The organism is Acidobacteriota bacterium (assembly GCA_021161905.1).
Lineage (GTDB): Bacteria > Acidobacteriota > B3-B38 > Guanabaribacteriales > JAGGZT01 > JAGGZT01.
This window is the reverse complement of record JAGGZT010000039.1, coordinates 1-99,681: the sequence shown is the minus strand read 5'-3', so window position 1 is coordinate 99,681 and position 99,681 is coordinate 1. Positions and strand designations below refer to the sequence as shown.

Here is a 99,681-nt window from a genome sequence, read left to right as displayed (position 1 = left end):
TACGCCAGATAGATATACCGTCAAATTTATCCTCAAAAAGCCCTTTTCTTCCTTCCTGATCAACATAGCAGGGGTGGGAATAGTTCCTGCTGGGGCGGGAAAGGATTTTTCCCACCATCCAATAGGAACCGGTCCCTTCAGACTTATGACCTATCGGGAGGATGAGGAGCTTGTCTTTTCTCGGTTTGATCACTACTTCGAAGGAAAACCCAAGCTCAAGCGGTTGGTGCTTAAGATAATTCCCGATGCCACCACCCGGATGCTCGCCCTCGAAAAAGGAGAGGTTGACCTGATAATAAACGCCCTTCCTCCGGATATGGTGATGGTTCTGGCAAAAAAGCGCGGGTTGAACCTCATTACTGCCCCTGGCTGTAATTACACCTATCTTGGGTTCAACTTCCGGGATAAGCTAATCAAGAGGAAGGCGATTAGAGAGGCGATAGCCTACGCAATCAATCGAGACGAGATAATAAAGACCCTGTTAGGAGGGTTGGCGGAGAAGGCAGATGGTATCCTCGCCAGGGGAAACTGGGCGTATGAGGGCGATGTAGCCCATTATCCCTATGACCCGGAGCGGGCGAAAAGGGTCCTCGATGAGGCGGGATTCCCGGATCCGGACGGGGAGGGACCGGCGCCGAGGATCACCTTAACCCTCAAGGTTTCGAATAACAAGCTCTCCCGGGACCTTGCCACCGTTTTTGCCAGTGAGCTTGCCCGGGTGGGGATAAGGCTCAACATTCGCTCCTATGAATGGCAGACCTTCTATTCCGACATAATAAAGGGCAACTTTCAGATATATCTCCTCCGCTTCATTGGGGCGACCGATCCCGATATATATCGCTACTGTTTCCACTCAGGAAGTGTTCCCCCAAACGGTGCCAACCGTGGGGCATACTCTAATCCAAGGCTCGATAAGTTGATCGAAAAAGCTATGATCACCCTGGATAAGAAGGAGAGGAAGAGGCTTTATTCTGAGATCCAGAAGATAGTGGCGGAGGACCTACCTTATGTCAGCCTATGGCATAATAAGAACTTTGCCCTTTTCCGAGATGGGATAACCAATCTCATCCTTTATCCCAATGCGAACTTCAAATACTTAAAGGATGTGGTGATAAAAAGGTAATTCTTCCCTCTCCTCCCTTCGATTCGTTTCCCTTGTCCCCTTTTTATGCTATAATTTAATTACGATGTTTTAGGAGAATTGGATAAGTGGCTTTGAATTTTATAAAGAGTGAGGCGAACAATGGGTATCAAAAAATCCGAGAAGATTTGGCACAACGGGAAGTTCATTGATTGGGATGATGCTAAGATCCATGTCCTTTCTCATGTGGTTCACTACGGCTCCTCGGTTTTTGAGGGGGAGCGGTGTTATGAGACGAAGAGAGGACCAGCGATCTTCAGGCTCGAGGACCATAGCAGACGGTTTTTCTTCTCCTGTCGGGTTTATCGAATGGACCTTCCCTTCTCAGTCGATGAGTTCAGCCAGGCGGTTATTGAGACGGTGCGGATCAATAATTTGAAGAGTTGTTATATCCGCCCGGTAGCCTTTCGGGGGTATGACTCTTTGGGATTAAACCCCTTCCCCTGCCCGGTCGAGGTATATATCGCCGCCTGGGAATGGGGTGCTTATTTAGGGGAAGAGGCGCTTCGGGAGGGGGTGGATGTTAAGGTCTCCTCCTGGAACAGAATGGCGCCCAATACCCTCCCTGCAATGGCAAAGGCGGGTGCGAACTATATGAACTCCCAGCTTATCAAAATGGAGGCGCTGATTGATGGGTATGCCGAGGGTATCGCCCTCGATAGCTCGGGCTATGTCAGTGAGGGAAGTGCGGAGAACCTCTTCTTGGTTAAGGATGGGAAGCTGTATACCCCGCCGGTTTATTCGAGTATCCTTGAGGGAATCACCAGAAATACCATTATCACCTTAGCCCGCGATCTGGGCTACGAGGTGGTGGAAGAAAGGATACCCCGGGAGATGCTCTACAACGCCGATGAGCTCTTCTTATGCGGCACGGCAGCGGAGATTACCCCGATTCGCTCAGTGGATAGGATCAAGATAGGGGCGGGGAAGAGAGGACCGATAACCGCCGAGCTTCAGAATGAGTTCTTCGGCATAGTAAGGGGGGAGAAGGAGGATAGATATAACTGGCTTACCTATATCTAAGGAGGGGAGAATGATATGAACCTACAGGAGTTGCTCACCAAGGCGGCGGAGAGGCAGGCTTCGGATATTCACCTCAAGGTGGGCAACTATCCCTATATCAGGGCTAATGGTCGTTTGATGCCCCTAATCGAATTCCATAGGCTCACCCAGGAGGATACCCTTCGTATTGCCTTCGAGATAATGAACGACAACCAGAAGCAGAAGTTCAAGCGAGACCTTGAGATAGACCTCGCTTATTCCGTTCCTGGCCTTGGTCGATTCAGGGTGAACATCTTCCAGCAGCGGGGGACGATAGGTCTGGTTCTCAGAGTTATCTCGTTTGAGGTTCTTTCGATCAGGGAGCTCAACCTTCCTCCGGTGCTGGAGCAGATAGCCCTGGAACCTCGGGGTATGGTGCTGGTTACCGGTACCACTGGTAGTGGTAAATCTACCACCTTGGCGGCGATGATTGACTACATCAACACCCATCGTACGGTTCACATCATCACTATCGAGGATCCTATCGAGTTCCTCCACCGGGACAAGAAGAGCATCATCAATCAGCGGGAGGTGGAGGTGGATACCAAAGGGTTCGCCGTTGCCCTCCGGAGCGCCCTTCGTCAAGACCCGGATGTCATCCTGGTGGGTGAGATGCGGGATTATGAGACGATCCAGACTGCCCTTACCGCTGCCGAGACAGGCCACTTGGTTCTTTCTACCCTTCACACGCTCGATGCCACCGAGACGATAAACCGGATCATCTCCGTCTTTCCCCCTTACCAGCAGAAGCAAGTAAGGCTTCAGCTCGCTTCGGTGCTTAAAGCGATAATCTCCCTTAGGTTGATGAACCGTGCTGATGGGAAAGGACGGGTGCCCGCGGTGGAGGTGATGCGAAGCACTGCCTTCATCCGGGACTGCATCATCAATAAGGAGAAGACCCATATGATCCGGGAGGCGATCGCTGCTGGCGTCTCTCAGTACGGAATGCAGACCTTCGATCAATCCCTGTTCAACCTCTATCAGCGGGGGCTTATCTCTTATGAGGAGGCGCTCAGGGGAGCGAGCAATCCTGACGAGTTCAAGCTTCGGGTTCAGGGCATTCAGTCCGCCTCCGATATGGCACGGGAGGAGATGGAGAAGATCCTCGATTTCGACGCCAACCGTCCGGAGGGAGATTCGCCCTTTATCCTTTCGAACGAACCGGATGATAGCAAATAGCTGAGTGGTGTTGGGAAAGGGGAAGCTCGATCCATACAGTTATGCTCTAAGGCTTCTTTCGTTGAAGCCTCGTACGGAAAAAGAACTGCGGGATTCCCTCAAAAAGAGGGGAGCTTCGGAGGAGAAGATAGAGGAGATCATAACACACCTGAGCGAATTGGGTTATATCGACGATAACCTCTATGCCGAGGTCTTCTCCCGTTTTGGAGCAAGGGAGCGAAAATGGGGGCGGTTTCGGCTCCTCCTCGAGATGAAGAAAAGGGGGATAGCAGAGGAGGTGGCGGAGAAAGCAGTCTCCCGTTATTTTTCGGAGGAGGAGAAGGAGGAAGATGTCTTGAAGCGGGCTCTTGAGAAGAGATTACGGGTGACAGGACCGCCTAAAGATATCGCTCAGTTCAAAAGGCTTTATGATTACCTGGCGAGAAAGGGGTTCCCTTCGAGCCTTATTCTCTCGGTACTCGCGCCTTTCAAGAAGAGGTTAAAAGAGGAATGAGAAAACTGAGTTCAGATGAGATAAGGAAGGAGTTTCTCGACTATTTTAGGAAAAGAGGGCATCGAGTGGTAGCGAGTTCACCGCTCGTCCCCAAGGACGATCCCACCCTTCTCTTCACCAACGCTGGGATGAACCAGTTCAAGAAGGTGTTCCTCGGGGTGGAAAAGAGGGATTACACTCGGGCTACCACCGTCCAGAAGTGCCTTCGCGCCGGTGGAAAGCATAATGATCTCGAGGTAGTAGGGCATACCGGGAGGCATCACACATTCTTTGAGATGCTGGGCAACTTCTCCTTCGGTGATTATTTCAAGGAGGAGGCGATAGTCTATGCCTGGGAGCTCATCACCGAGGGGTTCAAAATCCCTAAAGAGAGCCTCCTCATTACCGTGTTTGAGAAGGATGAGGAGAGCTATCGTATCTGGGCGGATAAGATAGGGGTTCCCGAGGAGAGGATCTACCGGATGGGGGAGAAGGACAACTTCTGGTCGATGGGCGATACCGGTCCCTGCGGACCCTGTACCGAGATCATCATCGACCGGGGAGAAGAAGCAGGATGTGGAAAGCCCGAGTGTGGCATAGACTGTGATTGCGACCGTTTTCTCGAGCTGTGGAACCTCGTCTTTATGGAGTATAACCGATCTGATGACGGGACCCTTTCCCCTCTTCCCGCCAAGTCGGTGGATACGGGGATGGGACTGGAGCGGCTTGCTTCGGTTCTTCAGAATGTGACCACCAACTTCGATACCGATCTCTTCCGCCCCCTGATCGAGCGGGTAGCGGAGTTGGCTCAGGTGGAGTATCGGGCTGAGCCTAAGCTCGATATCTCCTTAAGGGTGGTTGCCGATCATCTTCGGTCAATTACCTTCCTTGTCTCCGATGGGGTTCTTCCCTCGAATGAAGGGCGAGGTTATGTCTTGAGGAGGATAATCCGCCGTGCCATCCGTCATGGTAGGTTCCTTGGGATAGAAAAACCGTTTCTCTATCGGCTGATAGGAGAGGTGGTCAGTCTGATGAGGAACGCCTACCCCGAGCTCGCCCAGGGGGAGGAATTCATCTCCCGGGTGACCCTCGCCGAGGAGAAGCGATTTGGCTCCACCCTTAGTTATGGCATCAGGAAATTCGAGGAGATCGCCTCCGAGCTAATCTCCCGGGGAGAGAAGGTTTTGCCTGGGGAGCTCTCCTTCCGTCTCTACGATACCTATGGACTTCCTCTCGATTTCATAAAGGAGATGGCAGCGGAGAAGGGGCTTTCCGTAGATGAGGCTGGGTTCGAAGGCGAGATGAAAAAGCAACGGGAAAGAGCGCGCGCTTCCTGGCAGGGTGAGCGGGAGATGAAGGGGAAGGAGGTATATCTCTCGTTGAAGAAGAAGTTTGGGGAGAGCAAGTTCCTCGGATATGAGCGAACGAGATGTGAAGGAGCGAGGATAATCGCCATCATTAAGAAGAGAAAGGAAGTTCCTTCGCTTTCTTCAGGGGAGGAGGGGGAGATCTTCCTTGATGAGACACCGTTCTATGGAGAGTCCGGAGGTCAGGTGGGAGATAGAGGAAAGCTTTGGTCTCAGGATGGTGTTTCCGAAGTGGTGGATGCTGTTTATCCCGTTGATGGGCTTATCTCCCATTTGGTTAAGGTGAGTTCTGGAAAGCTCAGGGTTGGCTCGGTTGTAGAAGCGGTGGTCGATGAGGAAAGAAGAAGAAGGATCGCCCAGAATCACACGGCGACCCACCTCCTTCACGCTGCCCTCAGGATGAGGCTTGGTTCCCATGTGAAACAGGCGGGTTCCTTGGTGGCTCCGGATCGGTTGCGGTTCGACTTTACCCATTTCGCTCCTATATCTTCTGCTGAGCTTTTGAACATCGAGGGCTTGGTCAACCGGTTCATCCGAGAGGACATCCCTCTTGAGGTGGAGATCCTGCCCTATGACGAGGCAGTGAGGAAGGGGGCGATCGCCCTTTTCGAGGAGAAGTATGGAGAGCTGGTGAGGTTGGTTCGGGTGCCGGGGGTGAGCGCCGAGCTATGTGGGGGGACCCATCTTAAGAGGACCGGGGAGATAGGTTTCTTTATGATCGTAAGCGAGGAGAGCGTTGCCTCTGGTGTACGCCGTATCGAGGCGGTGACCGGGGAGGAGGCGGTGAGGAGAAGCGCTTCTTTCCGAGAACTGGTGAAGGAGATATCCGCTTTGGTCAAGGGAGAGCCTCGTGAGTTGGTCAGGCAGATAGAAAAGCTCATAGAGACGAACAAGAAATATCAGAAGGAGATAGAACGGCTGAAGCTTATGGCGGTAGGGAAAAGCACCGAGGTGGCTCCCCGGGAGGTGGCTGGGATCAAGGTGGTGGCGCAGTTTGTCCCTGAGCTTGAGGATTCGGCGATGAGGAATTACTCCGACACCCTGAGGAAGAGGATAAAGTCCGGGGTAGTGGTGCTGGGAAGCGGGCGGAATGGGAAAGCGATATTGCTGGTGGCGGTGACCCCGGATCTCTTAGGTAGGCTTCACGCCGGAGAGATAGTAAGGGAACTTGCTAAGATCGTCGATGGCAGGGGAGGAGGTAAAGCCGACCTCGCCCAGGCAGGGGGGAAGAAACCGGAGCTCATCTCCAAAGCGCTTGAGGAGAGCTATCGGATAATAGAGGAGAAGCTGAAAGAAAGCTCAGGAGGGAGGAAGTGAGGATAAGGAGCCTTATTACGGTATTTGTCCTTCTCCTTATCGCTCTTCCTTTGTTTTCACAGATATACTATTACCGAGATCGGTCAGGAAAACTCGTCTTCACCAACATCCCCCATCCCAAGGCGAAGCGGTATTTCTCCTACCGCTATTTTTCTGGCTTTGATCTTTCCACCTCTGCTCGAAAGCGGGCGTTTTTGAGGGAGTATGGTGGTTTTATCGAGCAGATCTCCCGAAAATATGGGGTTGATTCCAAACTTATCTATTCCATCATCGAGGTGGAATCGGATTATCATCCCTATGCTGTCTCGAGGAAGGGAGCGAAGGGATTGATGCAACTCCTTCCGGAGACGGCGAGGAGGCATGGTGCCTCCGATGTATTCAACCCCTACGAGAACATTGAAGCAGGGGTGAAGCACCTTCGTTATCTTTTGGATTATTACCACGATAATCTCACCCTTGCCCTTGCTGCCTATAATGCCGGGGTCAATGCGGTCAACCGGTATAAGGGGATACCCCCTTATCGAGAGACGAGGAGATATGTGAAGAAGGTGTATTCTCGGTACTTGGGTACCTCCTCCATACCCGAGGTTGATCTCGGTAGGAAAGGGAGAAGGGTTTCTTCTTCAAGAAGTGAAGGGCGGGTATACCGCTATTTAGATGATAAAGGGAGGATCTGTTTTACCAACCTCAAGCCGGTGGGAAGAAGAGCTAAGCGATGATAATGTTCAATCCTTCCCGATGGGGGCTATGAGCCGGGAGAAAAGGCTTCACGGGGGCTTATGCTGGGGGGTGGTCTTTCTCCTCCTTTTCTTTTTCTCCCTCTCCCTTTTCCCCTCCGATAAGGCAAGAGAGTTATACCGCTTGGCTGAGAGTCGCTATCAACGGTTAATGCGTTCTCCCACCAGGTTAAGCAAAAGGGGGGAGTGGCTCAAGGTAGTGAATTCTTATCGCGAGGTTGCTGTTCTTTACTCCGATCACAAAGTAGCTGATGATGCGGTATTCAAGATCGCCACCCTTTATCAGGGGATGTATGAAAAGTTCAAAGACTCCTCCTATCTCAACGAGGCGCTTATCAGTTATCGCTTTTTGGTAAAGAGATATCCTAAAAGCCCTTACTTGGAAAGCGCTCTTTTCACCATAGCCCAGATATACTTTTCTGAACTGAAGGATCCAGAACAGGCGCTTCGTTATTACCAGAGAGTGGTGGATGAGTTCCCCAGTGGGGAGAAAGCGAGGTATGCGAGGATCCGGATATCCTACCTCAAAAGGGTGCTTGCGAAGAGAAAGAGGAGTTCCACCGGACTTGTTTGGGTGAAGAATATCCGCCACTGGACGGGCGATGATTATACCCGGGTGGTAATCGATATTGCCGATGAGGTGAAGTACGAGTACCATCAGCTGAAGAACCCGGATCGGATCTACTTTGATCTTAAAAACGCCAAGCTGACTCCCAAGCTGGCGGGTAAGGTCTTTCCAATAAAGGGGGAGTTTCTCAATCGGGTGCGGGTAGCCCAGTATAGGTCTAATGTGGTCCGGGTGGTGCTCGATCTGGGGCGGGTGAAGGATTATACCGTGTTCAACCTTTACAACCCGAACCGGATCGTCATCGATGTCAAGGGGGAGAAAGGAGCGAGGTTTATTGGAAAGCCGGCTAAGACGACGAGGAAAGGTCATTACTCCTTAGCGCGTCAGCTTGGTCTTAGGGTAAGATGCATTGTCATCGACCCGGGGCATGGAGGAAGGGATCCGGGAGCGATAGGCAGAAGTGGGCTTACCGAAAAGTTCGTCACCCTTGATGTAGCGAAGAGACTCGCCTCACTCATCAGAAAAAATCTTGGCTGTAAAGTGATCCTCACCCGGAAGGATGACCGTTACCTCCCCTTAGAGGAGCGGACGGCGATAGCCAACTCCAAAGGGGCTGATCTTTTCCTCTCCATCCACACCAACGCCAATCGGAACAAACATACCTCGGGTATTGAGACCTACTTTCTCAACTTCGCCATCGATCCTCATGCCGAGGCTACCGCCGCCAGAGAGAACGCCATTTCGGAAAAGAATATGGCTCGCCTGCAAGATCTGGTGAAGAAGATCACCTTGAATACCAAGATAGATGAATCAAAGGACCTGGCGAAGAAGGTACAGCAGACTATGATCTCCTACCTCAGGAGGTACTATCGGGTAAACAACCTCGGGGTGAAACAGGCTCCTTTCTATGTGCTCATAGGAGCCAATATGCCCTCCATTCTCACCGAACTTGGTTTCATCTCCCACCCGAAAGAGGAAAGAAGGCTCCGCAATCCCGCTTATCGCCAGCGTCTGGCTTATGCCCTTTATCTCGGGATAAAACGGTATATCGAATCCCTTAATTAACCCCGGCTCGGGGGAAGGTGGATAGAACGCCCAAAGAGATCCATCGCTGCCTCCATTATCCCTTCGGAAAAGGTGGGATGGGTATGGATCGTCTCCTCGACCTCCTGGGCAGACACCCCAAGCCTTATCGCCAAAGTGAGTTCATGGATAAGTTCGGTTGCCCGGGCGCCGATGATATGGGCACCGATAAGCTTTCCCGATCCCTCTTCGGCGATCAATTTGATGAGACCGGATAATTCCCCCGATGCCTGAGCTCTGCCCAAAACGCGGAGGGGGAAACGTCCTACCTTTATATTGATCCCTTTTTCCCTTGCTTCATCCTCGGTAAGCCCTACCGAGGCGATCTCCGGCTCGGTGAATATCCCTGCGGGAACAGCGGTGTAGTCCATCTCTTTACTTCCACCTAAGGCGTTTTCCACTGCCACCAACCCCTCATGGGAGGCGACATGAGCGAGCATATGTCCGCCGATTACATCCCCTATGGCATAGATGCCAGGGATATTGGTCTCGAGCTTTGCATCCACCTTTATCTCTCCCTTCTTCCCCAAGACGATCCCAACATCCTCGAGTCCGATACCCTCGGTATTCAGCTTCCTCCCTACCGAGACGAGGATGAGCTCCGCTTCTATCTTCTCTCCGGAATCGAGCTCTGCCTCCACCCCAGTTTCTCCCTTTCTCGTTGTCACTACCTTTCTTCCTGTGTGGAGCTTGATCTTTTTCTTCTTGAATTCCCGTTCGAGGATGCTTGAGATCTCAGCGTCCTCCATCGGTACCGGACGCTCCATTATCTCCACCATCACTACCTCCACCCCGAGGGCGGAAAACATCATTCCAAATTCGGAACCTATCGCCCCGGCGCCGATTATTAGGATCTTTCCGGGAAGCTTGGTAAGAGAGAGGGCGTCCTCGCCGGAGATGATCCTCTCTCCATCGAGAGGTATTCCGGGAAGGTCAGCCGGCTTTGAGCCGGTGGCGATAACCGTCCTCTTCGCCTCTACTATCTCCTCCTCTCCCCCATCATTTAGGATTATCCTCACCTTTCCTTCAGGGAGGAGGCTACCTTTGCCCTCGATGAGGGTTACCTCATTTGCCTTAAGGAGAGCCTTAACCCCCTTTACCAAGGTGGAGACGACATTCTCCTTCCGGGCGACCATCGCTTTGAAGTCTGGTTTTGCCCCTTCTTTAGCGATAATGCCTAATCTCTTTGCCTCGCTAATCGTCCGAAAGGCGTTGGCGCTCGATATAAGTGTTTTGGTGGGAATACAGCCTTGGTTCAGACAGACGCCGCCTACTTTATCTCTCTCGATGAGGAGAACCTTCGCCCCCAATTGAGCCCCTCTTATGGCGGCTACATAGCCACCTGGTCCTGCTCCGATGATGACGAGATCGTATCTCTCCATTTCCGCCTCCTTTCTTTTAGATTATATCATTCAAATTTGTAAGATTCCTTTCATTCTGTCGGTTTCTTTTTGGGGTATTATAGAAATGATATGGATAAGCTTTCTTCCAATGGTGAAGCCTATTTTCCTAATTGACAGCTAGGAGCGAAGGGGGCTAAAGTTATAGAGTAATAGTATTAACAAATAATTTGCTGAAAGGGGTGATAGCGGAAGGAATCAGCAGTCCTTAAATTAACTCAAAATCTGAGGAGGGGGAATGATGTTTTCTAAGCATTTGAGAAGGCTGTTACTATTACTTCCATTTATCGCTTTCCTTGCTCTCCCCGTTTTTTCCCAGGAGCGGGTTCCCACCCCTAAGGAGATATTGGGTTTTGAGGTAGGTGCTGACTACCACTTGGCTACCTATGAACAGGCGATCGAGTATTTCAAGGCCTTGGATAAGGCTTCGGACAAGTTCAAGTTGTTTACTATGGGGAAGACATCTCTGGGGAAGACGATGTACTATGCGGTTATAACCTCACCGGAAAATATGGCTAATTTGGAGAAGTATCGGGAGATAGCAGCCAAGCTCGCCCGGGTTGAGGTATCTGATGATGAGGCGAAGAGGCTTGCCAAAGAGGGAAAGGCGGTTGTCTATATCGACGGTGGTCTCCATGCCACCGAGTGTGCTCCGGCACAGCAACTGATAAAGCTCGCCTATGACTTGGTTACCGGAACCGACGAGCGGACCACCCGGATATTGAACAATGTCATCACCATATTGGTATTCGCTAATCCCGATGGGATGGATATCGTGGCTGATTGGTACAAGAGAAATCTGGGCACCCCATATGAAGTAAGTCCTCTTCCCTGGCTTTACCATGTATATGTGGGGCATGACAACAACCGGGACTACTTTATGGCTAATATGACGGAGACGCAGAATATCCTCAAGCTGGTTCACCGTAAATGGTTCCCTCAGGTTCTCTACAATCACCACCAGACCGCTCCGTTTCCCGCGAGGATATGGATTCCCCCAGATGCGGAGCCGACCAATCCCAACATCCATCCCTTGGTGATAAGGGAGAGGACCCTGATCGGCGCGGTGATGGGGGAGACCTTTGATAAAGAGGGAAAGGAAGGCGCCATATCTCGGATCCATTTCGATACCTGGTATCCTGGATACGAGACTCAAGGGGTGGATACTCATAATGTCGTCTCCATTCTCACCGAGACCGCCCTCTACCGCTATGCCACCCCTCACTTCTACACCGTGAGAGATTTCCCCGCGAATTACCGAGATTTCACTATCTCCGTATTCTACCCCACTCCTTGGAAGGGTGGTTGGTGGCGACTTCGGGATGCAGTTGATTATTGCGAGACCGCTTCCCTCGCCGTTCTCGATGCTGCTGCCCGGTTCAAGGATGAGTTCCTGCTAAACCGTTATAAGATGGGGAAGAGTGTAATAGAGCGGTTTACTAAAGAAGCGCCCTATGCCTACATCATCCCTGAGAAGCAGTGGGACAAGGGACCGATGAATCTTCTTCTCAAACGGCTTTCTGAGGTCCATGCGATAAAGATCTGGCGGGCGAAGAAGAGTTTCACCTGTGATGGAGTGACTTATCCCGCTGGCACCTATGTCATTCTGATGAACCAGCCTTTTGCGCTATTTGTGAAGACCGTGTTCGAGAAACAGAAGTATCCCGACCTCCGAAAGTATCCCACTTTATGGCAGGCAATAGTGAGACCTCAGAGTTTCCCTGGTGCTCCCCTTCCCTCCTATGATGTTACTGGGTGGACCCTGCCTCTTCAGATGGGGGTAAAGGTGATTCCCGCCAATACCCCGATAAAGGCTGAGCTCGAACTGGTGGAAAAGATCCCACCTCTAAAAAGCAAGATAGAGGGATCTCCAGGGTATGGTTACATCGTGAGCCATCGGAGCAACAATGCCTTTATCCTAATTAACCGGGTGTTCAAGGCAGGAGGAACGGTATATTGGGCGAAGAAGAGTTTCTCCATTGGAGGAAGACGGTTTGATGCTGGGGCTATCATTATCCCCTCTGCCAAGATATCTCGAGGTCGGATGAGGAAGCTCTCTTCTGGCCTTGGGCTTGAGATAGTGGGGGTAAAATCGAAGCCGAAGGTTCCAATGATGAGGCTCAGAAAACTGCGCCTCGCCCTTTATCAGCCCTGGACGGGCAATATAGATGAAGGGTGGACCCGGTGGTTGCTTGAGCAGTTTGAGTTCCCCTACACCACTATCCACAATGCTGAAGTAAAGGCGGATCATCTGAAGGAGAGGTTTGATGTGATAATCCTTCCCGCTACCTGGCGTGGCGCTCGGGAGATAGTGGAAGGATACCCCAAGGGTACGATGCCTCCAGCCTATGTTGGCGGTATCGGAGAGGAAGGAGTGGCGAATTTGAAGAAGTTTGTAAAGAGTGGTGGAACCCTTATTACCCTTCAATCTTCCTCTCTCCTTCCCATCAAGATGTTCGGGATCCCGGTACGGGATGTAATAGGTGGTCTTCCCCGAGGCAAGTTCTATTGCGGTGGCTCTCTCCTCAGGGTGGTCTATGATCAGAACCACCCCATAGCCTATGGAATGCCCAGAGAGACAGCAGCGATGTTTGTGCATGATCCTGCTTTTGCTCTCGTCCCCGTGTTTGCCAAGGAGAGGGCGCCCAAGGTGGTAGCCAAGTATCCTGGAGGAAAACTCCTTCTCAGCGGTTTTATCCACGGGGAAAGCTATCTCCGGAACAAGGCAGGAGTGGTGGATGTCCCCCTTGGCAAGGGAAGGGTTATCCTTCTTGGCTTTGGGGTCAAGGAGAGGTGTCAACCACACGCCACCTTTAAGCTCCTGTTTAACTCCATTTACTATGGAACGGTGAAGGGAAAGTAGAGTTATATAAGCAGTTTGCCATTAGGGGGGTAATTCCCCCCTTTTTTTATTTCCAGTTTTTGCCCACCTTTTCCCTTGAAGGGGGGAAAAAGGTATGTTATCTTTTTAAACGGTTTTGTCGGTTATATTATGCTCCAGTATTCTTAAGGATGAACAGGGAGGGGGAGGAATGAAGGGGAGGGTGACGCTTTTTGTGTTTTCTCTTCTCTCATTAGGGGTTCTCTTCTATCTTTATGGGGAGCCCTTGGAAGGGAGGGGGGCGATATCTGGTAAGGTGAGTTTACGAAAGCCCGTTTCTGCCCCTATTTATGTCCGGGCATATCCCGCACCGAGGAGGAGACCAATCCCCGATATCTTCGCTGAGCCCCCTTTTTCTCCCTACAAGATGGTTAAAGTGGGGAAGGGCGGTAGATATCGTCTGGATGATCTTCCTTCTGGGAATTATGCTGTGTGGGGGTTTGCCGATATAAATCGAAACGGGAGGGTTGACTTTGATCTCGCAGAGCCTACCGGGTGGTTCTCTTCCGATGGTGGGTATATCACTCCAGTGAGGATCGGCAAAGGGACGGCGAAGAGGGGTATTGATTTCGCCCTTACCGCTCCAGTTCTGATAAGGACAAAGGAAAAGAGATGCAAAAATGGACTTCTGAGGAAAATAAAAGGATTTAATGTGCTCCACATATGGGGTACTCCTGAAGAGCTCGGTTATGCCCAAGGTTTTCTCCTCGCCTCCCAGATCCGGGATATGGTAGAGTTCGTTTCGATTGAGTTTTTCGATGGTTCAGCTACCCATTATGAGAGAGTGATTATCCCCTATGTAAAACGGCGGCTTGTGTTTCCCAAGCGGGCTCTTCGGGAGCTTAGAGCGATGCTTTTAGGGATGAGGGATAGCGGGGTTGATCTTTATCTCCCTTCCCTTAAGCGTGAGGTGAACCTCTTTGATCTGGAGGCATTAAACGCCTATGGGGAATGGTGGGATCTGGGTTATCTGGCGACTCGCTATCGCTGCTCATCAGTCTCAGCCTGGGGTAAGCGCACTGAGGGGAGCGAGCTTAAAGGAGAACTTATTATTGGGCGGGATATGGATGGGGAGAAGGACCTTCGGCGCACGACCATCCATCATCTTTTGATCACCGCCTATGAACCGGCAGGGAAAAACCGGTTCATCTCAATTATGTGGCCCGGTTTTATCGGCACTTACTCTGGAATGAACGAAGAGGGGGTTGGGTTATTTGATCATGCAGGGAATAGCCTTACTGATAAAGAACTTAGTGGATTTATTCCCTGGAGTATTACCTGTCGTATCCTTTTGGAAGAGTTAGGAGCAAAAGATGGTCCTGAAAAGGTGGAAAGAATCTTTGATACTCTGAGAAGTAAACACGGTGGCGTGGTCGCTTGTGGCGCAATTCTCCATCTCGTTTTCCCTTATGATGGGAAAAGGGTCCCCGCCTGTATTGTCGAGGCGGATAGGGAGGGGGAGGTCGTCCGAATGCCCGGCGATGTTCCCCCTTATGATAAGTTTTCTCTCGCTTGCACCAATACCTTCCTCAAGTACAAACTTTCCCCTCTCTCCCCTGTTTATAACTGTCCTCGATATACCAAGTATAGGGAGAGGATCAGAGGTCTCATTGCCCAAGGTTTGCCAGTAGGGAGAAGAGAGATAGTGGAAATGGTGGGAGCCGGGGGGAATGTGACCACAGAACACACCATCATTTTTTATCCCGGTCGACTCCAATTTGAGCTTGCCAATGAGGATCTGAAGAATGGAGTGAGGGAGGCAGCTTTCTGCCGTTTCGTTAAGTTCGATTTCAATGAGTTATTTAAGAAGTAAAATTCAAGGAGGGTTTTCCTTATGGAGGTTAAGGCCTACGGATATCGGGATGAGGAGGAGGTCCTAAAGACGGTTATGGACCCGGAGAGTCGTGTTGAGTTCATCCGGTTGGTCTTCACCGATATCCTTGGACGGCCAATGGATTTTTCAATCCCCAACTATGAGATGGAAAAAACGTTCTCCGAGGGGAAGGGGTTTGATGGTTCGTCGGTAGAGGGGTTCGTCCGAATCGAGGAGAGCGATCTCATAATAAAGCCGGATCCTACCACCTTCCGTATCCTTCCTTGGGAGTATCAGGGGTTCAATCATGGCGTTCGCTGGCGGGAGGCGGTGATATTTGGCGACATATTGACCCCAGACAAAAAGCCCTACCAAGGCGATAGTCGTTATGTGTTGAAGCGAGCCCTTTCCCGGGCATGTGAGGAGTTGGGCGTCGATAACTTTATGGTAGGACCGGAGCTTGAGTTCTTTATTTTCCCCAACGAACACGAGCCTACTCCGCTTGATCGTGGAGGGTATTTTTATGGAGGGCGTCATGGTGAGGTAAGGAAGGAGATCCAGCTTCTTCTTAGAAAGATGGGGATCTTCTCCGAATACGACCACCATGAGGTAGCCCATGGACAGCACGAGATCGACCTCCGCTATTTGAACGCCCTTGAGATGGCGGATGTGGGGTTGATCTTCCGCTATATGGCGAAGAAGGTAGCTCGGATGCATGGGGTTTATGCCACCTTTATGCCCAAGCCGATAAATGGGGAGAACGGCTCGGGGATGCATGTCCACCAGTCATTGTGGCGAGAGGGAAAGAACCTATTTTTCTCCCCTGATGATCCCTATCATCTCTCCGATGTAGCTAAGGGGTATATGGCGGGCTTGATCCACCATGCTCGGGAGATAACCGCCGTTTTGAACCAGTGGGTAAACTCTTACAAACGGCTTATTGTGGGGTATGAAGCACCGGTCTATATAGCTTGGGGGCAGAGGAATCGTTCCGCTTATATCAGGGTTCCCGAGTATCAACCGGGCAAAGAGCAGGCGACCCGGATCGAGCTTCGCTCCCCGGATCCGGGGGTGAATTTCTACTTGGCTTTTGCGGTGATGCTCACCGCCGGTCTCGATGGGATAAAGAAGAAATATCCATTGCCAGATCCCGTGGAGGAGGATATTTACGATATGTCGCAAGCGAGGCAACGGCGCCTCAAGATAAGAACTCTTCCTGCTAACCTCGAGGAGGCGGTGAGGGAGATGAAGAGGAGCGAACTCCTCAAGGAGACATTAGGAGACCATATCTTCAATAAGTTTATCGCCAATAAGGAGGTGGAAATAACGGAATACAAGAAGAATGTAGGAAGGGAATATGACAAGCAGGTGAGCGAATATGAAATATCCCGCTACCTGCCGGTACTTTAGCCAAGGAGTACTAAGATGAGGAGATGGTTTTTCCTTTTTGTTTCGTTGGTTTTCCTTTTATCTCTCTTTTGTTCCCCTTTGTCGGCTTATCCTCTTAAAGGCAAGGGCAATCCAGTAGTGGTGATGAAGACCAATATGGGAAATATCACGATTAAGCTCTTCCGGGATAAAGCGCCGATCACCGTGGACAACTTCCTGAAATATGTCAAGTCCGGGTTCTATAACGGGCTCATCTTCCACCGGGTGATCCCGGGGTTCGTCATTCAGGGAGGGGGGTACACCCCAGATATGCTGCCCAGGAAAACGAGACCCGCGATCAAGAACGAGGCGACAAATGGATTGAGCAATCTCCGGGGCACCATAGCTATGGCAAGGACCCAGGTGATCGATTCTGCCACCTCTCAGTTCTTCATCAACCTGAAGGACAATAAGTTTCTGGATCATAGAGGGAAAACACCCGACAAGTACGGGTACGCCGTCTTTGGAAAGGTGATCAAGGGGATGGATGTGGTAGATAGGATTGCAAAGGTTCCCACCGGTAGGAAAGGTCCCTTTTCCGATGTCCCCAAGAAGCCGGTAATAATAAAGTCTGTGGTGATTATTAAAGAGTAGTTGACCAAATATGTGAGAGGAGCTTTCTGCCGTTTTTAAGAGGGAGGGAGAGAATTTAAAAAAGAGCGGTTCCCTTAGCGAAGGGGATCGCTCTTCTTGACTTAGGGGCCGTCTCAAGGCATAATCAAGTTTGGATGCCAAGGGAGGAGGAAATGTGCCGAAGGGTGGCTATTTTTTTGATACCGTTTATCTTTTTCTCCCTCTTTCTACTGGGGGCGGAGGAGAAGATAAGTGGAAGGTATCGGTTCAATGGAGTGGCGGGTTATCTTCATCCGGGACGCACGGGATGCGAGGACACCACTTCTGTTTTTTTAAGCTTTGAGTATCTTTTCTCAAGAAATGTTGGGATGTCTTTTGGCGGTGGCTTCACCAATTTCCGGGGACCTCACGAGATTATGATAGGGGGACAGGAGCTGAAGGGATATATGGAGCAGTTTTCTCCCCTTGATATCAGACGGCCTAGGCTCGAACTTCAATACGGAACCATAGGTCTCCTTTTGAGATTCCCGGCGGGTAAGCTGGCGCCCTATATCAACTTGGGGGTGGGTGCTTACCAATATACTTATACTCAGGATATTTTTGGCAGGGATCCTCAGACTGGACAAAGTGGTCTCCCCCTCCCTCTCTTTTACCGCAACACATCTTTCGGAGTGAATGGGGCAGTAGGTATGGAGTATCTTATTACCGAGTTCCTCTCCGTTAAGTTCGAGGGGAATTATCAACGGATATTTTCCGATCTTATTAAAAGCCAATTTGTGGTAAACGCCGGTTTCGGCTTCATTTTCGAGTAAGGTCAATTTTCATATCCAAGGCCACTCGTTTTAGGAAGGAGGATTCTTATGGCTGAAATAGAGATTGGGATTATCGGAGGAAGTGGACTTTATAATATGGAGGGTCTTTCCGGGGTAAAGGAGGTCGAGATAGATACTCCCTTCGGCGCTCCTTCGGATAGATATATCGTGGGAGAGCTTGAAGGAAGGAAGGTAGCCTTTCTGGCAAGACATGGAAGAGGACATCGTTTCCTTCCCTCTGAGATAAACTACCGGGCGAATATCTACGGTTTCAAGAAACTCGGGGCAGAATGGATCATCTCGGCGAGTGCGGTGGGGAGTATGAAGGAGGAGATAAAACCGACCGATATAGTGATCCCGGATCAGTTTTTCGATCGGACGAAGAACCGGATTTCCACATTCTTTGGGGAGGGGATCGTCGCCCATATCTCATTTGCTGATCCCCTTTGTCCTACCTTGAGTGAGATCCTTTATCGGGCAGGGATGGAAGTGGGGGCTACGATGCACAAGGGCGGGACTTATGTCTGTATAGAAGGACCTCAGTTCTCCACCAAGGCGGAGTCCCGTATCTATCGTAGTTTCGGTGTTGATGTGATCGGGATGACCAACCTCACCGAGGCGAAGTTAGCCCGGGAGGCAGAACTTTGTTACGCTACCCTCGCTTTGGTTACCGATTACGATGTCTGGCACGAGGCGGAAGAATCGGTGACGGTGGAGATGATCGTAGCCAACCTTACGAAGAACGCCGAGACCGCAAAGCGGATAATTAAAAAGGCAGTGGCGATGATCCCGGAAGAAAGGAAGTGTGGTTGTGCCACCGCCCTTAAGGATGCCATTATCACCGATAGAAAGGCTATTCCGGATGAGGTTAAGAAGAGGCTTTCCCTTATAATTGGGAAGTATCTATGAGGAGTGGGTCTAATGGACATCGTGGTAGTGGGATCAATTGCTCTCGATTCGGTAGAAACGCCGTTTGGGAAAGTCAAAGAGGCTCTTGGTGGTTCCGCAGTTTATTTTTCGGTGGCAGCGAGCTTCTTCGTCCCGGTGGGGTTGGTGGGGGTAGTGGGGGATGATTTTCCCAAAGAGCATATAGTTCTTCTTGAAAGTCGAGGTGTGGATACGAGTGGTCTTGCGCGGAAGCCGGGAAAGACCTTCCGCTGGGTGGGAAGATACGATTACGATCTCAATAAGGCACACACCATCTCCACTGAGCTCAATGTTTTTGCTGAGTTCGAACCGGAAATCCCAGATAGATTGAGGAAAGCTCCTTTTCTCTTCCTTGCCAATATCGATCCTGAACTTCAGGATAAGGTGCTCTCCCAGATCACATCACCGAGGCTCACCGCCCTTGATACGATGAACTTCTGGATAGAGGGGAAGCCAAACGAACTTGAGAAGGTAATATCTAAAGTGGATATCCTATTGATAAACGATGCCGAGGTGAGACAGTTGGCTGACGAGCCCAATTTGGTAAAGGCGGCGAAAAAGCTTCTTTCCCTTGGTCCTTCGCGGATCGTGGTGAAAAGAGGGGAGTATGGGGCGATGATGTTCTCTCAGGAGGGAATCTTCTTCGCTCCTGCTTACCCTTTGGAGCGACCGGTCGATCCGACGGGCGCGGGTGATTCCTTCGCTGGCGGGTTTCTTGGGTGTCTTGCCAAGTCGGGAGAGCTCTCCGAGGATAATCTGAGACAGGCAGTGGTGATGGGGAGCGTGATTGCCTCTTTCACTGTGGAGGATTTCAGCTTAAACCGTCTTCTCAAGCTCAAGCCCGCCGAGATAAAGGAGCGTTTTCGCGAGTTCATCAAGTTGACCAGGTTTGAGGGAAGCTTCCCCTCCATCTGATCCTATGATTATGAAGGGATTGCTTGAGAGGATGGGAAGGTGTTCCTTTCTCTTCCTCGCCCTTATTATCTTGCTGGTGACCGTTTTCTTGCCCTTAATTGGAGTTTTGCTAAGGCTTCGATTCTCTCTCCCCTTTCTCATCTCACTCCCGCCCTACTTCCTAATGATCTCGCTTCTTTACAGAGGAAGAAGGAGGGAAGCGGTTTATCTGATGTTGTTTTGGGCGTTTCTCCTGGGAGCGGTGATGAGCCTCCTCGTCTATTTCCTACCCGAGAAGACCGCGGTTTCGATAATAAACGGTCCTCCTTACCGAGATGAGATGTTTTACTGGGTTAAAACGGGGATAGGAAAGGAAGGGACACCTTCACTTTTTATCCCCGAGCATCTCATTCATCTTGGGGTGTTTTTGCTTCTTTCTTTAGTGAGTGCAAGCTTTCTTGCGATAGCCCTTGGTGCGGTGCTCGTTGATTATATGGCGTTCTATGTGGGAAGCCTTCTTCTCCACTCGAGAAGCTTTGCCCTCACCTTCCTTTTAGGATGGCATTTCTGGTCTCTTATTCGGATTGTCGCCTATGTCATCCTCGGTGTAGTGCTTGCCGAGCCCCTTCTCTCCCGGATCCTGAAATACCCCTTCCGGCTCCGTGATGTTAAATGGTATCTCCTTATCGCCGGGATATGCCTCATTGCCGACATCTTATTGAAGGCGCTTTTCGCCCCTTCACTTAGATCGGTTCTTCTCAGGCTGGTTATTCTGCCTTAGTCTGGAAGTAGACGACTGAGAAAGCCTTTGGCAAGGGTTAGCTCGAAATCCCTTGCTTTTACCCCGATCTCCCGGGGGTCAGGAATGCCCAAATCCCTTGCTGGGACGATGGCGTGAGAAAGGTGCATCCTTATCCTGATGAACCTGCCAGTCTTCCCGGGAAGGGGGATTATTACCCGCTTTGGGGCATCGTTATTTAAGGTTAGGCGAACCTTCTCCTCCCCATCAACGGTGAAGCTCACGGTCAGGGGACGGGTGGCGAGATCAGGGAAATGGGCAGATATGGTGAGGGAAAACGCTTCGGGCTTTTTCCTTGATTTTACCAATATCTCTGCCTCTTTCTTGCTCCAGCGGAAGCGAGTTCCCCCTTCTTCCTCCCAGGAGTGCCAGCCGTAGCTTAGAAAATAGCCCTCCTCTCCCTTCTCCACCATTTCCCTAAAGATGTGGAAGTAATCGGTGATGGTCTCGCCATCGATGGTGGGAAGGGAGAGAGTAGGCTTGTCCTCGAAGTAGGAGGAGACCCTCTCCCCACTGATCCACCCCTCCCTTTTTGCCAGGTAGTAGCTTTCGGTCTCAGGATAGGGCTGGAACATTGAGAGACAGATGCGATCCGGCTTTATCCTTCGGTTCAGGCGAATGGTGTCCAGTATCGTCTCCTCTGTCTCGTAAGGGAGCCCGATCATATTGAACGACCAGCATTCTATTCCTGCTCCCCTCACCAGTTCGAACGCCCTTATTATCTCCTCGTCCTTTATCCTTCTTTTCAGGATATCGTTTCTTATTCGACTGTTTCCGCTTTCTACCCCCATCTTCACCTGGAAGCAACCTGCCTTTTTAAGTAATGCTACTATCTCCTTATCGACCAGGTTTACCCGGGCATTGCACCAGAAGGGGAGCCCCACCCTTTTGGGGTATTCTTCGGCAAATTGGGAGAGCCAGCTTCGGTTCATAATGAATATGTCGTCGTCGAAACCTATCCGTTCGATGCCCGGGTAGCGGGCAACCACCTTCTCGATCTCAGCTATGAGGTTTTCCACATCCCTTAGGCGGACAAAACTACCAAGTCCTTTGTATTCCTTTATCAGATAGTGATTTACACAATAGGTGCAGAAGTAAGGGCATCCCCTTCCTGCCATAAATTGAGCTTCCCTTTGGGTGTCCACCAACCGCTGAAAATCGATGAGCTCCCGATCAGGGAAGGGAAGGGCGTTTAAATCTTTGATTAGAGGCCTGAGTGGGTTTTTGATCGTCTTCCCCTGGTGGCGAAACCAGAAGTTCTTGGTTCCCAGGTAATCCTCCTTTTTCTCGAGGTGGGAGACGAACTCCGCCATCGCCTCCTCCCCCTCACCGCGACAGACGCCTATTACATTTTCCAGAGCGAGACATTCCTCGGGGCAGGTAGTGGCGTGGATCCCACCGATCACCACCGGCGGGGCTTCTATTTCGGCGAGGAAGGAGCATATCTCTTTCGTCAGGGGAAATTGATCGTAGGTGGTGGAGATGGCAATGAGATCCGGACGGAACCGGGAGAGTTCTTCTTCTATTTTCTCTTTCTCCAGCCGGTGGATTATTATCCCCCGGGTTTTATGTCCTTCCCTTTTTAGGACAGCGGAGACATACCCTATCCCCTGCCCGAAGCAGGTCGGCTGAAGTTCTGGTGGAGGGAAGGGATAGATGAAAAATATCTGCATTAGACCTTACCCTAAAAGTAGAAACGGAGACCTCCGTTTATATGAATTCCGCCGAGGTTAACCTCCATATTGGTTGTAGTTAGCAGCTCAGGTAGCGTTGTCTTCCCATAGAGATAGTTGGCGCCCAAGTTTAGTCCGAGGTGGTTGCTTACTCGATAAGTTATCCCCCCTCCAATGATCGCGCCAGTAGTGGAGAAAGTCGTCTTCGTGAAAGAGGAGTGGTAGTCGAGAATTTGGCTGTTAACATCGATATCTACCTGGAGAAAACTAACAAGATCGATGTTGCCCTTTATGTAAACGATCCCTCCCCGGAGATAAGGATTGATAGTAGAACAACCCCCGAAGTTGTATACAAGACCGAATTCTCCAATGTTGTAGGTTGTCTTCCCATTGGTGAGGGTAAATGATATCGGCTGGAAGGAGGGATATACAATGGAAAAGTCAAACTTCGCATTGAGCTTTCCGAAAAATCTATCATAGCCCGCATATACTCCAATGTGATCGGTGAGTTTCACCCCACCTTCAACTCCGAGAATTGGATTGGTGTAGATGTTGTATTGACCGCTTAATTCTGTTCCTAATAGGGAAGAGGTAAAGCTATGAGAGAAATCGGGCATAAGGTAGCCAGCGTTGACTCCAAGGTAGAAACGATATCCCTTATCCTTGGCTACTGCCGCAAGGGAGAAAAGAACAGCGAGGGCGATTACCGTTAATATCAGCAGAGTTTTTCGCATCTATCTTCCTCCTCTCCGTTTTTCGGAAATGGTGTAATACCCTTTCCTTGTCCTTACCTGAACTCACTATACACTTGTGGTTTACCTCCTGTCAACTTCTGAAGGGGCGTAATACCCCTTCCTTGTTCTTGCCTTAAGCGATTTTTTCTTAAGTAGCACCTTGATGGTGCGGAATTTTCCATCCCGTTTCTGGTTGGTCGAGACATAGCCGAGTGAGTACTGTGTCTTGAGGTCATCCGCAATACCCTGATAGATCCTTACCAGCTCGCCAAGGGAATTTGGGAAAAAAGCTTCCCCGCCGGTCCAATCAGCAAGGCTCTTTAATACCACCTCACCGTAGCCCCGATTGCGTACATAGGGGTTTTTAGAAAGGGGCATTGGCGGCGCCAGCTGATACCCCATTATACCGACGGAGTATATTTTCACATTGGTTCTCTTTGCCTCTTCGAGGACCTTTTCCTCGTCTATCTTGCCTACTGTGTCGTAGCCATCGGAAAGGAGGATTATCGCCTTTCTTCCGTGCTTTTCGCCGAGTAGTTTCAGGGCATCGTAAACCGCTTGATTGAGAGCGGTTGCCCCTGCTGCGCTTATGCTCCTTATGGCTGATATCAATCTCTCTCTGTTCCCTGTAAGAGGTTCAAGGAGCTTGGGTGTATCAGCAAAACTCATAACAAATGCCTGATCTTCATCGGCAAGGTTCTTTATGAACCGGATAGCCGCCTCTTTTGCCCTGTTTATCTTTGATCCTCTCATACTACCGCTCGCATCGATGAGTATCCCAACTACCAGGGGGCGTTTTTCCCGGCTGAAATGGGTCACTTTCTGCAAAACCCCATCCTCGTAAACGAGGAAGTCATCCTTTCCTAACCCTGAGATATATCTCCCCCGCTTATCGGTTACCGTTACATCGAGGGTGACCAGCTCCACCTTTGCTTTAAATACGAACCCCTCAAGATCGAGGCTAACGATGGCATCCGATGCCTTTTTGCCACTTTCGGTATAGGCTATTACCTCGATCAATTGACGGTTGAACTTATTCCCGAAGTCGTAGGTTGTCTCATAAGGTGGTTCCCGATCGGTGGCGATCAGTTTCTTGTTTACATAGAACTCAACCCGGCTCACGATCTCTCCGGGTGGTATCTTCACCTCAGCGATTATTTTCTTCTTGCCAGCAAGGTAGCTTCCTCCTTTAGGTGAGGTTATCTTTACCGAGAAGAGTACTTTCTTTGCCTCCTCTTGTTCACCTTTCTCCTCCCTTTTCCCTCTTTCTACCGCCCGCTCGAGCCTTTTTTCGAATGCCCGTTTAGAGTAGTAACCGATAACCACTACCTCGTGGGTGGTTGGCTTATCTCCAAAATCGTAATGGCATTCGTAAGGTTTTTCATTATCCACCGCTACCCTCTTTCCATCGATGATGAATTCCACAAAGAGCAAATCCGGATCATCGAAGTTCAGGGTAATCCTCTGCTTGCCGTATATGACCTGTTTTTGTTTTATAAGGATCTTGGCATATGTCTCCTCTTTTCCTCCCTTGCCCGATACCTGAGCACCTACGGAGGATAAGGGGAGGAGGAGAAAAATCGATGATAGGATGATGATCAAACGCCGTTTCATATCTTGACCCCTCAAAGTTGATAAAGTTCCCTTCGCCTATTCTCAAGGGTAGGAAGGGCTTCTCGTACTTTCCTTATTTCTTCGAGGTCGATCTCAGCTACAACCACCCCCTCGCCATCGCCGAGCCGAGCGATTACTTTTCCATCTGGAGCGACGACCTGGGAACAGCCGGGAAAGGTGAACTTGCCAGAGATCCCCACTCTGTTTACCCCAGCGACGAAGTATTGATTCTCCACCGCCCGTGCCCGGAGGAGAAGTTCGAAGTGTTCTATCCTCTCCCGGGGCCATTCGGCGGGAAGGAGGATGATCTCAGCGCCGGCAAGGGCGTAGCTCCGGAATAACTCTGGGAAGCGAAGATCGAAGCAGATAGCAAAGGCGATCTTTCCAAAGGGAGTTTCCACCAAGGGGAGCGATTCCCCTGGAGCAAAATACTTCCCTTCCTTCATCAGGGGGAAAAGATGAGTTTTGCTATAGGTGAGTATGACCTTCCCCTGAGGGTTATGGAGGGTTGCTATATTGTAAAGCCTATCCCCATCTTTAGCGATTAGACTTCCTGCAATGAACAATCCCTCTTTCGCCGCTATCTCCCCTACTTCGGCAAATATCCCTTCCCCCAGAGGGTAGGCGTGAGCCTCAATATTTGGAAGATCGTAACCCATTGCCCAGAGCTCGGGAAGAAGCACCATATCGGCGCCTCTCTTTTTGGCTTCGGAGATTAACGCTTTCGCCCGAGCTATGTTCTCCTTTACCTTTCCCAAATCGATGTCGAATTGGATCAAACCGAGTTTGAATTTGCTCATCTCCTCTCTCCCTATGGAGCAGCATAATATCCTTCCCGGGCGCGGACGATCAGATCAGGACGGTTCTTGACCACCACCTTTATTCGTCGCCAACTGCCATCCCAGTCCTGTCTTTTAGGGATGTAGCCCAAGGCATACTGACTCCTAAGCTCTCTTCCGATCCTCCTGTATACCCCGGGAAGGCGATTTATGTAGTTTGGGAAGTAAGCCCTTCCTCCGGTTACCTCCGCTAATTCGGTCAATTGCTTTACGGTAAGCTCGGTCTCCCTGATGAATGTCTGAGAGAAGGTCAACTTCTGGAGACCCACGGTGTAGATGAGGACATCTGACTCCCTAACATAATCGAGTACATCCTCGAAGGAGAAGTGGCTGTCTGTATCATCCCCGTCGGAAAGGAGGATGATCGCCTTCTTACCAGAAAGATGTTTGAGAAAGCGGACAGAGTAGGCTACTGCGTCATAAAGGGCAGTTCCTCCGTTCGGGGTCATCTCATTGATGGTATCGATAAGCTTCTTCCTGTCCCCGGTAAGGCTCTGGTAGAGATATACCTTGTCGTCGAATCCCATAATAAGGGCGCGGTTCTCCCCGGTTATCAGTCTTTTGACCAATTCTACCGCAGAGTCCCTCGCCCTCCTTATTCTCTCACCATACATACTGGAGCTTATATCCATCAAGAAGGCAAGCGAAAGCGGTGTTTCTTCTTTAGAGAAGTTTGTTATCGTTTGGGGAACACCATCTTCATAGACGATGAAATCGTCCTTAGTTAGACCAGAAACATAACTTCCCTCCTTATCGAGCACAGTGACATAGACCGAAACGAGGTTTACCTTCACTCGGTAGCTCGCCGTCACCGCGGAAACTATTACTCGATCGCGGGCGAAGGTCCCGTCGCTGGCGAAGGCGATGACCTCGATCACGGTTCTCGTACTGACGGCTGGAGCCTGCCACAAGACACGGTAAGGCGGGGCGGTAGCGGTACCAATGAGGCGGTCGTTTACATAGAACTCTACCCGAGATATGGAGGTCCCTGATGCCCTTTCCACCTCAGCAATGATCTCGGTGGGACCAGAGGGAAATGAGCCCGCTTTAGGCGAGACGATTTTCACCTTCAACCCCGAGGGTGGGGTGAAGGAGAAGAAAAGAGCACCCACCACTATGATGGGAATGAATTTCTTCATCATTAATCTGCCTCGATCTTATATTGTAGCATCCATTTCGTTGGCGAGAAAGGAGACTATTTTATGACGACTGCATTGTTTAAGGAAAGAGCGGGCTTTTCTCCCTTACGGATTTTTTCTCTAAGTTCCTTTTGGTCCCTCACCAGAAAGAACCTTGCTTCAATCCGGGCTCTTCCTTTGCCGTTGGGGATGAGGTAATAATCGTTGATCATCCTTCTCCCTTTTGGGGGCAGGGATATAAATAGAGTCCTCTTACCCTTGGTTCTCAGTCCGGGGAAGCTCGAGAAAATGACTAAACCCACATTTATCGGCTCATTGGTTTTATTGGCTATCTGAAGGGAAAACCCATCCCGAAGGTAAGCGCCCTCCTTTTTGAAATCTCTTTTGAGATCGAGGGCTCCTATATCGAGAACACGGTCGATGGGAAAGAGAATATCGCCCAATCTCTTTGGCCTTTGGAAGAAGAAATAGTTGTTTCTTCTCGCTATATCGGGAAGCATCTGTTCTGGATCGAGCTCCGCTCGACGAGGTGGAGCTTTAGCGGTAAAGGTTATGCTTTCTCTTTTTTCCTCCTCCTTCAGACTAAACTCGAGCTTTTCCCCATCGGAAAGAAGAACGGTGAGCTTAACAGGCATCGAAGCGCTCCCTTCGCGTACTACTTCGATCGATCCTTGCCATTGGTTCCCACTTTTTCTGAGCTCTCCTCTTTTAATAGCGTAGTCCAGGGTATTCTCTTCTTTTATCCATTGGTTGAAGAAGAACGACAAATCCCTTCCTCCCACCTCCGAGGAAAGAGCTACCAACTCGTCATAACCAGGGGGAGACTGGGGGAATCGATCGAGTAATTTCCTTCCCAGTTCCCAAAGCTTTCTTTCCCCTATTAGATAGGCGAGCATCTTAATAACGGCGTATCCCTTCCCTCGGGCGAGTACCTCTTCCCAGTTCGACATCTTTCCCTTTATTTCCCCTATTGGTCTTAAGAGGGTGGTGTTCTCCCCTTGTTCCGCCGCAGTAATGTAGTAATCCCGATAGTTTTTATAGGTGGGAAGATAGGTTCCTCCGGCGCGGGTATAACTTTCGCTCATAAACAGGGAAAAACCCTCGGTGAGCCAGGGGATGTAGTTCCCCGGATCCGCCAGCCATTCCCCGAAATACTCCCGGGCTAAGAGATAGGAGAGCTCGAACCTGAGAAAGCTCAAAGCGAAATCGAAGCCGTAATCGGTAATGAGTTTCTCGAAGGAATCGTTCAGGATGATGATGCCGGGAGCCACCTCTCCCTCTAAGTCGGTTTTAGGGATCAGTACTATCTCCATTTCCTCCCCTGGAAAGAACCCGAGCCGGTTTCGGTAATAAGATATGATGTCCGAGGCGATGGTACCAGCGCGGATGGCAAATCTCTTCTTTCCTTGCTGGAAATAGATGTTTAACCTCACCCCAGCGCTTTCCGTTGATACCTTTTTCATCCCCTTCCCGATGACCAAGGTGAATCCCCTTATGTCTCCTTTCGAGGAGGATAATTTCTTTGGAGAAGGACCTTCTTGCTCTGCCTTCCCGGAGGAGATCACGGTATATCCGAGGGGAAGGGTGACCTCGATCAAGTAGTCTCCCCGGTTTCGGAACCAAGGGTTTTTCCAGGAGACGAGCCGAGGATACCAGCAGGGTTTTCCTCCTTTGGTGGTGTCGAGAAGGAGGATATATTCGTTATGGGGAAGATCGGTTATCTTGAAGGTTATCTTAATTGAATAAGAGCCACCGGGAGGGAGGGGGGAGGGGAGGGTTATGTTGATAAATCGGGCGTTCATTTTTGATATTTGAGTAAGCGAAAGCCGAGAGGTGGAAAGAGGGGTTCCCCTGATATCCGTGATGCTTGTTAGTTTTATGCCTCCTTTGTAAGCTGGTCCTACGCGGAGGGTTAATTCCGAAAGCTCCTTTTTACTATCGTTGGTGAAGGTGATCGTCTCTACCGCCTTAATTTCTCCAGCAGTTGGATTTAAGGTAAGGCTTATGTGATAGCTTACCTTAGCCAGGGCAGGGCTCGCGATGATGGCGAGAAAGCAAATACTTGCCAGGAACGAACTTTTTATTTTTATCATTCCTTCACCACTTTACATTATAGTCCTAATTTATCAGAGAAGGAAATCCTTCCGTTGGATTGAACGGTGGACAGTTTTAATTGAGATGGGATTTGAGTTTTTACCCGGTGAGGTTTTCACCGCTCCCACAATTTGCGGTCGAGGCTTCTGTATTGGATTGCCTCAGCGATGTGACTGCTTTTTATCTCTTCTGCTCCTTCGAGATCGGCTATCGTCCTCGCCACCTTTAGAATCCGATAATGGGCGCGGGCGCTTAGACCGAGCTTCTCCACCGCCATCTCGAGGAGCTTTTTCGAATCGGCGTCGATCTTGCAAAAGCGCTCGATGAGCTTGGCTGACATCTGGGCATTGGCGTATATCCCTATTCCCTTGAAGCGGTTGAGCTGGATCCTTCGTGCCTCCTCCACCCTTTTTCTTATCTCCTCGGAGCTCTCGCCCGCATTCTTACCTGCGAGTTCCCGATAACTGACCGCAGGAACATCGATGTGAATATCTATCCTGTCCAGAAGTGGTCCTGATATCTTCGAGATATACCTTCTTATCTGGAGAGGGGTACAGGTGCAGTTATGCTTTGGATCGCCGAAATAACCACAGGGGCAGGGGTTCATCGAAGCGAGCAACATAAAGCGAGCAGGGTAGGACACGGTGTGGGAGGCTCGAGAGATGGTGACCACTCCATCCTCCATCGGCTGTCTCAGTGTCTCGAGCACATTCCTTGGGAACTCGGGAGCTCGTCCAGGAATAAAACGCCGTTGTGGGCAAGGCTCACCTCCCCAGGAAGAGGATAGGTTCCCCCTCCAACCAAGCCAGCGTTCGAAATGGTGTGATGAGGCGAGCGGAAGGGCCTTCGCGCCATCAAGCCATCATCGAGGGAGAGGAGCCCGGCTACCGAGTGGATCTTGGTGGTCTCTATCGCCTCCTCGAAACTCATCCGGGGAAGAATGGAGGGAAGTCTTCTTGCGAGCATCGTTTTTCCTGCTCCTGGTGGTCCTATCATCAGGATGTTATGCCCACCAGCAGCAGCTACTTCGAGCGCCCTTTTTGCATGGATCTGCCCCCTGACATCGGCGAAGTCGTCGCTATAGACGCTTTTTTCCCTGAAGAGTTCAGCGAGATTTATTTTATGGGGCTGAATCTCCATTTCTCCATTCAGGAATTGGACCGTCTCCGGGAGGCTTTCCACCGGATAGACCTCGACATCGGAGACCACGGCTCCTTCGGTGGCGTTTTCCTTGGGGAGGATGATCCCCCTAACCTTCTCCTTCCGGGCACAATCGGCGATGGGGAGCGCTCCCCTGATGGGACGGACTGCCCCATCTAACGAGAGCTCCCCCAGAATTATGAACTCTTCGATCGTCTTTTTCTCGACAAGACCGGTAGCAGAAAGGATGCCTATCGCCATAGGGAGATCGAAGGCGGAGCCCTCCTTCCTTATGTCGGCGGGAGCGAGGTTGACCGTTATCTGCTTCACGGGGAAGGAGTACCCACAGTTTTTTATCGCCGCTTTGATCCGTTCTTTGCTCTCCCGAACCGCGGTATCGGGAAGCCCCACCGTGGAGAAGCCAGGAAGCCCAGGAGAAACATCGACCTCCACCCGGACGAGGTAGGCGTCGATACCATAACAGGAGGCGCTCAACACCTTAGCCAACATTGGACATCTCCCTCAATTGTTGGTATAGATGGTGAGTTCGTCTCCGGGGTATATCTTGCTCTTTTTGGAAAGACCGTTCCACTCGCAGATCTTATCCAGAGGGACATTGAAGTAGTTGGCGATGTCGTATAAGGTATCGCCCTTTTTTACCTTGTAGGTTATCCTTCCTGTTTTGTTATTTCTTCCTCGGTATACCTTGCCCGCCCAGATTACCAGGCGCTCCCCAGGGTGGATCGGTTTTTCCGGAGAGAGGTTATTCCAGACCATAATCGAGCGGACATCGGTGCGATATCTTTTGGCAATGCTGTAAAGGGTATCTCCCCGGCGTACCCGATGGACAATCCGTTCCCCAATGCGGTAGTTTCTTCGCGATCTGGTGGATGGTAGATTAAGGGTGGGGATGTAGCGGAAGCTGCCCGGTCCCATAGGGATGATGAGGGTTTGCCCTTCTCTGATGAGATGGGCGTTCCTCAGTCTGTTCGCTTTGCGGATGGCGGTTACCGTGGTACGATATTTCTTTGCTATGAGGGATAGGGTCTCTCCCCGACGCACCCGGTGGCGCCGCCAGATGAGCCGTTTTTCCTTGGGGATGGCAGCGAATTTATTCAAAAAGCGGGTCTTCGTTCCCTTTGGTATTTTCACCCAGTATTCCCTTACATTGGCTGGGGTGGTGAGGCGCCGGAGCTCGGGGTTGAGTTCGACAATTTGGGATAGAGGGACCCCGGCACACTGAGCGATCACCCGGAGGTCGGTACAACTGTCGATCTTGACCTTCTCGTATGGTACCGGTTTTTCTTTAGCAGTGGAGAAGCCGAACCAAGTTGGGTTCTTCGCTATTATGATGCTTGCTAAGATAGCAGGCACATAGTTCCTCGTTTCCCTTCTTATGTATCGGCTTCGGGCAAGGCGCCAGAAGTCCTTGGTCTTTAGCCTCCTAATTGCGCGGAGTATTTTATTCTCACCAGCATTATAGGCAGCCATCGCCAAATACCAATCGCCAAATAGGTTGTAGAGGTCTTTTAGGTGCCTTGCTGCTGCCCTGGTTGCCTTCTCTGGATCGGAGCGTTCATCTACCCACCAGTTCACAGTTAAACCATATTTCCGCGCTGTTCCCGCAATAAATTGCCATAAGCCCTTGGCGCGAGCCCGGGAATAGGCATGCACCTTAAAAGCGCTTTCCACGATCGGCATATAGGCGAGGTCCTCTGGGAGCCCTTCTTCCTTGAATATTCTCTTTATCATATCGAGGTAACGCCCAGAGCGTCGAAGGGCAGCTTCTATCTCCTTTCTCCTCTCGTTCTGGAAGATGTTGATGAAAGCTTGAACTGCGGGGTTGAAGGTCATCGGGATATCGTAGGTGATTCCAGAGAGATTGAACTTCTCTCCCTCTCCGCTTAGCTTTTTCTCCTCTTTTGCGAGGTCTATCTTCTCTATTTCGTCTATTATTGAGGGCTCCGTTGGGGCTTCTGTTATACCTGCTTCCTTTTTCAGGAGTGAGAGCTCAAGGGAGTATATCTCGTCCGAAATCTCGTTGAATGTGTCTTTAAGTTCTTGCTCTTTTTCGAGATTAAATCCTGAGGTGAGGATGATCTCGATCGCTTTGTTGAATTCCTCTCTTCCCCTATCGATATCACCGAGGGAAAGGGCTTCTTTTCCATCGAGGAGGTGTTTTTCTGCCTGGGCGATTACCTTCTCCAGCTCTGAGCCGGTCTCCTTTCCCTCGTCGGGTTTCTCCTTTGTTGTCCTTTCTATGTTCTGATTGGGGAGGTTTACCACCATTGGTTTGTTGGTGGCACAAGAAGAGAGTATAAGACTTATGAATAGGGGTATAAAGAATGCTCTCCGTGCCTTCATTTATGACTCCATTTTTTCCTTACCATATAAGCTCTCTCTCGTCAACCAAAACCTGCATTATTTCTTGGATTTTAGCTTGGTGAAGGCGTCCGAAAAGGGGTTGACAGGTAATTTTATTTAATGATATCTTTAAATGCTTAAAAGCGATGGATTTTTTTTAACTTAACTTTAGGTGAGGTGCACTAATCGAGTTTATAAAGGCGGAGGTCGGCTATGGGCAAAACAATGGCTGAGAAGATAATTGGGGAGCATGCGGGAAGAGAGGTTAAAGCGGGGGAGATCGTACTCGCTAAGGTTGATGTTTGCTTGGTTCAGGATGGAACTGGTCCTTTGGCAGTGCGTCAGCTGGAGAAGATGAACTTGGTACAGGCGGCTAACCCCGATTACACCGTTCTCTTCCTCGACCATGCTGCTCCCAGCCCTCGGAAGGAGCTTTCGAATGACCATATGCTTCTTCGGGATTTCTCGAAGAAGACGGGGGCTATCGTCTCCGAGATAGGAGATGGGATCTGTCATCAGGTGATAAATGAACGGTATGTAAAGCCGGGGGATATCCTGATTGGAGCTGATTCCCACACCTGCACTGCGGGTGCTCTCGGTGCCTTAGGCACTGGGATGGGGTCTACCGATGTTGCTGTGGGTATTGCTCTTGGTAGGACCTGGTTTCGTGTCCCTGAGACATTCCGTTTCATCATAAACGGGAAACTGCCTGATGGGGTTTATTCTAAAGATTTAATCCTCCATATCATTGGGATGATCGGCGCCGATGGTGCCACCTATAAATCGATGGAATTCGTCGGTGATACCATAGAGAATATGGAGCTCGAGGAGCGGATGACCCTCTCCAATATGGCGGTTGAGGCGGGAGCAAAATGCGGTCTCATCTTCTCCGATGAGAAAACCAAGAGGTTCCTCGCCCAATACGGAAGGGAGGGGGATTATCGTGAGGTTAGGGGCGATGATGATGCTGAGTTCGAGAAGGTCTATGAGATCGATGCGGGAAAGCTCGTTCCCACCGTTTCTTTCCCCCATACGGTGGATAATGTCCGCACCATCGATCATCCCGACTGCAAGGATGTGAAGATAGATCAGGTGTTTATTGGCACCTGCACCAACGGTAGATTGAGTGATCTCAGGGTAGCGGCGCAGATACTCAAGGGGAAGAGGCGTCATCCGGACACCAGGCTCCTCATTGGTCCTGCCTCGCGCAAGGTCTATATGGATGCTTTGAAGGAAGGGTTGATCGATATCTTCCTTGAGGCTGGGGCAACCATCCTACCTCCTGGTTGCGGGCCCTGCGTTGGGGTACATCAGGGGGTTCTTGGGGATGGAGAGCGGTGTCTCTCTACCCAGAATAGGAACTTCAAGGGTAGGATGGGCAATCCTAATGGTTTTATTTTCCTCGCTTCTCCGGCGACAGCTGCTGCCACTGCCATCGCCGGGAAGCTTGCAGATCCGAGGGAGGTGCTAAAATGAAGCTGGTAGGGAAAGCATGGAAGTTTGGGGACGATATCAGCACCGATCACATCGCCCCAGGGCGTTATTTCCATCTCCGTTCAAACCTCCCTGAGCTTGCCAAACATGTCCTTGAAGATGCGAGGCCCGAGTTCGCGAGCTCGATGAGCAAAGGAGATTTCGTTGTCGGAGGGAGGAACTTTGGACTCGGCTCGAGCAGGGAACACGCTCCAACCATCATCAAGATTGCCGGGGTGAGCGCGGTTCTCGCCAAATCCTTTGCCCGTATATTCTTTAGAAATTGCATCAATGTGGGACTTCCTGCTATCATCTGTGATACCGATAAGATCGATGAGGGAGATGAGCTTGAGGTGGACCTCGAGGCAGGAAAGATCGTAAATAAGACCAAGAACATCGAACTCACCTTTCCTCCGCTTCCCTCGGTGATGACCAAGATCTTGATGGATGGTGGGTTGGCAGAGCATATCAAGAAGCACGGTGGTTTTAAGCTTGATTGAGGCTTTACCCCCGGAAGGGGTGTTTTTATAGTGAATTAACCTGTAATCATCCATAGGAGGTAGAGTTATGTTCAAGAAGCTTGAGGTCCCTAAAGAAGGGACTAAGATTGAGGTCAAGGACGGCAAGTTGGTCGTCCCTGATGACCCGATCATCCCTTACATCGTTGGGGATGGAATCGGTCCTGACCTCTGGAAGGCAGCTATGCCCGTGTTCAACGCCGCGGTGGAGAAGGCGTATGGTGGTAAGAGGCGAATCGTCTGGATGGAGATCTTCGCTGGAGATCGCGCTATGGAGCGTTATGGTGAGGTCCTTCCTGAGGACACCTTCAACGCGATAAGGGAGTTTATAGTTGCCATAAAGGGTCCCCTTACGACCCCGGTTGGTGGGGGATATAGGAGCCTTAATGTTACTTTGCGGCAGGTGCTTGACCTTTATGCCTGTGTCCGTCCAATCAAATACTACCGTGGTGTTCCCAGTCCGGTAAGGCGTCCCGAGAGGATGGATATGGTGGTGTTCCGGGAAAATACCGAGGATGTTTACGCCGGGATCGAGTGGGCTAAGGGTACTCCTGAGGTGAAAAAGGTGATTGATTTCCTCAACAAGGAGATGGGGTGTAATATCCGTGGGGATTCAGGAATCGGCATCAAACCGATATCCGAGTTTGCCACCAAGAGATTGGTGAGAAAGGCGATCCAGTATGCTCTCGATTATGGCAGGAAGAGCGTGACCCTGGTTCACAAGGGGAACATTATGAAGTACACTGAGGGTGCTTTCCGCGATTGGGGCTATGAACTGGCGAAAGAGGAATTTGCTGATGTTACCATAACCGAGACCGAGCTTTGGGAGAAGTACAATGGGGAGCAGCCCGAAGGTAAGATCGTGATCAAGGACCGGATTGCTGACAATATGCTTCAGCAGATATTGACCAGGACCAATGAGTACGATGTTATCGCTCTTCCCAATTTGAACGGCGATTACCTCTCCGACGCCTGCGCTGCTCAGGTAGGTGGTCTTGGTATGGCACCTGGTGCCAATATCGGAGATTATCTTGCTCTGTTCGAAGCCACTCATGGAACCGCTCCCAAGTATGCGGGACAGGATAAGGTCAACCCCAGCTCCCTCATTCTCTCTGGCGCGATGATGTTCGAGTACCTCAATTGGCGTGAGGCAGCAGACTTAATCAAGCAGGGGCTTGAACGGACGATTATGAACAAGACGGTCACCTACGATCTCGAGCGGCAGATGGAAGGGGCAACCAAGGTTAAGTGTTCCGAGTTCGGCAAACTTATTGTGGAGAATATGGGTTAATTTATTTCATAAAACGGAGAGTGTCGCAATGAAAAGGAGAAAGATATCGGTCATAGGCGCTGGGCATGTGGGTGAGGTCACTGCTCAGCGCATCGCTTACAAGGAATTGGGTGATGTTGTCCTCCTCGACATCATCGAGGGGATGCCTCAGGGGAAGGGGCTCGACCTGCTCGAGTCCACCCCGGTAGAGGGGTGTGATACCAATATCATCGGCACCAACGATTACGCCGACACCGCTGATTCAGACATCGTGGTCATCACCTCTGGATTTCCCAGAAAGCCGGGGATGAGTCGTGATGACCTTCTTCAGGCGAATTTCAAGATAGTGAAGGAGGTTACCGAAAAGGTCGTCGCCAAGTCACCCAATGCCATCATCATTACGGTAACCAATCCCCTCGATGCGATGGCGCAGACCGTCTTCAAGGTGAGCGGCTTCCCCAAGAATCGAGTGATGGGGATGGCGGGGATACTTGATTCCACCCGCTTCCGTACCTTCATCGCTCAGGAGCTCAATGTCTCGGTAGAAAATGTCCATGCGCTGGTTCTTGGGGGGCATGGCGATACGATGGTTCCTCTGCCTCGGTTTTCCACGGTGGCTGGGGTGCCGATAACCGAGCTTCTTCCTAAGGAGAGGATAGATCAGCTGGTCGAACGGACAAGGAAGGGCGGTGGTGAGATCGTTGCCCTCCTCAAGACCGGTAGTGCCTACTATGCTCCTGCTTCCTCCATTGCCGAGATGGTGGAAGCGATAGTTAAGGACAAGAAGAAGATCCTCCCCTGTGCTGCCTATCTTGAAGGTGAGTACGGGATAAACGGTCTTTTCGTTGGGGTTCCGGTCAAGCTCGGTGCTAACGGGGTGGAGGAGATAATTGAACTCAAGCTGAACGAGGAGGAGCTCTCTGCCCTCAAAAAGTCAGCGGAATCGGTGCGCGGATTGGTAGAGAAGATCGGGGTGATGTAGCATAAAATGCGTCGTATCGAAGCCCGGACAGTAAGCGAAAAGGTAGCTGAGCTTGCTGTCCGGGCTAATTATTTTTTGCCCGATGATGTCCTTTCTGCTCTGAGGAGGGCTGAGGAACAGGAGACCTCGGAGGACGGTAGATTCGTCCTTGCCAAGCTTATCGAAAATGCGGAGTTGGCGGCAAAAGAACATCTTCCTTTGTGTCAGGATACTGGGGTGGCGGTAGTATTTGTCACGCTCGGTGCCGAGGTGGTGATTACCGGGGGTAGCCTTCCCGAGGCGATAAATGAAGGGGTGGCTAAGGGGTGTCGAGAAGGGTATCTCCGAGCATCCATCCTTGCCGATCCCCTTAGAAGGGATAGAAACACGGGGGACAATACTCCAGCGGTTATCCATATCGAGATCGTCCCTGGCGATAGGTTGGTGATCGATTTCCTGGTGAAGGGGGCAGGGAGCGAGAATATGAGCTCGGTGGCGATGCTCGCCCCAGCGGAGGGGATAAATGGGGTGAAGCGGTTCATCCTCTCCGAGGTGGCGAGGAAGGGAGCGAGCGCCTGTCCTCCTCTTATCATCGGGGTAGGGATAGGAGGGACGATGGAGCTCGCTTCCACCCTCGCCAAAAGGGCGCTTCTAAGACCAATAGGGAAACGGAGCGAGGATGAAGCGATATCCGCCTTAGAAGAGGAACTTCTCCTCCTGGTGAATGAGCTTGGTATTGGTCCCCTTGGTCTTGGGGGAAGGACTACCGCCTTGGCGGTCAATATCGAAACCCATCCCTGTCATATAGCGAGCCTTCCGGTAGCGGTGAACTTAGGGTGTCATTCTCATCGACATCAGAGGGTGATCATTTGAGGGAGACGATGAACTTCATCCCGATAGAATCGCCTTTTTCTGAAGAGACCATCTCCCTCCTTCGTGCGGGTGATTGGGTGCTCATATCAGGAAGGCTGATAGCTGCACGGGACGCTGCCCATAAGCTCCTTTCCGAGATGATCAAAGAGGGGAAGGACCTTCCCTTTGAGCTTAAGGGAGAAACGATATATTATGTAGGACCGACGCCGCCACCGCCGGGGAAGGTGATCGGCTCGGCAGGACCGACCACCTCCTCCCGGATGGACCCTTATATGCTCTCCTTCCTTCAGGCAGGGGCAAGGGGGTTCATCGGTAAGGGACCCCGATCGCCGAGGGTAAGGGAGCTTCTCTCCCAGTTTAAAGGGGTTTATTTTGGCACCTTGGGCGGAGCAGGGGCACTTCTTTCAAAATATATAAAGGATAAGGAGGTGATCGCCTTTCCTCATCTTGGTCCTGAGGCGGTACTCAGGCTTAAGGTGGTCGACTTCCCCGCGGTGGTTATCTATGACGCCTTTGGCGGAGATCTTTTTGAGTTGAGGAGAAGAATCGATTAAGGGGGTGACTATGGCTAAAGAGAGAACGCTTTCCATCATAAAACCCAATGCGGTAGGAAGGAAGAAAGTAGGGGCAATTATCCAGATGATAGAGGAGGCTGGTTTTGAGATAATAGCGATGAGGATGGTGAGATTGACCAAGAAGGAAGCCGAGGCTTTTTATTATGTCCACAAGGGGAAGGACTTTTATGAGAGTCTTACCGATTTTATGTCTTCAGGGCGGTCGGTGGTGATGGTGCTCGAACGGGAGGATGCTATTAGGGAGCTTCGTGAGTTGATGGGGGCGACCGATCCCGCAAAGGCGGAGAAGGGAACGATCAGGGCTAAGTTCGGTGAGAACATAGAGCGGAATGCGATCCACGGTTCGGATTCCCCGGAAACCGCCGCCTTCGAAGTGAGCTTCTTCTTCCCTGATATAGAGCTCCTTCCTTCAAGATGATTGGGGGATAAAATGGAGGAAAGGATTAAGGCTTATTTTAAGGATAAAGAAAGAGCTATGGTTAGCTTCCTCACCCAGCTATGCGAGCTCGAGTCGCCCACCACAGAGAAGGAGGCGGTGGATATCCTTTCACGGTTTATTGCCGAGCGATTCAAGGAGCTCGGTGCTCAGGTGGAGGTTATCCCTCAAAAGGAGGTGGGGGATTGTCTCAGGGTGGAGTACGGTGAGGGGGAGGAGCAGGTTCTCCTCCTTTGCCATATGGACACCGTTTGGTCCCTGGGTGAGGTCAAGAAACGGCCAATAACGGAGAAGGACGGCAAGCTCTTCGGTCCTGGTACCCTCGATATGAAATCGGGCATCGTCATTGCCTATTATGCCCTTTCCGCCTTAAAGGAGCTATCCCTTAAGCCGAAGAGCAGGGTGGTGATCCTCCTTAATTCGGACGAGGAGATAGGCAGTCCCCATTCCCGCCAATTGATCGAAGAGGAGGCAAGAAGGAGCCGGGTGGTTTACTGCCTCGAACCATCCCTTCCCGGCGGGGCACTTAAGACAGTGAGAAAGGGGGTTGGGAAGGTGAAGCTAAGGGTCTTTGGGAAGGCAGTTCATGCGGGGGCGAATCATAAAGAAGGGATAAGCGCTATTGAAGAATTAGCCCATCAGATCATCTACATCCATAGCCTCACCGATTACTCCCGGGAGATCACCCTTAATGTGGGGAGGATAGAGGGGGGAACCCGTCCCAATGTGGTCGCCGCCGAGGCAGAGGCGGAGATAGATCTTCGCTTCCTCTCACCGGAGGATGGGGAGGAGATGATGAATAAGCTCCTCTCTTTGAAACCGAAACTCCCCGGTGCAAAGCTCGAGATAACGGGGAGGATCGCTTCTCCTCCATTGGTTAAGACAAAGGAAAATGCGGCGCTTTTTGAGAAGGTGAAGGAGGTGGGAAAGAGACTCGGGATCGCCTTGACCGATGGTATGTCTGGTGGCGGGAGTGACGCCTCGTTCGCCTCCGCGGTGGGGACTCCCACCATAGATGGGCTTGGAGCTGATGGCGAGGGCCTTCATGCCATAGGGGAACATGTGATCATAAGAAGCCTTCCTGAACGGGGGATGCTTCTTACCGCTATCCTTACATTAATTTAGGAGGTGTAATTATGAAGGTCAAAAAGGTGGCACTCGGTTATCTTATTCGTTTGGATAAGGGAGAGGATGTACTCTCTTCTTTGAAGAAATTTGTAGTGGAAAACGAGATAAAGAGCGGAGTTATCTTTGGGATCGGGACGATTGATAATGTCAAGCTAAGCTACTATGAACCGGAGGAGAAGAAATACTTTCATAAGGAGTTTAAGGGCTCTTGTGAATTGGGAAACCTTACCGCTAACATTAGCTACCTTAATGGGGAACCACTAATCCACGCCCATGCGACCATCTCTTCCTCTGACCTCTCCGCTTATACGGGTCATCTCTCCTCGGCGAGGATTGCCCTTACTGGGGAGTTCCTGGTGCTGACCTTCGATTTCGAGCTAACTCGGAAATATGACCCCGATACCGGGCTCAATCTGTGGAATCTCTGAGAGGTTACCTTCCACTGTAGATGAGGGAGATAAATTCCTTGGCTGCTTGGGGGAGGGTGGATAACACCCTCCCCTTTAACTCTCGGTAGGTGAGCTCACCCGAAGTTAATTCGCTGAATATCTCAGCGGAAGCCTTGCTCTTGGCGAGAAGGGAAACTCCGAGTTCGAGAACCTTGGAGCTAAAAAAGAACCTTCTTATCCGATAGGCGCTTTCTATCTCAGGAATCAGCTTTTCCCTCAGGTATTCCCCGTAGGCTGAGATATTTCCTTCTTTTATCGCCCGGGAGATCAGATGCGCTGAAAGTAGAGCAGGGTAGATGCCCTCACCGGTTAAGGGATCGGCGAGACCGGCAGCATCCCCGATAAGCGCCCAGTTTTCACCATAGAGTTTCGACGAGTTCCCCTTTTGGAGAAAGGGGGTGAGGAAGGAGATTGGCTTTCCTTTTTCCTCCCCCCTTTCCGGAGTTTCCTCCTTTAGAAACTTCTGAAGGAGTTTTTCGAGCCCCTTTCCCTTTCCTATGAGAGGAGTGCAGATGCCGGCTGAGGCGTGGCCTATCCTCGGGAACCACCAGAGATAGCCTGGAGGAGAGGAGAGAAAGCGGATTATTATCTCCGGTGGGAAATCTCCATAGGGAAAAGAGACGAGGGCAAAGCCGAGTTCCCCGGGACGAAACTTCCCCCTGAGTTTTCTCCTTACTATGCTCTTTATCCCATCCGCTCCGATTAGGATATCGACCTCATAGCCCTCCTTCCCTATAAGAAGCCAGCTTTTATCTTTTTGCTCTATGTTTTTTATTTCATCCTGGATTAATTTTGCCCCTTCCTCTTCTGCCCTCTTCAGCTGGAAGCGGAATAGCGCCTTTCGGGAGACGATGAATAGTGGTTCCCTGAGGGAGATGGTAGCCCTTCTTCCTGAAGGAGCGATGAAGGTTATCCTTTCGATCTCACGCCCTGGAAGCTCTTTGCTCTTTAGATGGGGAGAAAGACGAAAGGTTTTCGGGGTAATGCCACCCCCACAGGGCTTCTCCCATGATGTTTTCCTCTCGAAGAGGAGAACCTCGTTGCCCTCTTTAGCTAATAACCGAGCTGCCTCAGCCCCTGCCGGTCCTCCTCCTATTATGCCGATTCTCATAGTTTACTTAAAGATTGTCCGTCTTCTTTCCCACCAACCTGATGAAGGCGATGAGCAACACCCCGCCAATAGGGATGGTTATTGCCGGGCTTATGCCGTATCCCATTGGTAGATAGCCGATGATACCGCTCGTTATTCCTACGGTAAGGGCGTATGGTAGCTGTGTTCGTACATGGTCGATGTGGTCGGAGCCGGAAGCCATCGAGGACATAATGGTAGTGTCCGATATCGGAGAACAATGATCGCCAAAGGCAGCACCGGCAAGCACCCCAGCGATTGAGCCCAAAAGGATGTACTCGCCAAGGCCGGGGCTGAGCCCAGCGGCTGAAGGGGCTTTGTAAGCTAAGGGGACCACGATGGGCATAAGGATAGCCATCGTCCCCCAGGAGGAGCCGGTAGCAAAGCTGATCGCTGCGGCTAAGGTAAATGAGAGAAGGGGAATAAGACGAGGCGAGAGGAAGCCGAGGGAGATGTGAACTACATAGTCGGCGGTTTTGAGATCGGTACAGATTGCCCCGATCGCCCAGGCAGAAAGAAGGATTATAGCAGCGAGCACCATTGCCTTTACCCCCTGAACCCAGGCATGAAGTGCCTCTCCTAATTTAAGTATTCTCTGGGAGACCGCGAGTACGATGGCGACTACCGAACCAATGGTGAACGCCCAGATGAGCACCCGGAAGGAATCCCCTGCCCCAATTATCTCGTATATCTTTGCCTGTTTGATATAGGCGGCTCCCTTTGCCGCTATTATCCCGTTTCTTCCGGTAATATAGAGCCCGAGGAAGGTACCGATGATGATAATCCCGATGGGAATGACCGCATTGTACCAGCGCCGGGGCGTTCCTTCTGGGGGGTGTCCCAAGGCTACATCGGGATCAGCTATGGGAACGGCGTTCGGAGCGATCACCAGGCCTTTTGTTCTTGCCCTTACCTCTGCGCGGTACATCGGGCCGAAATCTCGAACCATATAGGCAGCAGCGAAACCGAAGATGAAGGTGAATATAGGATAGAAACGGGAAGGTATCGTTCGGAGGAAGGTGATATAGGCGTTCCGCGAGAGTCCAAGATTGACAAAAGCGTCGTTTATAAGCGACACCTCGAAACCGATCCAGGTGGAGATGACAGCGATACTTGCTATACAGGCGGCTGAGGAATCCACGATATAGGAAAGTTTTTCCCGGGAGATATGGAGCTTGTCAGTAAAGGGGCGCATCGTATTCCCAACGATAAGGGTGTTGGAATAGTCGTCGAAGAATATCAACACCCCCATAATCCTAGCAGCGAGTTGCCCCCCGCGGGCATTTTTGGCGAATTTTGCTATCTTCTCCACCAACCCCTGCATTCCGCCAGATTTGGACATAACCCCTACCATACCTCCAAGGATGAGGGAAAAAAGAAGGATGGCTGCGTGATTGTAATCGGTTAGGGTAGTGACATAGTAGTTGTCAAGAGCGTGGAGAAAAGAAGTGAATGGGTTGTAGTCATAGATGAAGAAAGCTCCCAACCAGACGCCAGCAAATAGGGCGATGATCACCTCACGCAAGGTTAGGGCGAGGATGATGGCGAGAAGCGGGGGAAGGATGGATAGAACCCCTGGTATCGCCCGCGTTTTCCCCTCTATCTTCTCCCCATCCACCCTGAGGATAAGGGTAATCTTTCCCCTCTTTTTTACTGTAAGGTCCTTGACTGTGATCGGTTTCCCATCTCGGATTACTCCCGAAGCGAGCACCTTCCCTTCGGCAGTGGAGAGGGTGAAATGATGCTCCCCAGCGATGAGAGGTTTTTTGGGGGTTATTGTAGCTTTAAAAGGGACATTGGGGATAACAACCCGGGGGAGGGAGAGGGAAAACCCTTCCTCCGCTTTGATGGTTCTGGCAGTGAAGAAAAGAAGAAAAAACGAAAGGGAAAATAATATAAGAACTTTTCTAATCCTCATATAAAACACCTCGCTTTCGCAAGTTTGTATTTTCAGGCTTTACTTGAGCGATTTTATCTTTTCCACATCCTTTTTTGCCCCTACTATGGTGAGGGTATCCCCAGAGAGTATTATCTCCTCGGGGGTAGCAAGGACGGTGCGGATTTTTTTCTCCTCCCCTTCTCCTATCTCTCGTTTGATGAAGATGATCTGGATCCTGTATTTCTTCCTCAGGTTGAGTTCTCCAATGGTCTTATTGTGAAAAGAGGTAGGCGCGTTTACCTCTAATATCTCGAGATCCTCACCGAGATCGATCTGGTCGATCACATTTGGATTTCCCAGCCTCTTTGCCAGCCTTATTGCCACCTGTTTTTCTGGAAAGATGACCTGATCCGCTCCTATCTTGGTTACCACTTTGGCTTCATCCTCTGAGTTCACTTTGACCAATATCTTATTTACCCCTTCCTCCTTGAGAAACTGGGTGAGAAGGACGGTAGTATCAAAGCTATCCTGGTTCAAAGAGATTATCACTGCATCTACATCCTTTATCCCTATCGCCTTAAGGGTGTTCTTATCACCGGCATCACTCAAGATCGCCTGAGTGGCGATATCCTTCATTGCCTGTATCTTTTCCTTGTCGATATCGATTACCACCACCTGATGCCCCTCAGCGGCAAGGGCTTCAGTGAGATGAGTACCAAAACTACCTAACCCGATTACCGCGAATACCCCCATTTCTTCTTACCTCAAAACAAAAAAATACTCCTTTTTCTTTCCCCTTCTAACCTTGGATCAGCTCTTGTTAGTTCTTCCTTCCTCCTTTTCCCTCTCTTTCTTCGAAAGAAGAGATAGTTCTTTCCTGATCTTCTCCTCTATCTCATCGCGGATCTCCTTATGTTCCTTCAGAAACCTTCGAGCATTCTCCCTTCCTTGACCCAACCGTTCACCCTTATAGGAGAACCAAGAACCGCTCTTTTCAATTATCCCCTTGGCAACCCCAAGATCGAGGATGCTTCCTTCCCGGGAGATCCCCTCGCCATAGAGGATGTCAAATTCAGCCTCGCGGAACGGTGGAGCTACCTTATTCTTGACCACCTTCACCTTGGTCCGGTGGCCTATGACCTTATCCCCTTCCTTTAAAGTGGCTATCCTCCTGATATCCAACCGCACCGAGGCGTAGAACTTAAGCGCCCGCCCTCCAGTAGTTGTCTCCGGGTTGCCGAATATAACCCCTATCTTTTCCCGGATCTGGTTGGTGAAGATGAGGGTAGTATGCGATTTAGAGACAACACCGGTTAGCTTTCTAAGTGCTTGGGACATAAGTCGTGCCTGGAGCCCCATATGGGCATCCCCCATCTCCCCTTCGAGCTCCGCCCGAGGAACGAGGGCTGCTACCGAATCTATTACTAATACATCGATGGCTCCACTCCTCACCAACACCTCAGCTATCTCCAATGCCTGCTCTCCAGAATCTGGTTGGGAGACGAGGAGGTTGTCCACATCCACCCCCAGTTTTTTGGCATAGTTTGCGTCCATCGCATGTTCGGCGTCGATGAAAGCGGCTAACCCACCTTGCTTTTGTGCCTCAGCAATTATCTGAAGAGCAAGGGTGGTTTTCCCTGAAGCTTCGGGACCGAATATCTCGACCACCCTTCCTCGAGGAAGACCACCTACCCCCAAGGCATAGTCTAGCTCGAGGGAACCAGTAGGGATGACAGCAATGTCATCGAGCACCGCCCGGTCGCCCAACCGCATTATCGAGCCCTTGCCGAACTGCTTTTCTATCTGGAGGAGAGCCATCTGGATAGCCTTTTCTTTCTTCTCCTTGTTTATGTTCATTCCTTCTCTCCATCCTTGTAATATCTTGCCAGGATTACAGTGATATTATCCTCACCTCCCTTTTCGTTTGCCTTTTTGATGAGATTTTCCACCGCTTTTCTAAGGTTATTTTCATTAGCGAGGATGATCTTTAGTATCTCCTCGTTATCCAACATTGAGTTGAGACCATCGGTACAGAGAAGAAGGATATCGCCTTCCTTCAAAGGAGAAGAGAGGATATCCACTTCCAGTTGCAACTTCCCTCCCAAAGCCCTGGTTACTACATTGCGCAATGGATGGACCTTGGCATCCTGAGGGCTTATTAACCCTTTCTTCAATTGCTCATTTACCCAAGAGTGATCACTGGTAAGTTGGAAGAGTTTCTTCTTTCTTATTAAATACGCTCGACTGTCACCTACATAGGCGATATCCGCCTTTCCCTTAGAGAGAAGAGAGGCGACCACCGTAGTCCCCATCCCCTGATAGCCCTTCTTCTCGCTGCCTATGCTCAGGATGCGGTTGTGGGCAAGCTTTATAGCGGTGATCAATCTATTTTGATTATGGCTTAACTCTTCCCTATATTCCAGAGGCCAGGTGATCTCCCTCTCCTCCTCCGTCTTTATTACGAAACGCTCGATGGTTTCAACCGCTATTTGAGAAGCGATTTCCCCCGCTACCTGCCCTCCCATACCATCGGCAACCACGAGTAGCCCTACCTCCTTGTTCACTATATAAGCATCCTCATTCACCTTTCGTTTTCTTCCTCTATCGGTAAGGGCAGCGTAATCCAGTTTCATCTTTCTTTCAATGTGGTACCCGAAAAGAGGAGCCCCCTCCCTCGGTCCTCTGTTTTAGTATCCTGATCGCCTTTTTCCTTACTGGTTCAGGGACATCACGGTTGAATCTTATCCGGGCTAAGTCCTGATTGCTTAACCGACTTACGAAGTTCATCGCATGAGAGAGTGGTGTCTTCGGATTCTTTACTAAATTTGCCAGTATGGAATATTTCCTCACCCAACGCCGTTGTTCCGCTATATGACCCAATACCTCCTCAGGAACATTTCTCATATTGGCGATCGTCTCCACCTCAGTGTCACTCAGCTTAGGGCTCTGAAGCACCGCGAGGGCTACCTCCCTATTCGGATCACGGATCAATATAGACCTTGCCTCTCTCGTGCCCTTAAGGGCGAGGATGACCTTCTGGGCTGCAGTGAGGTGGGTGATCCGGGCAAAAAGGGATTTCTTCTTGAATTCTTCCTCCGTCTCTCCCACCTTTCTTTCTACCAGAAGCATCTCTTTTATCTCTTCGTCCGCCTCTCTGTTCCGAAGCACCTTCTCTACGAGAGAGGGAGAACGGGCAAGGCGTTCACCATCGCTCGCAATTAGACGGAGGAGATCCTTCCCTACATTCTCAGCCAGGTAGCCTATTGTTTCATCAGAGGTGTCGGAATCAAGGATCACCATCTCCAGGATGTCATCACGCCCCAGAGAGATCCGGGTTATAAAATCAAGCACCCGGTAGTCAAGAACCTTAGTTTTTATTATTCTCTTCAGCTCCTCTTCGGGAAACCGACGCCCGCTTTCTATTACCGTCGCCCGTACATCGGGATCAGGATCGTCTTTCAACACAAAGAGCCAGTTCAGAAACTCGTCGGGTGAAAGGGGGAATTCTCCTCGTGCTGCCTTTAATCTTAGCTCCTTTGGCGCCTTCCCCTCGGCGATGAGGGAAAAGATATCCCCCTTTATCTCTCTTTCTTTCTCCTTCCGAATTTCCTCTTCGCCTTTACTCACCAAGTCCCTCTTCATTTGAGGCAGAGATGGAATACCTGAAGTCCAAGCTCCCTGGTGTCATCTCCAGTTCCTACCTTCGCTGGTACGAAGGTTCTGTTTACCTTCAGAGTAAAGTTGAGCCACTTCCCTTCTCCCATAATATCCTTGGGAAGCTCGATCTTCTTCCAGAACCTCTCGGCTGAGATGACCTCGAAGGAAACAAGCTCCTTTCCGTTTAGCATTAACTTCACCTTTTGGGGACCCTCAAGCTCTATCACCGGCGAATGGGCGCAGAGATAGAGGGTGGAGTCCTTTCCCGGATTCAAGAAGGAGAAAGTAGCCTCCTTTTTCGTCCAACTCCATTGCTCTATCCTGGAGGAAGGGGTCTTAGCTACCTGGTACTCCACCGGATACCAACCATCCTTGTAGATAGGGAGCTTGTTCAGGTCTTCGGGCACCACTTTAAGATTGGCTACGGTATATGCCCGATCGCCCTCCTCATCGACGCCGTCAAGGAGGATCCTCCCATCCTTATTGTAGAGCCCTAACTTCACCTTTACCTGTCCCAAAGGGAAGTCCGAAGGGATGAACAGGAACCTGGTGTAGGATACCTTATCTCCAGGGGATAACTGAGAGCTCTCCTTGGGGAGAGGATGGTCGTCCTGAAACACGATATTTCCACTGGGATCAAGAAAATGCACGAATACGACGAGTTTGGGCGGAAGTTTTCCCTTGAGCTCTTCCGATACGGTGAAGCTGTATTCGACCTCTACCGCTGAATTGAGATGAACCGTCTCATCGGAGAAGGATACCTCTGGGGTTATATAAGCCGGTTCGGTCGTCCCTTTCTTGTTACAAGAAAACGCAAAGAACAAAATGGGGATTACTACACTAAGGATGACTATTTTTTTCATTAACCCCTCCTTATTGAACCACCCCATATTTTCTGCCTATCTTGGTGAAGGCATCCAAGGCGCGATCGAGATGTTCCTTCTCATGGGCAGCCGATATCTGAACCCGGATCCGTGCCTGTCCCTTGGGGACTACAGGATAGCTGAAGCCGATCACATATATCCCCTCTTCTAAAAGGTCGCGTGCCATATCCTGGGCAAGCCTCGCTTCTCCAAGCATAATAGGGATTATCGGATGCTCCCCTTCTTTTATCTTAAAGCCCCTTCTCTTAAGTTCTTCCCTGAAATAACGGGTGTTATCCATCAGCTTCTTTCTCAGGGCACCGGTTTCCTTGAGCATCTTTATCGCTGCTATCCCGGCTGCTACCACCACAGGTGCCACCGAGTTTGAAAAGAGATAAGGTCGGGAGCGTTGCCTTAGAAGTTCTACTATCTCCTTTCTGGCGCTGGTGAACCCACCGGTTGCCCCGCCGAGAGCCTTCCCCAAGGTGCTGGTGATGATATCCACCCGTCCCTCGACCTTGTGAAACTCAATGGTACCGCGTCCATTCTCTCCCAATATGCCGGTGGCGTGGGAATCGTCTACCATAACCAAAGCGTCATATCGCTCGGCGAGTTCACAGATACCGGGCAGGTTGGCGATATCGCCATCCATACTGAATACACCGTCGGTGGCGATCATCTTTATCTTGGCTTTGTTCGCTTCCTTGAGCTTTGCTTCAAGGTCGTTCATATCGCCGTGCTTGAAGATGTATCGCTTCGCTTTGCATAGTCTGATCCCATCGATGATGCTTGCATGGTTTAGTTCGTCGCTTATTATGGCACATTCCTCATCGAGCAGTGTTTCGAATAGACCACCATTGGCGTCGAAACAAGAGGTGTAAAGGATGGAGTCATCCATCTTGAGGAAGGTGGAGATCTCCTTTTCCAATTCCTTGTGGATGCTTTGGGTACCACAGATGAACCGTACGGAGGAAAGCCCATAGCCGTATTCATCGAGCGCCTTCTTGGCAGCCTTTATCAGCTCCGGATGGTTGGCTAAGCCGAGATAATTGTTGGCGCAGAAGTTTAATACCTCTTTACTCGGAACCTTGATGTTAGCCCCCTGAGGAGAAAGGAGAACCCTTTCCTCTTTATAGAGACCGGATTCCCTGATCCCCTTTAAAATATTCTCGAATATATCCTTCGCTTTGCCGTACATTTCTCCCCCTTAAACAGGTTATTCGAGGTTATGATTGCTCAGGGAAAAAGACAACCTTCCCACAATTCCTCTCTTCCGAAAGGGGAAGGCTTATCCCTTCCTCAAATTTGGTAAGCGGAAAGCGATGGGTTACTACGGGAGCAATGTCGATCTTTCCCCTTTCAAGGAAGCGGGACATCTGGTACCAGGTGTCGAACATCTTCCTTCCGTTTATCCCGATTATCCTCGCTCCCTTGAAAATGACATTCTCCGAGAGGTCAAATTCTATCTTCCCCTTAGGTATTCCAAAAGCGGTGAAGGTCCCGGCACGGCGCAATATCTTGAACCCTTGTTCTATACCCAGCCTGCTTCCGCTCATCTCTATCACCACATCTACCCCAATACCCTTCGTCTCCTCCATAATGGTTTCCACCACATCGACCTCGTCCACATTCAACAGGAGATCCGGATTCATCTTCTTGGCGAGCTCCATTCGATATGGCGATTTTCCCACGAGAAAGATAAAGGCGGCACCAGCTGCTTTGGCAATGGCGGTGGCGAAGATACCAATAGGACCATCGCCTATAATTGCCACTGTTTTTGCCGTGACCTCGCTCTCCATCACAGCATAGGTGGCATTCCCAAGCGGTTCCTTAAGACAAGCAATATCCGGAGGCAGAGAGGGGTCGTTCTTCCAGGCGCAGATCTCGGGAATGGCGACATATTCAGCGAAACAGCCGTTTACATCAACCCCCAATATCTTGAGGTTCTGACAGAGATGCTGATCGCCAGTCCGACATTGATAGCAATGGCCACAGGGGATATGCGTTTCAGCGGAGACATAATCTCCTACCTTGATGGACCTTACATCCTTTCCCACCTCTACCACTTCCCCAGCACATTCATGGCCAAAGATCATTGGAGGTTTTATCCTTCCTTCAGCCCACGGGTCCCAGCTATATATATGGACATCGGTGCCGCAGATGGAGGTGGCTTTGACCTTCACCAATATCTCGTTTGGCTTGATAGTGGGGATGTCGACCTCATCGAGTTCTGCTCCCTGTTCCCGCTCTTTCTTCATTACTGCGAGCATCTTTCCTGTCATTTTAACTCCTTTTCCTAAATCCTTTTTATTTTCTAAATTAAGAGAATCCTCCTTTGCAAACTACCATATTTAGGCGGGAAAAGTCAAGGATAATAACCTCAGCTAAATGACTAATTTTTCTTTTGGTTTGACGCTTTTGCGAGGGTGGCGTAGAATAAATTGAGAAGGAGGGAGTTATGAGAAGGAATATGCTCTTTTGTCATCTCATATGGGTTTTGATCCCTTCTTTGCTCTTTTCGTTCGCCAGTAGGAGACCGGTGGTGGCGAAGAAGGGGATGGTGGTCTCGGCGAGTAGGATCGCTTCCGAGGTTGGGGTTCAGATATTGAAAAAGGGAGGGAACGCGGTTGATGCTGCGGTAGCCACCGCCTTTGCCCTTGCTGTTACCTATCCTCAAGCGGGAAACATCGGGGGCGGTGGGTTTATGCTGATAAGATTGGCTGATAGCGGTAAGGTGATATTCATCGACTATCGGGAAAGGGCACCTTATAAGGCGAGTCGAGATATGTATCTCGATGAGAAGGGGCAGGTGATTCCAAAGGCGAGCACCAGAGGTTATTTGGCCTCCGGAGTACCGGGTACGGTTGCTGGTTTAGCCCTTGCCCTTAAGCGTTACGGTACAATGAGCCTCCCCGAGGTAATGGCTCCGGCGATAAGGCTTGCCGAGGAGGGGTTTGTGGTGGATCGTTTTCTTGCCCGGTCCTTTGCTCGCCGGGCTAAAGATTTTTCCCAGTTTGAGAGCACAGCAAAGGTATTTCTCAAAAAGGATGGCACCACCTACTCCGAGGGAGAGGTTTTCCGTCAGCCTGATCTCGCCCGAACACTTCGCCTCATCGCTGAGAAGGGTCCCGATGCCTTTTACCGGGGAGAGATAGCGGACCTCATCGTTCGGGAGATGAAGCGAGGTGGTGGGTTGATAACGAAGAAGGATTTGGCGGAGTACCGGGCGGTGGTAAGGGAGCCGGTGGTGGGGAATTATCGCGGTTATACTGTCTATTCCGCCCCTCCTCCGAGTTCCGGGGGGATTTGCCTTCTCGAGCTTCTGAATATCCTTGAGGGATACGATCTAAAGGGGATGGGCTTCGGCTCTTCCGCCACCATCAGCCTGATGGCTGAAGCGGAGAAGCTCGTTTACGCGGATAGGGCGGAGTTTTTGGGTGACCCTGATTTCGTGAAGATGCCCGTTTCTGGTTTGATATCAAAGAAATACGCTTCTTTCTTAAGGAAGAAGATAAGCCTTGCTCGAGCGATGCCGAGCACGAAGGTAAGCCACGGTAATCCCTGGATGTTTGAGGATGAGGAGACGACCCATTTCTCGGTGGTGGATGAGAGGGGAAATGCCGTTTCCAATACCTATACCCTCAACGGAAGTTTTGGTTCAATGGTAGTGGTTGATGGTGCCGGTTTTCTGCTCAATAACGAAATGGACGATTTCTCGATAAAGCCGGGCTACCCCAATATCTACGGTCTTGTCGGTGGTGAGGCAAATGCCATCGCCCCGGGCAAAAGAATGCTTTCTTCAATGACCCCAACCATCATCACCAAGGGAGGGAAGCTTTTTATGGTTATTGGAAGCCCTGGAGGTTCCACCATCATTACCACAGTGCTTCAGGTGATCCTAAATGTGATCGATCACGGGATGAATATACAGCAAGCGATAGATGCTCCTCGGGTACATCATCAATGGCTGCCTGATGTTCTTTTTGTGGAACCCTTCGCCATCCCTAAGGATGTGAAAAATGCCCTGTTAAAAAGGGGATATAAGATAAAGCTCCGTTCCTCAATCGGTGATGCCCAGGGGATCCTTATAGATCAGAGGACCGGTGAGATAACCGGGGGGTCCGACCCGAGGGGGGATGGGGCGGCAGTCGGTTATTAGGATTTTAGGAGGAGCTATGAATAAAAATAGCAAGGACCAGGATTTGGTAGACCAGGTGATGGATGAGCTTGAGGCTGCTGATTGGGACCTCACGCCAGATTCCCTCGAGCGGATCGCAGAGAAGATAAAACCAAGGTTCGATGGTAACCTTGAGGAAGCCCTCGAGTTCGTTCAGGGGCTTGCTTCCTCGATGTTTGGCGACGAGATAGAGGGCTCAGGAGAGATTTAAGGATTGTTCGGTTGCGGAAGCTGAACCAAGATATAATCTCAGCCATAGCTGAGAAGTTAAAGGTCCCAGAGGAGAAGCTTTCCTTTATCCCCCTTTCTGGGGATGCATCGGTAAGGAGCTATTTTCGTCTTCTTCTCCCCGAGGGAGATTCTTTCATCCTCGCTCTCTATCCCGAACCTTTTTCTCCCCAAAGATCTGATTTTTACCAGGTATATCAGCTATTCCGTGAAGGTCGAATTCCTGTGCCCGAACTGATGTTGGCTGATGGAGAAAAGGGGTTTCTCCTCCTCGAGGATGGAGGGGATACCCTTCTTCAGGATTTTGTTGAGGAGAAGGGGGTGAGCAAAGCCCTTCCCCTCTATAAGAGGGCGATAGATATCCTCATCTCGGTCCAAACAGAGTGTTATAGGAACCTTACTCCCGATCATCCGGCGGTGAGGAATAGCTTTACCGAGGATAAATTTCTCTTTGAGCTCGGATTCTTTTATCAGCATTATATCAAGGGAATGCTTAAGGCAGCTCTCTCCTTTAAAGAAGAGAGAAAAATAAGAGATTTTTTCCGGGAGGTTTCGAAAGAGCTCGCCTCAAAGCCGAAAACCCTGTGTCATCGAGATTATCACTCGAGAAATATCCTCATCAACAGGAATAAGCTTTTGATCGTGGATTTCCAGGATGCTCGGCTGGGACCGTTCAGCTATGATTTGGCATCCCTTCTCCGGGATTCCTATGTGGTTCTTTCTCCCGAAGTGCGGGAGGAGCTTTTATCCTATTATTTTTCTCATCATCCCTCGGTTCCTTTCTCTGATATCGAGGAGTTGAAGGATGAGTTCGATCTCGCCTCTCTCCAGCGAAATTTGAAGGCGGTGGGGACATTTGCTTATCAGTACTTGGTTCGAGGAAAGGAGTTTTATCTTAGGTTTATCCCCCAGACATTAAACTATGTCAGGGAAAACCGAAAGAAATTTCCCCATTTTGAGCCCGCTTTTTCGGTTTTTTCCCGACTTTTCTCTTGGGAGGATTAGAGAAGCACCCTTCTTGCCCAGGCGAAGGAGTGAAGCAGTCCTTCGTTGAAATTACTTTTTCCCGGTATCAGGGTCTCCCGCACCACTCCCCCTCTGCTTAGAGCAGAATGGATGATCTCTCCGCCACCTAAGGATAAGGCGACATGGCCTATCTTGTAATCTCCTTCGTAAAAGAAGAGAAGATCAGCGGGAAGGAGAGAGGCTATATCACCTTCGATCTCTCTTCCGAAGAGAGCCTGATCTTTGGAATTCCTGGGGAGAAGAAGACCATTTAGACGGAAGATGAATTGGATAAAGCCAGAACAGTCGAAGCCAAAAGGGGAGGTTCCTCCCCAGAGGTAGGGGATGCCGAGGAGTTTTTCGGCGAAAGATATCACTTCCTCAGGAGCGGAAGGAGGGGGGAGCGGTTCCTTCTTTGTTGATCCTTTGGGGACTTCACCCTTTTTACCCGAGGGAAGAGCGACAAGTATCCTATCATCTTCTTCCTCTACCAAACCGAGGAGGGAACCCATAGGGAGCCTAAGGATAGGGTGACCCCTTTCGGGATCGACCAGGGAAAGGTAGAGCTCATTCACCATAACCTTGGGCAGAGAGGAAAAGGATGAAGCCTCCTCCTTCGGCACCAAGGATCCTTTATGGATGAACCCTATCTCTCCATCGTCGGTTTCCACCTTGAACCATTTCCCCTCTTCTCTTAAGATTTTCACCTCGTACCCCAGAAGAACCTGAGATGAAAGCTCAGCCCGGGGGGTTGGTGAGCTCCTGAGATTAGCGATGGCGGTTTGTACTATTGCTTTGGTTTCGTTCATCTATCGAAAAAACGGTACCAGATAAGAGCGACTATAGCGGTTACCCCGTCCTTCCAGCCGATCTTTTTCCCCTCGGAGTAATCCCTTCCCATATAGGAAATAGGGGTTTCGTAGATCCGGTATTTCTTTTTTGCTACCTTCACTGTGAATTCGGGTTCGAAGGTGAACCGGTTTGATTTGAACTTGATTTCCTTCAAGATGTCTGCCCGGAAGGCTTTATAGCAGGTCTCCATATCGGTTAGGTTAAGGTTGGTGAGGATATTGGAGATGGTGGTTAAGACTTTGTTTCCCACATAATGCCAGAAGAAAAGTACCCGGTGCGGTCCTCCCAGGAACCGAGAACCGTAGACCACATCGGCTTTTCCTTCCACAATGGGGGCAATGAGTCTTTCCTATTCCGCGGGGTTGTATTCGCGGTCGGCATCCTGGATTATTACGATATCTCCGCTAACCTCGCGGAATCCGGTGCGAAGGGCAGCTCCTTTCCCTTTGTTCTTTTCGTGGAATAATACCTTTATCTCTTTATCATTACTTAATGACTTTAATATCTCCCTTGTCCCATCGGTGGAGTAATCATCTATGATGATTATCTCTTTCTCGAACGGGGTCTCCTGAACTCGCCTAATTATCTCTCTTATTGTGTTTTTTTCGTTGTATACGGGTATTACTATTGACAGCTTCATCAGGAAGGACCTTCTCCTTTCTGATACGGATATTGCTTAATGTCTCTTTGAGCTGTTTCCTCGCTGTATCGAGAGCCTCTTTGGTAAAGTTAGTCTCCCTCTCCTCTTCTGGTGAGGAGAATAACCCTCCGGGGGTAGCAAGGAGGATATCGGCAGCGGAGAGGTTAGTGGGGTCTGAAGCGATAAGGTAGCGACCTCCTGGGGCTACCTCGGCGACAATTCCTCTTCTCCTAAATTGGGTTATTACCTCCCCTATTACCTCCAACGGGGCTTTGGTCCTCTTTTTAAGTTCCTTGGTGGATAAGGGAGGTTCACCCCTTTGGAACGCCTGAGCTAATGTCTCGAAGATATTTAAGGTGTAGAATTCCCGGAACTGAGGGGTGGATCCAGAAGGGGCGGTCTCGGGGTAGAATTCCCCTTGAATATCATAGGCAAGCTCAGAGCAGAAGAGGACTATCACCCAGATGACATAGACCCAGAGAAAGAAGAGGAGTATGGTGCTAAGGGGTCCATATATTTTGGGGTAGCTTGCAAAATACCTTACAAATATGCCAAAACCCCACTTTCCTATCTCGAAAAAGATGGCGGCAAGGAGACTCCCAATGAGAGCGGGGACCACCCTCACCTTGGTGTTAGGGAAGAGTTTTATTATGAGGAAGAAAGCGGCAAAGGAGAAGATAATTGGGGAGGCGTGTCGGAAGAAGTTGAGGAGGCTGGAGAATAAAGTGCTCTCTCCTTTGTTGGAGATGAGGGTGGAGAGATAGAGGGAAATCCCGATAAGAAGGGGGGTAAGGGTTATGGCGCTCCAATAAAGGGTAAATTTCTCAGCAGGGGGGCGGTTTTCTTTTGTCTTCCATACAGTATTAAGTGCGTGTTCGATGTTTATCATTAAGGAAATGGAGATGAATATAAATGAGATGAGCCCGGTGAGGCTTAATGAGGAGCTTCTCTTTATAAATTGATGAAGATACTCAATTATCACTGTGCCCGTCGAGGGGATAAAGTTTGCCGCTATCCAATTGGTTATCTTTGTTTGGAGGTCGGAGAAGATGCGGAATGAGGTCACTAAGGGAAAAGCGAGGACGAACAAAGGAACGATGGCAAAGAGGGTGATAAGGGCGAGGGTACTTGCCCAGATCAGGCAATAGTCACGGTTGAATGCCAAAATAGCGCGATAGAATCTCCTGCCTTCCCTTTTTACTCTCTGCCAGATAAGATCACCTTTACCCATTTAGGCTACGCCGTAGCTCTTTTTCGATCTCCTTCCCGCTCATATTATCAGGGCTTTTCCTTCAAATCAAGCATTTCATCTATCTCTCCTTCTTGACAGTTGTTTTTTCCTATAATAACCTTTACTCTACGCTTTTTGTTTGGAGTGAAGGAACGAGGTTCGAAGATGGAGATAGGGATTTCAACCCATATATTCGCCGAGGAGGAACTCACTCATTACCATCTCGAGATGATAGCGGAGGAGGGTTTTTCCCTTCTTGAGCTGTACGCCAATAAGCCTCATCTGGACTTCGACGATAAAGATAGGATAAGAAAGATAGCGAGGAGCATTGAGCTTTTCGGCTTCTCGGTCAACTCGGTTCACGCTCCTTTCTTCGCCCATCTCGAGGAGGCGAGGGCAGGGCGTTATTTCTCGATAGCTTCTCCTGATGAGGCGAAGCGCAAGGAATCGATCTCCTTCATTATTCGCGCCCTTAGGAATATTGCTTCCTTTATCTCCTTTCGCTTCTTGGTGGTTCATCTCGGGGCATCGGATGAGCCCTTTTCTTCGCCCTTTATTGAGCAAGCAGAGAGAAGCCTCGAGGAACTTTACCCCGATTGCGAGCGCTTTGGGGTAACCATTGCCCTCGAGAACATAGATAGCGAGCTCTCCTCTCCGGATAATCTTTTCTCCTTCATAAAAAGGAATAGAGGTGTTCCTCTTACCGCCTGTCTCGATTTCGCCCACGCCCATCTCTGGTATGGGTTGCCTGAAGCGATAGATGTTCTTTCTTCTTTTATCGGCACTGCCCATATCCATGACACCTTGGGTGAGGAGGACGATCATCTTCCTCCATTTTCAGGTAGGATCGATTGGGAAGAAGCCTTCGATAGGTTAAGGAAGGTAAGCTATTCGGGTCCTTTGATCCTTGAGCCTCGGGGTGGGGATGACCCCAGAAAAGTCCTTCGGGAATCAGCAAGATCTCGAGAGAAGATCGGCCTTTTGATAAGTTGATTTCCTCATACAAAATAAGAGGCTCCCTTCGTCTCAAAGGGAGCCCTGTTATTTTTCTTTGATCTATTTATGCTCTTCTTCTTTCCTTCCAGCCCTCCAGCATCTCGTAGAGGATGGGGAGGAAGATCATAGTGACAAAGGTAGAGATGATGAGCCCACCGATGTAGACGATGGCAAGTGGTCTATGGATCTCAGCACCGGTTCCTCTGGCTATTACCAGAGGAAGGACGCCGATGCTCATCACCAAGGCGGTCATCAATATCGGTCTCAATCTAACCAGCGACCCCTCAACCACCGCCTGATGAAGGGGGGTTCCGTTTCTTCTCAGCTCATTGATATAGGCGATGAGGATGAGCCCGTTCTGGACCGAGATACCGAAGAGGGCGATCAACCCGATGAGGGAGGAGACATTGAGCGTCTGATGCCCGATGAATAGGGCGATGATTCCTCCCATAAGGGCAAATGGGATGTTCAGGATGATGAGAAACGCCTGACTTACCGAGCCGAAGGTGGAGAAGAGGATAATGAAGACCACCAAGGCGACTACTACCCCCATAATCGCAAGCTGGTGTACTGCCTGTTGCTGATCCTCGTATTGCCCTCCGAACTGGATGTAATAGCCGGCTGGTAATTTCACCTTCTCCGCAAGTGCTTTCTTTACATCCTCTACGAATTTACCCGTATCGCGTCCTCGGACATTACATAGCACCACCCTTCTTCTGGTAACATTCTCCCGCATTATTGTGGAAGGTCCCTCGGTAAGGCTGATTGTAGCTACCTCCTTTAAGGGCACCTGTCCTCCGTTTGGGGTGTCAAGGAGTAGGTTTTCTATTGTCTCGAGGTTGTTTCGATATCTTTCGGGGAGGCGGAGGAAGAGGGTATATTTTCGGTTCCCCTGGAAGATGTCCGTTGCCTTTATTCCATTTAGAGCCGTCTCCATCACATCGGCGACATCCCCTATGTTGAGCCCGTATCTGGCGAGCTTTCCCCTATCGAGCCTGATGCTTATCTGGGGGATCCCTGCAGTCTGCTCCACCTCAAGATCGGCAACACCGGGGACCCCTGCCATTACATTTTTTATCTCCTCTATCTTTTCGTTCAGGACCTTGAGGTCAGGACCGAATAACTTGACCGCTACATCACCGATCGTTCCTTTAACCATCTCGTTGAATTTGTTCTGGATCGGCTGTTCTATGAGGTAGTACATCCCCGGGAACTGGTCCAATTTGTGTCTCACCTCTTCGATGATGGCGTCAAGCGAACGATGTCTCTTCTCCTTTGGAAGTAGATTTACCAAGAACTCGGAGTGGCTCACCGGATGGAAGTGTTCCGATTCCTCAGGCATTCCGGAGGTTCTATTCACCGTCACCACCTCGGGTATGGTCAGAAGGGTCCTTTCTACCTTTTTGCCGATCCTTGCTGTCTCCGCGAGGGATGTTCCGGGACGGAGCTGGGTGCTTATAAGGAGTGCACTTTCATCGAGCCGAGGGAGAAACTCCCGCCCGAGGTAAGGGGTAAGGATGATGGTGATGATGAGCCCCGCTACGGTGATTCCGATCGTCTTTGCCCGGTGATGACGACAATATCTGAAGATGGGGAGAAAGGCTCTCTGAGAGAGCTGAAATAACCGATTCTCCTTGTCGGGTATTGACTTTTCGGTAAGGGCAAGAGCGCAAAGGACCGGTTTCAGGGTTAGAGAGCAGAAGAGCCCTCCGATCATAACCGCAGCTATAGTGAAAGCGGTTGGGGCAAACATCCTTCCGGAAAGTCCGCCCATAAAGAAGAGGGGGACGAAGGCGAGGACGATTATCAACGAGGCAGAGAAGATCTGGGGACCCACCTCCTTTGCCGCCTCCAAGGTGATATCGAGCCGGCTCCTCTTCCCTTTCTCCTTGAGGAGCATCCGATAGATGTTCTCCACCATAATGATTGAGGAGTTGGCAAGCTTTCCAATGCCGAGCGCTAAGCCACCTAAGGACATAACATTTATTGAGATGCCGCCGAGGTACATCAGGATTATGGCAACGAGTATGGAGAAGGGGATGGTCAATGAGGTGATAAGGGCACTTCTTGTGTTTCCCATAAAGAAGAGGATCACGATCACCACCAGAATCGCTCCTTCAAGGATGGAGCGTTCAACATTATGGATTGCCTCCCAGATGAGGATCGATTGGTCATAAACCGTTTTTATGTGGATCCTTTCGGGAAGTCCTTTTGTCAGTTCAGCAAGAACTTTTTTTACCCTGGCGATGGTGGCGAGGGTATTCCCTCCATACTGCTTCTCTAAGGTAGCGGTGACACAGTCTTCTCCGTCCTGGCTGGAATCACCCCGGCGCACTGGATGACCTATCTTGACCTCAGCGACATCCTTTATTCGAACCGGTACCCCGTTTCTTGAGGTGATGACCGTGTTCTTGATATCCTCGATGTTGTGTATCCTGCCCAAACCCCGGATGATGTACTCCCTTTCCTTGCTAATCAGAAGGCCTCCAGAGGGGTTGAAGTTGCTCCGCTCGAGCGCCTCTTTGATATCCCTTATAGTGAGGTGATAGCTCCTTAGGGCATAGGGGTCGAGATATACATTGAACTGTTTTATGTAGCCCCCTTGGTTGGTGAGATAGGCGACACCGGGGACCCCGAGAAGGCGATATCTTATCACCCAATCGGCGACATCCCTGAGCTCAAGCTGGCTCACCCCCTCCCCATATACGATGAATTGCATCACTTCACCCATTCTGGAGGAGATAGGACCGAGCATAGGGCGGGAAGTCCCCTCAGGTAGCTGGTCGGAGATGAGCTCCAGCCTACTTGAGACGATCTGTCGGGCACGGTAGACATTGGTCCCCCAGTCGAACTCTACGGTAACTATCGAGATCCCAATCGAGGTTTCGGAGCGAACATTGATCACATGGGGAGCACCGTTCATCATACTCTCGATGGGATAGGTGACGCTTCGCTCCACATCCTGAGGCGCCATACCTGGGCATTCGGTGATTATATTGACCAATGGAGCGTTGAGGTCAGGATAGACATCAACCGGAAGGAGGCGGAAGAGGAAGGCACCGATAACGCAGATGAGAATAGTGAGAAAGATGGTAAGTACCGGGTTTTTGACTGACTTCTCAATAAGCCAGTTGATCATTTTGGTTCTCCTCAATTAGGGATCAGTAGTGTATTTCCACCTTGGTCTTCTTTTTGAGAAGTTCTGCTTCAAGTTGCGTAGCACCATCCACTACCACCAGATCTCCCTCTTTGAGCCCTCTTCTTATCTCCACGAGTTTGGAATTCCCTTGCCCCAGAACCACTGGTACCCGGCGAAAGTGCCCCTTCTCCTTGACGAAGATGAATTTTCTCCCCTTTTCATCCACAATGGCTGATTTGGGGACGGCAAGCCCTTTTACCCCTTCGTTAGTGATGATCCGCACGGTAGCGAACATATCGACCTTGAGTAGCCCATCCTGGTTCTTAACCACGGTGCGCACGGTAGCGGTTCTCGTTTCGTTATTGATCAGGTCGCTGATATAGATCACTTTTCCCCTAAAGACTTTATCTGGATAAGGGGTAACCGTTACCTCTACCCTCCCTCCAAGCTTTACTTGGGCAAGGTCCTTCTCATATACCTGGGCATCCACCCAGACCTCGCTGGTATCCATTATGGTGAAGAGGTCATCCTTTTCCGCTACCAACGCTCCTAAGATAGCGTTCCGCTTCACCACCTTTCCCGGAATGGGGGAGCGGAGGGTGATCACCGGGTTAACCTTATGCTCCCTCTTGAGTAAGGCTACATCGTCTTCGGTGAACCCCATCACATGGAGGGTTTTCTCCGCTGCCTCCAGATTGGCTTGGGCTATCTTGTATTGGGCTTCTGCATCGAGGAGCCTCTTTTTCGGGGTTATATGTTCGGCAAAAAGTCTTTTTTCCCGCTCGTAATTTATCTTGGCGAGCTCCATTGCAGCATAAGCCTTATAGAAGTCCGATTTAGCAGTTGCCACCTCAGGGCTTTCCAAAATGACCAGTGGGGCTCCCTTTTTTACCCAATCCCCTGGATTTACAAATATCTTGTAGATCCTTCCCTCAAAGATGGGACCGATAACCGCGATCCTGTTCTGATCGGCAGCTATCTTCCCTGGGGCGGTGATTACATCGGAGATGTCCCTTATTTCCGCTTTAGCAACCTTTATCTCGAGTAATTTTACTGCTTCGCTGGATAGCTCAACGGTTTCTATGGCTTCTTTATTCCCATCCTTTCCCTGAAATCTTCCTCCCCTTTTTCTTATGCGTTTTCTCCATCCTTTCCCAAGCTCAGTTTTCCCTCCAGCGGTACCTGCTTTTAAGGTGGAGGAGGAGTTGGTCGTTTTTCCTCCCTTGCAGGCGATAAGACTGGGAGGAAGAAGTAAAATGGTTAAGAGAAAAAAGGAGGAAACGCCGATGATAATGATCGTTTTTTTCATCTTGTTTAGCCTCCTACAGGCTTTCACCCACCGCCTTTTCAAGCTCAGCTAAGGCGGCATTGTATTCAAAGAGGACCTGAGCATAGGAGATCTTTGCCCCGATGAGGGTCCTTCTTGCTTCGAGTACCTCAAGGTTCCCTACCTCTCCTTCCTCGTAACTTCTGATGGCGATTCGGTAAACCTCCTCTGCCTCAACCAGGATTTCCCTTTTATAGAGCTTGATCCGTTCGGAAAGCGCCATCACATTGAGGTAGGCGTTCCTTACCTCGAGCGATATCCGGTTCTTGGTTGATTGGAGTTCTGAAAGGAGCGATTGGAGATTGGCGTTCGCCTCCGCTATCTCCCCTTGTTGTTTTTGCCAGAAGAAAAGAGGGATGTTTAACCCAAACTCGACATCCCAGTAGTTCCGCTCCCCGAGGACCCTATGACTACCTATCCTAAGGGAGAAATCGGGAAGGTAGCTCATCTTGGCAAGTGATTTTGTATATTCCTCCCTCTTTATGGCAAATTGGAGCCCCTGGATCTCGGGCCGAACAAGGTAGGCTCTTTGGGTTAGTTCGCTTAGGGTATATTTGATCCTTTTTGCTTTAAGCTCACCGGCGACGCTGAGTGGGGCGTTCATATCTCGGGCGAGGAGGAAATTGAGTTCCGCCTTGGCAAGAGCGAGATCGTTCTCCGCTACCTTCAGTTCATTCCTCGCTTTAGCCTCCTCCACCCTTGCCCGTAGCACCTCGAACTTGGCTACCGATCCCGCTTCGAAGCGGAGCTTCGCCATCCGGAGGAAATCCCGAGCCAGCTTCAGGTTCTCCTGGGCATACCTTACCTCCTCTTCGGCGAAGAGGATACGGTAAAAGGCAGTTTTTACCCCGGCAATGAGCTCCCTCTTGAGTGCCTCATAGTCCTTCTTCACCACTTCCGCATCCGCAGTGGCTGCTTTTCCCCGGATGATCCTCTTGCCCGGGAATTCGATGGTTTGGGTTATCCCCATCAGGGTTTCCCCTGCTTCCTTGGGTTGATAAAACCGGGGGAGAAAATCGCTCTCGTAGTAGATCTCTGGCTCAGAAAATGCCTTCGCCTGTTTGATCCTCGCCTTTGCCGCTTCGTACCTCTTGAGGGCAGCAGCGATATCGGGGTTCTTCTTTAGGGCGATTGCCACCGCTTGATCTAAAGTCAACGGCTCCTCAGCCAATAGAGGGGGTAAAGCCAATAGGGAAATAAGGAGAGCTAAAATGGCAACCTTCTTCTCCATATGCTATCTCCTATGCCTTTAAGTTCAGAAAATAAAGACCCATTTCTTTAAGCTGTTTATTTTAAAGGCAAGTCGTCTGGAAGTAAATTGGAAAGGATGGAGGAGCCCGATAATTGATGGGGGATTGCTGAGATGATAATAGGAAGGGGGTGCTCCTCTCCGGTTTTAATAAACCGTTACATAAAATGTGGTTTATAAGCAGGGGAGGAGCACCAAGTTTGGTTACTAAATTGTTTAAAAGGAAAGCGAAGGGACATCTTATTGGGTCCCCAACAGATGTTAGATCGGTTAAGATAATCCTTTCTTTTGGCGGAGGGACAAATGCCCTTCCAAAGATAAGATCATCAGTTAGAGGGGAGGTGACCCTTAGTTCACTTAGATGAAAGTAGGCATGGAAGAGGGAATAGTTGGCGTAGAAGAAGAGGTAGTATGAGGAGAATAGTAAGACAAGAAGATATATCCTACCCGATTTCTTCAGTTCCATAGTGAATACCAACTCTTAACCTTATCCGAAGAGGGGAGTGATGTCAATATGAAAAAGAAACCCCTTAAAGGGGCTTCTTAGTTTTTTAGTAAGGCGGGAGGTTTAGTTAGAAATGGATCGTTCCCCCGACGAAGAGGAACCTGGGTCTGAGTGGTCCCCAGACATATTCAGTGTCTTTAGTAGTTACATCCCATTGGACATAATCAAAGATGTTATCCACTCCAAAACGGAGCTCATAGTGCTTCCCGATCTTTCTCGTAAGGTGAAGGTTCCAAATGGAATATGAAGGGGATCTCCATTCCCTTACTATTTCCCCTCCTTCATCGGTGCGGAGCACCTCCTGGGTGAGCATACTCCCTACCAGCTCTCCTTCTAAGAATATATCCCAACCCGCTTTCCGATATGTGATGTTGAGGTCGGCACTGTGTTTGGAGCGGAAGGGGAGTGGTTTTCCTTCTGCCAAATCCATCGCGTCAAGGAAGGTGTAGCCAAAGGAGAAGGAGAGGTTGGAGAAGGGACTTCCGCTAAGGATGAACTCCGCTCCCTGTGCCCTTGCTTTGCCCACATTGACATAGGAATAGACGAGCTTGTTTATCGCCTCATCTTCGCCTATGATTTTTCCCTGGATCATATCCTTTACCGTGGTACGGAAGAGAGCGAATTCAGCCCGCAACCTGGGAACCTTATAGACAAAGTTAATATTGTAGGTACGAGAGGTTTCTGGACGAAGGTTTGGGTTTCTTACCACCTCATAGCGGAAACCGCCAGGACAATAATGCATCTCCTCAAAGAAGATCCCGGGAGCCTTGAACCCGGTACCGAAGGAGGCGCGGATGGTGATCTTATCGTTTGGTTTATACATCAGGCTTCCTCGGGGGCTGAAGTAATCCCCGAATTGGGTGTGATGGTCGTAACGGCCGCCCAGGAGGAAGGAAAAGTCTTCGGTGAGCTTTATCTCATCTTGGAGGTAGATTCCACTCTGTTCGAGCTCTGCTTTTCCGAACCTCCTCGATTCGGCGATCTCCTCTTTTTTATACATATAGCCCGCGGTTATGAAGTGGCGCTTCAAAAGGAAACGGTTGTATTGAACATCCAAGACCCCCAGGGTGTCGGTAGCGAGGTACCAGTTCAGTTCGTATAGGGCATTTTGATGATGTTCCGACCAGTTTGCCCGTACGGTGATATCCGAGGCTTCATCGGGCTTGAAGCTCCAGTTTCCGAAGAGCTCGGTGCGATGGGTAATGATGTTCTCCGTTATCGCTGCCGGGTTTTCCCCGGTACTTCCCTTCGGTCCCCCAAGACGGTTCTCGTCATAGTAGTTTATGTGGAAGGTAAGCTGTGATTGATATCTTTTTGAGATATCCAGACCTATCTTCGCTGAATAGGTGTTTCTGGCATACCTCACCTGGTCGGAGATGCCATCGTGGTTAATATCGATCCCGTCGGAGCTGTTTCGCTGAAAAGTAAACCTCCCTCCTATCCTCTTGTACTTTCCGCTTAGGCTCATATTGTAGGCTTGGGTGTTGAACGATCCATACTTGGTGCTGAAGTGGAAGCTCGGTTTTGAGGTTATCGGCTTGGTCACTATGTTGACCATCCCCACCAAGGCATCGCTCCCGTAGAGAGAGGAGCCGGCTGACTTGACCACTTCTATCTGCTGAATATCCTCGGTGGGGATCATCGAGAGTCCGTAAACCGTAGCCAATCCACTATAAACCGGCATCCCATCAATGAGTAACTGAACATGACTTCCGCTCAAACCGTAAACCCTTATCTCAGCCGCATTACAGATGGAGCAGGTCGTCTGCACCTTTATCCCCGAAGTCCCCTTAATCGCCTCAAGGAGGTTCTCCGCTGCCTTTTTCCTAATGAGATCATCGCTTATCACCGTGGTAGGGACAGGAACATTGTCCAAGAACTCCGGTCTCTTAGTGGCGGTAACCACTATTTGTTCACTTAGTTCCCCCAGTTTCAATTGGAAGTTCTGCTCGATGGGGGTGGTTGAGCTTATCTCTATTTTTTTCTTTATCGGTTTAAAGCCCTCAACCTCGATTCGGAGGAGGTATCTTCCAAAGGGGAGCATCCTAAACTCGTACACCCCTTGATCATTGGTAACCCCGGTTATCACCTGGTGTGTTTTCAGGTTTTCTAAAGTCACAGTAATGCCGGGAATAACCGATTTCTCCGGGTCGAGGATGTAGCCCCTAATCGCTCCGTAGGTACTTGTTCTTAGTCTTTTCCTTGCTCTTTTCCTCTTTTTCTTGCCTTGGCTGAAAATGGGGTCCTTTTTTTTAGTGAGGGCCTCTCCATTTATCTCATCTCCAAAGGTAATGCCAGAGATAGCCGAGATGAACAAGGTTATTAAGAATATATATGAAAACCTTCGCATCTTTCTCCTCCTCAATAAGGATTTAAATGGAGATATAAATTATCTCTCTCGAGATAACTCTTTTTGGATCTAATCGCTCTAACGAACTAAAGGAGGGAAATGGTCGGTGGGGCTCGGGGAATGGCGAGAGAGGCGATCTCCTCAATTACCGGGGCTTCTTTCCGTGGTTTGAAGAAGGATATAAGGCTGAGTTCAACTAAAAATTGAGTGGGTGCTCCTACTTTTGAGGAAAGGTTATTTATCAGAAGAGCAAAGGGGCAATCGAGCCCCCCCTCATCAACGGGCGGAGGGGATATACTCTTCTTCCCACTTTCATGGACAAGCGTTTGATGGATGAAGATGTCGTCTTCAACAAGGGGGGAGGAGGCGAAAGCAAATAGGGAATGGAAGGTGTAATGGGCTAAGTCAAATGTGGTGTAGAAAAAGAGATAGGAAAACGCAATTAGAAGGATTGCCCCCTTTTGTCGCCGAAGAAAATCCATTACCCCTTCCTCTTTCATTTAAGGATAGAAGAAATGGCGTTTTAAGTCAAGGGGTAAAGAGAAATTACGCTTGACCGTGAATGGGGAGTTTTTATAATAAAGTTGAAGGTAGTACCGAAGGAGGTGGAAGGTGGAGCAGGTTTATATAGAGGATATCGCTTCAAAAGAGGGTGTTGAGGTTTTAATAAAGGGATGGCTTTATAACAAACGTTCAAGCGGTAAGATCCACTTTGTCCTCGTTAGAGACGGGACCGGCATCATCCAGGGGGTGGTGAGCAAGGCGGATGCTACTCCCGAGGCTTTTGATCTGGTCGAGGAGCTCACTCAGGAATCGGCGATAATGGTGAGCGGTACCGTGCGGAAAGATGCGCGTGCTCCCGGAGGGTATGAGCTTTTGGTAAAGGACATAAAGCTTGTTCACCTTGCGGAACCTTATCCCATTACCCCCAAATCGCATGGCATCCCCTTTTTAATGGACCATCGCCATCTCTGGCTCCGTTCCCGGCGGCAGCAGGCGATCTTGAGGATAAGGCATGAGATTATAAGAGCTTGCCGTGATTATTATGATTCCCGAGGGTTCGTATTGATAGATGCCCCTATCCTTACTCCTACTTCCTGCGAGGGAACGACCACCCTCTTTGAGACAGATTACTTCGGGGAGAAGGTTTACCTTACTCAGAGTGGACAACTCTATTTAGAGCCTGCGGCGATGGCATTTGGTAAGGTTTACTGCTTTGGTCCTGCCTTCCGTGCCGAAAAATCGAAAACGAGGAGACACCTCATAGAGTTCTGGATAGTCGAACCCGAGGTCGCTTATGCTACCCTCAGTGACATTATGGACTTGGCTGAGGATTTTATCTGCTACATCGTGGAGCGGGTGCTTACCGAGAGGAGGAGGGAGCTCGAGTTTTTGGAGCGAGATATCTCGAAGCTGGAGAATATCAAGAAGCCCTTCCCCCGGGTCACCTATGACGAGGCGGTTGCTATCCTCAAGGAGAAGGGGGTGGATTTTCCTCTCGAAGACGATTTCGGAGCCCCAGAGGAAACCCTCCTTTCGGAGCATTTCGATAAGCCGGTAATGATTCACCGCTATCCTACCAAGGTTAAAGCCTTTTATATGGAGCCAGATCCGGAAAGAGAGGACAGGGTGCTCTGCGTCGATGTCCTCGCCCCTGAGGGATACGGTGAGATAATCGGTGGAGGCCAGAGGATACACAGTTATGATCTTCTCCTTCAAAGGATAAAGGAACACAACCTCCCCGAGGAGGCTTTTCGTTGGTACCTCGATATCAGGAAGTACGGCTCCGTCCCCCATAGTGGATTTGGGCTGGGGATCGAGCGAACGGTTGCTTGGCTCTGTCATCTCCCCCATGTTAGGGAGACGATCCCTTACCCCAGAATGCTCAACCGGCTCTATCCCTAAAGGTTCCCTGAAGAATGATAAAAAGAGTAGGACTGATAAGCTTGGGGTGTGCCAAGAACCTGGTCGATTCCGAGGTGATGCTTGGCTATCTCAAGAAGGCGGGCTATGAGATCTCGGATGAACTTGAGGAATGCGATGCTATAATTATCAATACCTGCGCTTTTATCGAGGAGGCAAGGAAGGAGGCGGTTGATACCATCCTCGATGTAGCTGAGCTCAAGAAGAAGGGGAGGTTGAAGAGGTTGATTGTCGGAGGCTGTCTTCCTGAGCGTTATAGGGAAGAACTTCTCTCTCTTATGCCAGAGATAGACCAGATCTTCGGGGTGGATGAGGTTCCTCGCATAGCCGATATTTTGAAGGAGGGAAGATCTATCTCCGTAAACCGGAAGAGGAGACCTCATTACCTCTATAATGAACGGAGTCCTCGTATCCTTGCTACCCCTCCTTATACCGCTTATGTCAAGATAGCGGAGGGTTGTAGCAATAGATGTTCCTTCTGCATCATCCCGAAGTTAAGGGGGGCTTATCGGAGCCGTGATCCCGCCTCAGTTGTTGCGGAGGTAGCGAGGTTGGCGGAGGCGGGGGTGCGGGAGGTGAACCTGGTGGCTCAGGATACCACCTTCTATGGACGGGATCTTGAGGGGATCAACCTTCTTCCTCAGCTACTCACCCAGCTGAACGAGATCAAAGGGGTACGATGGATAAGGCTTCTTTATTCCCATCCTGAACATTTGGATGAAGCTACCATAGAGGCGGTCGCCTCATTGGATAGGGTGGTGCCATATCTCGATCTTCCTTTCCAGCATTCGAGTAAGAAGGTGCTTGCGCTTATGGGGAGGGAAGGAAATGGGGATCGTTTCCTTGAGCTTATCGAGCGGGTGAGAAGAAGGATTCCTGGGGTAGTGCTCAGGACGAGTCTGATCGTTGGGTTTCCCGGCGAGGAGGAAGCCGACTTTAGGGAGCTTCTTTCCTTCGTTTCTCAGGCTTCCTTCGATCATCTTGGCGCCTTTATCTACTCTCCTGAGGAAGGGACAAGGGCTTATGCTATGGGCGACCCGATACCGTATGAGGTGAAGGAGGAGAGGCTCTCTACTCTGATGGAGCTTCAGCAAGAGATATCCCTCAGGAAGAACCAGCGATATGTCGGGAGGAAGGTTGAGGTATTGGTTGAGGAGAAGGGGGAGCTTTCACTCGGAAGGATGGCTACCCAGGCGCCAGAGGTAGATGGTGGGGTGGTAATTGTTGGAGGAGAGGTTACCCCTGGAGATTTCTCCTTGGTGGAGATCGATGAGGTTACCGAATACGATTTAGTGGGGAGGGCTGTTGGATGAAAAATAAGGATCCAGTAAGGAGTGAAGGTAATAAACTTTCTTATATCATAGCCACCTTTTTCGGCGTGGGCTACACCCCCGTTGCTCCAGGTACGGCAGGGACTTTGGCTACCATTCCTTTGTATCTACTTTTTGCCTTTTTTCTTTCTCCCCTCTATTATGCTATAATAAGTATAGCCCTTTTCTTTATTGGGATTTTCACCGCCGAAAAGGTTTCCAATCAAGAGAGGGGGGACGACCCGAAGATAGTGGTGATAGATGAGGTGGTGGGGTATTTGGTGGCGATGTTTTTATTGCCTCTGAGCTTTACCAACATCGTTTTGGGCTTTCTTTCGTTTCGAGCGTTTGATGTGATAAAGCCACCTCCTGCCCGCCAGTTCGATAGGATGAGCGGTGGTTTTGGGATAATGATGGACGATGTGATGAGCGGGTTATATGCCAATCTCTTTTTACGGGTTTTATTTTATTTATTAAGATGAGGACGGAACTTCTGATAATAGGGTCTGAGCTTCTTTCGGGAACCAAGTGGGATACCAATTCCCATCTGATTATTCGGGAGCTCTCCCGCTTTTCCCTCGTTCCTCATCGGGTTACCATCCTCCCGGATGAGAAGGATAGGATAATAAAGGCTTTTTCCACTGCTTTTTCTGATTCCGATCTGGTAATAACTACCGGGGGGCTTGGTCCTACTATAGATGACCTTACTGTTCAGGCGTTGTCTGAAGCTTTTGGGAAACCGCTTAGGATGAACGAGGAGGTTCTGGCTGCTATCGAGGACCATTTTGCTCGTCGTGGCCTTTCGATGCCTGAGAATAATAAGAAACAGGCGCTCATCCCCGAAGGGGCGGAGCCCCTTCCCAATAGGATTGGTACTGCCCCCGGGATCTGGCTCCCTCTTGAGGGGAAGGTTTTCGTCCTTCTCCCCGGCGTTCCTGCTGAGGCAAGAATGATGTTTTTAAACGAGGTTGCCCCTCGGCTTGAAAGCCTCCTCTCCCGTTCTGGGGAGTTGGTGCGGCGGGTGCTTCGGGTGGTTTCCCTCTCGGAATCGGCGGTCGATGAACGAGCAAAGGACCTCCTTACGAGCTCTAAGATTGAGTGTGGGATAATAGCTTCTCCAGGCGAGATCGAGATTCATCTTCAGGCTCGGGGTAAAGAGGAGATAGAGGAGCTTAAGTGGCTCGAGGAAGAGCTTTATCGGCGGTTTGGGGATGATATCTTCGGCGTTGATGAGGATACCTTGGAGGCGGTAGTGGGGATGCTTCTTCGGAAAGAAGGGGGGACCTTAGCGGTTGCTGAATCCTGTACTGGTGGACTGCTTGGAAGCCGGATAACCGATGTCCCGGGGAGTTCCGATTACTTTCTCCTCGGAGTGGTGGCTTATAGCAATCGGGCTAAGGTGGAGCTTCTCGGTGTAAGCCAGGATCTCATAGAGAGTTATGGGGCAGTTAGTGACGAAGTGGCTAAAGCGATGGCTTTGGGGGTGAGGAAGAAGGGAGATGCCGATTACGGTATAGGGATCACCGGGATCGCCGGTCCATCAGGGGGGACGGAGGAGAAGCCGGTGGGGCTCGTTTATATCGGTCTTTCCACAAGGTCTAAGACCTTTGCGAGAAGATTTGTCTTCTCTGGAGAGAGGCTTAGGATAAAGAGATTTGCTACCCAGATGGCGCTCGATATTTTAAGAAGGGAACTTCTGAAGCATCAGGACTAAGGGAGGTGGGTAATGGTAAAGGGCTTGATCACGGTGGCGATCGCTTATCTTATGGGATCGATCCCCTTCGGCTATATCATCTATCGGATGAAGAAGGGAGGGGATATCCGGGAGGTGGGAAGCGGTAATATCGGAGCGACCAATGTTGCGCGGTTTTTAGGGAAAGAGGGTTGGCTTTTTACCTTCAGTTTAGACCTTCTGAAAGGGTTTCTCGCTGTGTTAATTGCTAGGTTTCTCTCTCTTGAGCCGATATGGATCGCTTCCTCTGGCATCGCTGCCATTTTGGGACACAGTTTTCCCCTGTATATCGGTTTTCGTGGTGGAAAAGGGGTGGCTACCTCCTTAGGAGTTTTTATTGCCCTTGCTCCCATTGCTGTTCTTCCCGCCCTTGGTATATTTGTCTTGCTTGTTTCCTTGTTTCACTATGTCTCCTTGGGTTCGATGAGTGCCGCTTTTTCTTTTCCTTTTTTCGTACTTTTATTCAATTATCCTAGGGAGATTGTGATCGGTGCCTTTGTCTGTGCAGGACTTATTATCATTCGTCATAAAGATAATCTAATACGACTCCTCCGCGGCGAGGAGAATAGAGTGTTTCAGTAAGTAAGGACCTAAGGAGGTATTGATGAGGAGGATTGCGGTCATTGGGGCAGGAAGCTGGGGCACCGCCCTCGCTATTCATCTCGCTAAATTAGGGCATCAAGTACGGGTCTGGGTATATGAGGAGGAGTTGACTTCCCTGATGAGGGAGAAGCGGGTAAACGAATGGTATCTTCCCGGTTTTTCACTTCCTTCCTCGATCGAGCCAAGCCATTCTCTAAAGGAGGTGCTTACTGATGCTGAGATTGTCCTCTCTGTTACCCCATCCCATGTCTTGCGTGGGGTTTACCAGAAGATGCTCCCTTATCTCTCTTCCGATATGGTTTTCGTAAGTGCTACCAAAGGGATAGAGAATACCACCAATATGCGGATGAGCGAGGTGATAAGTGAGGTGGTAGGGGAGAAATTTTCTCCTCCACTGGCTGTTCTTTCTGGTCCCAGCTTTGCCCTCGAGGTGGCGAAGGAACATCCTACCGCGGTGGTGGTCGCCTCTTCGGATGCTGATCTGGCTCGTCTCATTCAGCGCGAGTTCTCCTCCTCCTATTTCAGGATCTACACCAATAATGACCTCATAGGGGTGGAGTTGGGAGGATCGTTTAAGAACATAATTGCTATAGCTGCGGGTATTATCGATGGTCTTGGGTTCGGTTCGAATACGATCGCCGCTTTGGTCACCCGGGGGCTGGCGGAGATGGTACGGTTGGTGGTCGCTCTTGGAGGGCGAGCGGAGACCGCCTATGGTCTTTCTGGGATGGGTGATTTGGTTCTCACCTGTACCGGTGGGTTGAGCCGGAATAGACGCCTTGGGGTAAAGCTTGGTGAGGGACTTAGCCTTTCCGAGGCGACGGCGAATACCCGGATGGTGGCGGAGGGAGTTAAGACGACCAAATCGGTTTATGAGATTGCGGGAAATATTGGAATAGAGATGCCTATTACAGAACAGGTTTATCAGATACTCTATAATGATAAAGATCCGAGGAGGGCGATAAAGGATCTTATGGAGAGGGAGTTGAAAAGCGAATGAGGCGAAGCTGAATGGCTAAAAGACGAGGGAAGATCGTATATTCTGTTCTTGTCGTTCTTTTGTTAGTGGGTATGATCCCTTTACTTATCTCTGCCTGGCGATTGATCAAAATAAATCGAGACATCCTTGAGACGGACCAAAAGATAATTCAGCAGAATATCGCTTCCTCTATCGCTGAGGAGGTCTCTCTTTATCTCGAAGGGATGAAGGCATCGCTCAGGAATATCGCCCGTTCCCTGGAGGTGACGCTTGCCTCCCGGGGTGGACAGTGGTTCAGCAAGAGGGAGCTATCCCAGCTTCTTCGTTATTACATTGCCCAATACCCCAACCTCCGGAAATTGGTGGTAGTGGATCTTAGGGGGAAGGGAAGTGAAGTGGGTTATTCTTTTTCTGATCCAGAGATTGAGCAGGCACTGAGACAAGGATATATGGTAGCCCGCGAGGGGGAGGAGTTTCTCAGTAGTACTCATCTCATATTCAACCTCAAAGAGACCGTTGTCCTTTATTCCCTGCCGATAAAGGATAGGGGTAAGGTAGTGGGGGTGATTTCAGCGATAATAAGCCTCACCCCCATTCAACGGGTAATCGATCAGCGGAGTAAGTTCGGTCATACCATCTATGCCGTTGATGCCGATGGTAAACTTTTCGCTCATTCCAATCTGGCTGAGGTTCTGAAAAGGCAGGGGATGAGAAAGAGGGTTATCGTTGCCGATTTCTTTCGGGCTGGGGGAAGGGCTTCTATTACTCGGTCTTTCGTTGTAAGGGAAGGAGGAGGTAAAGTCCGCTATTTAGGAACATCGATACCGATTCCCGGACTTGAGTGGGGGGTGTTTGTCGAGATGCCGGAGAAGGTGGCTTACTATTCTGTTTATTCGATGATAAAACAAACGAGTAGCTGGGTGATTGCCACCATTATCGCTGTTGTCATCGTGAGCATCCTCTTCGCCCGGAGGATTACTGGTCCGATCGATGAGCTTGCCCGGGGGGCGAGGATGTTTGGTAAAGGGGATTTCTCTCAGAAGATAAAGGTGGCGGTTAATAACGAGCTTGGGGAGCTTGCCGAAACGATGAACTCTATGGCAGAAGCGTTAGCCCGACATATCAGACAGATAAAACAGGCGCTTATCAAGAACGAAGAGCTTTTTATGGGTACCATAAAGATGATCTCCGCTGCTATTGACGAGAAGGATCCATATACCAGGGGTCATTCAGAGAGAGTGAGTACCTTAAGCGTTGCTATTGGGCGCGAGCTCGGACTTTCTGAGGAGGAGATAAGGAAAGTGGAGATAGCAGCTATCCTTCATGATGTGGGGAAGATAGGCATCGATGATGCCCTTCTCAAAAAACCGGAAGGGCTGACCCCTGAGGAGTATGAGAGACTAAAGCAGCACCCGCTAAAGGGGGCGAATATCCTTTCTCCAGTTCGGGAACTCGCCGAGATGATACCGGGGATGCTCTATCATCACGAGAACCTTGATGGAACAGGTTATCCTATGGGACTTAAGGGAGAGGAGATACCACTCATCGCCCGGATAATCGCTGTTGCCGATGCCTTCGATGCAATGACTTCGGAGCGTCCATATCAGAGAGCGATGGAGCCAGAGGCAGCGATAAAGCGTCTTTTTGATCTTTCGGAGACCAAGTTTGACCCGAAGGTGGTTGCTGCTCTTCTCTCCGCCTACGAAAAGGGGATAATAAAAGTGCAAAGGAGGGACGATAGCTCCCTCAAGATCGACATCGATGAGAAAAACGAGGGAGATCTAAGGGGGAAATTTTATGAGGAGAGGAAATAGCGTTTGGTTGTTTTGGTTTTTCCTTTGTTTCTCAGTGGTTTTCTTATGTTTCTGTTCTTCTGGGAAGAAGAAAACCACTATCCCAGAAGCGATGAGCAACGATCCGTTATATTATTATCAATTAGGGGATGAACATTTCAAAGCGGGTCGTTTTGGCAAGGCGATAGTTGCCTTCAAGCGTTCTATCGAGCTCGATCCGGAGAACCCGGTAACCTACAATTATCTCGGATTTGCCTATTTCTTCAATCGGCAGTATAAAGAAGCTATTTCTGCTTTTAAAAAGGCGCTTGAGCTCAGCCCGAGCTATGCCGATGTATATAACAATCTGGGGATGGTTTATAAGGAGATAGGGGAGAGGGAGAAGGCGAAGAATGCTTTCCGCCGTGCCCTTCAATTCCCCTCTTATCCCAATCCAGAAAGACCCTATTTTAACCTGGGAAATATGGCGGTCGAGGACAGGGACTACGAGGAGGCAGCCTTTCTTTTTCGAAAGGTGATAGAGGTGGCTCCGAGGATGGCGGAGGCGCATGAGCGATTGGGGTTTGTTTTGGAGAAGTTAGGGAAGAGTGATGAGGCGCTTAAGGAATATAAAAGGGCGGTGGAACTTAAGCCGAGGCTTCCTTTAGCCAATTTCCATTTAGGGGCTCTCTATTTTCAATTAGGAAATTATGAGAAAGCGAAGTATTACCTCTACGAGGTGATCAACATCGTCCCAGGTTCAACACTGAGTAAGGAAGCCAAAACGATCATCAAGAAGATTAAGGAGCGGGAGTAAGGAACGCTCAGGGGGTAGGGTGGATCGGGATGTGCCTTACATAAAGCGAGCCCTTAGGCTCGCCAGGAGAGGGATGGGAACTACCAACCCCAACCCGATGGTGGGGGCGGTACTGGTTAAGAATGGGCGGGTCATCGGTGAGGGGTATCACCGTCGTCCGGGCGAACCCCATGCCGAAGTACTGGCTATTCGTAATGCGACAGAGGACCCTAAGGGAGCGGAGTTATATCTCAATTTGGAGCCCTGTTGTCATTATGGGAGGACCCCTCCCTGTGTTGACCTCATCATATCCTCGGGGATAAAGCGGGTAGTCGCCTCCATTCCTGACCCCAATCCTTTGGTTAATGGCCGTTCCTTTGAGAAATTGCGGGCAGCGGGGGTGGAGGTCAGGGTTGGTGTGCTTTCTGCCGAGGCAACCAGGCTTAATGAGAGGTTTATCTATTTTATGAAACGGGGGAAATCGTTTGTCCTCGTAAAGGCAGCGCTCACCCTTGATGGAAAGATAGCCTCCGCTTCTGGGCGTTCGGAGTGGATTACCGGGGAGAAGGCTCGCCGGTTTGTCCATCGGTTGCGCTATCAATACGATGGAATACTGGTTGGGGCGCGAACGGTGATCATTGACGATCCCCTCCTTACCATCCGTTATTATCCGAAAAGGAAACCTCTTTTCCGTATCGTTCTCGATGCCTCACTTAGGGTTCCTGAGGAAGCGAGGCTCTTCTCCACAAAGGATGAGGGACCCATCCTTGTGTTTACCACTGATGCTGCTCCACAAGACAAAGTAAAGAGGTTGCAAAAAAAGGGGATAGAGCTGATAATAGTGAAGGGAAGTGAAAGGAGGGTTTTTCTTCCCGAGGTTATGGATGTGCTCAAGGATAGAGGGGTGCAGAGTTTGATCGTGGAGGGAGGCAGTGAGGTGATCGGCTCTTTTCTTGCTGCCGGTTTAGCGGTGAAGCTTCTCCTCATCTATTCTCCTCGGATATTGGGAGGAGAGAGGGCGGTTCCTCTGGTTCGGGGTGTTGGAGAGCGGATGATGGATGAGGCTTTTCGGGTTTATCATCTCTCCTCATTTCGTCTGGGAGAGGATCTGGCGGTAGAGGGATATTTCATTCCGGAGGTTTAGGGATGTTTACCGGCATCGTGGAAGAGGTAGGGAAGGTAGTTGAACTTAGCGTTACCTCATCTGGAGGGAAGATAATCATCTCCACCCCTAAGCTCGCCGGGACTATGAAGATGGGGGAGAGCCTGGCGGTGAACGGTGCTTGTCTCACCTTAACTGATATCCGAAACGAGACGGTAAGCGCCGATATCAGTTTAGAGACATTGAGGAGAACGACCATTGGTTCTTTAAGGCGTGGAGATCCGGTTAACTTGGAGCGGGCACTCCGAGTGGGAGAACCATTAGGAGGGCATTTGGTTTTAGGACATATCGATTTTGTGGCGGAGGTTATTGGATTTAGGAAGGAAGGTGAGGCTCAGATTATGAGGATCGCTATACCATCGGGAGAAGAGCGTTTCTTTGTAAAGAAGGGCTCGGTGGCGGTTGATGGGGTCAGTCTCACCGTATCTGGGCTTTCTGATAGTTATTTCGAGGTCACCCTTATCCCCTTTACTCTGAACGAGACAACTCTGGGTAAGAGGAAAATGGGGGATAAGGTGAACATAGAATGTGATATCATTGGAAAATATGTGGTGCGGTTTTTGGAAGGAAGAAAGGAACAGGGGCTTAGTATCGACTATTTAATGGAGCAGGGGTTTTAAAATGAGCGAGAGGGCAAAGCTTCGCTTCGATTCTATTGAGGATGCCCTTGAGGATATAAAACGGGGTAAGATGGTCATCGTCTTGGATGACGAGGATCGGGAGAACGAGGGCGATCTCACCATAGCAGCTTCTAAGGTTACCCCGGAGGCGATAAATTTTATGGCGAAATATGGCCGGGGTCTAATATGTCTTGCGATGACCAGAAAGAGGCTTGAGGAACTTGAAATCCCCTTAATGGTGCGGGAGAACACCGCCCGTTATGGGACTGCTTTTTGTGTTTCCATAGACGCTCGAGAGGGGATAACCACGGGAATTTCCGCCTCTGACCGAGCGACCACCATTCTGAAGGCTATCGATCCCAATACCAAGCCGGAGGACCTCGCCCGTCCTGGGCATATCTTCCCCTTAATGGCTCAGGAAGGAGGGGTGCTGAAGCGGGCGGGGCAGACTGAGGCGGCGGTTGATCTGGCAAGGCTGGCAGGACTTTATCCTGCGGGTGTCATCTGCGAGATAATGAGTGACGATGGGACGATGGCTCGGGCGCCGGAGCTTATAGAGTTTGGTAGGAAGCACGGGATCAAGGTGATCACCATAGCCGACCTGATCAAATATCGGATGAGGGCGGAGAAGTTTGTGAGGCGGATCGCCTCCCCCCGTCTTCCCACCAAGTATGGTGAATTTCGTCTCTTTGCTTATGTGAACGAGCTCGACGGGAAGGAGCATATAGCCCTGGTTATGGGCGAGATAAAGCCCGAAGATGAGGTGCTGGTTCGTGTTCACTCCCAGTGTCTTACTGGGGATGTGTTTGGTTCGCTTCGTTGTGATTGTGGGGATCAGCTCCATATGGCGCTCGAGATGATCGCCAAGGAGGGAAAGGGGGTGCTTCTCTACCTGAAGCAGGAAGGGAGGGGAATAGGGCTTCTGAACAAGCTTCGAGCTTATGAGCTTCAGGACAAGGGGAAGGATACTGTGGAAGCCAATTTGTGCCTCGGGTTCAAGGCGGATGAGCGGGATTATGGGGTTGGCGCTCAGATATTGGCTGATCTCGGTTTGAGGAAGATACGGGTGATGACCAATAACCCGCGTAAGTTTATCGCCCTCAAGGGATACGGCTTGGAGATCGTGGAACGGGTTCCCCTTGAGGCTCCTCCTACTAAGTGCAATCGTGATTATTTGAAGACGAAGAAGGAGAAACTGGGGCATCTGATATCTTCGGTATAGCTATAGGACAATATGCTGATTTTTCTTGACAGAAGAGGTTATCTATTTTACAATTTTTTATGCAATCGAAGGTGATATTTGAGAAATGTCTGTTTCTGGCGGGCGGAGAAGGGTGTATTTTCTTATATAGAATTGCGATGGAGGAGGATGGATGTTATCGATTCGCTTGATGAGAATGGGAGCAAAGAAGAAACCGTTCTATCGGGTAGTAGTAGCCGAGAAGAGTATGCCTCGGGACGGTAGGTTTGTAGAGATATTAGGTTACTACAACCCTTTGACCGATCCACCGGAGATCAAGATAGATGAGGAAAAGTTATTCTCTTGGATCAAGAAAGGAGCCAAACCAACAGATACGGTGAGGAGTTTGATAAAAAGGGTAAAAGCTAAAGTGGGAAGCGATAGTTGATTAACATTTTAATGTTGTAACCAAACATCAGGAGGAGAGGCGATGAAAGAGCTAGTAGAAAAGATCGCTAAGGCTTTGGTTGATCATCCAGATCAGGTGTCGGTTACCCAGATCGATGGGGAGCAGACAACGGTTCTCGAGTTGAGAGTAGCTCCGGAAGATCTGGGGAAGGTCATTGGAAAGCAGGGTAGAACCGCCCGCTCCATCCGCACCATTCTGGGTGCTGCGGGGATGAAGCTGCGCAAGAGGTTCGTGTTGGAGATCCTCGAGTAGTATGCCCTCGGAGCGTCCTTCTGGAAAGGGTAAGCTCCTTCCTTTAGGGCGTATTGCTCGAACCCGAGGGAACAAAGGAGAGGTAGTAGTAGAGACTGGAAGCGAGGAGAAGGATCATTACTTAGCGCTAAGGCGGGCTTTTCTGTGTGATGAGGGAGGGGTTAAGTCCGTCTTAATAGAGCGAGTATGGATCCATAAGGGAAGTTTGGTTCTTAAGTTGAAAGGAGTTGATACTATCCCCGAAGCAGAGAGACTTCGGGGAAAGGAAGTATGGATAGAGGAGGCTGATCTCCCCGCCCTCCCGGGAGATCAGTTTTATATTTTTCAAATAATAGGGCTTGAAGTTCGGGATAAGGAGGGTAATTTTCTCGGAAGGATCGAGGATGTTATCGAGACAGCGGGAGCAGATATCTGGGTGGTTCGGGGTGATCGGGAGATACTGATTCCGGCGGTAAAGGAGTTTATCCTCGAAGTAAAACCTGAAGAGGGAAGGGTGGTGGTAGAGCTTCCTGAGGGGTTAGTCGAGATATAATGATGAGAATAGTTATAGTCACCATATTTCCGGGAATGTTTGATTCCCCCTTCGCCTACGGAATGGTGAAGAGGGCACAGCAGAAGGGGCTGGTGGAGATAGAGGTTGTTGATCTTCGGGACTTCACTGAGGATAAACATCGGAAGGTGGACGATGAGCCCTATGGCGGAGGACAGGGGATGGTGTTGAAACCGGAGCCCATATTCAAGGCGGTAGAGGCAGTGCGTCGTTCGACTGAGCCGAGAAAAAGTGCGGTGGTCCTTCTTTCCCCCCAAGGGAAGAGGCTCGATCAGAAGGAGGTGGTTCGGCTTTCGGGGAAGGAGGAACTTATCCTCATTTGTGGTAGATATGAAGGGGTGGATGAGCGGGTGCGGGAGGGACTTATAACCGATGAGATCTCGATAGGGGATTATGTTATAAGCGGAGGCGAAGTGGCGGCGATGGTTTTGGTGGAGGCGGTGGTAAGGCTCATTCCTGGGGTAGTTGGTGATAAGCAGTCGGTAAGGGAGGAGTCGTTTATCACCGGTCTTCTTGATTATCCCTCTTATACCAGACCCCCTTCCTTCCGAGGAATGGATGTGCCGTCGGTTCTCCTCTCGGGGAACCACGAGGAAATAAGAAGATGGCGGAGGAGAAAGGCGCTTGAGAAAACGCTGAGCAAGCGTCCTGATCTAATAGATAAGGCAAGGTTGGATGAGGAGAGTAAAGAGATCCTCTCGGAACTTATAGGAGAACAAGTAGGTAAAATAGAGGGTGAAAGGCAATGATGGATCTAATAAGAGATGTGGAACAAGAGCATTTGAAAAACAATCTTCCCGATTTTAATCCTGGAGATACAATTAGGGTTCACATCAAGGTAAAAGAAGGGGAAAAGGAGCGGATTCAGGTCTTTGAAGGGGTGGTTATCGCCAAGAGGGGTGGCGGAACACGGGCGACATTTACCGTACGGAAGATGTCGTTTGGAATAGGGGTAGAGCGGATATTCCCCCTTAACTCTCCTGTTATCGAGAAGATAGAGATCAAAAGAAGAGGGAAGGTGGCGAGAGCGAAGCTGTATTATCTTAGAAGTAAGAAAGGGAAGAAGGCTCGGGTCAAAGAAGCCTCGCGTTATTAAAAACGGGGGGTTTATGGCGAGTAGAGAAAGTGAGTTAACTCGCTTTTTGGAACTTAAGGAGTACGATTTGAGAATCAGAAGGGGAGAGGATCATCTTCTCCTCGCCGGGGTTGACGAGGCGGGAAGAGGATCGCTTTGTGGCCCGGTAGTAGCAGCAGCGGTTATTCTTCCCGGTGATTTTTTCCTCCTTGGCGTTGATGACTCGAAGAGGCTCTCGCCCAGGAGGAGGGAAGCTCTTTTTAGAAAGATATTGAGGGGGGCGGTGTGTTGGGCAATAGGTGCCTCTTCCCCTCACGAGATAGATAGGTTGAACATCAAGAGGGCAGCGGAGAAGGCGATGAGAGAGGCGGTGTTGCGGCTCAAGATAAAGCCCTCTCTCGTTTTGGTCGATGGTTTTCCCCTTTCCGATCTTCCGTTTCCTCAGGTTCCTGTAGTGGGTGGTGATGGTAAGAGCCTCGCCATTGCTGCTTCCTCCATCATCGCCAAGGTGGTGCGGGACAGGATGATGGTTTATTATCATAGGAGATATCCCTGTTATGATCTCATCCATAATAAGGGGTATGGTACCAAGCGCCATTTGGCGGCGCTCAGGGAGCAGGGTCCTTCCCCCATTCATCGTTTATCCTTCAATTGGAGGGGATGAGGTTTGGATAAAGGGAAGATAATTAAAAAAGCAGAAAAGCTGGTCAAGCAGGGGAAGCTGGAGAACGCGGTCCAGGAGTATCTCAAGGTCCTTAAGGATAATCCGAATGATTGGGCAGTGGTGAATATCGTAGGAGACCTCCTTGTACGGTTGGAGAAGAAGGAAGAGGCGGTAACCTACTTCAAAAAGCTGGCTGATCATTATGAGAAGGATGGCTTCTACCTCAAGGCGATCGCCATTTATAAGAAGATCGTTAAGCTTATGCCGAACAGCCTCCCCGACTGTCTTAAGTTAGCCCAACTCTATGTAGAACAGGGGCTTCCTATGGAGGCGAAGAGCTACTATATGAAGGTAGCTCAAGATTATCTCTCCCTTGGCAAGAGCTCTGAAGCACTTGAGATATATCAAAAGCTGGTGAACATTGACCCGAGCGATGTGCACTTGAAGTTGAAATTGGCTGAGCTTTACCAGAAGGAGAAGAACCCAGCGCGGGCGGTAGCTGACCTTATTGCTCTTGGTGATAAGGCACTTGAGGAGGGAAGGATCGCTGAAGCGAGGATGGTTTTTAAGAAGATCCTCGATATTCAGCCGAAGAACCCCGATGCCACCTTCAAGCTTGCCGAGATCTACTGTCGCGAGGGAATGAATGAGAAGGCACTCGCCCTCTTTGGCACCCTCATCCAGGATGATCCGGATAATGTAAAACTTCTTGCCGGGATGGGGGATATCTATCTTCGAATGGGGAGACTTCGGGAGGCGAGGGAGGTTTTCGAGCGGGTGACCCAGCTTAAGCCGGATGATGTTATGGCTAAGCTTCAATTGGGTTTGGTCGCTCTTGAGGAGGGAGATGTTGACAAAGCATTTGAGCTGATGGAGCCAGCTATAGATGAGAAGCTCGGGAAGCTGGAATATGATAAAGTCAAGATCTACCTTTCCCAGCTATTGAAGAAGAACGAGCGTCATGCCCCCACCTTGGAGAAATTGGTCAAGCTTTATACTGTAACCAGCGATGTAGCCTCACTCGTTAAAACTTTAAAGGTTCTTTCTGAGATCTACCTTGAAAAAGGGGATTATCACCGAGCCTTTCCCGTTTTGGAAAGACTCTGTGAATTGGATCCAGATAATGAAGAATATGGAAAGAAGCTTCATCTTATTCGGGCGGAACTTAGTAAAGAGAGGGAGGAGGGTGAAACGGGATCGGAAGGGACGATGGTAGAAGAGAAGGAAGAGGTTGAGGAGGAAGAAGAGATTGCGGAGGAGAAAGAGGTGAAGAAGCCCGAAGCTGCCCAGCCACCTATAAGTGGTATGGCCCTTCGGGAATTTACTAAAGAAGAGCAGCAGCAGATAAACAACGCTGTGGTGGAGGCGGAGATATTTATAAAATACGGACTGATAGACAAAGCGGTGGATAAGATCACCTCTCTCTTCCCCGATTGTTACCACAGTCTCCCTCTTCATGAGACTTTAAAGAAGGCATATTTGGAAAAAAAGGATTATGAGCAGGCGGCGAAGGAGTATGCTATTTTGGTAAGACTGCACCAGTTGAAGGGAGAGGAGGATAAAGCAAAAGCAGAGGAGAAAGAGGCGAGGGATACCATTCCCGAAGCCTCGCTTTTCGATAAGGCGCTTGAAGAGCTCAAAGTGCTTGCTCCTCCTATCGAACCAGATATGCTGGTGGAGGAGGAGGATAGAGTGCCTTTCGTGGATGGGATGACATCAGTTGAGAGATCTCATTCTTATCTTACCCCGCCACCTGTAGCGAAGGAGGAAAGGAAAGGAAGGGAAGAGCCGGTATTAGCGTCCCTGCCAGAGGAGGAAAAACAGCTCACGCCATTAGTCTCCTCAACCGAGAAGAAGGAAGCCGGAGTGAAGACGGCTACCCCTCCTCCAAAGCCTGAACCAGTTTCCCAAGCTGGGACCCCTGTGGAGGAGGAGGCGGGGCTTGTTTCGGTTTCGGAGAAACTTCTTGAACGGTTGGAGGAGGTCGATTTTTACATCGATCAGGGCTTTCCTCGAAATGCTAAAGAGCTTCTTAAGAAGCTTTACTACCAGTTTCCCGATAACCCGGAGGTCCTCTCCCGGATGTCGCGAGTTGGGCTTGATCCCGCCTCCCTGCCTCAGTTAGAGGAGATTGAGGAGGAGAAGCCAACCCCCTTTACCGCTGAGGTGGAAAGGGGGCTCGCTAACGCTTTTGAGCGGTATGAGCCAAGTTCTCCAGTAGGAACATCTGAAGGAAAAGTTATAGCCTCAGAGAGTGATCTCTTTGCCGAGGAGGAGAGTTTCTTTAATCTGAGTCAGGAACTTGGTGAGGATTTCTTGGAAGGGGTTATCCCTTCCCCGGAGCTTTCTGCCCAGGATGAGGAGGTAGAGAAGGAGGAGCTTATCTCCGAGATAAAGGGGGAGATAGGAAAGAGTATTACTGAGGAGGATTATCAAACCCATTACAACCTTGGGATAGCTTATAAGGAAATGAAGCTTATCGATGAGGCTATTGGGGAATTTCAGGTTTCCTTGAAGAGTGAGGCTTTATATATTGAGAGCTGTTCTATGCTCGGCATCTGCTTTATGGAGAAGGGGATGCCGGAGATCGCTATAAAATGGTTCGAAAAGGGGTTGGAAAAGGCAACTGGTAAAGAGAAGGAAGGACTTCTCTATTATTTGGCTCAAGCCTATGAGCTAACCGGCGATATAAAAAAAGCTCTCGAGATCTATCGAGAGCTTTTCAACCTTAACCCCCAATTTCAGGATGTCGCTCAACGGATCAGAAACCTTGAGCGATAAACCCCTACGCCTTTGCCTTTGTTCCCACCTTTCTAAGCAATATCTCCCACTCTTGATCAACCCTTTTTTGGATTTCCTGGTAATCCTTAGAGGTGAGATGGGCGAATCTCTTTTGGGGTTTTAAGTACTCCTCTACCGGTATTCCTTGAGGTTCAATATTAATGGTGTAATTTAATCCGTTTTCCACTTCGTAAATGGGGAACACCTTGCTATGGACGGCGAGACGAGCCATCTTTATCGATATCTCCGAAGGTATCTTCCACCCAGGAGGACAGGGGGCGAGGATGTGGATGAATTTGGTTCCTTTTATCTCTTTCGCCTTTTTTATCTTCCTAATAAGATCCTCAGGATAAGCTACGGTGGCGGTAGCGGTATAAGGTATTCGGTGAGCTGCCATTATTTCCACGATGTTCTTCTTCTGTTCTTCCTTGGGGAACTCGTAGGGGGTGGTTGTGGTCCAGGCGCGATAGGGAGTGGCTGAGCTTCTTTGGATACCGGTGTTCATATAGGCTTCGTTGTCATAACAGATGTAGATTATATCTTCGTTTCTCTCCGCTGCTCCAGAGAGCGCCTGAAACCCAATGTCGAAGGTGCCACCATCACCTGCCCAGGCGAGGACATTAACATCCTTTTCCCCTTTTACATCGAGGGCAGCGCGGATACCGCTGGCAGTCGAAGCAGCGGTCTCGAAGGCGATATGGATAAGAGGGACGCGGACTGAAGAATAAGGAAAGGGAGCAGCGATTATCGACCAACAGCAAGCAGGTAGCGCTATGATGGTTTTCTCCCCGAGTGCTTTCAGGACATATCTCATTGCTAAAGCCCCACCACAACCAGGGCAGGCTAAGTGTCCTGAGGTTACAAGTTCTACTTCCGGTATTCTCATAGTTTTACCCCCATCCAGATGATATCGCTTTCGGGCTTTTGAGCCTTGAGCGTTTTTTTCGCGATTTCGGTAATCAACTCCGGGGTTATATCCCGTCCCCCGAGTCCGGTGACATAGCCGAAGATCGTGGGTTTCTTTTCGATCTCCGTTCCATAAATGGTGGATTTTATCTCCTCAGCGAATATCCCTCCATGACCATAGGAGATATTTCTGTCTATTACCGCCACTTTTTCTGCCTTTTTCAAGGCGCTTAGTACCTTCTCTTTAGGGAAGGGGCGAAACATCCTGATCTTTACCATTCCCACCTTTTCTCCTTTACTTCGGAGATCGTCCACCACTACCCGGGTGGTAGCGGAGACAGTGGAGGAGGTCACTATGATGAGTTCCGCATCATCGGTTCGATATTCCTCAACCAATCCATATCCCCTTCCGAATTGTTTCTTGAACTCGTTATCCACCTCCTCCGCCACCACAATCGCCTCCTCCATTGCTTTTTCCATCTTGTAGCGGAACTCCATATAGATATCTGGGGCACAGAGCCCACCGAAGGCATGCGGATCGTTCACATCGAGTTTGTACTTCGGTCGATATGGAGGGAGGAAGCGGTCCACCTCTTTTTGATCTGGGATATCCACGGGTTCCGAGGTATGGGATAAGAAGAAAGCATCAAGGATCACCATGGAAGGTAGAAGCACCTTTTCTGATATCTTGTATGCTTGGATTATGGTGTCAAGCACCTCCTGGTTGCTCTCACAGTAAAACTGGAGCCAACCGGTATCCCGCTGGGAGAGGGAGTCATTTTGATCCACCCATATCGACCAACCTGGCGCCATTGCCCGGTTTACATTCGCCATCACTATGGGTAGTCTGGCGCCAGCTGCCCAGTGAAGGAGTTCGTGCATCAGGGCAAGTCCGTGGGAGGAGGTGGCGGTGAACGCCCTTGCTCCAGTGGCAGAAGCACCAATACAGCTTGCCATCGCCGAGTGTTCCGATTCTACCTTGAGGAATTTGGCGGCTAACTTCCCCGAGGCGCACATCTCGGAAAGCTCCTCGACGATCTGGGTCTGGGGGGTGATGGGGTAAGCAGCGATGACCTCGACCCGAGAGAGCATCGCGCCGTAAGAGACGGCATGGTTCCCAACTATTACCTTCTTCATCTTTCTACCTCCTTAAAGCTCATCGCCGCTCTGGGGCATTCATTGACGCAGAGAAGGCACCCCTTGCAGTAACCGTAATGGAGACGGTAGCCTCGACCATCGGGAAGTGGCTGAATGGCGGCATCAGGACAAACCGTATAACAGTTGCCACACATATTGCACACCCCACAATGGAAGCAGCGGGAGGCTTCTTCCTTCGCTTCGGTCGGGGAGTATCCCCTTCTTTCATCCGGTGCTTTCCCTTCGTTCTTTTCGAAGTAGGCGAGGTTGAGCTCGGAGAAGGAGGCTATATGATCACTCCTTTTTATCTTTTCCCCGCAGTACTTACGGAAAGAGAGGGGACCGTTTTCACCTATTTTTAGCTGCTCTGGCTTAAACTCTTTTTTCGAGATGAAACAATCCACCACTATCGCTCCTCTCTTTCCCTCCGCTACCGCCGAGGCTATATCGCCCTCTTTGAGGGCAAGGGCAAAAACGCCGGGGATATCTGTCTCGAGAGAGCCATCTTTTTTGGGCTTTATTGGCTTTTCTGGAGGGTAGCCTAAAGCGAGTAGTATCGCCTGGTAATCATTTCTGAGGTCCTCTAAGGAGATGGATTCGCCCAGCTTTTTGCCAGTGATAATGTTTACGCCAACTTCCTCGATAAAGGCGACTTCCTTCTCAAGAAGCTTCTGAGGCAGTTTTTTAAGACCAATGGCACGAAGGGCACCGCCAAGTTCTTCTTCCTGTTCGAAGAGATCGACCTTGTACCCGAGAAGGGTAAGGAAATAGCCGGCGGAAAGACCGATAGGACCACCGCCGACTATCGCCACTTTACCTTCCCTTTCTTTCCCCTTTTCGATGGGAATGTCCCTTTCAAGGCCGAACTCAGCCACCATCCGCTCAATAGCCCGGATGGCTAAGGCTCTATCGAACCTTCCCCTATTGCAAACCTTCTCACAGGGATGAGGACAAATCGCCCCGCAGATTGCCGAAAACGGGTTCTCCTTTCTCAAGAGGAGATATGCTTCTTCAAATTTCCCCTCCCCTACTAACCGCATCATTCCCTCGATGTCCACCGAGGCAGGGCATTGATTATTGCAAGGAGGGGTTTTATCCTCAAAAAGAGGCATCATATACCGCCAACTACCGGTTCTGTTTACCGTGGCGATCCCGAGGGATATCGGTGTTGGCGGGAGATCCTTTGCTGAAGCGAACTCTATCTTCTCCTGTTTCTCATAAGGAGGCTTACTCATTTTTTGCTCCATTTCTTTTTACATAAGTTTTTAAGGAAGGACTACTCGATTATAAGCCTCTTCCACTGCTTTTACATTCCCTTCAGGATCAAATGGTACCTCCTCCTTAACCGACTGTGTTAGCGCCCTGAGCCCCACCAGACCGGTTATCTTGGCAAATGCACCAAGTATCGCTGTGTTCACTATCGGGTTGGTTCGTGAACCAAGGTGGTTTCTCACTGCTATTCCGCTGGCATCCACAGTCGCCACTTTGAATCTTTCCATTAGATCGGGGTAATCGGAGGGTTTGTGCTTTGAGTTTATTAGAATCCATCCCCCGTCTTTGAGCCCTTGGGTTATATCGATCGCTTCGATGAGGGATGGATCGAGAACTACCAGGTGGTCTGGGTGGTATATTTGGCAGCGGAGGTGTATTGGCTTATCGTCTATTCGGGCAAAGGCGGTAACCGGTGCTCCCCGGCGTTCCACCCCAAAAGCGGGAAACGCCTGGACATATTTCCCTTCCCGGAATACCGCTGAAGCAAATAGCTTGGATGCTACCACTGCCCCTTGACCACCCCGCCCGTGGAACCTTATTTCGATCATTGGCTTCACCTCGTTCTGACGGATTTGATGAAGGGGGTTACACTGCCTCAACCCGCTCTACTTCAGGAACCTTTTCCTTTATCTGCCGTTCCACCATAAATTGAAGGGTAAGCTGCGCCATAGGACAACCACCACAGGCGCCAAGTAATCTTACCCACACCACCTTATCCTTTATCTCCACCAGTTCTATATCCCCGCCATCTGCTTGAAGGGCGGGTTTTATCTCATTTATTACCTCTCTTACCTTCTCTTCCATTGGTATCTCCCTTGGTTAAAATAAAGCTAACCCTCTCCCTTGGTAGAAGATAAGGGTTGAGGGATTGGATCCTCTTTCAAAGGGCGGAGGAAGAGTTTGATCGCTTCCTCCACCTTCTCCACTGAGACGAGTGTCTCATTACATGGTCCCTTGGGGCGTTCGTTTATGATGCCGATCACCGGAGGAAGTACATCAAGTATTCCTTCTTCAAGTTCCCGCTCACAAGCAACCGCTACGATTGCTTCACAGTGTGATTCTTTCACCCTTTTTCTCGCAAGCTCTCCACCATCGACAACGAAAGCAGGTATGCAGTACCTCTCGACCAGAGCTACTATTTCAGCGACAGGGCAGCGACCACATCTTTGGCAGTTTCTTACATCGCTCGCTAAGTCCACCTGACAATCCCTTTTCTGAAGACAGCGAGGAAGAAGGAGGAGAAGTTTTTTGTCCTCCAAGTGCTTTTTTTCTTTTCTAACCAAAAAGTTATTTACTTTTAGGAAGGCTCGAGTAATCCCTTCGGTGGGAAGGCGAAATACTTTACTAATGGATATAAGGAAGTGGAAGAAAACCTTTATGATAAATCTAACTACCTCTATTAAAAATGCCGTTTTTATGCCCATTATTTCAATTAAGCCTTAAGACCTCTTTCCTATCCCCCTCTCATAAGCCCTATCCTCCTACCTGAGAGTTAAGAGTCCGAGATAGGAACCTATATTACCAGCTGAGCTCCTTTTTGTCAATCGATTTATCCGGGAACCTTTTTCCTTCTCGGTTGTCTAAATAGGTGAGAAAGGAGGCGGGAATGAGTAGCGATTTCCTCCCTTTGCCCTTTGCAGTGAAAGCTGTTATGATAAGAACAGAATTTCCGCAAGAAACGGAGGAAGGGGTGGAACAGATAAGGGCGGGGGAGAAAGAGCTTATCCGTCGCTCCCTTGCCGGAGAGGAAGAGGCGTTCTCCAAGCTGGTGAAGGATAATGAGCGGTTTGTGTTTAATCTCGCCTATCGGATGATCGGTGACCGCGACGAGGCGTTCGACCTCACCCAGGAGGTATTCATAAGCCTGTATGAGAACCTTGATCGTTTCCGTCGTTGTTCATCGCTTCGTACCTGGCTCTACCGGGTGGTGATGAATCGTGCTATCAATGAATTGAAGCGGAAAAAGCGCTATTCATCCCTTTCCTTTATCGAGGGTAGGGATCCAAGACCTTCTCCCGAAAAGAGGGTGTTTGGACAAGAGCTTTTAGGTAAGATCGAGGAGGGGCTTAGTCTGCTTTCGCCGGAGTTTCGGGCGGTTATCCTTCTTCGCGATGTTGAGGGTCTTTCCTATGAGGAGATAGCCAAGGTTCTTTCCCTGAGGAAAGGGACGGTTAAGTCGCGCCTCGCCCGGGCTCGCGAGGAGATGAGAAGTTTTCTCCGAGCCTACATCGAACCCCACTTTAACCGAGGGGAGGAGGAGCGATGAGTGGTTGTCGCTATGTGAGGAAGAGACTTTCGCCTTACCTTGATGGAGAGCTTTCAAGAAGGGAAAGGGAGAAGGTAGAACGACATCTTGCGGCCTGCCCTGCTTGCCGAAAGGAGCTCGTCCTCCTTAAGGAGACGGTCCTTCTTGTTTCGCAACTCCCTCCTGTTAAAGAGCAACAGGAGATAGCCCCTGAGGTGATTGCGAGGATAAGGAATAGAAAGGGGAAGATTAGCGAGGGCAGATCCTTTTTCCCCCTGATTCCCAAAGCCTCAACTCTGATCGCTGCCTTAATCATCCTCACCGCGCTTTCCTCCCTTTTCTACCTCTACTATCATCGAGCTAAAGAGAAAAAAAGCTCAAAGCCAGTAGCCCTCCTTACTGAGAAGGAGAGAGTGGCGCGTGTTCCTAAACCGGTATCCAAGCAAAAGGGTGGAGAGAAAAAAAGAGATTCAGTCTACTCTTTGGAAGAACCCCTCGGCAAGAAGAAAGGAGAGATCCCAAACAAAGGGAAGGGAGGAGATAAGCATTTTCTTGAGAAAGAGGAAAGGCTCGCAAGCGATACCGCGAAGAAAGAAAGCGCGAAGTTTGTCAAAACACCGCCACTCGCTCCCGCGTTAGAAGGAGAAGTGGCGGGAGAAAAGGTGACGGTGAGTGTAAGGGAGGAAGTTCGCTTTATCCGTTTGGTACCAAAGGGGGGGAAGGAAGTGAAGAAGGGGAGGTTGGCGGTCCATTTTCTCGATCTCACCAAGGAAGGAGAAAGAGGAACGATAGAGAATCCGATTGCCCTTTTTGCCGATCCTCTTCTCCCTCTTATTGAAGGAAAGCCGGAAACAATAGAGCTTCCCGATGACAGGAGCTACCCCAAAGAGGTGATCCTTAAGCTTACAGTGAGCCCCGAGGGTAGAGTGGTGAAGGCGGACTTGGAGCTGGGAAGTGGTGACCCGCTCCTTGATCGTTCGATAGTAGAAGCGGTTGCAAAATGGCGATTTTCTCCACTCAAGATTGGGGGGAGAGGGGTTTATGCCTCAGGCAGGTTAAGTTTAAAGCTCATTCCCGCCGGCAAGAACCCTGAAATAAAGGAGAGGAAAAATGAGAAGTAAAGCATTATTCTTTGCTTTGGTTGTTACCCTTGCCGGTTTCGGTTTTGCTTTTGCTCAAGGATACATCATTCCCCATCCGGTCCCCCGTTATCCTCACCCCGGTCCCCTTAAGCTTGCCTATCAGCGGGTTAATGTGAAGATAAAAGAGCGGGTGGCTGAGACCACCATCGAGCAGGAGTTCCTGAACGGCACACCATATCGGCTTGAGGGGTATTATCTCTTTCCCCTTCCTCGTGGTGCTTCTGTTTCCGAGTTTAACCTCTGGATAGATGGGAAAAAGGTTAAGGGAGAACTTCTCGATAGCAGGAGAGCACGGCGAATATATGAGGATATCGTGAGGAGACTGCGTGATCCCGGGCTCCTTGAGTGGGCGGGATGTGGTCTCTTTCGGGCTCGGGTTTTTCCTGTCCCGCCGCATGGGAGGAGGAAGATAAGCCTTAGATATATTGAGGTTCTTCCCTATGATGGAAGCGTAGTCACTTACCGTCTCCCCTTAAGGAGGAGAGGAAGAAGCTATCCTCTTTCTGAACTCACCTTAGTGGTCGACATCCGTTCCGCGGCACCTTTAAAGATGATATATTCCCCGAGCCATGAGGTAGATGTGGAACGACTCTCCGAAACCCATGCTCGGGTTAGCTTGGAGCTTGAAAGGAAAATTCCCAAGAAGGATTTTCTGCTTTACTATTCGTTCACTAAAAGGGACTTCGGAGCGAGCCTTCTCACCTATCGTGAGAGAGGCGAACCCGGTTTCTTCCTCCTCGCCATCACCCCAAAGTATCGGTTCAAGCTGAAGGAGATAGCAGCGAAGGATATCGTCTTTGTGCTCGATACTTCAGGTAGTATGAGGAGCGATGAGAAGATAGAACAAGCACTCTCTGCCCTCAAATTCGGGGTATCGGGTCTTAATGAGGCTGATAGGTTTACCATCATCACCTTCTCCACCGATGTTAGGAAGCTGAGTGAAACCCTTATTCCGGCGAATAGGGAGAATAAAAAGCGCGCTCGCTCCTTTTTGGAAGATGTATCCGCTGCTGGCGGAACCAACATTCACGATGCTCTCCTTACCGCCATTGGCCTTTTCCAAAGAGATAGTAGGCCCAAGTTCATCGTCTTCCTGACCGATGGCAAACCTACGGTAGGGGTGACCAGTGCTGAGAAGATCATAGCGGATGTGAGCAAGAAAGCGAAGGGGAAAATACGCCTTTTCGCCTTCGGTGTGGGCTATGGGGTTAACACCAAACTGCTTGATGAGCTTTCGGAGAAGAATAGAGGGACCTCCGCTTATATCAAGCCCGATGAGGAGCTCGAATCCCGGGTATCCTCCTTCTTCGAGAAGGTGAACTTCCCGGTGCTTTCCGATCCCAGGCTCGATTTCGGAAGGATAAGGGTCGAAGACCTTTTTCCTAAGGAGTTGCCCGATTTCTTCAAAGGGAGTCAGCTCATCTTGATTGGTAGGTATCGCAACTCCGGGAAGACCACCATCACCCTGAATGGAGAGATGGGAGCCAGAAGGAAGGGTTTTCGCTATCAGGTTCGTTTCCCTGAGGAAAGCGATGTCGCTCCCTTCATCCCTCGTCTCTGGGCGGCAAGGAAGATAGGTTATCTTTTGACGGAGATAAGGCTTCACGGAGAGGATCCGGAACTCAAAGAGGAGGTGATCCAGCTGAGCAAGAAGTACGGAATAATCACTCCCTACACCTCCTATCTCATCGTTGAGGAGGAGAAGAGAAGGCTGGGACGAACCGGTGAGTGGGGTAAGGTTCTTGCCCCTCAGGCGGATAAGATGGAAGGGGCTCAGAGAGCGATGAAGAAGGAAACGGGTAAAGCAGCAGTAGATACCAGCCTTCATCTTAAGAGCTTACAAAAAGGAAAATTGACTGGTGAAGCTGTTGTTCAGATGAAGGAGGTTGCGGGGAAGGTTTTTTATCTTAGGGGTGGCGTTTGGGTAGATAGCCTTTATCGGAAGGGGATGAAGGAGAGGAGGCTCGAATATGGAACCAGGGAGTATTTCAACTTCGTCTTCGCTCATTCCGATCTTGCCCCCTATTTTTCTTTAGGGCGTCGGGTGGTAGTGGTGGTAGGGAAGGAGGCAATCCGGGTTTTTGTGAGGGAATGAGTCCATTAGGTGGAAGGAAAAGGTAAATAAAGCCGCCTTATTAAAGACGGCTTTCTTATTGAAAAAAAACGCCATCTATTGTATACTTAATAAAAATTATATGGAGAATTGAGAGATGGATGGAAACCCCAGCTGAATCTCGGCAAGCCTTGTTTTTTGAGGGAGGTATCAGCTTTTCCTCATAGGCTGAGGCCAAAGGGATGTTTTTAAGGAGATGGGATTGAGGGGGAAGGATTTCGAGGAGTTTTTTACCCAGTTTTTAATTTTTGAGAGGCAGTTATCCAGTTTATCCTCTGAGGAAGAGGTAGGGAGGTTAGCAGCTGAGTTTATTTCGAAGGTATTTGGATTTTCACTATGTTGCTTATCGCTTCTTCCCCCAGAGGGGGAAGAAGTAAAATTTTATGTTTCCCTTCAGAAAAAGGGAGTAAGCGTAGAGTTAGTTTCCTCACTACTTTCCTTTGTCGAGAAATGGTTAAAAATAGAAGGCGCCTTTTTTAAAGAAGGCGAACTTAAAAGATTGCAGGTTGCTGAACTTCCTCCTTCTTGTGGTGAATTCTTATCCTCTGTTGGGATAACTTCCTTACTGGTTACTCCTCTCAGCACCTTCCATAAGAATTTGGGGGCTTTATTCTTTGGTCTTTCCCGTGGCTACAAGGTTACTTCGAGGAGAAGGGTCCTTTTCAAGTCCATCGCTGTTTATTTGGCGTTGGTGATCGATAGTTTGCGTCAGGAGAAGGAAATGGCTGAGTATCTTGCTGAAGTTGAAAAAAAGGTGGAGGAGCGCACCAAGGAATTTCTCCTCTCTGAGGAAAGATATCGCAACTTGGTAGAACACTCCCTGGATGGTATCTACATCATTCAAGATAATCGATTTCTCTATGTGAATGAGGAGTTCTGTCGCATCTTCGGCTTTTCCTCGCCTTCCGAGGCTATAGGTCGTGATTACCGAGAACTGGTAGCAGAGGAGAGTCTTAGGAAGGTGGAGGAGGTAGCAACGAGGAAACAACGAGGGGAGCGAGTTCTGCCGAGGTACACTTTTTGGGCGAAGCGGAAGGATGGAAGTAAGTTCATCGCTGAACTTTCCTCAGTGCCGGTGATGTATCAGGGGCGATTGGCGATACAGGGTTCGATCCGTGATGTGACTGAGAGGGAAAAACTGCTTTCCGTCTTAAGGGAATCGGAGATGCGTTATCGCTCTCTCTTTGAGAACGCTAAGGATTTGGTTTACCTGATGGATAGGGACGGGAGGTTTATCGACGGCAATAAGGCGGCGGAGGAGATCTCCGGTTATCGTCGCGAGGAGATGATTGGAAAACCGTTCCTGCCGTTGGTTTTTCCAGAAGATAGAGAGAAAGCCCGTTCCGAATTCAAGAAGACCATCAGTGGGGAAAAACATACCTATTCAATCAGGATAATAAGAAAGGACGGAGAGGTAAGGACACTTGAGATAAGCGCTTCCCCTCTGGTGGTGGAGGGGAAGATAATTGGTAGTCAGGGGATTGCCCGTGATGTAACGGAAAGGGAGAAGCTCCTTGCTGAGCTGAAGAGAGAGAAGACATTTAATGAACGGCTCATTGAGACAGCCAATGCTCTGATTGTTGGGCTCGATCTTGAGGGAAAGATTGTCCTCTTCAATCGGAAGTGTGAGGAGTTAACCGGGTACAATCGAGATGAGGTTATTGGTAAGAAGTGGTTCGATATCTTTCTCCCTGAACGATGGCGAACCCGGGTTTACGAGGTGTTCTCCTGGCTTAAGTTGGTGGCTCTTCCCCCGACATTCAAGAACCCGATTGTAACCAGGAAAGGAGAGGAACGGTTAATCTCTTGGCATAACGCGGTAATAAAGGATGAGGGGGGAAGGCAGAGGATGATTCTCTCTATTGGCGAGGATGTTACTGAACAGGAGGAGCTTGAGCGAAAGCTAAGGGAGGTAAACGAGCGATTAACCAGCCTGCTTGATAATACTCCAGAGGCGGTAGTGATAACCGATACCGAGGGGATTATCCAATATGTAAATCCAGCAGCAGAGGAGCTTTATGAATATGGTAGAGGAGAACTGGTGGGTAAGCATTTTTCTATATTGCTTCCCAAAGAGAAGTTAGAGAGAGCAATCCAGCTGTTCAAGAAGGTAATCTCAGGAGAGCCTTTGAAAAATATTGAGACAGAGAGGATTACTAAATCTGGGAAAATAAGGAATGTCATCCTGACCTCTTCTCCGATTAGGGATCACAAGGGGAAGATAGTGGGAGTAGCAGGTATTAGTAAGGATATCACCGAGAAGAAGATGCTCGAGGAGAAACTACGGGAGTCGGAGGAACGGTATCGTACCCTATTCGAGTATTCCGGTACCGCGGTCTCGGTAATTGAACCAGACGGGACCTATTATTTAGTTAATAAGAGGTTTGAGGAGCTTAGTGGAAGGAGAAAGGAAGATATTGAAGGGAAATTGAAGTTCTACGACATCCATCCTCCAGAAGAGAGAGAGAGGTTGAGAAAGAGATTTAAGGCAAGGTTGAGAGGGGAGAAGGTTTCCCCGGAGATCGAATTAAGGGTAGTTCGCCCGAGTGGTGAGGTAAGAGAAGTGAGAGCTTATGGTAGTTTTATCCCGGGGACAAAAAGGCTCCTTGCCTCTCTTATCGATATAACTGAGAGAAAGAGGCTCGAGGAGAGATTAAAGCAGGCGGAGAAAATGGCGTCGCTGGGGGAGCTTTCCGCCAGCCTCGTCCATGAGATAAATAACCCTTTAAGTTTCGTCTTGAGCAATTTCAATAGCTTAGAGGAATATGTCTCCGAACTTGGGGAGCTTTTCTCGAAAATAAAGGAACTTCGGGATAACCTTGATAAGAAGGAAAAGGTTCTCCTTCTTTCTTCCGAGCTCGTTCGTTCCTTCAAAAAGAAGAACATATCTTTTATCGTGGAAGACCTCCCCAAAGTAGTCTCCGAATCGAAAGAGGGTCTTTCTCGCATCAGTCAAGTAGTGCGGGAATTGAGGAACTTTGCCGCCCCGACCAGGGAATCTCCTCAGATGTTTTCTGTCAACGAATGTATCGACATTGCTTTAAAATTCGTTTGGCATCAGATTGAACATAAGGCAAAGGTGGTGAAGGATTATGGAGAGCTTCCTCAAATAAAAGGTTACCCAAGGGAGTTATCCCAGGTGTTTATGAACCTCCTGGTGAATTCAGCTCAAGCTATTGAAAAGAAAGGTGTTATAACGATTATTACCAGAAAAGAGGGGGAGGAGATAATAGTGAAAGTCAAGGACACGGGGAAAGGGATACCGCGCGAACATATTCCCCGGATCTTCGAGCCCTTCTTTACCACCAAAAAAGGTAAGATTGGCACCGGCCTTGGTTTGAGCATCGCTTATCGCATTGTGGAACACCATAAAGGGAGGATAGAGGTAGAGAGTGAGGTAGGTAAGGGGACTACCTTCACTATATATCTTCCCATTAAGAGAGGTAAGAAAGGTGGATAAACCCAAGGTACTCATTGTGGATGATGAAAAAGGTGTTCTCAGCGCCTTAAGGCGGACGCTGAGGAAGGAGGATATCGAGATTGTTGAAGCGACTTCTGCCGAAGAGGGATTGGATCTTCTTTCGCGCGATGAGGTGGCTTTGGTTCTCTCTGACCATCGAATGCCGGGAATGAAGGGAGCTGATTTTTTGAAGATGGTCCGTGAGCGTTATCCCGATGTTGTTAGAATGATGCTGACCGGTGATCCCGATATCGGGGTTGCGGAAGAGGCGGTGAATAAAGGGGAGATATACAAGTTCATCACCAAGCCTTGGAACGATGGGGACCTTCGAGCAACAGTGAGATTGGGTCTTTCCTATTACGAAATGGTAAAGGAGAATAAGAGGCTTACCGAGCTCACCAAAAAGCAGAATTTGGAATTGATGAAGCTTACCAGAGAACTTGAGCAAAAAGTCGCTGAGCGGACAAGAGCGCTCCGTGAGGCGCTCGACAAGCTGAATCGTAATTACTTCCAGACGATGCTTGCCCTTGCTGAGGCGATCGAGCTCAAGGACCCTTATACCAGAGGTCATTCTGAACGGGTCTCTGTCTTTGCGGTAGAGCTGGCGAAGAAGATAGGACTTTCGCCGAGGGAGCAGGAACAATTGAGGATAGCGGGCATCCTTCATGATATCGGTAAGGTAGCTATCGATAGCTCCATCCTTGTAAAGCCGGCAAAGCTCACCCCTGAGGAGTATGAGATAATGAAGAAACATCCGGAGATGAGCGTGAAGATAATCGAGCCGATAGAGTTTTTCAAGGATGTTCGTCCCATCATCCTTCATCATCATGAGAGATATGATGGCACGGGATATCCTGATGGTCTTTCGGGAAATGATATACCGTTGGGGGCACGCATCTTGGCGGTGGCGGACACGGTGGAAGCGATGACCTCCGACCGTGCTTACCGCAAGGCACGGAGCATCGACGAGGTGATAGCGGAGCTCGAAAGGTGCTCCGGTACTCAATTTGATCCCAGCCTGGCTTCTGCCTTTATTGATATCTTAAAAGAAAAGGGGCTCCCTGACATTAGAAAGAGGCGGAAGAAAAAACCGGCACCGTAAGGAATAGTCCCCTCGGAGAGATTCTTGACACTGATTTTCTTGTTTGTTATAGAAAAATAGTTTCCCTGAGGAGGTTATGATGAGAAGGTGGAAAGGTTTCCTTTTTTTATCGATTGTTTCCCTTTTTCTTCTAAACGGAGTTTACGCATCCGATTGGGCAATAATCTACGGTTCCCGCTACGGCTCGACCAAACTCACCGCGGAGTGGATCGCCGAAGGGATAGGAGTGCCCGTAGATATAATCGATGCCAAAGATGCCTTAGAACGAGATTTTTCTTCTTATAGGTATGTTGTTCTTGGCTCAGGGATTTATTACGGAGATATCCAGAAGGATCTGAACCTCTTTCTCAAAAAAAGGGGAAAGGAAATAGCTCCAAGGGTGGTGGCGGTATTTGTCGTCTGTGGAGCAAGTGGTCCCTATACCAGGCGTTATATTGACACCCTGATTAAAAAGTCCTCCGCCTCGCCCAAGCTTAGCCGTGCCTTTCCCGAGAGGATGATAAAGAAACTCCTGACCAAAGAGGATTATCGTGCCCTGAAGGAATACTACGCTCGTCGGGGAAAGCCCTTTGAGGATTACGATAAAATGGATAAATCGCTCTGTTTGGATTTCGGAAGAAAGCTTTTGAAGGCGGTGTCAGAGAGAGAAAGATGCGCACTGAGCAAGACCTCACCCGGATCTTAAGGAGGATAGATAGAAGGGGATATAAGGCTTACAAGGATATCGAAGGGGTTTACTCCTTTGGCAGATATCGCCTCTTCATCGATCATGCCCAGGGAGACCCATTCGCCACCCCTTCCCGGATTCGGGTTCGGGTTCCCGCCGAAGTAGCGGGTTTCCCCCCTGATACCTATCGTAGTAAAAGCCGTAAGGTGGGACTTTCCGACTTTCTCACCCGTATCTTTCGTGGGAACATCAAGAGATATAGCAAGGGCATCCGTGGTTCAGGAAATAGCGGTTTAATCGAGATCGATGCTCCAGGCCAGGAGGTGCTTGAGCGGACATCGATCATCGTTGATCCAGCTTTCATCGAAGCCCGTTTTGCTATGGGGCTTCCCGCGAGAGGGCGCACGATAGCGGCGAGGGATGCCGAGGATATGTTCTTCCGGGAGCTCCCCCGGATCATTGAGGAGAGTTTGATCTTTTCCCGCCTCGATAGGGATCGTCTCTACCGCCACATAGAGACGGTGGAGGATGCTGATTTCATCAGGGGAAAACTTGATGAGCTCGGTCTGGTTGCTTTTTTAGCCAATGACAGTCTCCTCCCCAGGGCATCCGGGGTTGATGAGTCGCCGATGCGGGGGGAGAATGTAGTCTTGTTCCGCTCTCCAGCTTCTCTCGAGGTAACCATTGAGACGCCGAATAAAGGCAAGGTCTCCGGGATGGGTATCCCCAAAGGGGTTACCCTCATCGTTGGCGGTGGATATCATGGGAAGTCAACCCTTCTCAGGGCGATAGAATTAGGGGTATATAACCACATTCCCGGAGACGGAAGGGAATTGGTGATCGCTAACCCCAAAGCAGTGAAGATAAGGGCGGAGGATGGACGGAGGGTGGAGAAGGTGGATATCAGTCCTTTCATAAACAACCTCCCCTTTGGTAAGGATACTACCGCGTTTTCCACCGATGATGCCAGCGGAAGCACCTCCCAGGCGGCGAATATCATCGAGGCGCTCGAGGTAGGGGCGGAGCTTCTTTTGATAGACGAGGACACCTCAGCGACCAATTTTATGATCCGCGACCATCGGATGCAGGAGCTGGTGGCGAAGGATAAGGAGCCGATCACCCCGTTCATCGATAAGGTGAAGCTACTTTACCGCGATTGTGGTGTCTCTACCGTCCTCGTATTGGGGGGGTCAGGCGATTACTTCGATGTAGCCGACTATGTGATCAAGATGGAGGATTACCTTCCTCACGATGTCACTGTTGAGGCGCATCGAATAGCGGAGAAGTATAAGGCGGAGCGAAAGATGGAAGGAGGGGATCACTTTGGGAAGCCTCGCCTTGGACGGATACCCCTTCCCGGGAGCCTGGACGCAAGAAGGGGGAAGAGGGAGGTTAAGCTATCGGTCAAGGGGAAGCACACCATAATCTTTGGAAGGCAAACTATCGATCTCTCGGCGGTAGAGCAGATCGTAGATGTAAGCCAGACAAGGGCGATAGCGGACGCCATCATCTACGCCAGGAATCGCTATATGGATGGCAGGAGGACCCTGCGCGAGGTGGTTGATCTATTGGAAAGGGATATAGAGGCAAAAGGGCTTGATGTGATAAACCCTCTTCCCTTGGGTATCTATGCTCGCCCAAGGAGGTTTGAGATAGCGGCGGCGATAAACCGTCTTCGCGGGCTTACCATAATCGCTAACCGGTGATCTTGAGCAGTTGATCAACTCCCTCCCCGAAGCGAGGAGATGATCCTTTTCCTTATTTCTTCCAAAGTGGCTAATTGTTCCCTTTTTAATCTTCCCGGCGGAGGAAGAGGAGGGAGTATCGAGACCTTTACTTTAGACCCTTTCACTCTCATACTTCCCTTTTTCTGGATGTCGCCCGTTCCCGAGATGGCTACAGGGATTATCTTCGCTCCCGCCTTGTAGGGTATTCTCGCCACCCCACTTTTGAACGGCTGAACCTGTCCATCGAGGCTTCGTGTCCCTTCGGGGAAGACGACGAGGAGATAACCGTCCTTCACCTTCTTTGCCGCCTCATCCATACTATGGAGGGCGGATTTAACATCGGTTCTGTTTATCGGAACATCACCAAGTAGTTTCATTATCAATCCAAGGATCGGTATTTTGAAGATGGATTTTTTAGAGAGGAAGATGACCCTTCCCGGAAGATAGGCTATCAGGATATAGATATCGAAGAAGCTCTGGTGGTTTGCGAATACTACCCGGGGACCAGTGATGCCTTTTAGGTTTTCTTTCCCCTCGAGGGTTACTCTGCTTCCGCTTACGAGGATGAGGGAGCGTGCCCATAGTTTAGCCACCTTATGGGGAAAGATGCTTTTTCTGGTGAAAGGATAGGTAATGAAGAAGATGATAGCTCCTATTACAGTAAGAGTTATCCCAATAGCCCACTTGATGATTGAACAAATCATAGCTTAATATGATATCAGAGAGAAACCTCCCCCGCAATTGGGGTGGGTTTGAAGTTTAGGAAGCGATGAGATAAACTGTCGTGGAGGAGCAGGTGTGGATAAGAGGTTAGCCGAGATAAAAAGATTACTTATTCTGGTCTTCCTTCTCAACCTGGGTGTTTCTCTGGCTAAGCTCATCTACGGGTTCAGGAACGACATCTTGAGTGTGGCTGCTGATGGTTTTCATTCTCTACTCGATGCCTCTTCCAATGTGATCGGGCTCATCGGGGTGACCTTGGCAGCTAAGCCTCCTGATAGCACCCATCCCTATGGACACAGGAAGTTTAAAGTTTTCTCCAATCAAGTTATGTGATTTTTAATTTTTTTCTTGACATAGTTTAAAAACAAGAGATATAATAT

The 99,681-nt window shown here is 49.9% G+C and carries 85 protein-coding genes and 2 pseudogenes; 54 read left to right on the top strand and 33 right to left on the bottom strand.

All coding sequences use genetic code 11. The features are described 5' to 3' along the window. From J7L64_05605 to J7L64_05575, 7 genes are all read left to right on the top strand, one after another. On the top strand, nucleotides 1-1,123 hold a 1,123-nt coding region (locus tag J7L64_05605), incomplete at its 5' end, for an ABC transporter substrate-binding protein (GenBank protein ID MCD6451818.1). Between the two features lie 120 nt (nucleotides 1,124-1,243). Further along, nucleotides 1,244-2,164 (top strand): branched-chain amino acid transaminase, encoded by a 921-nt coding sequence (locus J7L64_05600; GenBank protein MCD6451817.1) that lies wholly within the window; start codon nucleotides 1,244-1,246, stop codon nucleotides 2,162-2,164. 15 nt (nucleotides 2,165-2,179) lie between these two features. Then, nucleotides 2,180-3,361 carry a type IV pilus twitching motility protein PilT gene (locus J7L64_05595; GenBank protein MCD6451816.1) on the top strand — a complete coding sequence of 394 codons (1,182 nt, stop codon included), beginning with the start codon at nucleotides 2,180-2,182 and terminating at the stop codon, nucleotides 3,359-3,361. 4 nt (nucleotides 3,362-3,365) lie between these two features. Then, nucleotides 3,366-3,854 (top strand): regulatory protein RecX, encoded by a 489-nt coding sequence (locus tag J7L64_05590; GenBank protein ID MCD6451815.1) that lies wholly within the window; start codon nucleotides 3,366-3,368, stop codon nucleotides 3,852-3,854. Continuing rightward, entirely contained in the window at nucleotides 3,851-6,517 is a 2,667-nt protein-coding gene (gene alaS / locus J7L64_05585; protein ID MCD6451814.1) for an alanine--tRNA ligase, read from the top strand. Before J7L64_05590 ends, alaS begins: the two co-directional genes overlap by 4 nt. Then, nucleotides 6,514-7,236 carry a transglycosylase SLT domain-containing protein gene (locus tag J7L64_05580; protein MCD6451813.1) on the top strand — a complete coding sequence of 241 codons (723 nt, stop codon included), beginning with the start codon at nucleotides 6,514-6,516 and terminating at the stop codon, nucleotides 7,234-7,236. Before alaS ends, J7L64_05580 begins: the two co-directional genes overlap by 4 nt. A gap of 28 nt (nucleotides 7,237-7,264) precedes the next feature. After that, entirely contained in the window at nucleotides 7,265-8,887 is a 1,623-nt protein-coding gene (locus tag J7L64_05575) for an N-acetylmuramoyl-L-alanine amidase (GenBank protein MCD6451812.1), read from the top strand. Here J7L64_05575 and lpdA read toward each other — a convergent pair. Beyond that, the gene (gene lpdA / locus J7L64_05570; protein MCD6451811.1) at nucleotides 8,884-10,287 is read right to left on the bottom strand and encodes a dihydrolipoyl dehydrogenase; all 1,404 of its coding nucleotides are present in this window, start codon (nucleotides 10,285-10,287) and stop codon (nucleotides 8,884-8,886) included. The two genes, J7L64_05575 and lpdA, sit on opposite strands and share 4 nt — an antisense overlap. A 256-nt stretch (nucleotides 10,288-10,543) precedes the next feature. Between lpdA and J7L64_05565 the strand changes: the two genes are divergently transcribed. From J7L64_05565 to J7L64_05530, 8 genes are all read left to right on the top strand, one after another. Then, on the top strand, nucleotides 10,544-13,168 hold the full coding sequence (locus J7L64_05565; GenBank protein MCD6451810.1) for a hypothetical protein: 2,625 nt from the start codon (nucleotides 10,544-10,546) through the stop codon (nucleotides 13,166-13,168). 169 nt (nucleotides 13,169-13,337) lie between these two features. Next, nucleotides 13,338-14,999 (top strand): hypothetical protein, encoded by a 1,662-nt coding sequence (locus J7L64_05560; GenBank protein MCD6451809.1) that lies wholly within the window; start codon nucleotides 13,338-13,340, stop codon nucleotides 14,997-14,999. A 21-nt stretch (nucleotides 15,000-15,020) separates the two neighbouring features. Beyond that, nucleotides 15,021-16,409 (top strand): glutamine synthetase, encoded by a 1,389-nt coding sequence (locus J7L64_05555; GenBank protein ID MCD6451808.1) that lies wholly within the window; start codon nucleotides 15,021-15,023, stop codon nucleotides 16,407-16,409. A 15-nt stretch (nucleotides 16,410-16,424) separates the two neighbouring features. Beyond that, on the top strand, nucleotides 16,425-17,021 hold the full coding sequence (locus J7L64_05550; protein MCD6451807.1) for a peptidyl-prolyl cis-trans isomerase: 597 nt from the start codon (nucleotides 16,425-16,427) through the stop codon (nucleotides 17,019-17,021). 152 nt (nucleotides 17,022-17,173) lie between these two features. Continuing rightward, nucleotides 17,174-17,812, top strand: coding sequence for an outer membrane beta-barrel protein (locus tag J7L64_05545; protein ID MCD6451806.1), 639 nt, complete (start codon nucleotides 17,174-17,176; stop codon nucleotides 17,810-17,812). 48 nt (nucleotides 17,813-17,860) lie between these two features. Next, a complete protein-coding gene (gene mtnP, locus J7L64_05540; protein MCD6451805.1) occupies nucleotides 17,861-18,721 on the top strand; it encodes an S-methyl-5'-thioadenosine phosphorylase in 861 nt (286 codons plus the stop codon). A gap of 12 nt (nucleotides 18,722-18,733) precedes the next feature. Further along, the gene (locus tag J7L64_05535; protein ID MCD6451804.1) at nucleotides 18,734-19,654 is read left to right on the top strand and encodes a sugar kinase; all 921 of its coding nucleotides are present in this window, start codon (nucleotides 18,734-18,736) and stop codon (nucleotides 19,652-19,654) included. A 10-nt stretch (nucleotides 19,655-19,664) separates the two neighbouring features. Further along, complete coding sequence (locus J7L64_05530) at nucleotides 19,665-20,414, top strand: hypothetical protein (protein ID MCD6451803.1); 750 nt, start codon at nucleotides 19,665-19,667, stop codon at nucleotides 20,412-20,414. Here J7L64_05530 and J7L64_05525 read toward each other — a convergent pair. The 8 genes and pseudogenes from J7L64_05525 to J7L64_05490 all read right to left on the bottom strand — a co-directional run bounded on the left by J7L64_05525 (nucleotide 20,411) and on the right by J7L64_05490 (nucleotide 32,029). Next, nucleotides 20,411-22,105: a cobalamin-dependent protein gene (locus tag J7L64_05525; protein ID MCD6451802.1), complete on the bottom strand. Its 1,695-nt coding sequence runs from the start codon at nucleotides 22,103-22,105 to the stop codon at nucleotides 20,411-20,413. The genes J7L64_05530 and J7L64_05525 overlap by 4 nt on opposite strands. Nucleotides 22,106-22,116: 11 nt before the next feature. After that, nucleotides 22,117-22,839, bottom strand: coding sequence for an outer membrane beta-barrel protein (locus tag J7L64_05520; GenBank protein ID MCD6451801.1), 723 nt, complete (start codon nucleotides 22,837-22,839; stop codon nucleotides 22,117-22,119). Nucleotides 22,840-22,920: 81 nt separating this feature from the next. Then, the gene (locus tag J7L64_05515; protein ID MCD6451800.1) at nucleotides 22,921-24,453 is read right to left on the bottom strand and encodes a VWA domain-containing protein; all 1,533 of its coding nucleotides are present in this window, start codon (nucleotides 24,451-24,453) and stop codon (nucleotides 22,921-22,923) included. An 11-nt stretch (nucleotides 24,454-24,464) separates the two neighbouring features. Beyond that, a complete protein-coding gene (locus tag J7L64_05510; GenBank protein MCD6451799.1) occupies nucleotides 24,465-25,253 on the bottom strand; it encodes a carbon-nitrogen family hydrolase in 789 nt (262 codons plus the stop codon). 11 nt (nucleotides 25,254-25,264) lie between these two features. Then, a complete protein-coding gene (locus tag J7L64_05505; GenBank protein ID MCD6451798.1) occupies nucleotides 25,265-26,434 on the bottom strand; it encodes a VWA domain-containing protein in 1,170 nt (389 codons plus the stop codon). A 53-nt stretch (nucleotides 26,435-26,487) separates the two neighbouring features. Continuing rightward, complete coding sequence (locus J7L64_05500; protein ID MCD6451797.1) at nucleotides 26,488-28,524, bottom strand: hypothetical protein; 2,037 nt, start codon at nucleotides 28,522-28,524, stop codon at nucleotides 26,488-26,490. A gap of 116 nt (nucleotides 28,525-28,640) precedes the next feature. After that, nucleotides 28,641-30,175 (bottom strand): annotated as a pseudogene (locus J7L64_05495) (YifB family Mg chelatase-like AAA ATPase). A gap of 12 nt (nucleotides 30,176-30,187) precedes the next feature. Further along, nucleotides 30,188-32,029, bottom strand: coding sequence for a LysM peptidoglycan-binding domain-containing protein (locus J7L64_05490; GenBank protein MCD6451796.1), 1,842 nt, complete (start codon nucleotides 32,027-32,029; stop codon nucleotides 30,188-30,190). 213 nt (nucleotides 32,030-32,242) lie between these two features. Here J7L64_05490 and J7L64_05485 point away from each other — a divergent pair, with 213 nt between their 5' ends. From J7L64_05485 to J7L64_05445, 9 genes are all read left to right on the top strand, one after another. Further along, nucleotides 32,243-33,505, top strand: a complete 1,263-nt coding sequence (locus J7L64_05485; protein MCD6451795.1) for a 3-isopropylmalate dehydratase large subunit — start codon at nucleotides 32,243-32,245, stop codon at nucleotides 33,503-33,505. After that, nucleotides 33,502-34,002 (top strand): 3-isopropylmalate dehydratase small subunit, encoded by a 501-nt coding sequence (locus J7L64_05480; protein ID MCD6451794.1) that lies wholly within the window; start codon nucleotides 33,502-33,504, stop codon nucleotides 34,000-34,002. Before J7L64_05485 ends, J7L64_05480 begins: the two co-directional genes overlap by 4 nt. Nucleotides 34,003-34,069: 67 nt before the next feature. Next, complete coding sequence (gene icd / locus J7L64_05475) at nucleotides 34,070-35,311, top strand: isocitrate dehydrogenase (NADP(+)) (GenBank protein MCD6451793.1); 1,242 nt, start codon at nucleotides 34,070-34,072, stop codon at nucleotides 35,309-35,311. A 28-nt stretch (nucleotides 35,312-35,339) separates the two neighbouring features. After that, on the top strand, nucleotides 35,340-36,272 hold the full coding sequence (gene mdh / locus J7L64_05470; GenBank protein ID MCD6451792.1) for a malate dehydrogenase: 933 nt from the start codon (nucleotides 35,340-35,342) through the stop codon (nucleotides 36,270-36,272). Between the two features lie 6 nt (nucleotides 36,273-36,278). Then, nucleotides 36,279-37,124, top strand: coding sequence for a fumarate hydratase (locus J7L64_05465; protein MCD6451791.1), 846 nt, complete (start codon nucleotides 36,279-36,281; stop codon nucleotides 37,122-37,124). 8 nt (nucleotides 37,125-37,132) lie between these two features. Further along, entirely contained in the window at nucleotides 37,133-37,678 is a 546-nt protein-coding gene (locus J7L64_05460; protein MCD6451790.1) for a fumarate hydratase C-terminal domain-containing protein, read from the top strand. A gap of 10 nt (nucleotides 37,679-37,688) precedes the next feature. Next, nucleotides 37,689-38,117 (top strand): nucleoside-diphosphate kinase, encoded by a 429-nt coding sequence (gene ndk / locus J7L64_05455; GenBank protein ID MCD6451789.1) that lies wholly within the window; start codon nucleotides 37,689-37,691, stop codon nucleotides 38,115-38,117. A gap of 12 nt (nucleotides 38,118-38,129) precedes the next feature. Continuing rightward, on the top strand, nucleotides 38,130-39,260 hold the full coding sequence (locus tag J7L64_05450) for a M20 family metallopeptidase (GenBank protein MCD6451788.1): 1,131 nt from the start codon (nucleotides 38,130-38,132) through the stop codon (nucleotides 39,258-39,260). Between the two features lie 11 nt (nucleotides 39,261-39,271). After that, nucleotides 39,272-39,691 (top strand): DNA-binding protein, encoded by a 420-nt coding sequence (locus J7L64_05445; protein ID MCD6451787.1) that lies wholly within the window; start codon nucleotides 39,272-39,274, stop codon nucleotides 39,689-39,691. 4 nt (nucleotides 39,692-39,695) lie between these two features. Here J7L64_05445 and J7L64_05440 read toward each other — a convergent pair whose 3' ends face one another. Genes J7L64_05440 through tdh form a run of 9 tightly spaced genes read right to left on the bottom strand, consistent with a single transcriptional unit; the run spans nucleotide 39,696 to nucleotide 49,522 of the window. Further along, nucleotides 39,696-40,823, bottom strand: a complete 1,128-nt coding sequence (locus J7L64_05440) for an NAD(P)/FAD-dependent oxidoreductase (protein ID MCD6451786.1) — start codon at nucleotides 40,821-40,823, stop codon at nucleotides 39,696-39,698. A gap of 7 nt (nucleotides 40,824-40,830) precedes the next feature. After that, entirely contained in the window at nucleotides 40,831-42,759 is a 1,929-nt protein-coding gene (locus J7L64_05435) for a Na+/H+ antiporter NhaC family protein (protein ID MCD6451785.1), read from the bottom strand. 39 nt (nucleotides 42,760-42,798) lie between these two features. Continuing rightward, a complete protein-coding gene (locus J7L64_05430; GenBank protein MCD6451784.1) occupies nucleotides 42,799-43,473 on the bottom strand; it encodes a TrkA family potassium uptake protein in 675 nt (224 codons plus the stop codon). A 57-nt stretch (nucleotides 43,474-43,530) separates the two neighbouring features. After that, complete coding sequence (gene recA / locus J7L64_05425; protein MCD6451783.1) at nucleotides 43,531-44,577, bottom strand: recombinase RecA; 1,047 nt, start codon at nucleotides 44,575-44,577, stop codon at nucleotides 43,531-43,533. After that, complete coding sequence (locus J7L64_05420) at nucleotides 44,574-45,353, bottom strand: Stp1/IreP family PP2C-type Ser/Thr phosphatase (protein ID MCD6451782.1); 780 nt, start codon at nucleotides 45,351-45,353, stop codon at nucleotides 44,574-44,576. The genes recA and J7L64_05420 overlap by 4 nt, the downstream gene beginning before the upstream one ends. A 7-nt stretch (nucleotides 45,354-45,360) precedes the next feature. After that, nucleotides 45,361-46,347 carry a hypothetical protein gene (locus tag J7L64_05415; GenBank protein MCD6451781.1) on the bottom strand — a complete coding sequence of 329 codons (987 nt, stop codon included), beginning with the start codon at nucleotides 46,345-46,347 and terminating at the stop codon, nucleotides 45,361-45,363. A gap of 11 nt (nucleotides 46,348-46,358) precedes the next feature. Beyond that, nucleotides 46,359-47,240, bottom strand: coding sequence for a hypothetical protein (locus J7L64_05410; GenBank protein ID MCD6451780.1), 882 nt, complete (start codon nucleotides 47,238-47,240; stop codon nucleotides 46,359-46,361). A 10-nt stretch (nucleotides 47,241-47,250) separates the two neighbouring features. Beyond that, nucleotides 47,251-48,438: a glycine C-acetyltransferase gene (gene kbl, locus J7L64_05405; protein ID MCD6451779.1), complete on the bottom strand. Its 1,188-nt coding sequence runs from the start codon at nucleotides 48,436-48,438 to the stop codon at nucleotides 47,251-47,253. 28 nt (nucleotides 48,439-48,466) lie between these two features. Then, the gene (tdh, locus tag J7L64_05400; protein MCD6451778.1) at nucleotides 48,467-49,522 is read right to left on the bottom strand and encodes an L-threonine 3-dehydrogenase; all 1,056 of its coding nucleotides are present in this window, start codon (nucleotides 49,520-49,522) and stop codon (nucleotides 48,467-48,469) included. Nucleotides 49,523-49,698: 176 nt separating this feature from the next. Here tdh and ggt point away from each other — a divergent pair, with 176 nt between their 5' ends. The 3 genes from ggt to J7L64_05385 are packed head-to-tail and all read left to right on the top strand — an operon-like array spanning nucleotide 49,699 to nucleotide 52,650. Beyond that, on the top strand, nucleotides 49,699-51,399 hold the full coding sequence (ggt, locus tag J7L64_05395) for a gamma-glutamyltransferase (GenBank protein ID MCD6451777.1): 1,701 nt from the start codon (nucleotides 49,699-49,701) through the stop codon (nucleotides 51,397-51,399). 16 nt (nucleotides 51,400-51,415) lie between these two features. Further along, nucleotides 51,416-51,628 carry a hypothetical protein gene (locus J7L64_05390; GenBank protein ID MCD6451776.1) on the top strand — a complete coding sequence of 71 codons (213 nt, stop codon included), beginning with the start codon at nucleotides 51,416-51,418 and terminating at the stop codon, nucleotides 51,626-51,628. A gap of 11 nt (nucleotides 51,629-51,639) precedes the next feature. Beyond that, nucleotides 51,640-52,650, top strand: coding sequence for a phosphotransferase (locus tag J7L64_05385; GenBank protein ID MCD6451775.1), 1,011 nt, complete (start codon nucleotides 51,640-51,642; stop codon nucleotides 52,648-52,650). Here J7L64_05385 and J7L64_05380 read toward each other — a convergent pair. From J7L64_05380 to J7L64_05370, 3 genes and pseudogenes are all read right to left on the bottom strand, one after another. Next, entirely contained in the window at nucleotides 52,647-53,459 is an 813-nt protein-coding gene (locus J7L64_05380; protein MCD6451774.1) for a C40 family peptidase, read from the bottom strand. The genes J7L64_05385 and J7L64_05380 overlap by 4 nt on opposite strands. After that, nucleotides 53,456-54,142, bottom strand: a pseudogene (locus tag J7L64_05375) (glycosyltransferase family 2 protein). The gene J7L64_05380 and the pseudogene J7L64_05375 overlap by 4 nt, the downstream one beginning before the upstream one ends. Then, on the bottom strand, nucleotides 54,081-55,373 hold the full coding sequence (locus J7L64_05370; GenBank protein ID MCD6451773.1) for a YihY family inner membrane protein: 1,293 nt from the start codon (nucleotides 55,371-55,373) through the stop codon (nucleotides 54,081-54,083). Before J7L64_05370 ends, J7L64_05375 begins: the two are co-directional and overlap by 62 nt. Before the next feature lie 165 nt (nucleotides 55,374-55,538). Between J7L64_05370 and J7L64_05365 the strand changes: the two genes are divergently transcribed. Beyond that, complete coding sequence (locus J7L64_05365) at nucleotides 55,539-56,366, top strand: sugar phosphate isomerase/epimerase (protein MCD6451772.1); 828 nt, start codon at nucleotides 55,539-55,541, stop codon at nucleotides 56,364-56,366. 67 nt (nucleotides 56,367-56,433) lie between these two features. On the opposite strand, the gene J7L64_05360 is transcribed toward J7L64_05365, so the two are convergent. From J7L64_05360 to J7L64_05340, 5 genes are all read right to left on the bottom strand, one after another. Beyond that, nucleotides 56,434-59,508 (bottom strand): efflux RND transporter permease subunit, encoded by a 3,075-nt coding sequence (locus J7L64_05360; protein MCD6451771.1) that lies wholly within the window; start codon nucleotides 59,506-59,508, stop codon nucleotides 56,434-56,436. A 22-nt stretch (nucleotides 59,509-59,530) separates the two neighbouring features. After that, on the bottom strand, nucleotides 59,531-60,817 hold the full coding sequence (locus tag J7L64_05355) for an efflux RND transporter periplasmic adaptor subunit (GenBank protein MCD6451770.1): 1,287 nt from the start codon (nucleotides 60,815-60,817) through the stop codon (nucleotides 59,531-59,533). A gap of 13 nt (nucleotides 60,818-60,830) precedes the next feature. Continuing rightward, the gene (locus J7L64_05350) at nucleotides 60,831-62,066 is read right to left on the bottom strand and encodes a TolC family protein (GenBank protein MCD6451769.1); all 1,236 of its coding nucleotides are present in this window, start codon (nucleotides 62,064-62,066) and stop codon (nucleotides 60,831-60,833) included. A 590-nt stretch (nucleotides 62,067-62,656) separates the two neighbouring features. Further along, on the bottom strand, nucleotides 62,657-64,939 hold the full coding sequence (locus J7L64_05345) for a TonB-dependent receptor (GenBank protein ID MCD6451768.1): 2,283 nt from the start codon (nucleotides 64,937-64,939) through the stop codon (nucleotides 62,657-62,659). 86 nt (nucleotides 64,940-65,025) lie between these two features. Then, entirely contained in the window at nucleotides 65,026-65,421 is a 396-nt protein-coding gene (locus J7L64_05340; protein MCD6451767.1) for a hypothetical protein, read from the bottom strand. A gap of 130 nt (nucleotides 65,422-65,551) precedes the next feature. Between J7L64_05340 and asnS the strand changes: the two genes are divergently transcribed. From asnS to J7L64_05250, 18 genes are all read left to right on the top strand, one after another. After that, a complete protein-coding gene (gene asnS / locus J7L64_05335; protein ID MCD6451766.1) occupies nucleotides 65,552-66,844 on the top strand; it encodes an asparagine--tRNA ligase in 1,293 nt (430 codons plus the stop codon). 14 nt (nucleotides 66,845-66,858) lie between these two features. Beyond that, complete coding sequence (gene rimO, locus J7L64_05330) at nucleotides 66,859-68,175, top strand: 30S ribosomal protein S12 methylthiotransferase RimO (GenBank protein MCD6451765.1); 1,317 nt, start codon at nucleotides 66,859-66,861, stop codon at nucleotides 68,173-68,175. Further along, on the top strand, nucleotides 68,172-68,654 hold the full coding sequence (locus tag J7L64_05325; GenBank protein MCD6451764.1) for a phosphatidylglycerophosphatase A: 483 nt from the start codon (nucleotides 68,172-68,174) through the stop codon (nucleotides 68,652-68,654). The genes rimO and J7L64_05325 overlap by 4 nt, the downstream gene beginning before the upstream one ends. Then, nucleotides 68,651-69,886, top strand: coding sequence for a competence/damage-inducible protein A (locus J7L64_05320; GenBank protein MCD6451763.1), 1,236 nt, complete (start codon nucleotides 68,651-68,653; stop codon nucleotides 69,884-69,886). The genes J7L64_05325 and J7L64_05320 overlap by 4 nt, the downstream gene beginning before the upstream one ends. A gap of 12 nt (nucleotides 69,887-69,898) precedes the next feature. After that, nucleotides 69,899-70,486, top strand: a complete 588-nt coding sequence (plsY, locus tag J7L64_05315; GenBank protein MCD6451762.1) for a glycerol-3-phosphate 1-O-acyltransferase PlsY — start codon at nucleotides 69,899-69,901, stop codon at nucleotides 70,484-70,486. Nucleotides 70,487-70,505: 19 nt separating this feature from the next. Further along, entirely contained in the window at nucleotides 70,506-71,507 is a 1,002-nt protein-coding gene (locus J7L64_05310; GenBank protein MCD6451761.1) for an NAD(P)-dependent glycerol-3-phosphate dehydrogenase, read from the top strand. Nucleotides 71,508-71,518: 11 nt separating this feature from the next. Next, the gene (locus tag J7L64_05305) at nucleotides 71,519-73,300 is read left to right on the top strand and encodes an HD domain-containing protein (protein MCD6451760.1); all 1,782 of its coding nucleotides are present in this window, start codon (nucleotides 71,519-71,521) and stop codon (nucleotides 73,298-73,300) included. Further along, nucleotides 73,284-74,075 (top strand): tetratricopeptide repeat protein, encoded by a 792-nt coding sequence (locus J7L64_05300; protein ID MCD6451759.1) that lies wholly within the window; start codon nucleotides 73,284-73,286, stop codon nucleotides 74,073-74,075. The genes J7L64_05305 and J7L64_05300 overlap by 17 nt, the downstream gene beginning before the upstream one ends. Before the next feature lie 19 nt (nucleotides 74,076-74,094). After that, on the top strand, nucleotides 74,095-75,198 hold the full coding sequence (gene ribD / locus J7L64_05295) for a bifunctional diaminohydroxyphosphoribosylaminopyrimidine deaminase/5-amino-6-(5-phosphoribosylamino)uracil reductase RibD (protein ID MCD6451758.1): 1,104 nt from the start codon (nucleotides 74,095-74,097) through the stop codon (nucleotides 75,196-75,198). Between the two features lie 2 nt (nucleotides 75,199-75,200). Then, entirely contained in the window at nucleotides 75,201-75,836 is a 636-nt protein-coding gene (locus J7L64_05290) for a riboflavin synthase (protein MCD6451757.1), read from the top strand. Nucleotide 75,837: 1 nt separating this feature from the next. Next, nucleotides 75,838-77,058 carry a bifunctional 3,4-dihydroxy-2-butanone-4-phosphate synthase/GTP cyclohydrolase II gene (locus J7L64_05285; GenBank protein ID MCD6451756.1) on the top strand — a complete coding sequence of 407 codons (1,221 nt, stop codon included), beginning with the start codon at nucleotides 75,838-75,840 and terminating at the stop codon, nucleotides 77,056-77,058. A 151-nt stretch (nucleotides 77,059-77,209) separates the two neighbouring features. Further along, nucleotides 77,210-77,464: a 30S ribosomal protein S16 gene (gene rpsP / locus J7L64_05280; GenBank protein MCD6451755.1), complete on the top strand. Its 255-nt coding sequence runs from the start codon at nucleotides 77,210-77,212 to the stop codon at nucleotides 77,462-77,464. A 42-nt stretch (nucleotides 77,465-77,506) separates the two neighbouring features. Further along, a complete protein-coding gene (locus tag J7L64_05275) occupies nucleotides 77,507-77,737 on the top strand; it encodes a KH domain-containing protein (GenBank protein ID MCD6451754.1) in 231 nt (76 codons plus the stop codon). Between the two features lies 1 nt (nucleotide 77,738). Next, complete coding sequence (gene rimM, locus J7L64_05270) at nucleotides 77,739-78,269, top strand: 16S rRNA processing protein RimM (protein ID MCD6451753.1); 531 nt, start codon at nucleotides 77,739-77,741, stop codon at nucleotides 78,267-78,269. After that, complete coding sequence (gene trmD / locus J7L64_05265) at nucleotides 78,269-79,036, top strand: tRNA (guanosine(37)-N1)-methyltransferase TrmD (GenBank protein ID MCD6451752.1); 768 nt, start codon at nucleotides 78,269-78,271, stop codon at nucleotides 79,034-79,036. The genes rimM and trmD overlap by 1 nt, the downstream gene beginning before the upstream one ends. Beyond that, nucleotides 79,033-79,383, top strand: a complete 351-nt coding sequence (gene rplS / locus J7L64_05260; protein ID MCD6451751.1) for a 50S ribosomal protein L19 — start codon at nucleotides 79,033-79,035, stop codon at nucleotides 79,381-79,383. The genes trmD and rplS overlap by 4 nt, the downstream gene beginning before the upstream one ends. Before the next feature lie 13 nt (nucleotides 79,384-79,396). Continuing rightward, nucleotides 79,397-80,026 carry a ribonuclease HII gene (locus J7L64_05255; GenBank protein ID MCD6451750.1) on the top strand — a complete coding sequence of 210 codons (630 nt, stop codon included), beginning with the start codon at nucleotides 79,397-79,399 and terminating at the stop codon, nucleotides 80,024-80,026. Between the two features lie 3 nt (nucleotides 80,027-80,029). Beyond that, complete coding sequence (locus J7L64_05250) at nucleotides 80,030-82,807, top strand: tetratricopeptide repeat protein (protein MCD6451749.1); 2,778 nt, start codon at nucleotides 80,030-80,032, stop codon at nucleotides 82,805-82,807. Nucleotides 82,808-82,811: 4 nt separating this feature from the next. Here J7L64_05250 and J7L64_05245 read toward each other — a convergent pair whose 3' ends face one another. Genes J7L64_05245 through J7L64_05220 form a run of 6 tightly spaced genes read right to left on the bottom strand, consistent with a single transcriptional unit; the run spans nucleotide 82,812 to nucleotide 87,546 of the window. Then, complete coding sequence (locus J7L64_05245) at nucleotides 82,812-83,693, bottom strand: 3-methyl-2-oxobutanoate dehydrogenase subunit beta (GenBank protein MCD6451748.1); 882 nt, start codon at nucleotides 83,691-83,693, stop codon at nucleotides 82,812-82,814. Further along, complete coding sequence (gene porA / locus J7L64_05240) at nucleotides 83,690-84,850, bottom strand: pyruvate ferredoxin oxidoreductase (GenBank protein ID MCD6451747.1); 1,161 nt, start codon at nucleotides 84,848-84,850, stop codon at nucleotides 83,690-83,692. Before porA ends, J7L64_05245 begins: the two co-directional genes overlap by 4 nt. Next, nucleotides 84,847-86,085: an NAD(P)-binding protein gene (locus tag J7L64_05235; GenBank protein ID MCD6451746.1), complete on the bottom strand. Its 1,239-nt coding sequence runs from the start codon at nucleotides 86,083-86,085 to the stop codon at nucleotides 84,847-84,849. The genes porA and J7L64_05235 overlap by 4 nt, the downstream gene beginning before the upstream one ends. A 30-nt stretch (nucleotides 86,086-86,115) precedes the next feature. Beyond that, nucleotides 86,116-86,670: a 2-oxoacid:acceptor oxidoreductase family protein gene (locus tag J7L64_05230; protein MCD6451745.1), complete on the bottom strand. Its 555-nt coding sequence runs from the start codon at nucleotides 86,668-86,670 to the stop codon at nucleotides 86,116-86,118. Nucleotides 86,671-86,707: 37 nt separating this feature from the next. Beyond that, nucleotides 86,708-86,926, bottom strand: coding sequence for a NifU family protein (locus J7L64_05225; protein ID MCD6451744.1), 219 nt, complete (start codon nucleotides 86,924-86,926; stop codon nucleotides 86,708-86,710). A gap of 26 nt (nucleotides 86,927-86,952) precedes the next feature. Continuing rightward, on the bottom strand, nucleotides 86,953-87,546 hold the full coding sequence (locus J7L64_05220; protein MCD6451743.1) for a DUF116 domain-containing protein: 594 nt from the start codon (nucleotides 87,544-87,546) through the stop codon (nucleotides 86,953-86,955). Between the two features lie 182 nt (nucleotides 87,547-87,728). On the opposite strand from J7L64_05220, the gene J7L64_05215 reads away from it, so the two are divergent. From J7L64_05215 to J7L64_05185, 7 genes are all read left to right on the top strand, one after another. Then, nucleotides 87,729-88,388 (top strand): sigma-70 family RNA polymerase sigma factor, encoded by a 660-nt coding sequence (locus J7L64_05215; GenBank protein MCD6451742.1) that lies wholly within the window; start codon nucleotides 87,729-87,731, stop codon nucleotides 88,386-88,388. Next, the gene (locus J7L64_05210; protein MCD6451741.1) at nucleotides 88,385-89,488 is read left to right on the top strand and encodes a TonB family protein; all 1,104 of its coding nucleotides are present in this window, start codon (nucleotides 88,385-88,387) and stop codon (nucleotides 89,486-89,488) included. Before J7L64_05215 ends, J7L64_05210 begins: the two co-directional genes overlap by 4 nt. After that, nucleotides 89,478-91,604, top strand: coding sequence for a VWA domain-containing protein (locus tag J7L64_05205; protein ID MCD6451740.1), 2,127 nt, complete (start codon nucleotides 89,478-89,480; stop codon nucleotides 91,602-91,604). Before J7L64_05210 ends, J7L64_05205 begins: the two co-directional genes overlap by 11 nt. A gap of 220 nt (nucleotides 91,605-91,824) precedes the next feature. Then, nucleotides 91,825-95,082 carry a PAS domain S-box protein gene (locus tag J7L64_05200; GenBank protein MCD6451739.1) on the top strand — a complete coding sequence of 1,086 codons (3,258 nt, stop codon included), beginning with the start codon at nucleotides 91,825-91,827 and terminating at the stop codon, nucleotides 95,080-95,082. Then, nucleotides 95,075-96,184: an HD domain-containing protein gene (locus J7L64_05195; GenBank protein MCD6451738.1), complete on the top strand. Its 1,110-nt coding sequence runs from the start codon at nucleotides 95,075-95,077 to the stop codon at nucleotides 96,182-96,184. The genes J7L64_05200 and J7L64_05195 overlap by 8 nt, the downstream gene beginning before the upstream one ends. 76 nt (nucleotides 96,185-96,260) lie before the next feature. Next, entirely contained in the window at nucleotides 96,261-96,869 is a 609-nt protein-coding gene (locus J7L64_05190) for a hypothetical protein (protein ID MCD6451737.1), read from the top strand. Continuing rightward, on the top strand, nucleotides 96,836-98,557 hold the full coding sequence (locus J7L64_05185) for an ABC-ATPase domain-containing protein (GenBank protein MCD6451736.1): 1,722 nt from the start codon (nucleotides 96,836-96,838) through the stop codon (nucleotides 98,555-98,557). Before J7L64_05190 ends, J7L64_05185 begins: the two co-directional genes overlap by 34 nt. A 14-nt stretch (nucleotides 98,558-98,571) precedes the next feature. Here J7L64_05185 and J7L64_05180 read toward each other — a convergent pair whose 3' ends face one another. Further along, nucleotides 98,572-99,282 (bottom strand): 1-acyl-sn-glycerol-3-phosphate acyltransferase, encoded by a 711-nt coding sequence (locus J7L64_05180; protein ID MCD6451735.1) that lies wholly within the window; start codon nucleotides 99,280-99,282, stop codon nucleotides 98,572-98,574. Nucleotides 99,283-99,376: 94 nt separating this feature from the next. Between J7L64_05180 and J7L64_05175 the strand changes: the two genes are divergently transcribed. After that, the gene (locus tag J7L64_05175; protein ID MCD6451734.1) at nucleotides 99,377-99,634 is read left to right on the top strand and encodes a cation transporter; all 258 of its coding nucleotides are present in this window, start codon (nucleotides 99,377-99,379) and stop codon (nucleotides 99,632-99,634) included. Nucleotides 99,635-99,681: the final 47 nt, after the last annotated feature.

What these genes read in the sequence shown, in the direction of transcription:
- tdh (MCD6451778.1), bottom strand. Translation starts at nt 49,522, where the DNA reads ATGACAGGAAAGATGCTCGCAGTAATGAAGAAAGAGCGGGAACAGGGA.
- J7L64_05565 (MCD6451810.1), top strand. Translation starts at nt 10,544, where the DNA reads ATGATGTTTTCTAAGCATTTGAGAAGGCTGTTACTATTACTTCCATTT.
- J7L64_05340 (MCD6451767.1), bottom strand. Translation starts at nt 65,421, where the DNA reads ATGGATTTTCTTCGGCGACAAAAGGGGGCAATCCTTCTAATTGCGTTT.
- J7L64_05600 (MCD6451817.1), top strand. Translation starts at nt 1,244, where the DNA reads ATGGGTATCAAAAAATCCGAGAAGATTTGGCACAACGGGAAGTTCATT.
- J7L64_05205 (MCD6451740.1), top strand. Translation starts at nt 89,478, where the DNA reads ATGAGAAGTAAAGCATTATTCTTTGCTTTGGTTGTTACCCTTGCCGGT.
- kbl (MCD6451779.1), bottom strand. Translation starts at nt 48,438, where the DNA reads ATGTACGGCAAAGCGAAGGATATATTCGAGAATATTTTAAAGGGGATC.
- J7L64_05290 (MCD6451757.1), top strand. Translation starts at nt 75,201, where the DNA reads ATGTTTACCGGCATCGTGGAAGAGGTAGGGAAGGTAGTTGAACTTAGC.
- mtnP (MCD6451805.1), top strand. Translation starts at nt 17,861, where the DNA reads ATGGCTGAAATAGAGATTGGGATTATCGGAGGAAGTGGACTTTATAAT.
- J7L64_05255 (MCD6451750.1), top strand. Translation starts at nt 79,397, where the DNA reads ATGGCGAGTAGAGAAAGTGAGTTAACTCGCTTTTTGGAACTTAAGGAG.
- rplS (MCD6451751.1), top strand. Translation starts at nt 79,033, where the DNA reads ATGATGGATCTAATAAGAGATGTGGAACAAGAGCATTTGAAAAACAAT.
- J7L64_05235 (MCD6451746.1), bottom strand. Translation starts at nt 86,085, where the DNA reads ATGAGTAAGCCTCCTTATGAGAAACAGGAGAAGATAGAGTTCGCTTCA.
- J7L64_05185 (MCD6451736.1), top strand. Translation starts at nt 96,836, where the DNA reads ATGCGCACTGAGCAAGACCTCACCCGGATCTTAAGGAGGATAGATAGA.
- J7L64_05305 (MCD6451760.1), top strand. Translation starts at nt 71,519, where the DNA reads ATGGCTAAAAGACGAGGGAAGATCGTATATTCTGTTCTTGTCGTTCTT.
- J7L64_05410 (MCD6451780.1), bottom strand. Translation starts at nt 47,240, where the DNA reads ATGAAAAAAATAGTCATCCTTAGTGTAGTAATCCCCATTTTGTTCTTT.
- J7L64_05180 (MCD6451735.1), bottom strand. Translation starts at nt 99,282, where the DNA reads ATGATTTGTTCAATCATCAAGTGGGCTATTGGGATAACTCTTACTGTA.
- trmD (MCD6451752.1), top strand. Translation starts at nt 78,269, where the DNA reads ATGATGAGAATAGTTATAGTCACCATATTTCCGGGAATGTTTGATTCC.
- J7L64_05525 (MCD6451802.1), bottom strand. Translation starts at nt 22,105, where the DNA reads ATGCAGATATTTTTCATCTATCCCTTCCCTCCACCAGAACTTCAGCCG.
- plsY (MCD6451762.1), top strand. Translation starts at nt 69,899, where the DNA reads ATGGTAAAGGGCTTGATCACGGTGGCGATCGCTTATCTTATGGGATCG.
- J7L64_05505 (MCD6451798.1), bottom strand. Translation starts at nt 26,434, where the DNA reads ATGATGAAGAAATTCATTCCCATCATAGTGGTGGGTGCTCTTTTCTTC.
- J7L64_05460 (MCD6451790.1), top strand. Translation starts at nt 37,133, where the DNA reads ATGAACTTCATCCCGATAGAATCGCCTTTTTCTGAAGAGACCATCTCC.
- J7L64_05535 (MCD6451804.1), top strand. Translation starts at nt 18,734, where the DNA reads ATGGACATCGTGGTAGTGGGATCAATTGCTCTCGATTCGGTAGAAACG.
- J7L64_05285 (MCD6451756.1), top strand. Translation starts at nt 75,838, where the DNA reads ATGAGCGAGAGGGCAAAGCTTCGCTTCGATTCTATTGAGGATGCCCTT.
- ndk (MCD6451789.1), top strand. Translation starts at nt 37,689, where the DNA reads ATGGCTAAAGAGAGAACGCTTTCCATCATAAAACCCAATGCGGTAGGA.
- J7L64_05530 (MCD6451803.1), top strand. Translation starts at nt 19,665, where the DNA reads ATGAAGGGATTGCTTGAGAGGATGGGAAGGTGTTCCTTTCTCTTCCTC.
- J7L64_05430 (MCD6451784.1), bottom strand. Translation starts at nt 43,473, where the DNA reads ATGGGGGTATTCGCGGTAATCGGGTTAGGTAGTTTTGGTACTCATCTC.
- J7L64_05225 (MCD6451744.1), bottom strand. Translation starts at nt 86,926, where the DNA reads ATGGAAGAGAAGGTAAGAGAGGTAATAAATGAGATAAAACCCGCCCTT.
- rpsP (MCD6451755.1), top strand. Translation starts at nt 77,210, where the DNA reads ATGTTATCGATTCGCTTGATGAGAATGGGAGCAAAGAAGAAACCGTTC.
- J7L64_05350 (MCD6451769.1), bottom strand. Translation starts at nt 62,066, where the DNA reads ATGGAGAAGAAGGTTGCCATTTTAGCTCTCCTTATTTCCCTATTGGCT.
- J7L64_05450 (MCD6451788.1), top strand. Translation starts at nt 38,130, where the DNA reads ATGGAGGAAAGGATTAAGGCTTATTTTAAGGATAAAGAAAGAGCTATG.
- J7L64_05230 (MCD6451745.1), bottom strand. Translation starts at nt 86,670, where the DNA reads ATGATCGAAATAAGGTTCCACGGGCGGGGTGGTCAAGGGGCAGTGGTA.
- J7L64_05245 (MCD6451748.1), bottom strand. Translation starts at nt 83,693, where the DNA reads ATGAGAATACCGGAAGTAGAACTTGTAACCTCAGGACACTTAGCCTGC.
- J7L64_05355 (MCD6451770.1), bottom strand. Translation starts at nt 60,817, where the DNA reads ATGAAAAAAACGATCATTATCATCGGCGTTTCCTCCTTTTTTCTCTTA.
- rimM (MCD6451753.1), top strand. Translation starts at nt 77,739, where the DNA reads ATGCCCTCGGAGCGTCCTTCTGGAAAGGGTAAGCTCCTTCCTTTAGGG.
- J7L64_05210 (MCD6451741.1), top strand. Translation starts at nt 88,385, where the DNA reads ATGAGTGGTTGTCGCTATGTGAGGAAGAGACTTTCGCCTTACCTTGAT.
- lpdA (MCD6451811.1), bottom strand. Translation starts at nt 10,287, where the DNA reads ATGGAGAGATACGATCTCGTCATCATCGGAGCAGGACCAGGTGGCTAT.
- J7L64_05550 (MCD6451807.1), top strand. Translation starts at nt 16,425, where the DNA reads ATGAGGAGATGGTTTTTCCTTTTTGTTTCGTTGGTTTTCCTTTTATCT.
- J7L64_05390 (MCD6451776.1), top strand. Translation starts at nt 51,416, where the DNA reads ATGAATAAAAATAGCAAGGACCAGGATTTGGTAGACCAGGTGATGGAT.
- J7L64_05575 (MCD6451812.1), top strand. Translation starts at nt 7,265, where the DNA reads ATGAGCCGGGAGAAAAGGCTTCACGGGGGCTTATGCTGGGGGGTGGTC.
- ggt (MCD6451777.1), top strand. Translation starts at nt 49,699, where the DNA reads ATGAGAAGGAATATGCTCTTTTGTCATCTCATATGGGTTTTGATCCCT.
- J7L64_05380 (MCD6451774.1), bottom strand. Translation starts at nt 53,459, where the DNA reads ATGAACGAAACCAAAGCAATAGTACAAACCGCCATCGCTAATCTCAGG.
- J7L64_05300 (MCD6451759.1), top strand. Translation starts at nt 73,284, where the DNA reads ATGAGGAGAGGAAATAGCGTTTGGTTGTTTTGGTTTTTCCTTTGTTTC.
- J7L64_05500 (MCD6451797.1), bottom strand. Translation starts at nt 28,524, where the DNA reads ATGATAAAAATAAAAAGTTCGTTCCTGGCAAGTATTTGCTTTCTCGCC.
- J7L64_05420 (MCD6451782.1), bottom strand. Translation starts at nt 45,353, where the DNA reads ATGAAACTGGATTACGCTGCCCTTACCGATAGAGGAAGAAAACGAAAG.
- J7L64_05555 (MCD6451808.1), top strand. Translation starts at nt 15,021, where the DNA reads ATGGAGGTTAAGGCCTACGGATATCGGGATGAGGAGGAGGTCCTAAAG.
- J7L64_05215 (MCD6451742.1), top strand. Translation starts at nt 87,729, where the DNA reads ATGAGTAGCGATTTCCTCCCTTTGCCCTTTGCAGTGAAAGCTGTTATG.
- J7L64_05345 (MCD6451768.1), bottom strand. Translation starts at nt 64,939, where the DNA reads ATGCGAAGGTTTTCATATATATTCTTAATAACCTTGTTCATCTCGGCT.
- J7L64_05595 (MCD6451816.1), top strand. Translation starts at nt 2,180, where the DNA reads ATGAACCTACAGGAGTTGCTCACCAAGGCGGCGGAGAGGCAGGCTTCG.
- J7L64_05365 (MCD6451772.1), top strand. Translation starts at nt 55,539, where the DNA reads ATGGAGATAGGGATTTCAACCCATATATTCGCCGAGGAGGAACTCACT.
- J7L64_05490 (MCD6451796.1), bottom strand. Translation starts at nt 32,029, where the DNA reads ATGAAGGCACGGAGAGCATTCTTTATACCCCTATTCATAAGTCTTATA.
- J7L64_05465 (MCD6451791.1), top strand. Translation starts at nt 36,279, where the DNA reads ATGCGTCGTATCGAAGCCCGGACAGTAAGCGAAAAGGTAGCTGAGCTT.
- rimO (MCD6451765.1), top strand. Translation starts at nt 66,859, where the DNA reads ATGATAAAAAGAGTAGGACTGATAAGCTTGGGGTGTGCCAAGAACCTG.
- J7L64_05325 (MCD6451764.1), top strand. Translation starts at nt 68,172, where the DNA reads ATGAAAAATAAGGATCCAGTAAGGAGTGAAGGTAATAAACTTTCTTAT.
- J7L64_05485 (MCD6451795.1), top strand. Translation starts at nt 32,243, where the DNA reads ATGGGCAAAACAATGGCTGAGAAGATAATTGGGGAGCATGCGGGAAGA.
- J7L64_05545 (MCD6451806.1), top strand. Translation starts at nt 17,174, where the DNA reads ATGTGCCGAAGGGTGGCTATTTTTTTGATACCGTTTATCTTTTTCTCC.
- J7L64_05480 (MCD6451794.1), top strand. Translation starts at nt 33,502, where the DNA reads ATGAAGCTGGTAGGGAAAGCATGGAAGTTTGGGGACGATATCAGCACC.
- J7L64_05560 (MCD6451809.1), top strand. Translation starts at nt 13,338, where the DNA reads ATGAAGGGGAGGGTGACGCTTTTTGTGTTTTCTCTTCTCTCATTAGGG.
- J7L64_05440 (MCD6451786.1), bottom strand. Translation starts at nt 40,823, where the DNA reads ATGAGAATCGGCATAATAGGAGGAGGACCGGCAGGGGCTGAGGCAGCT.
- mdh (MCD6451792.1), top strand. Translation starts at nt 35,340, where the DNA reads ATGAAAAGGAGAAAGATATCGGTCATAGGCGCTGGGCATGTGGGTGAG.
- recA (MCD6451783.1), bottom strand. Translation starts at nt 44,577, where the DNA reads ATGAACATAAACAAGGAGAAGAAAGAAAAGGCTATCCAGATGGCTCTC.
- J7L64_05320 (MCD6451763.1), top strand. Translation starts at nt 68,651, where the DNA reads ATGAGGACGGAACTTCTGATAATAGGGTCTGAGCTTCTTTCGGGAACC.
- J7L64_05275 (MCD6451754.1), top strand. Translation starts at nt 77,507, where the DNA reads ATGAAAGAGCTAGTAGAAAAGATCGCTAAGGCTTTGGTTGATCATCCA.
- J7L64_05445 (MCD6451787.1), top strand. Translation starts at nt 39,272, where the DNA reads ATGAAGGTCAAAAAGGTGGCACTCGGTTATCTTATTCGTTTGGATAAG.
- J7L64_05435 (MCD6451785.1), bottom strand. Translation starts at nt 42,759, where the DNA reads ATGAGGATTAGAAAAGTTCTTATATTATTTTCCCTTTCGTTTTTTCTT.
- J7L64_05360 (MCD6451771.1), bottom strand. Translation starts at nt 59,508, where the DNA reads ATGATCAACTGGCTTATTGAGAAGTCAGTCAAAAACCCGGTACTTACC.
- J7L64_05190 (MCD6451737.1), top strand. Translation starts at nt 96,261, where the DNA reads ATGATGAGAAGGTGGAAAGGTTTCCTTTTTTTATCGATTGTTTCCCTT.
- J7L64_05370 (MCD6451773.1), bottom strand. Translation starts at nt 55,373, where the DNA reads ATGGGTAAAGGTGATCTTATCTGGCAGAGAGTAAAAAGGGAAGGCAGG.
- porA (MCD6451747.1), bottom strand. Translation starts at nt 84,850, where the DNA reads ATGAAGAAGGTAATAGTTGGGAACCATGCCGTCTCTTACGGCGCGATG.
- J7L64_05220 (MCD6451743.1), bottom strand. Translation starts at nt 87,546, where the DNA reads ATGGGCATAAAAACGGCATTTTTAATAGAGGTAGTTAGATTTATCATA.
- J7L64_05510 (MCD6451799.1), bottom strand. Translation starts at nt 25,253, where the DNA reads ATGAGCAAATTCAAACTCGGTTTGATCCAATTCGACATCGATTTGGGA.
- J7L64_05515 (MCD6451800.1), bottom strand. Translation starts at nt 24,453, where the DNA reads ATGAAACGGCGTTTGATCATCATCCTATCATCGATTTTTCTCCTCCTC.
- alaS (MCD6451814.1), top strand. Translation starts at nt 3,851, where the DNA reads ATGAGAAAACTGAGTTCAGATGAGATAAGGAAGGAGTTTCTCGACTAT.
- J7L64_05520 (MCD6451801.1), bottom strand. Translation starts at nt 22,839, where the DNA reads ATGCGAAAAACTCTGCTGATATTAACGGTAATCGCCCTCGCTGTTCTT.
- icd (MCD6451793.1), top strand. Translation starts at nt 34,070, where the DNA reads ATGTTCAAGAAGCTTGAGGTCCCTAAAGAAGGGACTAAGATTGAGGTC.